Here is a 115,343-nt window from a genome sequence, read left to right as displayed (position 1 = left end):
GCCGCGGGTTCCACACCGAGCACGGGTACGACCGACGCGCACGGCCCGTGGTGCGGACGGCGTCGCAGGACGGCGCGCAGCTGACTGTTCGGCGCACCGGGCCGACTGGTGTGCAGCACGGCGGCCCGCGTAGGCAGGCCGGTGCGGTGCCACAGCTCCTCGGGCAGCACCTGCACCACGGCGAGTGGGCCGGCGCGAAACCAGTCGTGCAAGGTGGCACTTGCGGCGCCGTCGTGCCACGGCTTCGCCGCGCCGTCGGTGACCACGAGGACGATCCGCCGTCCTGAGCTGTCGATGAGCTCCCGAGGGCTGCGTGGCGGCGCGGACGGGTTCGCCGCGACGTGACAGCCCTGCTCGTTCAGGGTGAGGTGCCACCGACGGACGTCCCGGAAGGCCCCGGTGCGGTGCAGCGTCTCCTCAAGCTCGGCGACGTCGGTACGCCACAGTTGCATAGTGGGTGATGCGTCGACAACGAGTGCCACGTCGAGCCATCGTTCCCGGGCGGGGCGTTGCACGACCGACCAGATGCCGGTGCTGGCGATGACCTCGACGGTGGCCGCCTCGTCGAGCACTTGGTGGCGGCGGGACGCGGCACGGCGGCGAAACGGCCGCAGCGCTTTCTGCAGCTCCCGGGGGCCCGTGAGGCCGGGTGCCGCGGGCAGCGCGACCGGATGTCCGGTCGTCGGTGGTCCGGTGGCCGTCGCCCGGACCACTCCGAGGGGGACGAGGCCCGGCGGCGGCTCGGGGTGCGGGGCCGACGCCGGCCCGTCCGGGGTCTCCTGCCGTCCGACCGGGGCGGGGACCGTGGACACCGGCGCCGACGGGGGCGGAGGCGGGGGCACCTGCCGCGCCAGCCACACCGCCTCGGCCAGCTCCCGCGCCGTCGGCGCGATTCCGGCCTCGCTCAGCGCCCGGATCAGCGCCGTGAGAGACATCCTGGGTCAGCCGGTCGGGTTGAGGTGTCGAAGGACAAGTTCGGCGAGCCCGTACCGGTCGGTGACACCGGTCTGCTCGGCGTTCATAGTCAGAAAGATGGCGTTGAGCAGCTGGTCGGTGGCCAGTTCCCCGACCGCACGTCGTTCGAGGAAGCGCTGGATGAGGTCGGCGTTCGCCGCCAGCGCCTCGTCTCCCAGATGCGCCCGGACGATCGCCTCGAGCCTTTCGGCGTCGGGTTCGGCGATGTCGAGCCGGACGCATCGCCGCAGGAACGCCGGTGGGAACTCCCGTTCGCCGTTGCTGGTCATGATCACGATGGGGAACGCATGGCAGCGGACCAGCCCGCGTTCCACCCGCACCGGGGTGGTGGCCTGTTCGACGCCGACCTCCACGCCCGCCACGGTGTCGGCGATGCGGACCAGTTCGGGGATCCGGTACTCCCCCTCCTCGAGCACGTTGAGCAGGTCGTTGGGCAGGTCCATGTCGCTCTTGTCGACCTCGTCGATGAGCAGCACCCGTGGCGCCTCGGTCGGCAACAGGGCGGTGCCCAGCGGTCCCAGTTGGAGGTATCGACCGATGTCGGCGGCCGGGCGCTGTTGCGAGGAGAGGTTGGCGTCCTGGAGGCGGGCGATAGCGTCGTAGCGATACAGGCCGTCCTGCAACGTGGTGCGGCTGGTGACCGGCCAGCGTAGGACCGGGCCGAGCCCCAGCTCGTGGGCGATCGCGTACGCCAGGGTGGACTTGCCCGTGCCGGGGCGGCCAGTGACCAGCAACGGCCGACGAAGCATGATCGCGACGTTGACCAGCTCTACCTCGCGCGCGTCAGCCCGGTAGGTGACGGCCCGCTCGACGGCGTTGGGTCGACTGCCGTCGCCGTCGTCTTCGGTGGTGTAGGTGACGAGAGGGCCGCCATCGAACTGCCGCCACGGAGGTGGGTCCGGCAACGTCCACGGGTGCGGGTCGCCGTCTCCCTTGAAAATCACCATCTAGGGCGTGCCTCCTCGTCGGTGCGGTCTTCGGGCTCCAGCACGGGAGCCAGCGGCTCGGCGCGGCCGGGGTCGTCCCAGAGCAGTACGGTTCCGCGACAGTGGAGATCGCTCTGACTGGGTTGGTGGCCCGCCGTCCGATTGCGGAGCAGTCGTACCCGTTCAGGAAGGCCGGCCGTGGTGGTGAGGCTTCCGGTGATCGCCTCGCGGAACTGCCACCCCGAGCAGTCCGCCACGACGGCACCCGTGTCGTGTTCCGCGCAGGTGTCGCGTCGCCACACCGCGACCGGCACCCCGGCGTCCAGCGCGACGCGTAGCAGTTCTTCGACGGAGCCTCCGGAACTTGGGCGTCGGGTGAGCGCGACCACGGTGACCTCGGGTCGCTGTTCGAGCTCGGCGGAGAATTCCTGTGCGGTAAGGCCCTCCGTGCAAACGATCCAGCGGACGTCGCCGTCCACCGTCATCAGTTGTTGCCAGCGTCGGAGCCAGTCGTGTCGCACCTCGGGGTCGACGGACCGGTCGTAGTCGCGGAGCACCACCCGGTACTTGCGGCCCAGATTCGTGTAGGGCTTCGTCGGGACCAACTCGTCGAAGGGCTCGTCGAACAGCGTGATGGGGAGGACGAATTCGATCGACGCCGCGCCGCCGAGCCAGCACAGCGCGTCCCTGAGGCGCTCCCGGGCTACCTCTCTAACCTGGGCGAGGGTGTGCCGGGGCTCCTCGTCGGAATAGAGGCGGCGGGGCTCGCGGACCGGGTCGTCGTGCACTGTCATCGTCAGCCGGTAACGATCGACCCTGGCGTAGCCGGGGACGATCTGCAGTGAGATGACCCCGCGCGGTGCGGCGGCCGCCGCCCGGTTCCCGGCTCTCCATGCCCTCAGCACGTCCAGCCGGTTCAGCCGGGTGGCCAGCACGGTGGTCCAGTCGCGCAGCTCCCGGCCCGGTCCGGTGCCGTCGTGCAGGTGGCTGAGTTCGTGCGCCATTCGCAGCAGAGGCAGTAGCCGGTCCGGGTCTCCCGCCGGGACGTCCCACAGTGTCGCTGCGACGTCGCGTAGAGCGAGTAGCGGTTTGACGGGAGGGCGCCCGTCGTCCGCGCAGGTGGCGAAGAGCCGCTGCAACGTCACCGGGTCAGGGGCGGGTAGTTCGGCCAGCAGTCCCAGCAGCTCCATCTCCTCCTGCGGTCCACACGGGCGGTCGAGACGGTCGCCCTGCCATGCCTGCTGCCGGCGCAGGTGCGCCCAGCGCTGGTCCCGGGCGTGGAAGCGGTCGTGCGCGGCCATCATCGTGCGCCATCGGGCGGCGGGCAGCTCTCGTAGCGCCGCGACCGGTGCGAGATAGCCGCCCCGGTCGGTGTCCTCGGCGACGGTCGTCGTCACGATGGCGCAGACCGCACCGTCCCTCGCGTCGAGCACCGGTCCGCCCGACATGCCCGGCGCGATCTCATTTCCCGTGAGCTGCCAGTTGCGGCCGTGTCCGAAGAGGTGCCATCCGCTGAACCGGCCCTCCACGGCGGCAGGGCGCAGTCCCTCCCCCAGCTTTGCCGAGTGGCCGAATGCCGTTAGGGGTGCGGCATCGTGCGGCGCGGACTCGGAGAGCCAGACGCACGGATGCTCGGGCGGGTCGGCCACCTCGATGACCGCCAGGTCGGGGTACGCCCACAGGCCGAGGTCTCCCCGCTCGGCTGGGACGTGGTCGGTGACCGCGCCGCGCAGCACCCGGTCACGCCAGACGACCTCGGTCCTGCTGCCGGCTCCCTCGGGCACCACGTGGGCGCAGGTCACGATGAGGCCAGGGGCGACCCATACTCCAGAGCCGCCCTCATCCGAGGCGGCGAAGGGGTTAGGTCCGACCCGGACGAGACAGTCCTCGACGAGGTCGCTCCAACGCTGGTGCCAGGCCGTCAACGCTCCGCCCGCTCACATCCCGTTGGCGCCGGGCGCTTCGGAGGCCGATATCCCGAGCGGTTGCTGCCCACCCCAGGTGAGGCTCACCTTCAGGCTAGCGGTGCCACCCGCTTCGGCCAGCACGCTGGTCAACTTGCCCGACTTCACGGTCAGTGACAAGCCGAACTCCACTTGGACCTGGTCCGGCACGAAGTCCTCGATCGCCTCCCGCACGCTGCGGGTCACACCACTGATCGTGGAACGGAGTTCGTCGATATCGAGGCGTTGCAGGCCACCGGCCCCCACGTTGGTCGGGCCGTCCGTCCTGACTTGCGCCCAGATGACCTCACCGCTGGGCAACCGCACCTGCATGGTCTTGCTGGTCATCGCACCTCAGCCGCTCGTCAGGTCGACCGTCGTTTCTCGACAGTCACGGTGATCGTATCGACGGCGAGGATGGCGGGGAACCGGCCCGACGGCCAGCGGAAGGGAGGGCGGATGTCCGGAACCGGACAGAAGCGGATCGGCACGCAACGGTCTCGACACACGTAAGCCGGCGCGGCACCCGGGGACGCAAGAACCGCGGTTGGTGTCGGCACGGCCGCGAGGGCACCCTGTGCGGACGATCGGGGCAAGTAGCTGGTGCGGCGGTTCTGGGATGAGGCTGCCGGTGGGAGCATCTCGCTGGCCGCCGCTGCCGTCCTGCTCGTGTCGCTGGCGGTGCACCGCCTGTGCGACGGGTTCAGCGCGATGTTCCTCGCCGCGGCGCGACGGCGGCCGCCAGGATCAGGCCGTCCTTCCTGCCGTGTCGATGAAGCCGTTTGGTGCCCTCGGCTGATTCAGTTGCATGAACGAGCCGGTAGGCTCGGGCTACCGGCCGATGAACACTCGTATACGGGGAGTCGATGGGACAGGACCTGGTCTATCTCGTCGAGGGGTCGTCAGCTACCCCCGCCGTACGCGTTTCACTGGCGGAGGCAGGGCTGAAGGAGCGCGAGGACCTGCAGGAATGGGTGGTGGCTCACCCCGAGGTCATTGCTGATGGCGTACGGGTCATCACGATCGAGTACGACAGATGGTCCACCGGCTCTGGGACCAGCGCCCGGCAACGCCTGGACGTGCTGGGTCTCGACCGCGCTGGTCGGCTGGTGGTGGTCGAACTCAAGCGGGAGCGAGACCGGGACATCCATCTGCAAGCGTTGACCTATGCCGCATTGGTCTCCCGGTTCACGATCGCAACGTTGGCGTCCGTTCACGCCGATTTCCTGAGCCGCCGCGGTCAGCCGACATCGCCCGACGAGGCGATGGCGTACCTCCGGGATCATGTCGAAGGCGACTTCGACGCGGAACTGCTGGTCAATCCTCGTATCGTGTTGCTTGCGGCCGATCACCCGCCGCAGGTGGTGACCGCCGTGGACTGGCTCTGCACCGTCAGCGGGCACAGACTCAGCATCGAGTTGCGCACCATGAGTGCGTGGCGGGTCGGAGACCAGATCGCCGTGCAGTTTGACTCGATGTACCCGGTCGTCGGGATTGACGACATGCTGATGTCACCGACCGAGGCGAACGCGACGACGACAACGGTTGCCGAGAAGACCACCGAGGCGACCCGCGCGGCCAACACTGTGCAACGGATCATCGACAACGGCCTGCTGGCGATCGGCGCTCCGCTGAACCTGCAACCAACGACCGAGATTCCAGCCGATACACGCGCGGCGATCGAGGCATGGGTGGCCGAGGAACCCTCCCGCGGGCGCGCGGCGTGGACGGCGGACAGCGCCGGCCCGCTGCGCTGGGAGGGTGACGGCAACACCTGGCGGCCCACAACATTGATTCGGCACATCATCAAGCAAGCCAGCGGTCTCGACCGCGGCGGCCGAGGCCCTGCCTGGTGGATTACCGAGGCCGGCTCAGACCTGACAGCCCTCGCGTACGGCAGAAACACCCGAGACTGGACGGACCTACACCAACTGATGGAGCAACTCCATCCCGGAGAATGGACCAACTACGGGGAGCTAGCCCAAATCATCGCGGTCCCAGCCATTAGCGTCGGCCAGCACATCGCAACCTGCCCCGAATGCCCCTACGGCGCTCACCGGATCCTGACCTCCACAGGCAAGCCGGCAGGAGGCTTCCGATGGACCGACCCCACCATCGCCCAGACCTGCCAGGAGGTCCTAACCGATGAAGGGGTCACCTTCGACCCTGACGGTCGAGCCAACCCAAATCAAAAAATCTCGGCAGCAGCACTCCAACAGCGGCGCAAGCTCGGCAACATTCCCAGCCAGAACGCGCCGACTATGCAGCTGTCCGTGGCCCTCGATCGCGCTGACCTCCTCCTACCCCTCCCCATCGGAGGCACGAGCAGCGCGTGCGGGTCCCGCGAGCTTTCGCGACGGCGACAGTCAGGCAGACGCCGGCTTGAGCCCCTACCCGACAGCCCCGAACCACGTCGACGAGCCGGGAGCTTCGCCGTGGCGAAGTACGACCCTCTGACCGACTTCCTGGAGCGGTACGAACAATGCGAGATCCGGATGTCATTCCAACGGATTGAGGAAGTTCTCGGTGCGCGCTTGCCAGCCAGCGCGCGGTCCGACCGGACATGGTGGGGCAACACCTTCAACCGGACACGCGTCCAAGCCCACGCGTGGCTGAACGCTGGGTGGAAGGTGGACGCAGTCGACGTGACGCGCGAGTCGGTGACGTTCATCCGAGGCCAGTCGTAGGACTTTCTCCGGCAGGCCAGGCGCCCGCACATGCCGATGACTCCTCTCGAGGCGCGCCCCGTTGGGCTGCGCCCAGGCTGCGTCGTCCTGGACGAGCCGCGCGGGTCAGGAGTCCTCCGCCCATAAGTCGGTGCACGAGGGGTCCGTACCGGCGCACGACCCACAGCCGACCTTCGCCGACGCAGTCGACCGACACATCGAGGAACACTTCGAGCCGATCGAGTTCGTCAACTACGAGATCGCCTCGCACCTGGTCGGTGTGCACTCCCATGTCGTGGCACCGACCGAGGAGCGCCCGCAATGACCCCGTCTGGGACGAGCGAGCTACCGATGACGGTGCCGGAGGGCCACGACATCAGCCCGTACGCCGAACTGATGCTCAGCATGCCTGCGGACTGGCCGCTGGACGAGGTGGCCGGGCTAGACGATGCAACCGGTGGCCCCTACGAGTCCTCAAGCAGGTTGCTCGGCTGCCTCACGAGTCAACACGATCGTCACCGGGACCTCACGCGGTGGTGGTCTCTCGGTGGTATCCCGCAACCTGCGGTGCGCGGGACAGTCGCACGATGGCTGCAGCGGGTCAGGACACCCGACGAGGGCAGACATCAGCCGCTGGACCCCGTCGGCGTCGACCGGCCACGACCAGTCCATGTTCCACGGCTCCTCCCCCGGCGGGTAGAAGCAATCGTGATCAAAGCGCACCAGAAGTCCAGCACCACACTCCGGGCAGGCCACCACGCTGCTCCAGCGATAGTTGACCTGATGCCCCGAGACACCGTGCGGAACGCCCCAACTGCTGATGAGCACCACCGTGCGCTGATCCGCCCGGCACACGACGCAGATGCCCATAGCCGCCCTCCCCTGCCGTACGCCCGCAACCACACCGTAGAGATCGACGACAACCCACGGGACGGGGCGAAGGAGGCGGTCGCTGCGAGGGTCGAGATGAGGTGGGCTCGGTACCGTGACGAGGTGATTCCGAGTTGTCCCGACTGCCACGCCGCGGGCGTTCCTCTGCTCTTCGGCCTCCCGGCGCCGGAAGCCAGAGAGGCCGCAGCCGCAGGCGAGCTTGCGCTCGGCGGATGCTTCCTCCCCGAAAAACCGGTACCGAACTGGCAGTGCCCACGGCAGCACCGATGGCACGACGCCGATGAGCGGACATGGAACACGCAACTCCTAGCCGCGCTACTCGCACACGGCTACACCGAGCGGGATGTCGACGCTTGAGCCGGCAGCGGGAGCGGGCGCCGGCAGTTGCGGTGCTTCGGCAGAGACCGTGCTCCCCACCGATAACGGCCTCTTACTCCTACGGGACGTCGCCGCGGGCACGCCAGCACACCATCGGCCCGCCTTCGAGGCGCCCTCACAGCCAGACCAACGAACGCGAGCCGAACTCGATTCGCCTACTGCCGTTGCAGTATTCGTACTCTATCCGTATCTGCATGCATTGGCATTTCCGCAGATGAACGGCATTTTCGGTGCTGCGTCAGCGCCGATGAGCCAGCTGTCAGCGTCGATGTTATGCACCGGGCTGGCCGAGGTGGTCGCACTTCGTGTCTGATGCCTCTGTTGGCGAGCCGGGCAAGCTTTCGCGCTTGTGTTGGTCGATCAAATCGTCCGTTGGCGGCCGGGTCTGGATGATCTGCTGGCGCGGTTCGCGTACCGGCTCGGGCGTGCGCAGCCGCGCAAGCAGGCGTTGAGCTACCTGGCCGGGTTGTTGTCGCCGTTGGCGGTGAAGAACGGCTGGACCCTGGCCGAGGCCGCCGGCGACACCACGCCGGATCGGATGCAACGGCTGCTCAGTCGGTCGTTGTGGGATCCCGACGCGGTCCGTGACGACCTGTTCGCCTACGTCCGTGAGCATCTCAGCCACAACGACGGCGTCCTCATCGATCCTGACCGACGCTCGGTCAGTCTCACACCAGGTGAGGGACAGCAGCCTCCCCCGGCCTGTCGTACCGCCGCCATAAGCTGTCCTTCGTGGACATCGTGGGCGCCGACCGGATCGCCATCGCAGCGGCAAACGTAGAGCGCGCCGACACCGAGTCAGCGGGTCCGCCCCTGCCCGCCGCCATCGACCGCCCCCCGCTCGTCCTGATCGCCCCTTCCTACGGCAACCGCGCGACCCGACAGCGATTCGCCGACACCCTCGCGGACCCCGTGAATTTCCTCGGCGACGAGTTCCACGCCGCGCTGAACGCGGCGGAGGCCCAGGACCTCCTCTCGCGGCATCCGGATGGGACCGCGCGGTTCTGGGGTGCGCTGCCGAGTCACAACGGGATCATCGACCGGCTACGGCCAGGCGATCTCGTCGTCTTCACCGGTCAGAACCGTGTGCAGGCGATCGGAACCCTGGCCTGCAAACTGCGCAACCCAGAGTTGGCCGACCTGCTCTGGCCCCCCGATCCGGGCGCTCCGGGCTGGGTGAACGTCTATACCGTCGTCAGTTTCCGACGGGTCACCGGGCCGGAGTATCCACTGCTACGGGAATGGGTCGCCTCGAGCGAGCGGGACGTCTTCCAGTCCGCCCGTGCGCTGACGCCGGAAAAATCCGCTGCTGTACTGGACGGGCTGACCGGCCTCGGCATGTTCAGCGGCCTGCTGGATGTCGGAAATGAACCTGGTCGCGGGACGACCGGCGCCGCAGCCGAGCAGACCCTGATGACCTTGGCCGAGTTTGAGCGTCACCTGGGCACGGCGGTGAAAATACTCGCTGGTCAGACACACCTTGACCTGGATACTAAGTGGTATCTCCTGGGCGTCCTGCTGCTCAAGTATGCCTCCGACACGTCCGAGTCCAGGCGTGCGGAGCACCTCAACGACCAGTTCGCCTCAGACCGAGACAGAAGACTGGGTGCAGCACCGAACGACAGGGCTTGGTCGTATCCCGAAAGGCTCGTCGTGCCGGAGGAGGCACGGTGGAGCTACCTCATGGACCACCCCACTTTCGCGTCCGATCTCGGAACCGCCCTCAATCGGGCACTCTCAGCCCTCGAACTAGCCAACAAGGCGGCGCTCGGCGACGTCCTGACGCACATTGACTTCACACGAAAAATCGGCGGCGGCCGGTTGTCAGACGCAACGCTGAGGGATCTGCTTCACCACTTCGCGGGACTCTCGCTGGCGCCAGAGAGCATGCCGCCGGACCTGCTGAGGCAGGGGTTTGCATACATCGTCACGAGGTTTCCGGACACCGTCTCGTCGAACAGTGGCGACTTCTACGCGCCGGCCGATGTGACCCGGCTGATGATCCAGCTGGTGGATCCAACCGAGAAGACGACGCTCTACGATCCCTGCGCCGGGATCGGCGGCATGCTCATCGCGGCTGCCGAGCACGTCAAGGCCCGCAGTGGAGGCCTGCCTCGGGTCATCGCTGGCCAGGAGATCGTCGGCAGCACCTGGGCGTTGTCGAAGCTTAATCTGTTCATGAACAACGTTCCCAGCACCGGTCTCGAGCGCGGCGACACCTTGACGGAGCCACGGCACGTACGCGCGGGCGTCCTCGAGCGGTTTGACCGGGTGATTTCGAATCCGCCCTTCGGAAGTCGCGCCGCCACAGGCGACCTACCGTATCCGGAGCGCTTCCGGTGGGGCCGCCCCGCGCCGACCCGATCCGAGTTGTTGTTCGTGCAGCACGCGGTTTCGATGCTGAGCGCCCAAGGGCTGGCCGCAGTGGTGTTACCACGAGGCGTACTGTTCAGGTCCGGTGCTGAACGAATGATCCGCGCGGCTCTTCTCGACGACGACGTCGTTGAGGCGGTCATTGGACTTCCCGCGGGCCTCTTCTACGCCACCGGCGCGGCTACGTGCGTGTTGCTACTGCGACCGCCCGGGACCAAGCCCGCCGAGCGTACGGGCAAGATCTTGTTCGCCGACCTTCCGGCCAAGAAGTCCGGCCGCGCTCGCCGTCTCGTCAACGAGCGGGTTGATGAGTTGCTCGCGGCCTACCGCGCCTTTGCGGACGTCCCGGACGTCGCCACGGTGGTTGACCGGGCGGCAGTGCGGAAAGAAGGGGACGATCTCAGCGTAGAGCGGTACGTGCGCACGGGTTTGTCGGGGCGTGAAGCGATGAGCCCCGTCCAGAGCTGGGAGTCGCGACTTCGAGAGCTAGCCCGCGACGGCCGGTACGACGAAGCGGTGGCCCTGCTGGGCGAACACGTGGACCGGGACGTCGCGGCCGACGGCGAGGGGGATTCCACACGCCTCGGCCGGCTCAGGATGGAGTTTGGCTTTCTCCGCCTTCACGATGGCGACCGGCGGATCGTCGGCACCTTCTGGACACCGACCGCCCAGGCGAACAGCTTCGCTCCCGCTGCGTCGAGGGAGACGGTGCGGACCCAGGACAACGCGGACAGCTCTGACCTCCCGCCGGAGGCCGGACCGGCCGGTGAGGCATTCGAACCGTCCGACGCCCCGGCCGGACGATCGCCGCAGCAGTCCGGCGCAGTGCTGGAACAGGCGACCGTCGACCTCTTCGCCCAGCTGTTCCACATCGATCCGGACAACCGCCAGGTGGTGGTGACCAGGCTGCGGAACCAGCAGTCGGGCATCCAGTACGGCCATGACGTCGCACTGGATTGCAGCGTCGCGGAGAGCCCGACCGTACGGTGCCACGTGGAATGCAAGAATCTGCAGCGCCCGATCACGCTCAGCGATGTCGCCGACAAGCTGATCCAGGAGAAGTTCTATCCCGGCGGGGCGACCCTGGACCACTGGATTTTGATCTCGCCACATAAGGGTCCCAGCAACGAACTCCGGCGGATGCTCAACGCGTGGGAGCAAGGAGAGGAGTACCCGTTCTCGGTCCAGGTGTGGAGTCCAGAGGAGGGGATTGAGGGGCTCTTCGCCCAGGACCCTGATGTCTACGAAGCGGTGTACGGCAAACCCCCCGGTGCCCGGGAACTCGCGATGGTGGACGGTGCCATCGAGAGCCTCCGAAAGAGTCTGGCGCCGCGGCTGCCAATCGACCGGATCTGGCACGCCTATCTGAGCGACCCACACCGGCTCTGTTTCGGGTGGGAGGAATTCCAAGACTTCGATGATCTTTACGACAATCAGGTGCAACTCAGGGTCACCGACGGCAAGGGTGCACTGCTGGAAGGTAGCTTGCTCGACGAGACCCTCGCCTGGGTCCACAGCACGTCACCTGAGCCGATGCTGCTCCTCGCAGATTTCGGTGAGGGCAAGAGCGTTTTCACATACTCCCTCGCTCGACGGCTGTGCGAGGAGTACCGCTGGTCACCCCGTACGGGCGTGTTCCCGCTACGTATCCCGCTGAGAGATTTCGCGCAGGCCGGCAGCGGCCGTGACCTGCTGAAACGGCGGCTAGAAGAACTCGGGGCGACGCTGGACCAGTGGCGCGAGCTCGCACGTCGAGGACGAACCCTCGTGATCCTCGACGGCTTCGACGAAATGACCGCTGACCTGTCCCCTGCGGCGATTACCGACAACCTTCGCAGCATCGGCTCCTGCCTGGCCGAGTTCACCGGATCGAAGGTGCTGGTCACGTCTCGGCGTCGGACACTCAGCGTCCGCGATTGGGACCGCGTACTTGACAGGCTGCGCGGCCCGATGGTCCGTGAGATCGCGCCCGGCTCGCGTGACCAGCGGGTCCGCTACCTCGAGCAGTTCGCCGCCGATGACCGGACCGCCCAGATCCTGGAGAACCTGCGCAACTTGTACGATCCCATCGGTCTAGCCGCCAAGCCACTGTTCCTGCAGATGATCAAAGAAACCCTCGCTGAACTACCCGACAACAACCTCAGCGAACTGGCCCTCTACACCACCTACGTGGAGAAGAGCCTCCGCCGCAAGCTAGAGCTGCTAGAGGACGACAACCTTTCGCTTACTGGTAGTGAACTGATCGAAAACCTCTTGACCATCCTTGAGGACATCGCGGTCGAACTACAGGGATCCAACAAATCCTGCGTCTACCTTCGCGACTACGCCGCGAACGCCCCCAACGGCATCGCGGCGATGTTGTGGCAGATGAGCACCGATGCTGTGGCTCCGGTGTCGGACCCGGTCCGGGCCGACGATGACGCCACCGCCCGGATCGGAGTGCGGTCGCTGCTCAAAGCAGCACGCGACGACAACCTCGACAGGTGGCCGGTCGACTTCTTCCACCGCTCCATGCGCGAGTACTTCTTCGCCCGAGCCTTGGTCCGCAGGCTGCGGACCAATCCGCAGCGCGCCCGGGAGATCCTCCATGCCACTCCCCTACCTCCCGAGATCACACATTTCGTCGCAGAGATGCTCAGAGGGCGGGGCGACTCGTCACTGTTGAGTCACCTGGAAAGCTTCGCGCGCTCCGCAACATTAGGCTTACCCGAGGCCTTCCTCGGCGGGAACTCGATCACCCTGCTCTACGCCGCCCGCGGCGAGCTGCCACACTGCGACTGGTCCGGTCTACGCCTGGATCACGCGCAACTCAGCGGAGCGAATCTCACAGAAGCTCGATTTGTCAATACCTCACTACGCAATGCAAATCTCGACAACGCGGACCTCACCCGCGCCGACTTCACCAACGCGAATCTCGACGGAATCCGACTGGAGGAAACCGCCCGAGTTACGGCACTCACCACGTTAGACGACGAGCGGATCGTTGTGGCCTACCAGGACGGCTCGCTGCGGCAGTGGCGACCACACCCGGGCGGCAGGTACGAGAGCCACATCATCGCCAGGACAGAACACCCGGTGGAGCGGTTGTATCGGACGCCCCGAGGACGTTTGGCCGCCATCGGCACGGGCTTCTTCAGCCTCTACGAGCTTCAAAGCCGGTCCCTGACAACGACTTCGCGGTTCGCGACGAAGGCCCGTTTCCGGCTCGCCCTGCCAGGTGAGCACACCGCACTACTCCTAGAAGAGACGAACGGCGGCCGGACGCGAGTGCTCTGGCTGGACGGCACCGCAACCGGGACGCACGACCACTGGATCGCTGAGGATGTAGTCACCTACTCAGACCAACTCGACGGACGGGCATACGCCGTCGCCACAGATAAGCAGGTGAGGATTGCACTCATCGACGAGAGCGGTACGTGCGAAATTCGGACCTTCAAGATCGGCCGAATAAGCTGCCTGGGCCTCGGTCTCACCCGCAATGGCGACGTACTCCTTGCGCTGGGTCGGCACGACGGACAGGTACGCGTAGAGTCGCTCGCCCGAGCTGCCCCCGCTGGTCGTGCAACTGCCCTATGGCAGACAGGCTTGCACAGCGGCACGGTCACCACGGTTGCCTTCGGCGACCGCGGCCAGCTGATCACTGGAGGGGCCGACCGCACGGTGTGCATCGTGCCGAGCGCCATCGAAGGGCCAGAGCAGCCTGGCCAGTCCGTACGGCAGCTCCACCTCACTCTGCGGTGCGAGGGCATCAAGGTTGACGGCGTGCGCACAGAGCGAGAGCAACAGCGTCTCCGGGAGCAGGCAACGGCCACCTTGATCGCGGGGTAGTTGCCAGGTGGTCCTGGGTAATGAGGAGACTTGAACCCAGAAGAACCTCTTGTCGAGCCTCGTTCAAGGCTTGTCATTGCTTGCCAAAACCCCTTGTAACGGAAAGTAGCCGAAGTGGGCTTGTCATTACTTGCCTCAGGTGGTCGTTGAGCTGCAACGACGTCACTAGCCGTTCGCCGTTCCTTGTCACTCTTCGTCGACATCTGGCTTGGGTTTTCGGGGGGTAAACGGGGGGCCAAGATTGAACGTCCGCCACGTCTGACCGCCTACCGGCCGGGCCCTGCACGTCTCATAGATCCCGTACCGAGACCCCAGCACAGGCGAGCAGGTCTCGACGGGACCGACCTTTTGCCATGCGTGGAGCTCCTTGGACCGGCAGCGACGGGAGTCTTGTGGACCGCTGGCGGTTCCGGCGATACTGGGCCCAGCCCGTCGACTACTGATAATTGACTCTTCTTGAGGTGAGTGACGGTCGACCCGTGTTGATGGCCTGGGTGCCTGAGCGGGCGATCTTGGAGCAGTGAGCTCCAACATGATCACGATGTGATCTCTTCTTGCGATGACGGGCGGCTCATCCGGCACTTCGCGTAACCGCGTACCGCAGCAGCCCACACGATCCTTGTCGTGTGGGCGGCCACCGCATGAGGAGAGATCCCGTGAACGACCTGTCGGTCGTCGGCCTGGACCTGCGCGCAGGCAGCAGCGTCCACGTCGAGGACGAGCCCAAGTACGTCTGGAAGGCCAAGGGATACGGCGGCGATGAGACCTTGGTCTGCTGGCACTGCTACCACGGCATGGACGCCCCAGCCGGCACGCGCGTGCCCCTGATGTGCCGGGGCGGTAAGAAGTACGGCAAGGTCCGGACGCACTTCGCCCACCCGAGCGGGCAGGCGCCACCCGGCGGCCACAGCCCCGAGACGCTATGGCATGCCAACGCCAAACAAACCATCCTGCGCTGGGCGAAGAACCAGCCCGGCGTAACCGAGGCACGCACGGAGTACTGGACCGCAGACGGGCGACGTCGCAGCGACGTCGAAATCCTGCTAGCCGACGGAACGCGCCTGGTCGTGGAAGTCCAGCAACAACCACTTACCGACGAGGACTGGACCCGCCGGCATCATGACTACGTCGCGGCGGGCCTGGTCGAGGTGTGGCTGTGGCACGCACGCCTCGGCGTACCGGGCATCGCCCGCGACGAACCCCAGTGCCACTGGCTGCTCTCCCCCGAACTCGACACAATCGGCATCCCCCTGGCCCACCCCCATGCTTTCGACGGCGACTGGTGGAACCGACCAGACCACCGCCTCCGCGCCCCGCACCACCCACCATGCCCGGGCGATCCGACCGAGACACGCTGGGCCGAGTTGACAGACTTCACCATCGGGCCCACGGGCTTCGCACTACCCACCACGGTGCTCGTCGAGCTTAGGAACCACGCGTCCGAGGCCGCACGTCTAGCAGAGATCAGGCGCCGGCTACTCACCACAGCATCAGCTAACACGGGGTCGGGGCGCGTCCCGCCCAAACAGGCTGAGCCGATCTACAGCGTCGCGGCATGCAGACTTCCTGAACCGACCGGACCGGACTGGCACGAGGTCCACCGCATCGACGCACTTCCACCCGATGCCGATCCCGCGCTACGTCGCTACCGCTGCCAGATCTGCAACTGGGTAACCCCGGAGGCACTCACCGACGGGCTTCACAAGCTCATCGAATACCCATGAAGCTCGCGGAAAGTGCATTACTCCGCACTGGCGCTGCTCCTGGTGGCGTTCCCTCGCTGAGCCTGGTTCTGATCAGCTCCTCCAGGACCACGATCGGCACCGGTCAGAGGCGCCGGACGTCGGCAAGTCGGGCGATGACCAGCTCGGCGCGATCCGGCGGCACGACGGCGGACAGCCTGGCCCGCTGTGCTCATGCCGTGATGTCGTACCCGCCGTTGGACGGAGGCCGCCCGAGGACTCAGCTCTCCCACGAGCGGGAGGCGAGTGTGGCCTTCGCTGTCATGTTGCGGTGGCCGCCAAGTCGTTGAGGGCTGCGTTGATCACGGGCCAACACATGCTGACGGTGTCGCGGTCCGGGGCGTGGCCCAGTTTTACCTGCGCATTGGGGTGCACGAGGTTGCGGTATTCGCGGAGTTTTCCAGCGAAGCCTCGGACATCGGCTTGTATCCATTTTTCTTTGTGGGCGGTCTCGATCAGGTCGTGCAGGGTCCATCTATCGAGCGGTTTGTCAGAGTTGGGCACGCGGGCCTTGATGGCGTCGAGGAGGACACCCTCCAGAAGGCTGCCGAGCATGATGATCGCGCTGGCGTAGGCACCGTTGCGGTCGCAGATGCGGGCCTCGTTGAGTCGGCTTTCCAGGACGATGGCGAGGTCGGCGTCGCGGACGATGTCTGCCATGGCCACGTGGAGAATGACGTCTGGTGACTGTTGTTCTTGGTCCTCTGGCTGCTTGTAGGGCCGGATAACCGGTCGCCCTCGGCTGTGCGCGATCTCGAAGCCTTCGACGGCGAGGACGGCGTTGAGTAGCTTGGTGACCTCCGCGGCTGCGAGGGGCTCGTTGCGATGGACGTACTCACGCTGGTCAGCAAGGCGGCAGACGAGCGCGTCGATGGCCCCGGATGTGTTTCGACGTTGACGGAGCTGGTTGGTGAGCCAGCTTCGGCGCTGGTCGCCGTTGTAGGGCGCGACGTTCTCCCAGCCGGCTTGTTGTAGAAGCTTGGGCAGTTCGGCTCCACGCCGGTACACCGGGAAGTCGTCGCCGCCGCAGGCGATTCGGGCGATCTCGTCGAGGGTGTTGTCGTCGATACCTTCGAGCACCGGGTCTCCTAGAGGTCGTCTTCGTCGTCGGACAGGGCTGTAGGTCTCCAACGTGGCTGCTGACGCGGTGGGGCGGGCAGTGATCGAGGTTCAATCCCTCGTTGCTGCAGTTGCTGCCAGAGTGGTTCGAGGGCGGCAATGGGGTCGTGGAGGTATTCACTGTCTCGGATGCGAATGAACTGCCAGCCAGCTCGGCGTAGCTCCCGCTCGCGGTGTAGCTCCTGTTGTGCCTGGTCGGGTTGTCGGTTCCGCGACGGTGTATCGCACTCGATGGCGAGCCGGCCGTTGTCGCCGACGACCACGAGATCGATGGTTCGGCGGTCGACTGGGTAGTGCGGGACTGCGGCGTAGCCGCGGCGCCGCAGCTCCAGGAAGACGCGTTGCTGCAGTAGGCACGTGAAGGGGTCGGTCCGGCTGTCGGGCGCGACGTCGTCGAGGTCGGGGTCGATGGTGAGGGTTGCCGGAGGGTGGAGCATGTAGGTGAGCAAGGAGTGGCGAAGATCGGCGGGGTTCAGGCTCGCTGGCGGCACGGAGGTGAACAGCCAGAGTTGGTCACGGGCGCGGCTGGCGGCGACGTTGTACCGACGTTGCTCGGTGCGGCCGGTGAGGGCCTTCTTGGCCTTCGTTACGACCATGGACAGCAGGATGACGTCGCGTTCATCGCCTTGGAAGTCGGGCGGTTGGCCGACTCGAATTTGTCGGTGGCGTATGTCGGCCGGGTCGATGCGCTCGTAGAGCAGCTTTTCAATAACTTGTGTCTGTTTGCCGCTCTGCAGCGCGATGATGCCGAGGGTCTTGTTGCGGTACATCGGATCATCGATGATCTTCTGCACGTGATCGATGATGGCGTTGGCCTCGACATGGTTACGCAGGGTCGCCCTTTGTCCTTCCTCCACTGCGTCGTCGACCTGCACCACTCTGAGGGGGTCAAGGCGGTCGGCCCCGAACTGGCGGAGCGGGATGAGCCTGTTGTCGTAGAACTGCGCGGAGGACCATCCGATGATCTCGGGCATGCATCTGAAGTGTTCGGAGAGCCGAACGACGTCGGAGAAGCGGGAGGCGAGGAGTTCGTAGAGGTTGGAGCTGGGGAGGAAGCCGTTGCGGAGGTTGAATGGCATATCCGCTAGGTGCTCGTCCAGGCTGTCCTGGACGGCCTCGGAGTCGTTGTTGTTCCGGTAGTTGGCGCCGGGTGCGCACTGCTTCTCGTCGCCGACGACGATGACTCGTGGGGCCAGCCAGAGGAGAAATAGGCTGTCGACGCTGGCTTGGCTTGCTTCGTCGACGATGATGACGTCGAAGGTGTTAGGTTGCGGTGGGATGGTGTCGGTAACGGCTGACAGGGGCATGACCCAGGCTGGAACGGCCTGTTGAGCGTGTCTCATCGCGTCGAGCGCTGCGGTGAGATACCGGTCCTTACTTCGGCCCTGCCCACGGCCGTAGGCGCCCATGTTGGTCTTGTAGGACTGGAGCGCCTGGCGTTGCTGCTCGGTCATGCGTTTCAGGCAGTGCTGCAGAGCCTGTTTGCCGGCTAGCTCTGCGGTGACGCGGTTGAGCTCTTGTTCTATGTCGTCGATGTGCTGCTCGTGGATCTGCTCGGTGTCTGTCTGCCTGATGATCTGGTGAAAGGCGGCTGCGACACCCCAGGCCCATGCTGCTTCGATATCGTTGAGGCGGCTTTCCCAGGTGCGATCGTCGAGGTTCTCGCTGATCTGGTCGGCGAGTGCGCGGTGGGCGGTGGAGAGCCTCTGGAGCAGCTGTTCGCAGCGCTGCTGTGAGTCCTTGTCGCTCCTGGCCAGATCCAGTTGTCGCCGAACTGCTGCGTAGCGATCGATGTCACCACGGCTAAGGGCAGCGGAGAGATCGACGATTTCGGGGGCGGCGTCTGGGTTTCGGCACCAGGTCTGCACGGTGTTGGTGAGGTCTGCCATGGCCGCAGATGCCTGCCGCGCCCCGGTGATAGTGGTGCGGTTGTGGCCGACGCGGACGAGGAGGTCCCAGTCTTCCAGGCTGCGGACCGTGAGGCGGATCCCGTGGCTGCGCAGGAGGCGTTCGACGGTGTCGCGGGCTGCGGCGAGTGTCCGCAGGGCGGAGGCGTTGTGCGAGATGTCGCGCAGATGCGCCACTCGACGGCGAAGCGGCCCGTGGAAGGTCGGCACTCCGACCTGGGCCCACGCTTCCAGGGCGGTGGTTACGGCTGTTTCGGCCTGGAGGAAGGTGGACAGCGCGGTCAGCTCGGAGGCGGTGGCGGGCGGGGCCCCGTCTACCGTGCAGTTCTGCAGCAGGTCGGTGGCGTCGAGCTGGGCCCGTGGAGGCAGGTAGCGGCGCAGGCGTCGGCCAGTGGCCAGATGTTTGCGTAGACGCTTGGCTTGGCCAGAGAGGCGGCTGAGATGGGCTGTGGTCAGGGGCGTGGTGCCCAGGTCGATCTCGCAGTCGCTCAGCGCTGTCAGGGCACGTACGTGGGGCTCTGCTTCTCGCAATTCGGCGAATAGGGCCTCCCAGTAGGCAGGGCTTCGCCGTGCCAGGAGCGCCTCGGCGGCACCGCGCCGCCAGTCTGCAGGGTCCCAGTCGCTGATGGCATCGGGCAGGCCGCAGGTCGCCAGAGCGTCGGCGGCAACCGCGACGTGGCGTTGGATCTCAGTAAGGGAGGGGTCATCAAGGGTAGTCAGTGACCATGCGGTGGTGGTGTGGTCGGAGCCGAGGATCCGTTCGGCGTCAGCGATGGTGTCGGTTATCGCGGCGACGTCCGCGGCGAGGGGGATCTCGTCGGAGTCGGGGATGAGTTGCTTGGCTCGTGCGGCGCGTTGTGGTGTGGCAGTGGTGAGGAGCCGCCACAGCTCTTGGGCTTGGTCGTTGAGCAGGGGCGGGTCACTGGAGGCGTCTGCGGGCAGGGGTTCGATCCAGCAGTGCCGCTCGCGGCCGGCGCGGAGTTGTTCGACGATCTGCGCCAGGGTGCCACCGTAGCCATCGGCGATCGGCGGGTGCGTCGTGTACTCCTGTTCGCGAACTACGCCCAGCTCACGCATAGCTCGCTCGAGCCGGGCCTGGAGATCTACCCGCTGTCCCCGAAGTCGGGTGATGTCTTCTCGCAGCTCGTCGACGGTGACCGTGGAGGACAGCTCCGACAGGGCGGTGATGCTGCGGTCGAGTTCGTCTGTGCCGGTTCGCTGCATGCCCGTCATCAGTACACACAGTTGCCTGACCGACTCCGGAAGCTTCTTGCGAAGCACGCGTAGCGCTTGATCCTTCTGGCTCGTGATGAGCAGCCTCTGGCCCTCGGCGAGCAGCGCACAAATGAGATTGGCGATCGTATGGGTCTTGCCCGTGCCTGGTGGGCCCTGCACGACGACGGTCGTGTCGTCGCTGAGCTTGGCCAGTACCCGGCGCTGCTCCCGGTTGCTGGGGAGCGGGAATAGCGGATCGTCGCTGTTGACCAGGCGGTCAGGGCCTGCGTCCTTGAGCCAGTTGCGGCGCTGCGTAGCCTCGATCGGGGTCACCAGTTGCGCCAGGCTGAGAGGGGTAGGAGCGTCTATGGCCTCGAGGCTGTCGGCGATAGTCCGGTAGACGCGCTCTAATCCCTTGCGGTCCCGACGACGGAGGAACAGAGCTGGAGCGAGGGTCAGCCGCGTTGTGTCTGCTTCATCGTGGACCGGGGGTTCCCACCGTTCTTCAGCAAGGTGCAGGGTGCGTTCCCAGCAACGACGCCGCCACAACTGCAAGAGGCGCACAACCTCTGGCGCAAAGGGGTGTAACTGATCTTCCGGCCCGAACCAGGGCGATGCAAAGCGTTTGTGGCGAAATCCGTCCTGAGGCGTGAGGAAGTCCTGATCCTCGATCTTCATGCGCTGATCAAGGGGCAAGACGACCTGCAGGCTGTCGGTGGCTTGGTCCTCAACGATGGCCACGTTCCAGACCAGAAGGTGCCGGCGAATGGCCCAATGGCCGGCGGCGCTGGAGGTAAGGAGGCCGACACCCAGCACAAGCTCCTCTGCATCGCCACGTTGCTGGGACAGTCGCTGCAGTCTCTCCAGGTGGGTGTAGGTCGCGCGCTCCTCCTTCATGCTGCGTTCGTGCTCGGCCCACTTCGTCCACCTGGCGAGCCACGCCTCGTATGACTGCCTGGTGGAATCGGAGACGGCGCCGTCAGCGACCGAACCTGTCGGGGAGAGATCGAGCTGGGGTGGCGGGCCGTCCGGATTGCCATACTCCGTGTTGTCCAGCAGGGGCCGGAGCATTCTTGGTGGTTCGGGTGGTTCGGGGGGTGGTGGGTACGTGACCTGCAGGACCACCCGCCCGCGAGCGGGCACCTTTTCTCCAGGCGGTCTGCGGAACCAGTAGGCCTTGGAGTCGTCGATGGGGTTGCAATCCAGTCGTTCACTGCTCTTGACCTGCGTGAGCAGGTGTGTCACAAGGCCTTGGGTCAGTCGTTTGACGGTAGGACTCGTCGGGGACACGGGGTCCGACACTGTGCCTCCTCGGGCTCGCCCAGCCCCACAGGATGCACGTAGGCAACTACCGAGTGCAACCACCTGACGGAAGATAGACATCTACTATCCGGGCGCCCATCGGAGATGAGCGCTGGCAAACTTGTCGCCGAGCACTGGCGTCTTGCCGCCGCAACTGCCGGCAGGGCCGCCATGCCGTTACTCGGCTGGCCGTGCTACCCCATCCCGCGGTTCGGCGCGATCCGGAGTCCATGATAGATCCGGGGAGCATAGTTGATCTCGACGACTCGGCCCGAGCGAGTTTCCCAAACGCCGGACCGCAGCCCGTCCAGTTCCGCCGGCCGGTTCGGCGCGCAACTATCGCAGGGTGGAGGGCTCGATCAATGCCCTGCCGCGCCGAGCGATGCTGAGGGGGCATCGACTGCCGCCATCCCGACGAGATGCGGCTTTTTCGGTCTATGTGTGGTGCACACCGGTGCACCACAGATACTCAGCGAGAAGGCCTGGCCAAGTCGCACGGCGTAGCCTGGGTACCGTAAAAGACACCACAGTCGACGTCCCCTGGACGTAGCCAGGACTGCCGTCCGCATGAGCCACTGAGACTGGGGTGGTGGCGGCACCCGGATGCGGCCGGGATCTTGTGCTACAGCCCGATGAGTTTGAAGGCCGCCCAATGGTACGGGTGAGACCATGATGGGGCAGCGGCCGAGGTGTCTCGCTGCGCCATCGTCAGCGCTGTCCATTTGGGCATCGATCTTCCCTGCCAGTAGTCGTAGAAGCACTCACTGGTAAAAGATGAGGACAGTAGGTCGACGTTCCACATGGGAGCCAGGATGCTGGGGATGCCTGCCGCGAGAGCGCCGCGGCTCACCCCCCACTGCTCATCTGCGGAGGCAACTATCGACCGACCGAGCGAGCAGGCCTGCAGCGTGAGGTGTTTGACCCCCGAAGTGATGTTGGCCATTTGCCACGCGGTTGCTAGGGGTCGTTGACCATTTGGCGCGGCGAGAAAGCCTTCCCCGGTCCCTAGGAGTAATCCAGAGCGCATGACCTGGCTGCCGGCGTTGAAGTAGCCGTGCGCGATCACATGTTGCAGGCTTGCGGTGTGGTGCTGGCGCGTGAATGCAGCCTCGGTGGCGTCAGGACCGATGGCCTCCTGCGTCGGCAGCCCCGCTCCAATCAGTGAACGCACCACTCGTTCATGGCAGCGGGCAAACAGGTCGGCGTTGTCGCGCAGCCCGGGTGCAGTGAACACGGCCGCGTTGACGATGTCGGCCTCCGAGATTGCGGACGCCTCGTGCAGTGCCGAAAGCATGTTGAGACTGGGAACGTGGGTGATGCCGGGAAGAACATCGAGCTCGCTCAGGTGCGTGGCGAGCAACGCGTGGATGGGGATGTTGTGCCAGTACGAGTGTGGCGACAACACGACCAGATCCATGTCGCGCAGCACCTCGGCGAGGGGCCGGACCAGCTGCTGAAGGTGATCCAGCTCTGCCAGGTAACGGTCGTGCCGCCGCCAGGGGTCTTTCGGGTCGATCGGCGGGTACAACCCAGTGCCCGACAGATGGGTTTGCAGACACGCGGCAAGGCACTGCAGGCGCTCGCGGGAAAACTCGATTGAGGTCCCAATGACCTCGGGTTCGCGTCGGCCGCGGATCACGGAGACGTACGTCTGTTCACGATCGGCATATAGGCTGACGAATGCAGTCTTGATTGGGAGGCGGGTGAGCGCCTCCGGATTGAAGGACTTTCCTTGATCGTTGCCGCCGGATTGCGGCGACAGCCCCTCTTGATGCTGAAGAAGACGAATCGATGCGTAGAGCTCTCTGGTATCGAGCGTGTTGCCCGTATACGCTCGACGGAGGCCCTTTTCCAGCTCCTTCAATACCGTAGGTGTGTGACCTGAGGCGAATCTCCTCATGCCGAAGTCACGTTGGAACCACCGGCTCTTCGCCGCTTCCCGCTCCACAAGAGCGGCCACGAGCGTGCGGCTGCCACCAGGACCGACTGCATGGAGGTGCAGCGCTGCGTTGAGACGGTCCAGCATGGGGATACCGAGCCAGCCTTCTTCTCCCTGTCCCGGTCCGGGCGAACGGACTTGCTGCGAGGCTACCGCCTGTTGAATCGAGTATGCGTAACCGCTCATTACCACAGCAGCCTCGCTCTCGCCCTGGGCGATCAGCTCCTCAGCCGCAAGGGTAAGCCCGACCGCGAGCCAGGGCGCCTCGATGGCAGCGTCATGGGGGCCATCGGCCGCCGCGATGACGAACCGTTTGAGGGCGGACCCGTACTGCGCCGACCAGCTCCGGTTCGCCCGATGCAACTTCAATAGCGCTAAGGTCTCGAAGATCATTGCGGCCGAGCGAAGCCGCACGTCTTGCCGAACGTAGGATCGAGCGAGAAGGTCGCGAATGTCTGCAAGGGCCTGCACATGCTCGCCGCGAAGGTCGTCGATTCGCGTCCGATAAATGGCGATGATCAGTGCGGCGATGGGCAGATCCTCGGCCCCCTCCTGTTCGTACAAGCGGTCGGCCTCGGCGAGCGCCGCTTCAGCTGCCGCTAGGTCAGCTTGCAGAATTGGCGGTACCTTCGTCCGGCCTGCCGCTTCCAAGCCCATGTGCCTCCAAAGGAGGCACTTGGCCAGATGCCAATGGAGGCCGGCTCGTATGCGGGGACCAAGGCCAGCGGTTGACCCGGCGATCCTGAGGGCGCGTTCGAGGTGATCTTGTGCCTCTCGGAAACGGCCAAGCGTCGTCGCCGACATTCCGGCCGAGGCCAGCAGCTCCACTGCGAGGGCGTCGTGGCCCCACGATCTGGCGAACTCCGATGCCGACGCCGCGATGCCCTCGGCATAGTCAGCCGCACCGCGACGAAGCAGCAGGTTGGCCAGGGTCAAGCCGTATTCCACGGCCCGCTTGGGATCGCGAGGAAGAAAGGCGTCGGACACCGTCGTCGCCAACGGCTCTCCGGCAGCGAACTTCGTGAGGCGCAGGTGGTTCAAGTAGTACCCGTACGCGGCCTCCCAGTCACCTTCGGCAGCGCATTGCTCGACGGCGGGAAGATACGACCGCGCGTGAAGATCCCTCAGCGCCGCAAGATCCGTTGTCATCTCAGAGTGGACAGGCTGTCCCGCGGGAAAGCTGGCCATCAAGGGCGGCTCGGCGCTATTTGGAAGGGTCACCGCCGCCAGCGCGACGCCGTCCCCGTCTCCCGCCGTGAAGTACCTCGTCCCGTCCTTCTCGACGACGAACGACTCTTGCTTGACTAACGCCTCGGCCAACCGGCGCGGGTCAACGTCGGCTGGAACGTCAACGGCCCTGATGTCGAGGAGCAGTGGCTCGCCGACGTGCGCACGATTTATGATGAGCCATGTAGTGATCCGCTCCCAGTCGCGGTGGACGGCAGCGATGTGTGCCATCAGGAGGTAGAAGTAGAACTCCTCGGCGTCGGGGCTGCTGTCGAGGTCTCCGTCCTGTCCGATCTCGTAGATGGCAGATGTAGCTCCCGCGAACCGACCTCGCCACGCGATGACCTGCACCCGGCCATCAAGGACACCGAAACGGAAATGCCCCAGCCGCTCGACCCGGCTGGCCGCCGACTCCAGAGCGTCCGACGCCAAACGAAACACATCAACCGGGTCCGGTGTCCAGTAGGGCCGCAGGCGAAGGTCATACCTGGAGCCTTCACGGTCGCCGCAGTAGAGGAAAACCTGCGCTCTCTGCGCGAACCGCTGCGGCCGGATCGTAAGGTTCGCGGCCTCGCGCGCGATTGTCTCTTGGCGTCGTTCGCTGGGCGCCTCGGCGGCAATGATCGCGACGAGGAGGGTTGCAGCTTGCGGCGAATCGGCCAGAGATGGTGAGCAGTCCAGGACGAAGCAGCGTCGGTCATCCGTCCCGCCCCCGTACGGCCCATGAAGCTGCATTCAGGATCCGAGGTCGCGGCTGCGGACGTAGCCCAGTAGTGCGCGTACGAGCGATTCGACGCTCTTTATTCCCTGCACCTCGAAGCTGAACTCTTTGCTCTTTGCGAAGGTGTCGCTCTTCTCCTTCTTCACGATCTTCGGACGGATGATCGCTAAGGCCGCCGCGGTCGCCAATATTACGAGCGAGATATCGCCGGCATCAACCGGAAGCGTGGAACGGCTGCGCACGTTCGCGACCGCTCGGACGACGTGTGTTCGAACCTCGGGCGATGTGGCGACGGCGGCCAGAAGCACCTCGTGCGGTGTCGTCGACGGATCGGAGTCGACGTCGATGCCCAAGCCGCCGCTCAGCTCGGTCAGCAGCGCAACGTCAGCTTGAAAGCGTTCCTCGATGGCCTCCACGTCGACTACCGGGTCTGCGTCGGAGTCGTCTAGGCCTTCGATCAAGTGTTGAAAGACGTATACGAGCTCGTCACCGGAAAGATCTTCAACTGCACCAGCCAGCTCGGCGGCGTTCGTCTCCATCGGCCCTCCATCAGGCGACTGCGGCAGACATTGTAAGCGCGTGCATCGTCGCGCTCAGTCGCATCCTTGTCACGATCGTTTTACCGCTAGCGAAGCCTGTGAATGACGTTATACCGTCGGCGCCCGCGGCTGCGGCCGGCGAGCCAGTCTCGTCGAAGACGGCCACGGCGTCGCCCGGGCGCCCCTGCTCAGCTACGGCACGACGGCAACCTCCGGCCGAATCTGATGCCGCGGCAGCCTTCAGGGCTCGGACTCCGGTTCGGAGTCATCACGGCCCGGCCGCACCAGGCGGACTTTCCCGGCGCCGCTCGACAAAGCGTAAGCCGGCGACCGCACGGACGCGACCGGGCCGCTTTCGACCAGCTCGACGGTCTCATCGCCGGCCATGACCTCAAGTCTGGTACTGGGTTCCGCCACTCTGTTGATGCTGTTGGTGCAAAGATGCATGTCGTGGGAACCACGAAGGCCGCTGCTCCTGCTGTCTCGCCGCTTGCCGGCGAGCCGATCAAGCGTGCCGATGCCGAACGGCTCGCGGGAGTGTTGAAGGCCGTTGCCGACCCGGCTCGGCTGCGACTGCTCAGTTTGATTCAGGCCGCTCCTGAGGGCGAGGCGTCCGTCAGTGACCTCACCGCGCCGCTCGGCCTCTCCCAGCCGACAGTCAGTCATCACCTTCGGATCCTCACTGAGGCTGGGCTGCTCGAGCGGGAGAAGCGTGGGGTCTGGGCCTATTACCGCCTGGTGCCGTCCGCGATCGCGGCGATCGCCGAGCTGTTGACGCCGCCCCGCAAGCGAGCGACCAGGAAGACGCGCTAAGCGGCATGGGTTACGGCGGGGCGCCTGTCTGCAGGCGATAGCGATCGCTCTGGTCATGGCCGATTTGGCCGCGGCGGGCGGGGGTACCGGCCGCGGGAAAACCCGGTAGCCCTCGCTTCGACATACTCGCCGCTCGGCTCATGCGGCCGGTTTGCCGACTACTTGGCCTGCAAGCGTGCTGCAGGCGCGCACCGCAACGTCACAGGAGTTGCGGCGGCATCCCCACCGCCGACCCGCGCTGGTCGGATATGGAACGCGTATTACCGTCCGTAACGCCACTGGGCTTCATCAACGAAGTCCGCATGCCGGGCTTGCTCCCATTCGCGCATGCTCGGGTACCGGTCTCGGCAGTACCGCCGCTGCAGGTGATCGACGAACTGGGTCCGCTCGTCGTCGTTCGCCAGCCGCAGTCCGCGGTCGTCGTTGCCCGCTTGCAACACGACACCACCGTCGGGCTCAACAGTCAGGGTGATCTCGTCGTGACGCGGATCAGGCACACGAGCCGCCAGGTACGCGAAGTAGATGTAGCGGTAGTCGAACTCGTCGTGGCGGCCGTGCACCCAGTCAAGCCACTGATCCACCTGCGCCAAGGTCCACGGTTCCATACGCCCCTCCCCTAGATCCCCGCCGGGTCACGCCCTCTCGTCCCCATAGATCCGACGCTATCGACCGGCAGCCACTCAGCCGTCCGGATGGCGTCGTCATATGGTTCGGTCCACCGCCGTTGTCGTCGCAGCTGGCAGCGGCGGCGTGAGAAGCGGCAAGCCCGGGGGTTGAGCTTGCCGCCCGTTGACCGCGTTACTGGCATCCGGTCATCTGCTTCCTTGCTTCGGAAGCCCGCACTTGCTTTCAGTCGTAGCCCGCCCGGCGACGACGTGTGGGGCTGTGAGCGCGCGGACTCCTTGGGGCTTCAGGAGCTGCAGGTGTTCAGCATGCTCTGCAGGGCGGACTTTTCCGACGACTGCAGGCTCAGCCCCCAGTTGTACTTCACGGTGATCCACATCTTGCTGTAGGTGCACCGGTACGACGACAAGGGCGGCTGCCAGGTGGAGGGATCCTGGTCACCCTTGGCCTGGTTGACGTTATCGGTGACGGCGATCAACTGCGGGCGGCTGAGGTCGTTGGCGAAGCTCTGCCGCCGGCTAGTCGTCCAGCCGCTGGCGCCCGAGCGCCACGCCTCGGCGAGGGGCACGACATGATCGATGTCGACGTCGGAGGCCGCCGTCCAGGTCGCGCCGTCGTACGGGCTATACCAGCGGCCCGAGGTCGCCGCGCAGTTGCTGTCGGTGACCACGGACGTGCCGTCGCGCTTGAGGACCGTCTCGCGGGTGTTGCAGGCGCCGCTGATGGTGATCCAGTGCGGGAACAGATCCCGGGAGTACCCACTGGTCGACCCCTCGCTCTTGACCGTCAGAGCGTTGAGCTGCGACTGGGCGCTCGCCTTGGACGGAATACCGGGAGGTGTCGCCGAAGCCACCGCGGCGTCGACGGCGACCAGGCCGGCGCTGGCGACCATCACGGCCGCCGCGCCGGTCAGGGCACGCCGCGCCACCGCAGATGTAGTGAGTCGTCGGGTGAGTCGCATGAGGGCCTCCTCGGGCATCCGTCGTGGACAGCGACCATCTCGCCTCATCATGTCGATCGATGGTCACCATTGTGAAGAGTGGGGAAGGCTCCCGCGAACACTGATCACAGCCGTTGCCTGTCCGCACCACCGGCCCCGGGCGAACTCGCCGGTCCGCTGCCTCGCCGCCGATCGCGCCTGTCGAGATGGCGACGAACCGCCGATCAGCGACAATCCGACGTCCTAGAGTGCGACTCTCAGGCTGGCACTACACCTGCAATTCCGGGAGCGACGGTGGCCAACAACCTGATCGTCATGACATGGAACGTCGAGAACCTGTTCCCACCCGAGGACACCGACACGGCGGCGGCCGACACCTACACCGCGAAGCTCACCTACCTCGCCGGCCTGATCGTCGGCACCGGCGCCGACGTCGTCGCCCTCCAAGAGATCGGCAGCCTCCGGGCCGCGCAGGACCTGCAAGCTGCCCTCGGTGAGCCCTGGCAGGCCGTCGTGTCCTCCCACCCGGACAGCCGCGGCATCCGCGTCGCCGTCCTCGCCCGGCATCCCCTCACCGAGGAAGCGCAGATCCTCGCGCTGCCGCCCTCCGGATTGCCCGCGGTCCCCGACGTCGACGGCGACACCCTGACCCACATGGGCCGCGGAGCGCTTCAGGTACACGTCGACTGCGGCGGCGTAGGGCTGCGCCTGCTGACCGCGCACCTGAAAAGCAAACTGCTCACCTACCCGGGCGGGCGACGCTACCCCCTCAACGAGGACGAGCGCGCTCGTGGCGCCGGCTACGCCCTCCTGCGGCGCACCGCCGAAGCCGTCGCCCTGCGCGTACACCTCAACAAGGCCCTCGCCGCAGCCGCCGTGAACGGTCAACCGGGCATGCCGACCATCCTCTGCGGCGACCTCAACGACGGCCCGGACGCCATCACCACCGTCCTGCTCGAAGGCCCAGCCGACGGAGACGTCAACCGCCCCGACAAAGGCGACGCTGTCCGGCTGTACAACCTCGGACGACGCCTCCCCCCAGCCCGCGCATACTCCCGCATCTACCAAGGCAACGGCGAGCTCATCGACCACATCCTGGCAACCCGCGACCTCCAACTCCAGCTGATCACCATCGACTCCCTCGTCGACGACATCACCTCCATCGGCGCCTCCACCCGCAGCCGAAAGCAGACCGTCGTACCAGACCACGCACCGGTTATCGCGCGATTCAACGGACAACGCAACCAGCCGGTGTGACCGGCATTCGGCGTTCACGGGATGGCCGACGTGAACCGCTGCCGGTCATGGACAGCCCTCGAGACTTGTCGGTGGACCCCCGACAGCAACTCTGACACAACTTTGACAGGGTCATCGGACCATAGCCGCCCCCGCTCTCGATAATGGACACATGGCACTGTTGCTGGTTCCGTAGCGGCCATCGGTCGCACCGCTACTCGGCGCTGCTCAGTCGGTCGGCGGGTCACAAGCGCGGCTAACGTCGGTACGGACCGTGACAGCGGTGTATGCAGGTATTGGGGGTTGGATGTGTTGGCTAACGCCGACGAGAGCAGGAACGCCTGCCACGCGCTCGGCCGTCGGCTCGCCCAGTTAAGGAAGGCTGCCGGTCACACTCAGCATGAGCTGGCTCGGCTCGTACAGTACGGGCGCAGTTCGGTGGCGAACACCGAGACCGGCCACCAGCACCCGGACCGCGCCTTCTGGGCGCGCTGTGACAGCGTGCTGCAGGCCGGTGGCGTCCTCGTCAATGAGTACGACCGGATCACGGAGCTGGACCGACGCCGACGCCGCTCATCGGCGCTCCAGGAGCTCAAGACCGCGCCGGGGCCCGCGGCGCCGATGGACGCTGGGCACTCCTTACCTGGAGTGGATAGCGGTGCTGTGCTGTGGGAAGGTGCGGGCAGCATCGATGCCCGTCGGCTGGCGCTGAGGTCTTCCATTGATGACAACGTCCGCCTGACGTATTTGGAGAACGAGCTTCGGGAGGCGATCGCTGACAACGAGCGCCTCACCCCTGGGATTCTCGTAGGGCGTCTGCGACCGCTGCGCGCCTATGTCGACCAGCTCATGGCTGGCCGGCAGCACCCGCCACAACGGGCCCGTCTCTACGCCGTCGCCGCTCACCTGTCTGGGCTTCTTGGCGCGCTCGCCCTTGACCTCGGCGCGTTCGGTGTGGCGCACGCCTACGCCGCCGAAGCGTTCGACTTGGCCGAAGCTGCCGAGCAGCCCGACGTTCAAGCCTGGGCGCGTGCCACGCAGAGCCTGGTTGCCTTCTACGCCGGTAATTACCATGACGCGCTGGCTTACGCCCAGGATGGCCTGCGTCGTGGCAGCGCCAGCGGGCACCGTATCCGCCTCACGATCAACGGTCTGGCGCGAGCCCTCGCTCATCTCGGCGACCGGTACGGGGTAGACCGTGCTGTCGACGATGCCTTCACCATGCTGTCCAACTACCCGGCTGACTCGCCGGTCAGCGCGAGCCTCACCCTCGGCCCGTACTGTCCGGCAAGAACTGCGGCCAACGCGGCGACTGCTTACCTGGCGCTCGGCCGTACCGCAGGCGTCACCGACCATCTGACCGTCGCTATCACCGCGTTCGACGCCGCAGGCATGGCCGGTCCGCAGGCACTGAGTCGCCTCGATCTGGCCACCGCTCACCTGCACGCCGGCCGTCCCGACCCTGACCAGGCCGCCACGCTGGCGGTGGAAGCGCTGACCCTTACCTCGGAGCAGCGTTTCGAATCGGTCCATCAACGCGCCCGGCAGTTCCTCGTCGCCGCTCGTCCCTTCGCTCGCCATCCGCGGCTAAGGCAGGTCGCCGACCTGCTGGCCGACCGCCCACGGGCCGGTGTCATCCGAGCCGCCTTACCATCGCTGTCATGAGCAGCCGGGAACTGGCCAACCTGCAACAGCGCTGGACCGCCTACCAGGATCTACCCGAACTCACCGTTCACTGGTACTGGCGCCCAGGCTGGCGAGCCGACCGCCAGTTCTACACCTGGCACCTCACCTTCGAGCACCAACCTGAGCTTCATCGTCTCGTCACCGGCCTGCAACGCCAACTCACTCTGCCCGGGCTGGACTTGGTGCCGCTCGATGGGCTCCACCTGACCATGCAAGGTCTCGGCTTCACCGACGAGGTCACCACTAACGACATCGAGGCGATCGTCGCGGAGACCCAGCAACGCTGCGCCGGCCTGCAGCCGCTGGAGCTGTCACTTGGCCCTGTCGACCCCGATGCCGAAGGGATTGGCTTGCTCGTCCGCCCCTGGGACCGCGTCGAACACCTGCGCGCCACCATCCGTGATGCCATCAGCGCGGTATGGCCGGCAGTTCCGGAGGCTGCAGAAGGCTTTCGGCCCCACGTAACTGTCGCTTACAGCGGTTCGCAAGCGCCGACCGGACCAATCTGCGCCCGCCTCGCCGAACTACGTGACCAGCCACCCGCCCGGGTGACTATTCGACAGGCAACGCTGATCGCGCTGCGACGAGAAGACCAGACCTACAACTGGACAACTGTGGCCGTGGCACCCCTCGGCGGATGATGATCATGCTGGGTCTGCGGGGCGTGAGCGCCGAACGGATCGAGCGGGGCGCACGCCCAACCGCTCGACCCGTTGCCTATTAGCCAGCACTGGTGAGGTGACTGCCGGCGGCGGCAGGCGGTGCTGCCCCGAGCAGTTGCGCGGCTGCGTGGAGTTGGCGGTGTATGACCTGGGCGTGGTGGCTGTCGGTATGAGGTTGGTGGTGGCCTGCGGCGGCCGTGGTCAGGAACCACCAGGCTGCCCAGAGGCGGTGCCACCCCAGGGCCCACTGTGCGGCCGGTAGGCCGCCGCGGTCCGAGTAGGCGTCGGGACTGCCGCCGGTCGCGACGTAGACGCGGATTAGGTGATTGAGCTGGGCCGGGTCTGGGTTGGTGCGGGTGCCGAACCAGGTGGCGAGGTCGAGCAGTCCGGGCCCGGTGAACGCTTTCGCCCAGTCGACTAGGTGGCAGCCGTTGCGGCTGACGTGCAGCGAGGTGGGGTGGAACTCGCCGTGGCACAGCCCGAAGGGCTCTTGTTCGGCGCCGTCGGCGCGCCTGCCCGCCACGGCGGCCAGCCGCCGCAGCAGGTCCTCGATCGTGCCCGTGTTGAGGAAGCGGCCCTGGCGGTGTAGCGCGTCGAGTGCAGCGAGCGCCTGCTCAGGAAGGCGCGCCAGGGTTTGCTGGCCGAACGCGGGCAGCGTGGGCATCGGGGCGATGGCGTGGACCGCGCGGGCGGCGGCTGATGCCTCGGCCGTGGTGGGTGGGCGGATGGGGTCGCCGAGGTCGTCCATCAGCATGCCCAGCGCCTGCGGACGTAGCGTGTAGCCGTGCAGGTGAGGCACGGCGGCACCGTGCTCGTTGAGGGCTCGCAGCACGGCGGCTTCGCCGGTGAACGGTGATGTGGCGATCTTGCAGATCATGCTGCTGCCGTCGCTCAGGTACAGCCGGTGCACCGTCGACAGCTCCCACTCCTGGATGACCTGCGCGCCGACCTTTTCTCGGCCGGCGGCGGTGAGCAGGTCACGGTGAAGCTGGTCGGCCAACGCGGCACCTATAGCGAGCATGGTCTGCTCCCCGTCTGGACGCCGGTGGCGGCTCGCTCGAGCAGCGTCAGGGCGGTGTCGAGGCGGGCCGACATCCGGAGCGGCACTCGATGGTGGGCTGCCTGCTGAAAGGCCCGGAAGTACGGCAGTAGCGCGAGCAACGCCGGGCGCGTGCGGAGGAAGCGGGTGACATCACCACTGGCGTGTGCCCGTCGTAGCAGCGACGTCAGCGCGACTATCTTGTCGGCGGTCGAGGCGAGCAGCACCGGTAGGTCGTCCACGCGGATGGGCGGTTCCGGCATGTCGAGATCCTGGTGCTCGGCCTGCAGAGCGGCAATGATCCGCGGTACCTGCGGGCCGTAGGCGGTGGCGAGGATCTGGTAGATGTCCGGCGTACGGGGCGCGAAGTCGGGGATGTCGTGCAGCAGCGCTGCGGCTATCAGATCAGGGTCCGGGTTTGGTACATGCTCGCCGATGGTTACCGCGACCCGGACGGCGTGGGTCAGTGCGGGGCGGTCGTCGATGGTGTGTCCGGCGCACCATCGTTGGGCGTCGCGTAGGGCGCGGTCGATGGTGGCGGCCCGGGGAGGGGATAAGACGGTCATGGCCTGATACCTCCTGGTTGCCGTAGCATCGGCGTCATGTCGGGGCCGCTACAGCAGTGGTGTGAGCAGACGTGCGTGGTGTGTCCCGCTCAACAGCTCGGGCCGGGCCAGTTCGACGTGGTCGACCGGCCCGGACCCGAGTTTGCCTACGACACGGACATTGGATGGCGAGTCACCGTCGAGGGTGTCGCGGTGTGTGTACACCCGTATCGGGTCGGGCTTCCGCCGGGCCGCTACGCCTCGCGCGGGGAGCCTGTCCCCGTCCGGGCGTCACGACCGGCGCCGACGCCTGCTTCCCTGGTACTGCCTGCCGACCTGGTGGATCTGGAAGGCTGGCTCGTCGCCGTCCTGCGCGACGCTCCGTCGGAGCAGATCTTCGGTGCCGTCGCCCGCGCCGAGCGCCTCGCCGGCGAAAGGTTCGACCCGAAGCAGGTGGTGGCAGCCATGCGGCGAGTGCTGTCGGTGGAGCTGGCTAACCGGTGACCCCGACGGGCGCGGTCGCGGGGCCGGGCTTCTCGAAGTCGAAGTCGTGGCTGCGTCCGTCGCGTCCCAGGCCTGCGGCCTGGTAGTGAGCGTTGAGTTGGTCCAGCCGGCGGGTCACCTCGGCGGAGTCCAGCCAGTACCGCAGTGGCTGCGGCCCCCAGCCTGCGGCGGCGTAGTACGCGTCGGTCAGGCAGCCGCGGACGTAGGTGAACTCTTCCAACTCCGTAGCGTGCGGGAACGTGACCCCGAGGTCGCGCTGCATCCGGGACATGAGGGTGAACTGGGCCAGCACGGCGTGGATCATCTCGTCGACCGGCGCCGGCACCAGCAGCTCAGCGACTTCCTCGTCGCCGCCGGAGAGCTCGAACACTGCGGCCTTGAGCGCCAAGACCCGCATCGCCTCGGTCAGCAGCGGGCCCGCGTCACGGTCCAGGGACCACTGGCTGATCGCCGGGTACCCGGTGAATGTCGCCCAGCAGCTGGAGTACTTCATCGACGAGCTGCGTAGCCGCTCGGACGACGGGTGCTGCGTGATCAGGTCGAGGATCTCGGCGGCTCGGCGACCGACCTCAGCGGGTTCGGGCATGGATTGTGGGGTCATGGCACGTCCTTCCTTAGAGAGCCTTGGGCATAGGCAGGCGTAACCAGCGACGCCGGGACGCCTGTCACCGCTGTCCTCGCGCCAATGGCGCTCACGGTGATGCCCCCATTAATGCAGCGTGCGTGGATGTCGATAACCCACTGCGTCGACCTCTGACAAAGATTCGACATTGCCCGGCCTAGACCACTGTGCGGACGGATGCGGCCTTACGACGCGTCTTCGAGAGGCGCCGGTCGGCGCTGCTCGCTGTTGTAGTCGGTATTCGAATAGGCGCTTGTCGGTGGGTTGTCAGACGTGGATGAGGAGGCTTACCGACATTGAGCTCCTTCGCCTTTAGTCACTCTCGTCGCCGGGAACCTCAGCCGCGTCCCGGCCAGGATGCGTCGCGGTCGAGCCGTGACGGCGGGCGCTTTCGTGGGGCGCCGAGGACGGCTCGTCGAGCAGTTTCAGGGAGGAATGCTGGATGTTCGATCAGGGAGAGCTGGAGCGTTACGGCTATCGGCAGGAGTTGAACCGCCACCTGCGGTTCCGGGATCTCGTGGCCTACGGTTTGGTGTACATGGTGCCGATCGCGCCGATGGCGATCTTCGGCAGCGTGTACGCCGGCTCCGGTGGGATGGTGGCCCTGGCATACGCGGTCGGTGTGGTGGCGTTGGTGTTCACGGCGCTTTCCTATGCTCAGATGGTCAAGGCGTTCCCGATGTCGGGCAGCGTCTACAACTACGCCGGCCGGGGCATCAGCGCACCGGTCGGTTTCCTCGCCGGTTGGGTGATCCTGCTCGACTACGTTCTCGTACCGGGCCTGCTGTATCTGGTGGCGTCGGTGGCGATGCACGCCACCGTGCCGGCGGTGCCGGTGTGGTTGTGGCTGCTGGGGTTCGTCGCGGTGAACACGGTCGTCAATTCGGTCGGCATCCGAATGACCGCGATGGTGACCCGGGTGATGCTCGTCGGCGAGTTGATCGTCCTGGCGATCTTCCTGGCCATCGGCTGCTGGGCTCTCGCCTCGGGTAGGGGCCGGTTCAGCTGGGACGCGTTCTACAACGCCGACACGTTCACCTGGTCGGTGGTGGCGGGGGCGGTGTCGATCGCTGTACTCAGCTTCCTGGGCTTCGACGGCATCAGCATGCTGGCCGAGGAGACCCGGGGCGGTTCTCGGCAGATCGGCCGCGCGATGGCCGCCGTCCTGATCCTGGCGGGGGTGTTGTTCATCGCCCAGACGTGGCTGGCCGCGATGCTCGTCCCCGACCCAAGCGTGCTCTTGGCGCAGGGCGATCCGAACGGCACCGCCTTCTACGACGCTGCCGCGGTGGCCGGCGGCGGCTGGCTTGCGATGCTGTGCGCGGTGGCGACGGCCATCGCGTGGGGGTTGCCGAACTCGATGGTCGCGCAGGTCGCGACGTCCCGGCTGTTGTACGCGATGGCCCGCGACCGGCAGCTCCCGAGCTTCTTGGCGAAGGTGTCGCTCCGCCGGAACGTGCCGATCAACGCGACCCTGCTCACCGGGGTCGTGTCCCTCACGCTGGGCCTGTACATGGCCACCCGCGCTGACGGGATCACCCTGCTGTCGTCGCTGATCAACTTCGGGGCGATGGTCGCGTTCCTGGTCCTGCACGTCTCCGTCGTCGTGCACCACCTCATCCGGCGGCGCAGCGGCAATTGGTGGGCGCACCTGGTCATGCCGGGGATCGGGTTCGCGATCCTCGCCTATGTGGTGGTGAACGCGAACATCGCCGCGCAGCGCCTCGGCCTGGCCTGGCTCGCCCTCGGCATAGTCGTGCTCGCCGGCCTCTACCTGTCCGGCCGCCGCCCGTCGCTGTCCGGCCTGGCGCCAGCGCAGCCGTCCGCTCGTGACCTGGAGCGGGTGTGACCACGATGTCTTCCGGAAGTCACTTCACGTATCGGCCGGCGCGCGACGAGTTGGCCTACACCTTCGGCGGGCGGATCCCGGTAGCGCATGTGCGCTCCGGTGACGTGTTCACCGTGCACACCGAGGACTGCTTCGGCGGCCGGGTGCGCGGTCCGGCGGATCTGCCGTCGCAGGTGTGTGCGATGCCGTATCTGAATCCGGTGTCGGGGCCGTTCTTCGTCGAGGACGCCGAACCCGGCGACACCCTCGCCGTCCACATCGCCTCGATCGTTCCGGCCCGGGACTGGGGTGTGTCCGCGACGTTCCCGTACTTCGGGGCGCTGACCTCCACGCCGCACACCACCACCCTTCAACCACCCCTCGACGAGCGCGTCTGGGTCTACCACATCGACCCCACGGCCGGAACCGTGCGGTACTGCGCCACCACCAGCGGCCACAGGGTTGAGCTGCCGCTGGATCCGATGATCGGCACGATCGGCGTCGCCCCCGCCGCGATGGAAACCCGCGCCACGATCGTCCCGGACTACTACGGCGGGAACCTCGACACCCCGCAACTGCGCGCCGGCACCACCCTCTACCTCGGCGTCAACGTCCACGGCGCGCTCCTCGCCCTCGGTGACGGACACGCCCGCCAAGGCGAGGGTGAAGCGTGCGGGGTCGCGGTGGAGATCGCCACCGTCACCACCCTCGCCGTCGAGGTCATCAAGGGCGGCATTCCCACCGCATGGCCGCGGCTGGAAACCGACACCGCGATCATGTCCGTCGGCTGCGCCCGACCACTCGAGGACGCCTACCGCATCGCCCACCAGGACCTCACCACCTGGACCGCCGACCTCTGCCGTCTGGACACCCTCGACGCCTACCAGCTCATCTCCCAAGCCGGCCGGGCACCGATCGGCAACGTCTGCGACCCCAACTACACAATCCTCGCCGCCATCGACAAAGCCCACCTCCCCCAGCCGCAGCCCGCCTACGCAGACGCCCACGCCCGGCTCCGCAGCCTCACCCAGGGGCAGCCATGACCGCGCCGGTACCCGGGCTGCCGCTGCGCGACGAGCTGTACCTGCTCGCCCACAACGACGACACCGGCCAACCCCACATCCACCGCCAAGCCCTGGCCCTCGGTCTCGCCGGCGCCGTCCTCATCGACCTCGTCCTCACCGGCCGCACCACCCTCGACGGCAGCGGCCATCCGGCCCGGGAGCAGCGGATCCGGCTGCACATCGACCGGCCCGTCGGCGACCTCATCACCGACACCGCCCTCACCAGCCTGCGCCACACCCGGCCCGCACCACCGCTGCGCCACTGGCTACGCGGATTCGCCGACGACCTCTACGAACGCACCCGCGCCGGCCTGCACGCCGCAGGAATCCTCCGCCACACCAACCACCGCCGACTCGGCGGACTGATCCGCGCCGACACCTACCTACCCACCCACCAGCGCTGGCCCGTCATCGCGCGCGCCCGCCTGCGCTACCTCGCCGACGGCCGCGAACAACCCGACAACCACACCGCCGCCCTCGCCGGACTCGTCGTCGCCCTCAACCTCACCGACCACCTCTATCTCCACGACGACACCACCACCGTCGCCAACCACCTGCGCGCCATCGCCGACCAACACCACCGGCCCGTCCGCGACATCACTACCGCCGTCGACGCCGCCGTCGGCGACCTCGCCACCGCCACCTACCGCTAACCACCAGGAAGGAACCCCCGACACCGTGATGCTCCGCTCGACGGTCCCCACCCGCCTGGCGGTGAACCTGGTCGGCAGCGTCCTGCTCGCCGACTGCCCCGCCAGCACCCCCGGCCATCCGACGCCCGCGTCGACCGCGCCCGCGGTCACCGGCAGCCGATCCGCCACCACGCATCCCGGCGCCACCGGGCCAGGAATGACCCCGTGGCAGCGGCTCACCGCCCTCGCCGACCCCATCGACACCACACCCGGCCAGGCGCCGAAGAAAACGAACGAGCACCTGCCCGGCGGCCTGCACCCATACCTGCCCGAAGCACGCCTGAAAGACGCGGACGTGCTGGCCGGCGCGGTAGCGCCCCGAGAACGGGCCACCGACCTCGCCTATCCCGGCTGCTCATCAGCGGCGTCGTCACGCTCGTGAGCAGCCGATCCCTCGACCAGGCCCTGCGGGCGACGAGCCTGCGTGTCATCGCCGACATCCCCGGCATCACCTCCCGCGGCCAGAGCACCGACCTCGTCGGCCCCACCGGCCTGACGTTCACCGTCACCGCCGACGGATCCACCTCGCAACTCCTGGACGACCCGCAAAGCGGCGAGGTCCTCGCCGCGCACGAACGGCTGACCGGCCGCCGGGCGGGCCTGTTCTCGTACGTCCCCATCCTCGAACGCGGCCACACCACCCACGCCGGCGCCCCGTCGGACCCTGACCGGCCGGCCACCAACCTCCAACATCGCAGGCGCGATCAGCAGCAGGGGTCACCCGAGCTGCGACGCGCAGCCACGGCAGCACCAGGCCACCGAATCATCGCCACCGCCAACCGACAACGGTGAAGGAAAGAGGTACTTCCTCATGGATCTACGAACGTGGGCCGGCTCTGGCCGTCGAACGGGCCCGAGAAAGCAACCCCGCCAGGAGTGGAAGGTTCGATCAGCCGGGAGCCGTCGGTGATGTCGTCGCAGCTGCAGACGCCGGGCGCCGGCCCCACGCCAGATCGGCCGCGCTATAGAACCGAAACGACGCCTCCGCACACCCCGCTGCGGCCGACGTGGGCATGCCGGGCCTGCGGTCAGCCGTGGCCATGCCCGCAGGCCCGGCTGCTGTTGAAAGTGGAGTACGAATCGGCTCTCCCCGCGCTCTCGATCTACCTCAGCGGGCTGATGTTCGAGGCGATGCGCGACCTGTTCCACCTCAACCCCCACGACGGACCGAGCCCGCAGGAGATGTTCGACCGCTTCGTGGCCTGGGGCCCCTTCCGCAGATCAATCCTGAAGCAGCAGTGAGCAAACACCGCAGCCTGCCGCCGGTGAGGGGACCTCCGCGACGGCCTGGCCCCACTTCCCCTCTACATCACCGCACGACAAACGCTCGCATCACCGCCCCTACGACGACGTGATACGCGCTCATCCCCGTTCGCGATCAAGGAGGAACCTTGAGCATCACCGCAGACAAACCCGTCACGACCGTCGCACAGGACCCGCGCACGCTCGTGTCGGCCGAGGTGTTCGACAAGCTGACCCGCTACTTCGCCGCCCGGCAGGAGGTAAGCCACACCTACGCCGAGCGTGCGGTCGGGCAATTCCTGGTCTTCCTGAAGGCCCACGCCGACCAGGCCGGCAAGCCCGACTTCGGGATGCTCCTGCCAACCGGCGAGTCCTACCGGGTCGTGCCCACCCGACCGGTCGACGCCGTCTGGCACGCCCTCCTGCAGATCAGCGAGCCCTACACCGCCGCCTGCCACCAGATCGCCGGCCACTACGTGCACCACCGGCCGATCCTGACCGAAGCCATGCGAGACGGCACCGCGATCACCTACACCCTCGCGGCGTTGCACGACACCGGCTACCAGATCGACATGGAATTCTGGGGCGGTGAGGCCGAGTCCTGCTGTCCGCCGAACCCGCCGCAACCCGGCCGGTAACAGGAGAACCTGATGCGCAGCGACTGGACGACCCTGCCCCGCAGCGTGATCACCAAAATCACCGACCAGGTCGGTGGAGCGTTCGAGGCAACCCCGGCACCCGACGGCAACCACGCACAGATCGCCTCGACCGTCACCGGCCCGTCCGGACCGGTCTTCGTCAAAGCGGCCTACGGCGAATGGGCCGTCCAGTCGCTGCGCTACGAGCTGGCCGTCACCCAAGCCGTCGACCGGTACCCGCCAGCGCTGCGGTGGCACTTCGAGGCCGATGGCTGGCTGGTGGTAGGGACCGAGCATCTCGCCGGCCCCCACCCCGACCTATCCCCCGACAGCCCCGATCTCGACCTGCTCACCGCCGCCTTGAAAGACCTTCAGCAGACGCCGGCGCCGGGCGATCGGTGGTTCACCCCGGCCGGGCGGCTCGGGTTCGCACACCCGGCGATGGACGGCGGGACACTCGTGCACTCCGACCTCAACCCGACCAACCTGATCGCCACCCCGCACGGCCTGCGCATCGTCGACTGGGCCTGGGCCACCAAAGCAGCTGCCTGGGTCGAACTCGCACTACTCGTCCAATGGCTGATCGGCAGCGGCCACACCGCCGACCAAGCCGAAGACTGGCTCGGACAATTCCCGGCCTGGACCGCCACAGGCGGTGACGTGCTAGACCACTTCGCCTCGGCCAACGCCGCGAAGTGGGCGGCCAAGGCCCGACACAACACCGAACGCTGGGTACAAGACCTCGCCCAATGGACCGGCGAGTGGGCAATCCACCGGGCCCACGGGCGCGTAGCTCAAGGCCGTGAGCCACGGCCGAGGGCCCGACAGTCTTGACAACCGGCAGGCTGGACAAGGTCACCCCACGCCCCAGGATCTCGGTCCGACCAGGTCAGGGATGAACTCGCGCGCTGAGCGCCCGAACCGCAGGGAGCCAACGATGGCCGATCCGCTCGACACCGAGCTCACGGAGACGGCTCGCGCTCGACTGGTCGACAAGCTGCTCGCCGACGGTGCGATCACCTCACCGGCCGTGGAAGCGGCATTCAGACAGGTCCTGCGGCACCTGTTCACGCCCTCGGGAGTCAGTGTCGATGCCGCGTACGCCGACGACGTGGTGGTCACCCGCCGCGGCCCGGACGGCAAGGCGACCAGTTCGATCTCCGCGCCGTGGCTCCAAGCCGCCATGCTGCACGCCGCCCACCTACGGCCCGGCGCACGGGTGCTGGAGGTCGGATCCGGCGGCTACAACGCCGCGCTCATCGCCGAGGTCGTAGGCCCGCACGGCACGGTCACCAGCATCGACATCGACCCCGCCGTCATCGCCCACGCCCGCACCGCCCTCGACACCGCCGGCTACCCGCACGTTGCGGCGGTGCACGCCGACGCGGACGAAGGCTGGGCGGCGGCCGCCCCGTACGACGCCATCATCGTCACCGTCGAGACCAGCGACATCCCACCCGCCTGGACCGACCAGCTCGCCCCCGACAGCGTCCTCGTCGCCCCACTCCGGATGCGAGGCCACACCCGCTGCCTCACCCTCGTCCGCGACGGCGTACACCTCGTCGCCACCAATGCCCTCGTCTGCGGCTTCGTCCCGATGCAAGGCGTCGGCGCCAACCCCGTCACGCCACACCACCTACGCGGCGACGACGTCACCATATTCGTCGACGACCCTGTCACCGAGGCCCTGGATCTCCGCGCGGTGCCCGCCGCCCTCAACGGACCGCGTCACGACGCCTGGTCACCGGTCACCACCCCACCGGCGACCCCCTTCGACACCCTGCACCTGTGGCTGGCCAGCCAACCCCACCCTCACGGTCTGCTCGCCGTCGACCGGCAACGCGCAGCCGACCTGGCACCGCAGAACTGGGTGGCCTGCCCGGCCCTGCTCACCGCCGACAGCATCGCCTACCTCGCCACCCGCCAACTCGACGACACCACCTGGCAGTTCGGCGCCCACGGCTACGGGCCCCACGCCACCACACTCACCGGCCACATGCTCGACCTCATCGCCGCCTGGGACCGCCACCACCGACACCAACCCGGCCCGCACATCGCCGTCTACCCCACCGGCACCGCACCCAGCCCCACCAACCACCTGCGGCTACTGATCCCCCGCCCGCACACCACCATCGCGATCACCTGGACCAGCAACGGCCAGCCTGCATAACCAGCAACGGCCCCTCCACGCCCGCGCGAACCAGCGTCGCAAACAGAAGCGGCAGACCAGCCCGTGACGGCGTCCTCGCCCAAGTTCCATCCCCGTCTCACGCCGCAGCCCACCCTTATGAAAGCGGTCAAAGAGATCTGCGGACCGCGGCGACTCCGCAGGCCAGCACGAACGCGAGCGCGATCATCGCGATCCGCAGCCAGGGCACATCCCGTACCGGCCGGACATCGATCGATGCCGCCAGTCCCAACTGAGCCAGCAACAGCACACACACGGCGACGCTCAGCGCCCGATACGTGTTCCCGAACTCGATCCAGAACACCCAGGTTCCGGCGATGGCGGGGACGACCATCAGCGGGCTCAGACCGATCAGCGGGACGGCAAGCCTCCACCGCATACGGGCATTCACCGCCGCTACCTCCGTCTACCGCCGTCGCCGCCGGCACACACACTGCCACCCTGCGGTCAGCAGGGCTCCACGCGCGGCGGATCCGCGGCCTCCGCGGCAGACTGCCGCAGGAAGCCGAGCACCCTCCCCCATGGGCTCTCGCGTTTCCCGTACGGTGTCCCTGCGCCGTAACGAGCAAATCACTGTATGCGTTGGCATCTCGCGAGGGCTAGGACTGATGTTCGGAGACAGAGCCAACCTTCGGCTGTCTATGGCAAACCTCGACTTCCTCGGCGACGACGACACGCTGCGCACGAACGCAGCACACGCTGTCGACGAGTTCGCTTCCCGGTCCGCGCCGAGGCTTCACTCTGGCCAGGACCGCACCGCGTCCGTGAGCCTGCTCCTCACCAGAGCCGGACAGGTGGAGGACGTGACGATCAGCCGCGACTGGCGACGCCAGGCTGGCGTGACCCGTATCGGGGATGCCGTCTACGAGGCATACACCTGCGCGCTGGGGAGCATCCTCGAAGCCATCGCACTCGAGGAGTTGCAGCGAGACCAGCCCGCCCCGGCTCGACCAGCACAGCCGCCGGCTATCAGCACGGAGCCCGAACTCGACCAAGCCCTCTGGCTGCAGCGCACGTGGGGCGCCCTGCACCACATCGACGCCGAACTCGCCCAGCTGACCCGCGCACCGGAGCAGCCCGAGCAACGGACGTTCTCCAGTCCGCACGGATGCCTGACGCTTCACCTGCGCGGCGCGGGCATCACGGCGATCACCTCAGACACGGCGCGCGTCGCCGGCATGGACACCGAACAAATCCGGTTCGAGGCTCGATCACTCTTCCGGACCTACGAGCTCGCCCGTCCCGGAGAGACGGAGGCGCGACGATGAAGGACCTGGAAGTCATCACCGACGCGCTGCGCGACGAGGGCAAGAAGTGGCTGGCGATGTCCGACAGCATCGCGGCGGTCAAGACAGCCGCCGAACAGCTGCATCTCGAGCCGTCCGCGTTCTTCATCGGCGACGCGAGCGTGGTCCTGCACGCCGGCTCCTACCGGGACTTCCACACGTTCATGGTGCGGATCCTGAGCGGTGCCGTCACGGAGTTCGATCAGATCGGCGCGACGCTGCGGCGCATCGCTGACGAGTACGACCGGGCCGACGAGGTCGTCTCCCTGGACCTCGACAAGATCTACCGCGCATGATTATGGAAGGCAGTGCAGGTGCAGCCCGCAAGCAGAGACCTTGAGTACGGCGAGCCGTTCAACAAGGCGTTCGACCAGATCCGCTCCGGCATCGACGGAGCCGTCGGTTCCTTCAACGACATCGTGGAACGAGTCAACGAGCACAGGTGGCTTCTCGGACCCGCCGGGCTGTGGTGGATCAAGCAGAACCTCGACGCCACACGCCGGGCCATGAACACGGTGCTCGACCAGGTCGACCATGCGCTGGAACGCCAGGTGCCGGTGCTGTCGCTGATCAACGTCAGCTTCCGGTGGGTCAACGACGTCAAGACTCCCGTCTCCGAGTTGTCGTTCACCGCCACTGAGCCGCGCAGCGACAACATCGCCAAGTGGAGCGGTGACGCGGCGATCGCCTACAACGCCAAGGCCACCAAGCAGAAAGCCGCGATCGACGAGTCGGTGCTGAAGGCCGAGTTCATCAGCCAATGGCTGTTCAAGATCGCCCGCTCGAACGTCGATTACGCCGTCGAGCTGGCCAAGATCGTCACCGGACTCGCCGGCAAGTTGGCGCAGGCCGCCACCGAGGCCAGCACCGTCATCGACATCCCCTGGGCCATCTCCACCCTCGCCAAGTCGGTCGGTGACCTCGTCACCGCCGGCCTCAACACCCTGCTCACCGTCGGGCAGCGCTTCATGGACGCCCTGGGCAACATCCGGGACATCGCCACCCAGGTCGGTGACTACTCGAAGCTACCCGCAAGCCAGTGGCCGCAAGCCGTACGGGACTGACCCAGCACAAGGCGCCCCCTCTCCAGAGGCCACAGCGTGCGCTACCCGGCAAGCGTCGGCGTTCACGGCAAATCGGAAAGGCAGTGGCCCAGGGCGACGAGTCAAGGCCTCTCAGGCCGTCGGCACCGCCGCTTGCGTGGCCCGCAGAATCGTCAACGACTTCTCCGCCAACACCGAGTTCGCAACGTAAGACTCGCCGCCGACGGCGAGCCACACCTTCACCACCAGGTTGCCGGTACGCGCGTGCACCATGTACTCGGCGTACTTGAACCCCGGGGTCGACCGCTTGGTGAAAGCCTCCGCCTCCTCCCCCACCCCTGGCACAACTCCGGAGGGCGTCATCCCCGTAGCCCGCCGCGTCCCGCGATACAGCTGCCGCGCCTCGTCGGCCGTCGCGAGCGTCGACGCCTCGACCCGAAGATTCGCCTGGTAGCCGCCCTTGGTCCGCATCTCGAACAGGCAGGCGGCACCGGGCCGAGCCAGCGGCGGCCGCGGATCTTCGCGCGTCACCTCGGGCGCCAGGTCCGCCACGACCTTCACATCCGTCCTCGCGCACAGGTCCAGCCCATCTGCGGTGTATGCCGGTTCGGCAGGTGCTGTCGGGCTGGCTGTGACGCCGGTAGCCGAGGCAGATGGCGGGGTAGGCGCCGCGTTCGGAGCGTCATCGGCGTTGTCACAGCAGGCCATCGCTACGGCGAGCAGGACGGCAGCAGTGGCGGCCGGGAGACGGACCGAGGTAGGCACGACCCGAACATACCCGCTGTCACCGGACACGACTGTCCGTGCAAGCGGCCACTAGGGTTCACGTATGGCCTCCCGTGAGACACCGGAGCAGATAGCCCGCACGAGAACGGTCACCACCGACGCGGTCCTCGGCGGCAGTGTCGACCTGCGCGTCTACCCGTACCGGCTTCTCACCGTCCTGTCGCATCGCGGCGTGGGCGGTGACCAGGTCACGCAGGCCGTCGCCGCCGCAGAGGTGCTGGAACGATTCGGCTGGGAACTGATCACAATCTCCGAGTTCGCGAGCAGCAGGATGGTCTACGCGATCATGCGCCGACGGTGACGCCAGACCCTCCATGACTACCGCGGAACGCCGTCGCGAGAGCGACTACTGGGCGATGGCCCACAGAATGACAATTATGGGTCCAACCTGGGGCTCAGGCAGGCTTCGCACCTGCGACACATGGTTTAGGAAGGCGACAGCGGCGGTCTCGACATCATGGCCGCGACCTGCTTGTTGTCGACTCCTCACCGACTCAAGGGGAATGATCATCGCAGACCGTCGCGGTGGGGCACCGGTCGATCTGGATCAGCCGATCAGCGACAACCCTGGCATCAGTCGTAGCTGAGCGAGATGCAGCAGGCGTGGCGTGCCGCATCGGTTGAGGGCGTCAGCTGGCAAGGCCAGGGCAACTAGTGCTCCCCGACTGTGGTCACGTGAGCTTGACGACAAATGAAGCAAAACGTACCGACACGCCCGATGGGCTCGGCGTGTCACAGGTGCCAAGTATGCTAGGTCCAGCAAGGGAGTTGCAAAACGACTACCCCACGTAACCGGTCAGGACGAGAGGTAGCGATGTTGGAGCGCCAGGAGCTTCCCGAGTGGGCCCAGCGTTTACACGAGGCGCTCACGCTTTCCCGCGTTCCGGTTGAAAGGCTGTACGCCGAGCTTGGACTCCCACACGGGGGTGGATGGCTCGGAGACGCTCTAGCTGGGCGCGCTCCAGCCTCTCGCTCCCGACTCGCCCTGCTCTCGGCGCTGTCAGGCATTCCCTTGGCGGTACTCGTCGGCGATACCCCGATCCAACGAAGCCTTGCGGTTGCTCTACGCGCTGGCCTGAGCGCTACTCAGGAAGATATTGGCGCAGCGGCCGACAGGGCGGAGACCTTCCTCCGCGACCTCGAGCTCCTCTTGTCGTGGTATCCGCAAGAAGCTGCGCGGGCGAGTGCACTCGCAAAGGATGCGCGTAGAGCAGTCGCCAGTGACAACTATTACGTGCGAGCAGCGCAGCGAACCGCTGAGCGTCTTCGCGACTACTTGGCTTTGGACGATGATCAGCCCATCGGAGACATAGTCGAGCTTATTGAGGCTCTCGGCGTAGCGGTCATCTTCGACAGCATGCCAGGAGCTGTTCAGGGGATAACCCTGCGGGACCCCTCGGAGAACGCGTGGCGAGCTGTGATCGTTGTTAATACGAACGACACGTGGTGGGGTAGGCAACGTTTTACCTTAGCTCACGAGTTGTGCCACTTCCTGTATCAAGACGATAAATCCTTCTTTGTAAACAGGAAGCACTACGAAGAGCAGGACCTTGTGGAGATCCGAGCAGAGGCATTCGCTCGCCACTTCCTGGCTCCAGACGTCGCGGTTCGAGAGTTCTGGTCAGAGCACGGACCCAAGCGTGCGGTGGACGGTTACGGCGTACCACTTGCCAAGTTCATGATGCGCTTCGGACTGAGTCGCCAAGCGAGCATCAAGACGCTAACCGAAGCCGCCGGCGTGCCGGAAACTGCCTTAGAACCCTATAAGAGGATCCGGATTTCTGACATTATGAGGCAGGCGCGCCTAAGTCAGGAATGGCTAGATGCTTGTGCAAACCAGGGAGACTCTTCTGCCTCGCACTGGGCTTTGTCGATGGCTCTTGATGCATATCGCGATGGGCTAGTGTCCTCGGAGGTAGTGGCTCGAATCCTGGGCCGTGGCGACGATGCCGCGGGAGTTGAGCGAGAGTTGGCAGCTCAAGGGTATGAACAATCTGCGACCCTCGTTCGGCCCAGGCAGCAGCCCTAATCTATTGCGCGGCCGGATCGCACACGGCACATGCTTGACCGTCAGAAGACTTGCGACATTCAAGAGCGCTTGCACTCGCGGGGGCCGCATCGCCCGGAACTCCACTGACCGCGTTGGCCATGGTAAATGCTTCGAACGCATCCACGCTTGTGTAGAGTCCGCCACAGATAAGTTCACCCAGTACATGCCCAAAGTGGCGGGCAGGGATGCCGTGCTGGGATGCGACGAGACTCGCGCCGCCATCATTTACCAGGAAGACGATACTGATGCCTTCGCCCGCTCGAGCGATGCACAGGGCAATCGAAGCGGCCTCCCCGAGGTGAGCTAAGGCATGGACTGGCTCATCGGCTCGACGGGGTAGGTTCTGCAGCTTCCGGTGGACCTCATCGAAAGTGAGGCTGTCGTAATTCTCGTCGGGATCGACCTGACAGGAGCCGCCATCAAGGATTGAAGCCTTCGCCATCGCTGCGGCGGTTCGGACCCTACCGTCAACACGGGTGGCCGGACTTGCGTTGCGCTCGACTTCCATGGCTACGCTCTCGGCGATGCGCAAGCGTCCTTCGTAATGCGCCTTGAATCGCGGGATGCAGTTGCGGTTGCGTCCGACACTGATGAGTACACCGGTATCGGCATACGCCACTGCATTAGGCCAGCCCCGTCGAGGTACTGCAGTACTGAAGGCGTGGCGGCGTTGGGGCATGGAGGCGGCAGGCGGGATGTTCCTCAGGCGTGGACGCATCATGTTGGGTGACATCCTGGGTGGTTCCGCAGTCATCGGCCCCCGCCCCTCCACGCTAGGGGATTGCGGGGCTACTGCCACTCGCAGCCCCAAGCGTCACTCTACTCCCAACCGACGACTCGTACTCGTCCCGCACCCCACACCATCGCCGCACACTGCACCTGCTGCACCCCGGGCCCGGGAGCGGGTTCCATTGCTGGTCCGAGAGCCACTGTCGGGCAAGGCGACGAACACGTCCACGAGCCATCCTCATTAGTGCAGCATCTCGCGTCGTATAGGTATGGACGACGGCTGAGTCGGGGGAGAGGACCTCCAACTGGACCTCGCCGTGATCGGCGCCATGGTGCCGCGAAAGTCCTGCCTCCAAAGCGACGAGGTCCCAAGCAACGGCGAGGAAAGTACTGAAAATTTGGTCGTCGTCCACTTCGGGCTGTACTTGGACAGTCTTGATTTCGCGCATCACTAACGTGTCGCCGGCGAGCCAATAGGAGTCGGCCTTCGTCGCGATGACTGCGTCAGCTACGCCATCATAGGCGTAGATGGTCTTCTCGGCCGTTAGAGATCCGACCTGACCTGCGCGCAGAGGACAAGTTTCAAGGTGGGATCGTAGAAAGGGGTACGCGAGCTCGTAGTCGGCAGGGTCAATAATACCGCCCGCGACGGTGGCAAGGCGACCGAGATCCGCAGGGTTAGGGAGATCGGCGATCGAGCAAGGAACACCTCGGGCGTGGGCGTGCGCAATCCAGCGATGAACGGCCAACCCTCTCAGTAGCGCCTGGTTGCCCTCCTCAACCCGAGGCAAATGCACCTCACGTTCCATGTACCACTGTGCAGGGCACCGCTCATAAGCTTCTAGGTCAGATGCTGAAACGGACCTAGTCCATGGTCCTGGCTCGCGCGCTTGGAGTAAGCCGTCTACCCGCGCCAACGAGTCACATGCTCCTGTGAACTTACATTCACCACACGACCTGCCGGCTAGTTTGACTTCGCCACGAAGGGCTGCGAACACGTCTGCCCGGGCGTGCTCTTCATAGAGCCTCTGGGCGTCATCGCGGGTAACGCCCGTCAGCAGGTGCTGCTCGATCCCGTCGACTAGCCCAACTTCGGTTACCCATATTCGTTGAACAGGCACTTGGCTTGCGTACTCTCCCGCGACGTGTGCTGCTATATATGCCCATGAGGTCACGGAAGCATCGGCCGTCGAAAGCCGCAGTCTTCGAATCTCACGGCGACCGTCCCGGGTCTCATACAAAAGCGCCCATGCGGCTAGGCTTGCGTCCGGGCCCTTCAGAGTCTCTACCCAGCCGTCCAGGAAGCGAAGTGCACCCAATTCCTCCTCACGGGCTTCGTGATACTCAAAGTATCGCTCGAGGGCATGCCTAAAGAATTCCCGCACCCCATCATGGAGTCCATCGAAGGAGCCCTTCTGAGTCTCCACAGCCGGCCATAGGTTGTTGCCGCGGTTGGTGAGCCGGCCAACCCTCTTGATCGCATCGGCGAGCTTGCCCAGGGCAAAGGGCGACTTGCGCGGAGACCAGTTTCCAGTCTCAGGAACAGTCTCGGGACGGACCTTCAGCGCCAGGCACAGCGGGCAGGGGTGGTGATGACCCGCTGATTCCGCATCGCTTGCGCTAACGCGGAAGACCTCGGCGTCCTTGCGGAGCGGAATTCCCGGGTTCCAGATCAAGGTTATCCCGCCTCGCTCGACGCGGGGAGCGTCACCGCTCCGACGCTCCCATGATTTCGTAGGCAATGCCGAGTCTGCATTCTAGAACCCGACCTGGAGGTTGACGCAAGCAACTGCAAAGCGCTCGAACGCGTGTCCGACAGAAGCGGCCCTTATGAGTACCGCTCACTTCCGCACCGCCTTCTACCGCGCGTCGGTTCAACCGCCATCCCGATGCTCCTATGGAGGTCAAGGGGTGAGGGCAGCGAAGTCCGCGCGTAGGGCGGTGTAGACGTAACGGACGATGCGGCGCTTGAGGCAGCGGAGGCTTTTTCTGCTTGCTGAGGCCTTCAGTGATGCGTCGTTGCTGGTAGACACGGGTGCGTGGGTCGTAGCGCAGGCGGCAGAGGGCGATGGTGTGTAGTGCGTGATTGTTGCCGCGGTCGCCTCCTCGGTGGAGGCGATGGCGGCGGACCCGTCCGGAGCAGGCGGGGATGGACGCCGCAGAGGTGGGCTAGCTAGCGCTGCTTCTGATCGCAGCTGGTCGGGGTTGTCGCCGGCGGTGGTGAGCAGTTGGGCTGCGACGTTCGGTGCCGACGCCGAACAGGGCGCTGGTGCGGGGTACGGCCTGGCGGACCAGGGGCGCCAACTACCGATCGAGGGCGGTGACCTCCTCGGTCAGGATGCGGGCTCTCCTGCCAGCTAACGCGGCGGCGGTGGCCTGCTCCGGGTCGTGGATTGTCAACGCCGGCTGAACTTCAGGCGGAGCCGACAGACGTCATCACAGAGCATGTTCAGGCCGGCCGCCTTGTCATGTGCACCACCTCGGAGTCCCCGGACCACCCGGAGTACCACATCACGCAGGGGCACAACTACGGAAGCCCGAGCGCCCCGTTTACCTGGGGCACCCGACCGCTGGTGCTTCGTTACATCACCACGCCGGCCGGGTCCATCGCGTGGAAGAAGCACCTCGCTGCCCAAGCCGCCGCCACAGCGCGGAAAGCCCGGGAGGAGGCCGCCGCGGAAGAGCGACGCCAGGCGCATCTGGTCCTGGTGGCCGACCGGGTCTTCTCCGCCGCCCAGGGTGGCGCGGCGACGGTAACGGCGATGGCGGCAGCCACCGGGTTCGACACGGGCGACATCCAGGTCGCGGTTCACCAACTCGTTGCGGATGGACGGCTCGTCTATGACGGCCGCCGACTGATCAGCGGCCACCGATGGCGACCCGCCACCGGCACCTAAGGGTCGGCGAACGCGAGGCCGTGCTGGCCAAGGAGTTCGTGGCCGCATCCACATCAACACATGGGGCAAGCCACCACCGGGACAGCATGGACACCCAAGCCCGGATCTCGTTGTCCGTGGGCATGACTCTCGGCGTCGCGGCCGAGCCCGGGCCGACCCGGTCTGCGCCGGGTGCAGGTGCCAGAGTGGTTCCACCACGGCAGCCTGCTCGGTAGCACCCGGCCCGAAAGTAGCGGTCGGTGGTGCCGAGAGGCGTGGCCCAGTAGGGCTTGCAGCTGGACGGAGTCGGGTGGCGTAAATGTGACGGAGTCGGTGCGGTCGGAGGCCAGGGAGGCCGGCATCAGCGCCGACGGCGAGGACGATTTGAGTGATGCCCGAGGTGGTGAGCCGGCCGCGTTGCCCGGTCACAGCGGCCCCGGCTCGCCGCCCCGGGCAGCTCCAGCGCGGTGAGTCGATCGCGGGCCGAGCCGGCACTGGGACCTGGCGAACTTCGTCGCCTTTGCCGTGCAGGCAGATGGTGCCGGTGCGGGCGGTGAGGGCAAGGTCGGCAACGTCGAGGCGGGGCGCATCCCTCTGCTCCGGGCGCCGGTATCAGAACGACACGCTGAGCTGCTCGATTGCTGCACGAGCCCGCTCCTGAGCATCTGCCGTACTGCCAGCCACCACGCCCATAGCCACTGGAGCGAGAAAGCCCTTCAACGCGTTGACGGCACGACGCACCTTTCTCCGGTTAGGTTCAGTCTGCGCGGCCTCGACAAAGACATCGGCAGCCGCCACCCGTGCCTCACGGAGATCATCTTCACTCAAGCCAACGGCGGCCAGCTTCTCTACCGTGTCTGCCACCGCTTGGACGATGAGTTCGAACTCCGGAGCTACCTGCTCCGTATGGCTGCGCGCTTGGCTGACGGTGTTGTTCCCCCAGGCTAACTGTGTCCTGTCCACGTTGCCGTGGATGACCGGGCCATAGTGGTTGATGATCGTGCCGAACTCTGCAGGCGACATGGTGTCCTGCGTTCTCACCGTGCCTTCATGATCCCCGCGACGAGCCTGCGAAAAAGCACGACTGGCGGCCGACACCGCTGACTGTCGCAGTAACAGCCTTCCGGACGGGCCGACCCAGTGGACGAGGCCTCAGGGATCTTGCCAGCGGCCACCGCGCCGATCACCGCGCAGAGGATCGAAGCCAATTGCTTGGAGAAGTGATAGGAAAAGGTCAGAGCCCCGGTGACCAGCGCTAACGCGAGGCCAATCTTGATGATCTCCGCCGGATTTTGGGCAGCATCGGATAGCTGGCCATTAGCCGAAAATTGCCGTAAAGAGCCTCTCCGGCGGGCTCATCCCTAGTAGCCCCTCCTAAGTCCGACTGCCGAGAACGTTCTGAGAGTACCCGAGGACCGAGAGCAACCGGTGCCTGGCATCACAACCGCAGCTCCTGGATTTGAGTCAGCCGATGGCGGCGTTGCCCAACTGCTCGATGGCGGTTTGTGCCCATGCCTGGGCTCCCTCACCCGCACCGGTGGCCAGGCCGGTGGCAATCGGGGCGAGCAGTCCCTTGAGCGCGGCGACGCCGCGCCGCAGCCGGCTCGGGTCCGGCGTCTCCTGGGTGACCTCAGTAAGGACCTCGTCGGCGGCGGCCTCCGCGTCCTGCAGGTCCTGCTCCGACAGCCCAACCGCCGACAGTCCTTGCCGGGTGCTGACCACAGCCTGGGCCAGGGCCTCGAAGCCGGGCGTGATCTGCTCGTTGCGCGTCTGCTGCTGGTTGACGGTGCCGGTGTTGTTCCATGCCAGCTGAGCGCCTGCGGCCCCGCCGTGGATCACCGGCCCGTTGTAGGTGATCGTCGTCGGCCCGGTAGTACCTTCCACCCCGCGCAGGCCCGTCGGCGCATCGGCGACCGTCGTCACCTGGATGGGGTGCTTGTCGAACTCGCGCTGCATCTCGCGCATCATCCGGGCGATCCCCTGCTTGTTGATGGTCACTTTTGCCAAGGTCCTCTCCTCTGACCTACCGTCCGGTCCAGCCTACGAAGCGGGTCCAACGCACCCTCACCTTCCCGGCGCCACCCCTACCTCGAATCACCATCCTCAGGCGACGTCTGACATGCTGGCCGTTCAGCCACCGGCCGTGACGTGCTCGCACACCGGCAGGGGCCGGTAGCCGCCCGGGACGTCGGCGCCGACGGTGTCCCAGAACGCCGACGAGCCGTCGATGTGCCCACCGAGCGTGTGCCACGCGTAGCCGAGGTTTTCCCTGCGCAGTGCCGCGAGGCCGGCGCCGGCCAGGCCGCGGCGGCGGTAGGCCGGCAGGGTGTGCGGCTGCTCGACCCAGCCGATCCGACATCGATGACATAGCTGGTAGTCGACCTCGAAAACGAACTCGCCGCGTACGGCAGCGTCATCGGGGTCGTGGGCGCGTAGGTTTGCCGCGCGCATCCGCCAGCCGACCCGCTCGTTCGAGATGGTGTCCTGCCACGGCGTGGCCAGCCTGGGCACGACCGGCCAGCCGGACCGGCGCGGCCACTGGCCTCCGGTCAACCGCAGGAGCAGCTCGCGCCACGGCTCACGCCCGGACACCCGGCCGAGCATCGAGGTACTGGCGACCAGGTCCCGGATCTCGGCGTCACGCGGGCCGGTCTCGGCCATCGGCTGCTTAGTCCTCGCCGGCGTCGGCTTGCGCCTGCACGGCCTGCTCGACCAGCGCGTTGGTCAGGTCCCTCAGCCCCGCCACGACGTTCCAGTCCGGTCGCACCGCCGGGTCCAGGCCGCGGGCCTTGGCGTCCTCCCAGATGCGGTCGACGTAGTCGTACAGCGCCTGCCGAGCCTGCACCTGCGCTGCCCGTCCAGCGGCGTCCAGCGCGGCCAGGCCCGCCGCGTCGTGCTCGGCGAAGGCGTCGATCAGCTCGATCGCCATGCCCTGGTGGTCCAGCTCGTCATCCACACTGACCATGCCGGCAACCCTATGGCATCAGGTCGTCACGCGAGTGTGCGCGATTGTCAAAGCGGCATCGGCGGGTAGCCGTCGGGGGGCGAGCTGGGCAGCTCGGCGTCAGCGCCGCGATCCGGACTCGCTACCCCCGCGTGAGCGTGAGGGTTGCCCGGACCTGGCTGGTACCGATCGGGTCGATCGCGCGCAGGTTCACCGGCACGCCGAGCACGACCAGGTGCGCGCGCTCGTTCTCACCCCGGCCGGGCGAGATCAGGCCGCGTACCGCCTCATCGCCCTGGTCGTCGTCGACACCGGGCTCCGGTGCCCCCAGCAGCCGCGCGGCGACCTCGGCCGGGAAGGGGCCTCCCTGCCACTCGATTTCCCAGGTCCGTCCGCCGGCGCCGGGCCACCAGTCGAGGTGGGTGGATCCGTTGAGCGCGCTGGTCTCGCGCAGGGCCGACAGGACCCGGCCCAGCACCTCGTAGTAGCGCGCCGGGTTCTCCCGCAGGTGGTGCACATCCGTCATGGCCTGCTCAACGACCCTGACCGGGGGTCAGGTCCGCCCTGACCGCCGGTTATCCTGCGCCAAGCAGTTGATCTAGGGCCGCACCTGGACTCGGGCCAGTAGGCCAGCATCAATGCTGTGCCATCAATGTCCGTATCTGCTCGGAGATCGCCTCCATCGCGGCGTCGATCTTGTGCGTAGCGTCGGCCATCGCGGCTTCACCTTCAGCCAGGCTGACGGGCCCTGTTTGGAATATCTTCGCCCGGAGGCCGAGCATGCTCACCGCGGTCATGGCGTCGCGTGCGTCAAGAGCAAGCCTGCGCACGTCATCGTTCAGGATCAGCCGGATCGACTTGACCGCCTGACTGGTCTGACTCAAGTCGACTTCAGTGCCGGCCGGCAGAAGGGTTCCCCCGTATCCGTGCTCGGTGTTCTTCGCCGCGTACACGTCAGCCTGGTGAGCTTTTGCGGCTTCCCGCGCCAGCAACCACAGCCCGTCGTATGCCGAGATCAGGTTCTCCAGCTCGAAGGTACGACGTCGGTCACTGGCAGCGGCGCGCCGGTCTTCCTCGCGGAGCGCCCGCTCGTGCGCTGTCCGCCGTCGATCCTTGAGTCCATCGGCCAGCACGCTGACCAGGACGCCGCTGAGCGCCGCCACACCGGTTAGGCCCGCCGTCAAGATGGCCGTGTCGATCACTCCTGCAAAGTACCGGCGCCGGCAAGCGCACTGCCCGTTCGTGTGGGGGCGGCAGCCCTGGTGAGGGGTAGCGTGGCGGGCGCTGATCGGTGGGCCGGATCAGCTCCCCGGCCCACCGATCAGCTTCTCCGCGCGGCCTGATGCCGTGGCGTAGCGCCGGTCACCAGTCGTCTTTCGACATGAAGTCGTAGCCGCCGTGCTCGATGGTGTGCCACATCGCCTGGAGGGTCTCGTCGTCATCCAGCTCGGCCACGGGGTGGGAGGTGGGCGGGGCCGCGGCACGTCGGGCCGCGGCACGGGCGACGTCGCTCTGCGCCTGCCGGCGTCGACGTTCTTCTTCCGGCAGTCCCGCCCATCGCGTCGCCTGGGCGCGGGCGGCGTCGCTCTGCCCCTGACGGCGGCGGCGCTCCTGCTCCGACATCCTCGCTGTGGGCGTTGACGGCGCGGCGGCGTCCTGGTGGTGCCGCACGCGGTCTGCGGCGCTCTGCGCCATGCGGCGGTCCCGTTCAGCCGGTGGCAGCTTCGCCCAGCGGGCACGCACCTCGCTCATCACCTCATCGTGACCGAACCGCCACGACCGGTCCAGAAGTTCTGGTAACTGGCGTGCGGGTTCCGCCTGTGGGTGCTCTCTGCGATGCTTCCTTCACGTTTCGTGTCGAGGGTGGAGGGTGGTGGCACGGCGGTGATGGGGCGTTCTCACGCGCTGTCCGGGGCCGTGGTGTGGCTGGGCGGGTGCGCGCTGGCGGCCGGGCTGGGGGCGCGGCCCGCGGTGGGCACGGTGGTGGTCGGCGCGGCCGTCACCGCCGGCGGGGCGCTGCTACCGGACGTCGACCATCCCGGGTCGGTCATCGCCCGGTCGCTGGGGCCGGCAACCCGGCTGATCGCCCAGGGCACGGCGGCGGGCGCTGCGGCGCTGCGCGGAGCCTCCTGCCGCTGCTGCGCGGGCAGGGGCGGCCACCGGGCGGTCACGCACACCCTGCTGTTCGCGGTGGCGGCCGGGCTGCTGGTGTCGCTGCTGTGCTGGGTCGGCGGGGACGTCGCCGCGGCGGTCGTCGCGGGGCTGGCCACGGCGCTGGCCACGCGTGGGGCGCTGCGCAAGCGCACCCGCGGGGCGTACGGGGCGGCGGCAGCCGGGCTGTTCGTCGGGGTTATGGCCGCCGCGCTGCCCGGCCCGGTCGCCGGCTGGTGGTGGGTAGGTCTGCCGCTGGGCTTGGGCTGCCTGGTCCACTCCCTCGGCGACGCGCTGACCTTCACCCGGGTGCCGCTGCTGTGGCCGATCCGGATCCGAGGCTGCCGGTGGGCGCCGCTGGGCATGTGGGCCCCTCTGCGCTTCCGCACCGGCTCGGCCGCCGAGCTGCTCCTAGTCGTGCCAGCCCTGATCGTGTTGGGCGGGATCAGCGCCTGGACCCTGATCGCGCCGTAGCCGCCGCCGATCCGCGCCACCGCTATCCGAGCAGTGCCTGGACGTCGCAGAAGGCGACGTCCAGGCAGGCCGCAGCTTGCCCTGTCAGTGGCGCCTACGGTTGCGCCGGTCGCCATCCTGGATGGACTTTGCGGTGCGGCGCCGCTGCGAGGGCACGACGGCAAAGACCGGGTCGTTGACGTCACCCGGGTTGGAGAACACCACCGGCGGTGCCGCCGGTCGAGTGACCGGTACTGTGACTGGCCTGGCGAGCACCAGTTCAGGTTCGTTCACCGGCTTGTGGTGCCCGGCTCGGACCAACAGGTCGTACACGGCCTCCACCGGCAGTCGACGACTCACCAGCATGAGGGAGGCCATGGCGTAGCCAGACGCCATCACGGTCACCGGCACCGGGATGAGCTTGTCGAGCACGTCCGGGTTGACGCGCCGCGAGGCCAGATATAAGACCTTCTGTCCCTGCTCACGGCCAGATGCGTCTTGGTGGTCAGACCGCCGCGAGACCGTCCGGGGGCGTGATCGGCGGGTTCGTCGTGCACGCCACCGGGTGGCTCTTTCTGAAGGTGGCCGTCTCTGCGGGCGCCGGCGGCGTGCTGGTGTGCGTGGCTGGTCATCGAGCCGACGCTGACCGTCCAGTGATCCGGCCTTCTGCGTCGGCGGCGGCCTGTGACGCGGTCAAGATCTTGTCCCAGGTTCCATCGCGCTGCCAGCGACGGAACAGGCCGTAGACCGTCTGCCAGGGTCCGTACTCGGCTGGGACGTCCCGCCAGGGCGACCCGATCCGGATCCGCCACCTGATCCCGTCGATAAGCCGCCGTCTCTCCCACTTCGGCGGCCGGCCCTTCGCCGACGCGGCAGGTAGCAGCGCAGTGAGCCGCTGCCACTGGGCGTCGGTGAGGTTGTGCCGCGTCGTCACCGCTAGGGTGGCCACGCGGTCTCCGGTATGGCGTTCGAGCTTGGTCGCCGAGCCGTTTACCGGAGATCTCTTCAGCTATCGATTACCGCCACGCCGTGACCTCACCGGCCACCCCCGACTTCTGAAACACGCCGTAGACACATCCCGGCGGTTTAGTTGTCTCAGACCCCGACGGTCAGGACGCGCAGGACGGTCTCCCCGGCAGGAAGCCGGCGCAGCAAGCCAACCCGAAAGGCCACAGGCGAGCTGGTAGCAGGCCGCGTCGAGGCAATGGCGAATCAACGGTCACCGTTCTCGGTCATCCGCGGGCGGCGGCGGGTGACGTTGCCGACAGCGGCGCGCCAGTCGGCGATCATCTCGGTGACGTCGCCGAACAGCGCGCCCGGCTGGATCGACATGCCGGGATTAACCAGTCTGTCGAGCAGGGTCGCTCCGTTGTGCGCGCCGATGACGGCGATCTCGACGACCGCATCGTCGCTTCTTCAGGCGGGTGCCGGGACGTGCTGCCGCGTCGCCCTGTGGGGCAAGGCGTTGACCGCCAACGCCCTCATGCGCGACATATCCCGCGCACGGCCCTTGGCGTTCTCGTCTCCCCGCGCACGTGTGGTGCTCCGCCGTTCGAGCTGCTGTGACCGACAACCCGCACGTCCTCCTCACGCACGTGGGGACACTTCGGCCAGCTGTCGGGACTGCAGTCGGTGCGGATCGCAGGAGATGTGTCCAAGCTGGTCGGGATTGACTTCACCAACCGATTGATCCGAGCGAGCGGACGCCGACGAACCCCGGCCGAGGGCCGTAGGGGATGCCAGGCAACCATAGGGTAAGAGCGCCATGCTCCCAATCTGCTCCCAGTTTAAGGGGCAACAGCGGCGAAGCCCGTTACCGATAGTTCCGGTAACGGGCTTCTGACCTGCATACATCTGCGGTGGGCGATACTGGGATCGAACCAGTGACCTCTTCGGTGTGAACGTAGTCGTCTACTCGGCCGGGATCCGGACGACGAAGCGTCACCATCGCCGAGTCATAGAGGTGCATCCTTGACTTCCCACGACGCAGTGCCTGGTGACTGTCGGTCGGTGGTCTCGCCGTGGAGGCTGCCGTACGCAGAGGTGGCCCTTGCTGTTGGTGGTGACAGGGGACGGGCCCCTGCCACCACCTGACATCAGGTCACGCTGGTCGTGGGGCCGGCTCCTCACCCTGCGGTTTGTGGCTGCTGAGCATGCGAACGGTGGTACTGGTCTTCACCGGTGACTCGGCCGGCCCTTTCAGGAATGGGTTGATGTAGACCGGGCGGCGAAGCGATCGGCCTGGGCCGTGGGCTTGGTTGCGCCAGTGGCCTGAAACCCAGAACCGGCTACTCTGACGCCGCCCTTGCTTCCCCGGCGTCGTCTCTGCTGCGTCGCTCGGGCTGCGGCGGCCGCGGATGCGCACGATGCGCACCTCTGGTTGGTCCCGCTTCGCACGGGCATAGGCCTTGACGATGGTTTTGCCGACTCTCGCGACGTCGACCTCTGCGGCCTTCTGAGTGATCAGCAGCCATGTAGCGAACAGGGCGGCTGCGGGGTGGTCGGCATCGATCAGATGTTGCTCGGTGAGGTGAACGGCCGTCATGGGTACGAGCCAGCCGACTTGCTCCCGGAGCCGTTGCAGGGGTTTGCCGTCGAGCCCGGCCCCGATGGCGCGGTAGAGGACCACCTGCCAGCCATCGTTGGCCAAGGTCCAGGAGGCGGCGGTGATCTGATGGTGGGTCACGGGCCGCGACCAGGTGATGAGTACGTTGGCCGGCGAGCCGAGGTCGTGGCCGATGGTGAGGGCGGTGAGCTGGGTGGCGGCGTGTTCGGCGAGGTCGGTGAAGTCGTCGTCGATCCAGTACAGGCGCGACTGGTCGAGTCCGTCAGCGACCTGGGCGCGTGTTTCGGTAAGTCCGAGCGCAGCGGGCAGGTGGTCATTGCCTCGGTAGAGGTGGGTGAGCCGGTCGCGCACCTTGGGCAGGTCCTTTGCTGCGATGGATGCCGCTGGCCAGGGGGTTGTGGTGAGGAGCGTGCGGTTGGGGAGGCGGGCGTCGAGGAATGCCAGGTGCAGTTCCTGGATGCGCCCTCGTACTTCCGGTTTGGTGCCGACGTCGAGGGCTTGGACGGCTCGGTCGACGACCAGGTCTGGGCGGCCGTCGTCGATGTGGGTCTGGCAGGTGACGCATGCTGCCCACGTCTCGCCGAAGTTCTGCACGAGGGTGGCGGTGGAGCCGATGGCGACGGCGGTGACGTTTGCGCCGTGCAGCGTCCAAATCGGGTAGGAGTCGCCGCAGAAGTCGCAGGTCCGGCGGACGGTGGCGAGTTGGCTGACCGGGACGGGCACGGGGACGTGTCCGTCGGTGGCGAGATGGACCGGGTGGACGTGGGTGGGCGGTGTACCCAAGGTGTTGAGCGGGACCAGGCAGGTGCGGCAGGCCATCTCTTCGGGTGGGGCGGTCATGCTGGGGCTCCGTCGATCGGGCGTCGGCGGTCGCGCAGGCGTGGTCCGCGGCGGTGGGGCGCGGGCGGCATGGTCATGCCCGGCTGGTAGGTGACGTGACGGTTCCGCCCGTTGCGCTTCGCGTGGTACATGGCGACGTCGGCCCGGTGGAGCGCGACGTCGGTGAGCGAATCGGTGGCTTCGACGATCGCCAGGCCGATGCTGGCGGTGACAGAGTGCTCATCGGTGTCGAGGGCGACGGGCTCGGCGATGATCGTCGCGAGCGCGTCGGCGATGCGGTCCGGGTCGCCAGCGCGGCTGGTTAGGAGAACGGCGTATTCGTCGCCGGCGAGCCGTGCGGCGGCGCCCCCGTGGAGGGCGGCGAGGTCGGTGATGCGGTCGCCGATGGCGATGAGGAGGTCATCGCCGTGGTCGTGGCCGTGGGTGTCGTTGACGTGCTTGAAGTCGTCGAGGTCGATCAGGGCGACGGTGATCGGCTGGGCGAGGGCTTCCTCTGCGAGGGCGGCGTGGGCGGCGTGGAGGCCGGCGCGGTTGAGCATGCCGGTGAGCGGGTCGTGGAGCATCGAGCGGTGGGTATCGGCGAGTTGGTGGCGTAGGCGGTGGATGGTCGGCCAGGCGGTGAGCCGGCCCAGGGTGTAGGCCACCACAGCGGTGGCGATCATGAGCAGTGGTCGGGACACTGGGGTCCTCCTTTCGGGAGAACCCGGGACGCGGTCGTTTCCAGGCGGCGCGTCCCGGGTCTTGATACGACGACGGCCCGCCAGTGGCGGGCCGGTTTCGGTTCCTGCTGCAAGGACTCGCGGCACTGGTGGCCGGAGCGTTCGGGCCAGGGTCAGGCCGGCGGCGCCGGACAGCGGCACTCGAACCGCACTGCAGATACGACAGCAGCCAGTCACCTCGTGACTGGTCGCGAGATGGTGTCAGCGGCGTACCGGGTGTTTGGCCTGGTCGGCGCGGAGTCTGGCCGGGAGGTCGGCGGGGATGTCGGCGTAGGGCGCAAGGGCCGAGAGCACTTCGGCCGGGTCGAGAATGGTCTCGATCCGGCCGAGGTGGATGACGTCGGGTTGGCGATCGGGTTCGGTCACCGGGTCCCAGGTGAAGTCGATGAGGGTGGCGACGTAGGTGCGGTGTGGGCTCCAGCCGACCTGGATCGTGTACCGGTCGAAGCCTGGCTTGGGTAGGAGGGTGTAGAGGCTCATGAGTTCCTTTCGTGGAGATCTCGCGAGGTTGCCGAGTCGACGCCTACGACGACCTGCTAGCCGCAAAGGCTCGCCCGGAGACCGCCAGCGGCACTGCTTCTCCGGCACCGCCCTCCCCTGCTCTTGCCCCTGCGGAAAGGCAGGCGCTGCTCGGACCGGTTAGGCGCGCTCCGCGATGGGCCCGACGGCAGACTGATCTCCCTGTCGGCAGGCGTCGCGGCGAGCTGAGGCTCAAGCCGGACGGTGTCGGAAGCGTTCCTCCGCTGCCTCGATGATCTTGTCTCGGCGTGCGGCGGGCAGATCGGCGAGCAGGTCGACGTAGTGCTGTTCCTGTGGGGTGAGCGGTTCGGCGAAGGCCTGCTTGTACGCCAGTCGGGTTGCTTCGTGTTCGGCCTCGATTGGGCCGCTGTGGTCGTAGGCGGAGGCGACCGCGCGGAGTTGCGCGGCTGCGGCGAGGGGGTCTCGGGACAGCGAGGTGTCGTAGAGACGGAAGTTCGCGGGCAGGTCGGCTGCGGTGATGGCGGTGATTAGGCAGAGGTCGGCTTGGACGCTGTAAGGCCACGCGTTGCCGTGGGTGGGTGTTTCGCCGCGGGCGCGCAGAGCGGCACGCTCGGCATACCAGGACAGCCGGGCTTCTTCCGCTTTGCCGGCGAGGGCCAGCAGGATGGCGCGAACGGGATCCATGATCGTTACTCCTGTTCCATCGGGTCGTCTGGCATAGCGAGGGGTTCGGATTCGGCGTCGGCGAGGGCCTCCTCGATGACGGTCGGGGGCACCCCGGCCTGTAGGGCTTGAAGGACCGTGTCGGCGAACTGGTAGCTGCCGTCGATGTGGAGGGCGTGTTCGGCGGCCATGGCGGCGAGGACACCGTCGCCGCAGCGCCAGGCGGTGACGGCGAGCAGGGTGGCCGGCGCCGGTACGAGCGGCTCATGGGCGCGGCGGGTGATGTCGGCCCAGAAGTCGACGTGCCGGCTGTGTGGCTCGGTGAGGCCGACGGCGAGGTCCCGGATGTCCCGGTCGATCAGCAGAGTGGTCAGCCACGCCACCTCGTCATCGGTGAGTCGTGCTCCCGCGTCGTGTAGACGTAGCGCGTCGCGGACTGCCCGCTCACCGGCCTCATACATCGCGGTGCCGCCGACGACCTGCAATGCCTCCAGTCGGATGCGCGCCTCGCGGCTGGCCCGTTGGATGGCGTCGCGCGCGGCGCCGCTCACCGGCGTGATTTGGCCGGCGACCGACGCCCGGTCGGGTCGAACCACGACGCCCGCGATGGTCGCCCGGACCGCAACCGTTGATGCGATGGGGTCGAACGGGGTTCCCTGGGGCGGGCAGCAGGCAGGGTTAGCGCAGATCAGGCTGAACAGGCGATCCCCAACGATCCGCAGCAAGTCGACGACGGACAGTCCGGCGGCGACGAAGGCGTCGCTGAGGGCGCGCAGCGCCGGATCGATGGGGTCCGGCGTGCCGTACCCGATGATCACCACGTGGGTGAGTGGCTGTTGCCGCTGCACGACGGGGATGAGCTGATCGGCGAGGGCGTCCAGCTGGTGTGCGTACTCTGAGCCGGCGGGCAGGTCCCCACGTGCGGCGAAGACGATCCGTCGGTCATTGCAGGCGATGACGACGACGCTGCCGTCACTGGGATGAAAACCGATGAGGTAGGGCACGGCGGCGGCCAGATCGGCCGGCGAGCGGACTGTCACTTTGTTCTCGGGTGACGACACGATGACCTCCACGATGTGACTCGGGTCGAAGGGATGGGATTGCCGACGGCATGCGGGCCGGGCGGGGGTGCATAGACCTGAAGCCGAGTGGTGGTACCGGCGGCGGCTTCCGGCTGGTGACGTACAGCAGCAGGCGGCCACCCGAGTGGTGGCCGCCTGACCGACGGTTGGAGCGTCCGATCGCCAAAGGCGCGAGCGGACTTGATGGATTGCGGCGTGCTGAGGCTGGCGATGGCGGCCGACCGGGGGCGGTGGGCGCGATGCCGTCGCGGACGCGTCAGACGAGCGCGAGAGGAAGAGAAAAGAAGGAGCCCTCAGGCTATTCGGGCTCCCGCAGGCAGGGCCCGACGTGTCAGACCTGGCCATCTGTCAGGGCCTGACAGCCCAACCGCCGCGATGCTGGCAGCTCGGCCGCGGCGCCCACGGAGGCACCTATGGGCGCCGTAGGACGAGGACGTCCTCGTGTGCGATCAAGTGCATGGGAATGCCGTCGTCGCGGGCGCGGCGCACAGCCAGCAGCACGAACATGTTCGCACGGTGGACGATCTGCCCGTCGCGGACAGCGGCGAGCATCGCCGCGCACCTCTGCACCGGGATCAGCCCGACCGACCTGGCGACGGTGAGCAGCTCGCCCGGCAGATCTATCAGGTCGTCGCGCTGGCGGCGCACCGGCCGGCAAGTGATCACGACGATCCCGCCGGGGCGCAGAAGCCGGTAGCTGGCGGCGAGGATCGCGGCGAACCCATCGAGCAGACGCGACCAACCACCGTAGGCGAGGTTGCCGCTCTGCCGGTCCCCGTAGTGGTGGTGTCGCTTGCGCACGCCGGCGCTCGTCGTCTGGACCAGGCCATGAGTGCCGCGTCCGTAGGGCGGCGAGGTGAGCACGAGCGCGACTTGGCCGACGATGGTGGCGGGTACCAGGTCGAGCAGGCCGGTGGCGTCGCCGGTGAACACCCGCGCGGTTCCGGGGGCGTTTTGCCGCGTGGCAAGAGCGATGTTGGCCCCGGCGATGGCGGTGTAGCGGGGTTCGATGTCGATGCCGAGTCCATGACGGCCGAGGTGCATGGCCTCGACCAGGGTAGTCCCGGCCCCGCACATCGGGTCGAACACCAGATCCCCCGGCCGGCTGTAGGTGGCAATGGCATGAGCAGCCGCGTGGGGCAGCATCTTGGCCGGATGGCTCGACGTCGTCGGTACGTACCGGCTGCGCCGCTGGTCACGGGCGGGTATCTGGCAGGTCAGCCACACCGAGGTGATCGGCAGCGAGTCACTCATGGCCGTCGCCGAGCTGCGTACCGCGGGTCAGGATCAGCACGTCGGTATGGATGTCGAGGTGCATGCGCAGGCCGCGGCGGGGCGGTCGGTCAGCCGCCACGATGTGCTGCAGATACATCAGTCCGGTGCGCTTGGCGGCGACGACCACGTCGACCGGCAGGGCAACGTCGTCGTGCGGCAGCAGCACCGCGACACAGCCACCAGGCACTAAACTCGCACGGCAGCGGGTCAAGAACTGCTCCGGTGCAGCAGCCTCGGCGGGCGGCCAGCCGGAGACGATCAGCGTCGCCGGTTCCGGGCCCCGCTGTCCGGGACTCGCCAGGGTCAGATGGGCACGGCGCTGCGTGCCGATGATCGCGCGGGCCAACTGCGGCCCCACCGCCAAGTCGATGATCAGATCCGATGGGTGGCTGAGATTGTGGACCAGCCGCACACCCATCGCGTTGGACATGGTCTCCCCCGCCTGCGGCGCGGGGACCGGCCACACGGTGATCGGCACAGGCGGGTCGCCGGGCACCACATCCCCCACAGGATAGGGTGCGCGACGCGGCTTCTTGTCGGTCATAGGCACGGTGGCCCCCGGACCGGCGGACGTACTGACGATTCCCAGGGCCACGCTGACAGGCCGATCGAACCCACCCCCGGTCTGACAGGACCCATCACCCCGTCGGCAAGCGGCGGCAGGTCAGCAGTCATAACCCGCTCTGACCGGTGTGGACCTGACAGGGCCGGACACGAACCGTCCGACCCTGACAACCGACTCTGGTGTCAGGCCGAGCTGTCCCAATCGAGGGCCTCGGGAACGTCGTACCAAGGCGACATCCCTCCGGTCGAGGGGACCTCACCATGGCACCAACGACGCACGCAACGTTGACCCATACGGCGTTGACCACCGCCGAGAAGGCGTTCGAGCTGCTGACCTGCGAACCCGCACCGCTGATGTTCGACGCACGGCCGGTGCCGGGCCTACCGGACAGGCCAATCCCTCTGGACGAGCTACGCACGCTGCTACTGGGCGAGCATCACAGCAGCGACACCACCGACGGGCTGTGGCGACAGCTGGCCCACCACGCCCGCGAGTGGGGACCGGCCTGGGTCGTAGGCGCGATCGGCGTCGCGCTCCCCGCACTGACGCACCTCGCAGCAAGGATCAGCCGCGGCAGGCCGAGACACACCGACGACGTGGATTCCGAAGTCCTCGCTGGCTTCCTCGACGCTCTGCGCACCGCAGACCTGGCGCCGCCGCGGTTATGGCTCCGGCTGTGCTGGGCCGCCTGGCGCGCCGCAGTCACCGTCGTCAAGGTCGACGACGGTGACGAACTGCCACCCGACCTCGCTACCGGCTCACGGACACCCAGAATGCCCTACGGGCACCCCGACCTGCTGCTCGGCCGGGCAGCTGCCGCCGGCCTGATCACCCTCGACACGGCCGAACTGATCAGCGCGACCCGCTTCGGCAACGCCCTGATCGAGCACCTGGCCGCCGAACAAGGCATAACCGCACCTGCACTGCGGATGCGCCGTCGTCGCGCCGAGCACCTCGTGGCCGCCGCTGTCAGCCGGGGCGACCTGTCCGGCCCAAGTCCTTCCGAGTACCGAGCTCACAGGCACTAACCATGGTCATGGGCAAACTGAGTCCTCCGGGACGGGACGCCACCGGCACGAAACCACACGGACACAACCCGCGCTCTTCCGCCCGGCAGTCGGCAGATGAGTTCGCCGCTATAGCATCACGAGAGGACTTGGTGCAGGAGCCGTAAAAACTGGGTGGCTTTGTGCCAATTCGGCTAGTCGACGTCCAGCCAGCCTGACACCTCACGCTGATCAGTCATCTTTCTCGTCAGCTTCGGCAAGAAGCTGCTCGGCATGGGTAGCCGCCCACAACTCGACAGCTGCGAAAGCTGCTTTGAGGTCCGGATCTGTCTCAGTGGCCGCTGCCTGTGCGGCGACCACGCGAGCCTTGTTAAGTTCGTCGGACACGCCGTTCGAGAAGCCCCACGAGCGAAGCAACATGGCGCCCGAGATGTCGGCGAGCACGCGCGTCGCCATGTTGCCGCTCAGCAGGCGCGCCCTGACGAGTATGTTCCTGGCCAGGTCGGGGTGGCGCAGGGGCCACGTGCCGACGTCTCGGAGCGCCGACACCGTGTCCTCGAGCGCGGCGCCGTCGAGCTTATCGACGGCTGCGGCGAGATGTTGGGCCAGGGTGGTCGTCATTCCATCCCCAGTGGCGATAGAAACGACAATCGATGCATCCGCGGCTGCGCCGTGATGAGCGCGGTCGACCACCCAGTGCGCGAGCGCCTCGGCGTTTCGGTCGAAGACGTCCGCGAAGCCATCGACGTCTGTCGGCAAGCGGCCGCCGTCGCCGTGCAGGTTTTGGAGATGGTCAAGGACCAGGCGCGGGTAAGTGAGTGCTATGCCGGCGGCAATCTGCTGGACGGTGTGGTCGTCCCAGCCTGCATGGTTGATCAAATCCAGGATCGCTGATGCGTCCTCCTTGCTGAGGGTCTGGCCCCAGCTGATCCCGTCGTAGCCGCATGCGCTCTCCAGTGCGTTCGTCAGCGCGTGCGCTGAAGCTTGTTCGCTGAGCAGAAGGCGAGCCGTGGCGGCGGGCGCGGTAGCGAGCAACTTGTGGCTGCCCATTATGTACCGGTTGCGTAGCTCAGGCTCGGCTTCCGCGATGCCCTCGCGGTGGATCTTCACGAAGGGTGCCCCGCGGTCCGTCCAGGCATACGTGGCGAAGGCGTTGCCGATGGCCAGGCGCACGTCCATGCGGTAGCTCGAAGCGTCAGCCAGCCAAGCGAGCAAACCGGTCTCATCGTAGCCTGCCCAGGCATCCAGCAGCTGGTGCAGACTCTGGTCGAGGACCGACGCGGGTCCGTCGGCGATTTCCCGAACCACGTGAGGGATGAGATCGGATCTCTGCTTGGCGAACTCCCGCCAGACGCCCCACAGCGTGGGTGGCCTAGGTGCGGCCAGCTCGACCTCTGCCGCGCGGGCGCGGAGCGTACGCACCAACTCAGGGATGCTGTAGGACGTAAGCCGTGTGACGACCTGCGCGACTGTATGCTCCTGTATCGCCGTCCGCTCCTCGATCCTGACTCGGAGCTGCTCGCTGTGTTCTGCATCGAGCTCGTCCTGCGGCATACCGGCTTCACGGGCGGCTCGCGCTTCTTCCGCTGCCCGTAGCTCATCGAGCGTTGCAACCGTCACTCCGCGCCGGGTCGGGAAGCCTCGGAACGTGCTGAGGAGGACCTCTGCGAGGTCGTCGTCCCGGTTGTCGAGCGACGTCACGAGAGTAAGAGCAGCATGGCGAACACGTACCGATCGAGCGTGCTCGCCTGTCCAGCCAATCTCGTGGCGGATCAGTCGGCGGATCACAGCACTACCGGCGGAAACAGCCGCCGTCTCCAAGGTCGTCAGCGTGGCGAGATCGTCCTCTTCCCAGGCCAGGATCTCTTTCCTGGTTGCTTCCCGGTTGGCCGGACCTGCCGGTTGACGGACCGCTGTGCCGAGAAGACGAACAGCCTCCCCGGCTCGGCGCAGGTCAGTCCCGCTCGCTTGCCGGAGAAGAGTCGATCGGATCGAGTCCCGGATCGGGCGTGCCCAGGTCGCCGACACGGCGTACGGGCGAAGTGAGATGCGTCGGCGCGTTTCTGCGACGGTCCGGGTGCCATCCTTTGCCAGCAGAGGACGTAGCGCGAACATCGGCGTCGCGTGCTGCGGGTCGGTCGCCTCGGTGAGTTGCTTGTCGATCCACGCCACGATTCGGGAGGGAAACGACGGGTCTAACATGTCGCCGATGCTCGCGAGCTGGTCCTTAATGATCCGGGCAGCATGGCCCGGGTGCTGGTTTGGCGGCCGTGAGTCATCGCGGTGTAGCGACCAGAGCGCGTCGAGGACCGTTTCGAGCGTCTCTGGTGCGCTGGCGACGCACTGCCCGTACAGCTCGGGCATGAGCCAAAGAACGTGCTTTGAGCTCTCGGCTCGGTCGAAGAACGGGTGCCCGGCTGCAGCGTCGGGGACTGTTGGGTCATGCTCCTGCAGCCGCATTCGGAGTTCCTCCAGCACTGTCAGGAATGGAACTGGCAGGGTGGTCGCCAGGTTCCGGAGCCCACGAAGCGCTCGATGCAACTCGACGGGTTCGGCAATGCGGAGCCGGTCCGCCACCGACTCCCAGATCGACCCGATGACCGATGGCCCATGCCGTCGAACGAGCCGCCAGTCGAGTTCCGCGAGCGTGGTCACGAGCCGGTCGTCGGAAGGGCTACCGAAGGCCTCCCAGAGTTGCTGAGCGAAGCCGGTCGCGTGGCGCCCGACCGCGACCTCGGTCTCCAAGATCTCGTCCGCAAGCACGTCGGGAACTACACGGGTTAGTCCGCTGCGCGTCACTAGGACGCCGCGATCTTGCAAGCTTTGGCAGAGGCGCAGCAGGTCGCCCATGTCCAAGCCGATAAATCGCGCGATGTCTGTGCGCAGGGCGTCGTCGGTGTCGTCAATGGGGCCGAGAGCCGCGAAGACGGCGAGTGCTCGTCGTACGGTGCGGTTCGGTAGGCCTTCCAGCTCGCCGGTGGCAACCTCTTGGTACCGCGCGAGAACCTGCTGACGAAGGGCGTCATCGGCCTTCAGGGGCGCTGTCAACCGGCCGCTACGGATCAGGTTGATGCCGATGACCGCCACGTGCGGAGAGTCAACGGCTTGGCTGGCGAAGTACTCCTGCGCCGCCAAGGTTAGGTCGAGTCCATCGGCGATGCTCGCGACCAGCTTGCGTGCGTCCCGCCAACTCAGCTCCTCGACCGGGATCGTCTCGACCTGAGTCGGCGCAAACCGGGCGTTGATGATCTCGGCCTGCAAGGCGGCAACCCCAGACACCCGGGAGCCGAGGACAACCTGGGTGCCCTCCGTCAGGCGCGCGTAGGTGAGCAGCGCTGCGAGGGCGGCCGGGTCGCGGTGTGCGTCGTCCACCAGCACCACGGCCGGCGTGTGCGGAAGCTCGTCGATTGCTGGTTGGTCAAGGCTGCGTCCGGGCGAAAGGCAGACGACCGGAACCTGAGGGTTGGCCTGCTCGAACTCTGCCAATGCCTCAGTGAGCAAACGCGTCTTGCCGCGGCCTCCGGGGCCAGCAACAACGACGACCGTCGGGAAGTCCGCTGATCGGTCGAGTGCAGTCCGTAGCGCGGCGAGCTCGGCATCACGTCCGATGCGGGGTCCACGGTCGTTGAGCGGCGCGTCTTCCTTCATGCGATCTGCGACAAAGGTGTCGAGACTGAGAAATGCGTCGGTGCCGGGAACACCAAGAAGGAACTGCCGGGTCGGCCGGTCCCACGTCGCATCAAGGACGTCCCGTCGCTTATGCAAAGGGAGATCGTCCAACATGCGCCCGAGGGCACGCTGATCAAGTAGCTGCCACTTGGGGTGCTTCTTGATCTCCCTTCTGGCGTCGCGCGATGCCTCGCCGGAGAACACCAGGTAGTACTCGTCAGCCTGAAAGGTGCTGACGCGCACGACTTCCCGGACGTCTGCCGGCGTCAGCTTGTCATATCGCTTGCACTGCCAAGCGGCGGTCTTCCCGTCGCTGTAGCCACCTTCGAAGTCGACGCCGTCCTGAGAGTCGCCTCGCCGCCCCCAACGCTCCACCCGGGTCACCCGACGAGCGGAGCCCGGACAGAACCGGTTCGCACTGAGCAGACGCTCCGTGAAGTCCTCGAACTCGTACTCCGAGAGGCTGGGTGTCGGGGGCAACCGCGGATTCTTTCCCGGCAGCGGGCCATCCGCGGGCATCGGCGCCCACCTCCACTCTGCGTGCATGATTCTCGACAAGATCGCCATCTCAGGCCCCAAGCAGGATATCCCTCATCGCCAGCGCGACGCCGCACGCGGTGGCGGTGGCCAGGTCTTTCCGGTGATCAGGACATAGATCACGGCGGACGCGAAACTGTCCAGGCGCGGCTTGAGCTGAAACTGCGCGGCCCGCACCGTCGACGTGGTCGACCTTGTCATCGAGGAGCCGACCGTCCCGGCCCGTCAGCCTGACCTCTGAACCGCTAAGCCGATGCCGTGCTCGGGAGGAACGAACTCGTCACCCACCGTCGGCGGCATCTTCGATTGGGTCGGCGGTCACTGGCGGCTGATCACCACCACCCGCGGTAGCCCCGGTCAGGGATCCGAAATTGCTGTGGCCTCGGGCGACAAGGCGACTCACCGTCTGATCGGCGATCCGACGGGTTTCGGGGTCGGCAGCTTGCAAGCCGTTGCGCAGCACAGCTGAGATGGAGGTTCGAGCGCTGCTGATGAACCAGGGTCGGTCGGGTGCATCCACCAGTCCCGCAATGGCGGTTACCGACTCCGCCAGTTCGTCAGCGCCAAGCGTTGCGAGACGTTCGGCAATGTCATCGCATGAGGCGAGCCTTGTTCCGGCGGCGACGGCTTGGTTGAGCTGATCGAGCGCCCAGGCGTCAGGCAACTTCCCGGAGCTGAACCAGTGTCCAAAGCCGGCGAGCTCTGCTGCGTCACCGCCGGCTTGGGTAGCCGCATCTCGGCGCTTCTCCCATAGAGCTTTCAACCGGTTGGTCTGGTCTTGGTCGAGCTGATCCATGCTGTGCAGTTGCCAGCCGATATGTTCGATGAGGCGTGCGCGTAGGCGCAGCGGCGCGTGGTTGAAGAAGTCCGCGAGCCAGCCTGCATGTTGCGGGATCACGCCATCCCGGTAAAGCAGCCCGAGGTGCGACAACAGACAATCCTCGGGCTGCTCGTGCTGCGCGCCTTCGATGGGAGGGGCCGTCTCCGGCGCGTGGCTGAGGGACATGGCGTGCCGCTCATACAACGGCTGCAGGAGCGTTGCCGTCTCTACGGTCAGCCGACCGTACAGCAGGTAGGCGTTCCAAGCAGCCGACGCGATGCCCGGCTTAGTGACGTGGGGGAAGATTTCCTCGAGGTGCTGACGTGTCCACTGTTCGTCCAGCGCCGCCAGGAGGTGGATCTTGTAGCCGTAGAGGCTGCGGATCGGTGAGTTTGACCGACGTGCCGGGTCGAGGTGCTTTTCGAGCAGTCGGCGGACGGTGGCGTCGAGCGCGGGTGCTGCAGGGTTATGTAGGCGGATGGCGTATTGGAGCAGCGCGATCCAGGCGTTGCCGCCGATGCTGTTGATCGCTGTCTCGAAGGGCGGGCCGTCATCGTCGGTCGAGTCGTCGGCGTCGAGAAGTTGGCTGATCAGCGCGAGGGCCTGTTCGAGGTTGGCCTGCGGGATGTCGCTTCGCAGGCCGGCGGTCAGCAGTTCGGCCACTTCTTGCCAAGCCCAGTTCCAGCCCGGGTCCTGCTCACCGTCGCCCTGAATAGGACGTCCCGGCAGCTGGGCCGGCTGGGCCAGAGACGCGGCGGCGAAGTCGAGCACGGGTTGCCAGTCGGCGATCGATGCGGTGGCCGAACCCTGCTGGTCATCGGCGCATTCGATCGCCTGACGGAGTCCCTTCAGCAGACCACGGGCGTAGGTAGGGTCCAGGTCTAGGAAGCGGGGAGCGAGCGCGGCGAAGCGGCGCGGGTCGGCTGCAGCAGCGGCTTGGACTCGTTGACGCAGGTCGTCTCTGTCGGGATCGTCCCAGCGCCCGGTCGGCGTCCATGCCGTCAGGAAAGAGATGAGGTCGTCGTCGGTCATCTCGTCCAGGGCCGGCAGCGGCAGGTCTGCCCGATCTGCACTGCTATGGGCCTTGAACTCGATCACGCGGTTCGCGATGTCGGGGTCGCCGAGCTCCCGGACCAGCGCCTCCTTTTCCGCACGGTATGCCTCCGGGAGCGCGTCGCCGAGCCGCGCGAGCTGTCGATGCTTCCACCGTTTGATCGCCGCCGGGTCGTCGGTGTGTGTAGGCCCTTGATCGATCAGCGCCAGGACGCGATTGCGGTCCTCGGGTTCGAGACTGCCGAAGTGGGTGCCCAACAGCTGTCCGTACTCGACGAAGCAGTCCCGGTCGTGAAACAGGGTCGGGTCTGTCAGCGACGCGTTGACCAGCTCCGGTTCTGGGATCAGGAGGAGGATGTGCATTGCAAGGCGGCGGAAGATGCCGCCTTGGTGCGCGTCGAGCTCGGACACAACCTGCTCTGGGCCGATTTCGGTGGCGACGGCGATTGCAGCGTCGCGCAGCATGGTGACCAGTTCGTCGCGCGCTCTGAAGAGCTTGTCTGACGTGATGTCGGGCCACCAGATGCGGGAGTAGCTGAGCTCATCACGCCCGCCGTCATCTCTTTGCGCGAGACGAGTCGCAATGACAGCCAGCCCAGGCACACCTAGCTGCGGGAAGAGCCGGGTGACGAGTTCGGGCGGAATGTATCCACCTCCCCCGCCCCGCCGGGTCGGCGAAGGTAGCAGCTCAGCCAGGATGGCGGCGGCTTCTTCAAGCTGGCCGTCGGCGGCGAGCCTGGGGAGCAGCTCGGTTGCCTTGGACGGCAGGGCCCACTGAGCAGGCGACCGGAGCAGCTGAGCGATCTTCCCGGCCAACGGGCGCGCGAGTGAGATAGGTGCCGCGAGGGCAACGTCAGCGACGGTCTCGGCGGCTTGGGGGTTGTCAGTCTCCAACTGGAAAACGACGTCGATCACATCGGGCACGAGCTTCGGCTCCTGCATCATTCTGACGAGGTAGCGCCCTGGTGGCCACGGCTTGTAGGTCAGCAGGCCGTCCTCGTTAGGCTGCAACGGCGGCGGCGACCGGAAGTAGTTCTTTTTCAACAGGTGCGGGAACCATGCAGCCGAGGCGTGCTCGAAGAAGCGGTTCAGGGCCGGCGCGCTGTTAGGAACCTTGTTCAGGAGATGCGAAACCTTCTCCTTGGTGATCGGATCGGCGGTCGCGAGTTCGTCGATCATGGGCAGGGCGCGGGTGAACGACCCTTCGTACGCGCGCAGCACCACCTTGAGAACGGCGCCAAGCCTGTCCCAGCGTTCGATGAACGCCGCGTCAGCCGGGCGGTTGGCGAGCAGGGCACCGCGGTGGGCGGCGTCATGCCACGCCCCCGAGCTCTTCCAGAGGGAACGGATCTCGTCGGTGCTGTCGAACCCAAGCGCCGAGCAAATCTCGTCGATCACGAGCGCGCGGTCCGGGTCTCGTCGATCCTGCGGCTTCTCAGCCTCGAGACGGTCTTGCACCTCTACGGGGACGAAGGAGTAGAGCAGTTCGCGAAGCGCCGAGTCGATCTCGCGAGCCATGTGCGCCAGGATGAGCGAGCGGGTCTGTAGCGGCGGGTTCCCGCGGAGGATGCAAATGGCATCGGCGTACTGGTCGGCTGGAGCGTCGCCCATTACCCCCAGAAGCCGGTAAATCTCGCATTCATGCGGCTGGAAGGGTACAGGCTCGAACGGTGCTGGTTGGGCACCGCCGAACTCAGGGGTCGGCACAGGTCGCCTCCTCAACTACCACGGCGCACAAGGTTGAGTAGTTCCCGATGTCGAATTCTGGCGCGTACCCGTGGGAACGGGCGCTCGCCGGGCTGCTGCCAGTGATGATTCTGCGATCTTGACCCATCCGGGAACTTCTCGCCACAAGGTTAGGTACGCAGGCAGGCACGTTGGAGGCGCCGCGGTTGGCGGGTAGGTCATCCGGCGGCGGGCGTGATGGCCGACCGGTTAGGGGATTGTGGCCCGCGAGTCTTGCGCACTCTCACCGGCAGTTGACCGCGTTGCAGGCGCATCAGCAGCCCGCGGCTGGCCGGCCCGAGCAGGGCCAAGGGTCGAATGTTCGCCCGCTCGCTGACTGGTCGTGTCGGGGCGTGACAGGCGACAGGCGGGTTCGATCTGTCTGACAGCGCAGTTCTGGGCGGTGCATGTCCTCCATGGCATGCCCGCCCGGCGGGGATCGTTTGCGCGGCGGGGTCGAGGTGAGTTCGGCATGGCTGGCGCGGCGTACTGACACCGCGATCCCTGCGCTAGACCGCGAGGGAGGAGCGCCCCCACCGACCCACACCGGTCCCTCCCTGAGGTCCCCGCCGGGCGGCACACAGAACCGTTCTGGAGTGCCTTCATGCACCTGAAGCTGTCTGTCCTGTCGGAGATCGCCGCCGCGCCACAGCCGGTGGCGGTCAATTCCATCAATCAGGTCATCTCCAACATCACTGGCTGGATCATGGGCATCATCGCGTTGGTCGCGACGATGTTCCTGGTCATCGGCGGTCTGCGGTACATGGCCGCTGGCGGTGACCCGGCCCAGGTCGAGCAGGCCAAGGGCAACTTCAAATCTGCGTTGGTCGGCTACGCCTTGGCGGTGTTGGCCCCGGTGATCCTGCAGGTGTTGCAGGGCATCCTCGGCGGCTGAGGATGACCACCTGGTTGATGAACGATCTGGTCCGCTGGCTCGCCGAGCGGGTGATCGATCTTCTCGGTGGCCTGCTGGCTTTCCTGACGTCCTGGATCTTCGTGTCGCCGGATGTGACCGGGCTGCCGCAGGTGCAGTCGATCGCCGGGAAGAGCGCTCTCGTGGTCGACGCTTGCTTCATTCTCGCGATCGTCGCCGCGGGCGCCGCGGTCATGCTGGGCGACTCCGTCGAGACCCGCTACACGGTCAAGCAGCTCGTGCCGCGGCTCGTGGTCGGGTTGGTCCTGTCGGCGTTCGCGGTTCCGTTGACCGGCGTGCTCATTGAGGTGGCGAACGCGTTGACCGTGTCGCTTGCCGGGGTGGACGCCCCGACGACCGAGGTGGTCACGTTCGTCAAGGCGCGGCTCGCTTCGGCGATGGGGGATCCGAGTTCTGGTCTGCTGATGCTGATCATCGGGCTGCTGATCGTGGTGCTGATGTTCCTGCTCGTCGGCGGTTGGCTGACCCGCATCGCGGTGCTGGTCGTGTTGGCCGGTGTCGCGCCGGTGGCCCTGGCGTGCCACGCGACCCCTTGGACCGAGGGGGTCGCGCAGTTGTGGTGGCGGTCGGTGCTGGGCTGTCTGGCCACCCCGACGATCCAGGCGGTCACGTTCTCGGCCGGCGTCGACCTGGTGATCGATCCGCGGGGGAACGTGCCGGTCCTGCTCGGTCTACCTGGCTCCGACACCCTGAACCTGCTGCTCGTGGTCGTCGTGCTGTGGATGACGCTCAAGGTTCCGGGCCTGGTGCGGCGGTTCTCCGGTCAGCAGGGCCGCAGCGTCGGCATCGGCGGCGTCGTCCTGCGAACGGTGGCCCTGCAGGGGATGACCCGCAACCTGGGCCGACTCAGAGCCGCCCCGGTCCGGCGCACGCCGCTGGCGTCGAGCAACCCCATCCGCGCGCCCTACCGCCGCCTGCCCGGCGTCTACCCGAGCCCGGAGTGATCAATGAGCAATCTGGATGATGCGGCGCCGCGTGCGGTGGTGCCGGCCAATGTCAACGAGCCGGACCGGGTCGCGTTCGGGCTCACCTTCCGTCAGCTCGGCATCATCGGCGGCGTCGGCTTGGCCGCTGCCGGTGTCTACCGCTCGTTCGGGCATCTGCTGCCGCGGCCCGTGTGGCTCGTCGTTGGTGCTGTCGTGTTCGGTGTCGCGGTCGTGGTGGCGCTCGGCCGCCGCGACGGCCTGCCCTTGGACGTGTGGCTGCGGCACGCCTTCACGCTCTCGCACAGCCCGCGCGTGCTGACACCCGGGACGGCCCGCGCGGTCCCGGGCGCGGCCGTGGAGGGGAAGCCGATCGTGCCGGCGTTGTTGCGGTCGCCGGTGACGGCGGTCAGCCCTGCTGGTGTGCTCACCAGCGCAGGTGGCGACAAGGTGGTGATCGCCTGCGGCACCACCAACATTCACCTGCGAACCGGCGGTGAGCAGGGCGCGTTGCTGGACGGGTTCGGCCGGTTCCTCAACGGCTTGACCGGGCCGGCGCAGATCGTCGTGGCCGCGCAGCGCCACGACCTGGCCGCACACGCGCATGCTGTCGCCGATAGCGCCCGGCGCCTGCCGCACCGGGCGCTGCAGGCCGCCGCCGAGGACCATGCCGCGTTCTTGCTGGAGCTTGACGGCGAGCGTGATCCGTTGCGCCGGCAGGTCCTGGCGGTCGTCACCGGCGCGCGAGCGGGCGACACGGCGGTGCGGGCGTTGTCCGGGCTCGGCGTGCACGCCGCCGTGTTGGACGGGTCTGCGGTGTGCGCCGCGCTCGCGGGCGCGGTCGACCCGTTCTCCCCACCGGTGCCCGGCCCGCGCGCGGTGCCCGGCGTCCCGATCACTCTGCGGAGCAGCACATGAACCTGTTGAAAAACCCCAAGAAGAGTGTCCGAGGCGTAGAGGGCATGCCGTCGCCGGCCGCGTTGTCGCTCACCCCGTCGCATGTGCGGGTTGGTGACGGTTACGCCGCCACCTACGTCGTGTGCGGCTACCCGGCGGAGGTCGGTCCGGCGTGGCTCGATCCGCTGCTGTCCTATCCGGGGCGCGTCGACGTCGCCGTGCACCTGGACCCGGTGGTGCCGCAGTTGGCCGCGCCGATGCTGAAGCGGCAACGCGCCCGCCTCGAATCGTCGCGTCGGCTCGACTCCGACGCCGGGCGGTTGGGCGATCCGATGGTCGAGGCCGCCGCAGCGGATGCTGCGGACCTGGCTGAGCGGGTTGCCCGCGGGGCGGCGAAGTTGTTCGAGGTCGGCATCTACGTCACCCTCCACGCTCGCACCCTCGACGACCTGGCCACCCTCACCGCGGGCGTGAAGTCGGCTGCGGCGAGCGTGCTGTTGGACCTGCAGCCGGCGACGTTCCGTCACCAGCAGGGCTGGCTCTCGACGCTACCGGTCGGGGTGGACCCGCTGCGGATGCGCCGCGTGCTGGACACCACCGCCCTGGCGGCGGCGTTTCCCCTCGCCTCGCCAGACCTTCCCGCACCCACCCCCGGCAGCATTCCCTTGGCGGAGGGGGTGTTGTACGGGGTCAATACCACCTCTAACGGGGTGTTGGTGTGGAACCGGTGGGCGCAGGACAACCACAACTCGGTCGTCCTCGCTCGCTCCGGGGCGGGCAAGAGTTACTTCGTCAAGCTCGACGTCTTGCGCAACCTGTATCAGGGCACGACCGTCAGCGTCATCGACCCTGAGGACGAGTACACGCCGCTGGCCGACCACGTCGGCGGCACGGTGGTGCAGCTGGGCGTGCCCGGGGTGCGTATCAACCCGCTTGACCTGCCCGACGACCGGCGGCCGGACACGCTCACCCGACGCGGCCTGTACCTGCATACGCTGATCGCGGTCATGCTGGGCGCGGCCCCGCCGCCGGCCGAACGCGCCGCCCTGGACCGGGCCATCACCGCGACCTACGCCCGCGCCGGCATCAACGCCGACCCGGGCACCTGGACGAAGCCCGCTCCCCTGCTGCGTGACCTGGCCGAGGTGCTCGCCGGGGACGATGATCCGGCCGCCGGGCAGCTGGCCGCCCGGCTCGTTCCCTGGACGGTGGGGAACTTCGCCGGCCTGTTCGACGGGCCTACCACCACGGTCCCGCATGGGCATCTGGTGGTCTGGTCGCTGCGGCATCTGCCCGATGAGCTGCGGACCGTCGGCACGCTGTTGGCGCTGGACTCGATCTGGTCGGGCATCGACACCCCGCCGGCCGGCATTAGCCGGGGTCGGCATCTGGTGGTGGTGGATGAGGCGTGGCTGCTGATGCGCGACGGTGAAGGCGCGCGGTTTCTGTTCCGGATGGCGAAGGCGGCCCGCAAGCGGTCGGCGGGGTTGTGCGTCGTCACGCAGGACGCGGCGGATGTGCTGTCGACCGACCTGGGGCTCGCCGTGGTGTCCAACGCCGCGACGCAGGTCCTGATGCGCCAGAGCACCCAGTCGATCGACGCTGTGGTGGAGGCGTTCAACCTCACCGCGGGTGAGGCGCGGCTGCTGCTGGCCTCGCCCCGGGGCGAAGGGCTGCTCGTCGCGGGCCGGTCGCGGATCCCGTTCCGCAGCGTCGGGTCGGCCGCGGAGCACACAATCGCCGTCACGGGCATCGGGGAGACCGAGTGACCGCCACCCCGGGCTGGGCCGCCGAGATGGGGCATTGGGTGCTCGCCCGGCCGTGGCTGGCCTTCGTCGCCGCCGCGATCGTTGTCGCGGCCGTGTTCGGGCATGACCAGGTGCTCGCCTGGCGGCACCGGCGGTTCACCGCCGGCGCGCGATGGCTGACCGTCGCTGCCCCACCGCAGGTCACCGCCGAGGCCGCCGCAGCGTTCTGGACCACCCTCACCGGCGTCCTCACGCCGTCGGTGTGGCGCCGCCGGGTGTTCGGCTACCCGCATGTCGGCTGGGAGTACACGTGGACCGGCCGCGCGCTGACCATCCGGGTCTGGGTGCCCGGCACGGTGCCGCCCGGCGCGGTCGAGGCCGCCGTCCGCGCGGCCTGGCCCGCCGCCACCATCACCACCACAGATGCCGCCGCGCCGATCCCGCCGCAGGTCGGTGAGGGGGTGGGTGGGGCGCACTGGCCGCAGCACCCCGATGGGCTGCCGCTGCGCAGCGACCACGACACCGATCCGCTGCGGGCGCTGCTCGCCGCCGGCGCCGAGGTCGGCCCCCATGAGCACGCCTGCGTGCAGGTCCTCGCCCGGCCGGCGCGAGCCCGCCGAGTCCGCGCCGCCCGCCGGGCGGCGGCAACGGCCGCCACCCACCCGCACGGGCGGCCGGATCTGGCCGCGCGGGCGGTGTCGGGTATAGCGAGGCTGGCCGTCGAGCCGCTGCTGTGGCTGCTCGAGGTGTTCACACCCGGCCCGTCCAGGCCGCCGCACGCCTCGACGGGTCGGGTGGCCGAGCGGGATCCGGTGGCCGCGGCTGAGGCCCGCACGGTGGTGGAGAAGGCGGTGCGGGTGCCGCACTTCGAGATCGCGGTCCGGTTCGCCGTCGCCCGCGACCCGGACACCACACCACCGGATGCGGGGCGGGCCCGGCAGACCCGTGAGCGGCTGATCGGGCTGGGGCACACCATCGCCTCGGCCGCCGCGGCGTACACGGGCCCGAACCGGCTGCGGCGCATGAAGATGCCCCACCCGGTCTCCACCCTCGCCGGGCGCCGGTTGCGGCGGGGGTTCCTGGCCACCGTGGCGGAACTCGCGGCCCTCGCCGCGCTGCCGCAAGACCTCGCCGTGCCCGGCCTGGACCGCGCCCGAGCGAAGGCCGTGCCGGCGCCCGTGCAGGTCCCCGGCGGTGGGCGTGGCGTCAAGATGCTCGGCCGCGCGCAGATCGGCCGCCACAAGGTCGGGTTGACCGTCACCGACGCCCGCCAGCATGTGCACGTGGTCGGCAAGACCGGCGTCGGGAAGTCCACGCTGCTGCTGAACATGATCCTCGGCGACATCAAAGCCGGCCGGGGCACGGTGGTCATCGACCCGCGCGGAGACCTGATCACCGACATCCTCGACCGGCTCCCCGCCACCTCCGCGGACAAGATTGTGATCATCGACCCGGACCAGGAGAACCCGGGCTGCTTCAACCCGCTCGATGACCGGGGAGACCCGCACCTGGCGGTGGACAACCTGGTGGGGATCTTCGCGAAGATCTTCCAAGGGCAGTGGGGGCCGCGGATGGACGACACGATGCGGGTGGCGTGCCTGACGCTGATGCGCCACGCCAAACCGACGCTGAGCCTGGTGCCGTCGCTGTTGCAGGACAAGGACTTCCGGGCCCGGTTCACCCACGGCCTGGACGACCCGGACGGTCTCGGCGGGTTCTGGGTCTGGTACGACGGCATCAATGAGCAGTTCCGCGGGCAGGTCATCGCCCCGGTCCTGGCCCGGCTACGGGCGTTTCTGCTGCGCGATTTCGTCAAGTCGGTCATCGGCAACGCGCACAGCTCGTTCGACATGGGTCGGGTGCTCGACGGCGGGGTGCTGCTGTGCCGGCTGCCCAAGGGGGTGCTCGGGGAGGAGACGACGCGGATCCTGGGCTCGCTGGTTGTCGCCCGCGTCTGGCAGGCCGCCATCGCCCGCGCCAGCATCCCGGAGGACCAGCGCCGCGACGCCGTGCTGTACGTCGACGAGTGTCAGAACTTCCTGACCCTGCCCGGCTCGGTCGGGGACATGCTGGCCGAGGCACGGGGGTTCCGGCTGGGTCTGGTGCTGGCGCACCAGGACCTGGCGCAGCTCCCGAAGGATGTCGCTGCAGCGGTGTCCGCCAACGCCCGGTCGAAGCTGTTCTTCAACGTCGACCCGGCCGACGCCCGGGAACTGTCGCGCCACACCAGACCGGAGCTCGACGAGCACGACCTCGCCCACCTCGACGTCTACACCGCCGCCGCGCGGCTGCTGGTCGGCAACCGGGAGCTGCCTGCGTTCACGTTCACCACCAACCCGCCGGCAGAGGTGGTGGGTGAGGCGACCGCGATCCGTCAGGAGTGCGCCGCCGCGCACCGCCGCGCCGACGGTGAGCCGCCGATGCAGCAGGTCGCCCGTTCGGCGATGAAACGGCGGATGACCAGCCGGGAGCGCTGAGCAAAGGCCTGCTCGTTTCGGGCCTCGTCCGGGTGCTGCGGTGAGGGCTCGCTTGGGGGTGTCCGGGAGACGAGACCTCACCCGAGCATCCCCCACCGGCCTGTCAGGTTCCTGACCTGCCCGTGCCTGGCCTGCCTCCGGCCTGTCCGCGAGATCAACTCATCCAGACTCCCTACCGGGACTCTCTCTGCAGGGGTACCCATGCCGCAATCGCGCTCTGCTGACCTGCTGGCCATCTACCCGCACATCACCAGCCGGGACCGGCAGCTGCTCCGACTCCTCGACGACCATCAGGTCCTGACCACCGATCAGATCCACCAGCTGTTCTTCCTGGCCCGACGCACCTGCCAGATCCGCCTCAGCGAGCTGTACGGGCTGGGCCTGCTGGACCGGTTCCGGTTCGCGCGCACCGGCGGCGGCAGCCAGCCGTGGCACTGGACCCTCGGCCACAACGGACACCGCTTCCAGGCCGCCGCCCACGAACGCCCCGAGCCGACCGCCCGGGCGAGCCGGCAAGCCGTGCAACGGGTGTCGGCCAGCCCGACCCTGACCCACCTGCTCACCGTCAACGAGTTCTTCGTCCGGCTCAAGACCCACACCCGGCGCCACCCCGAGATGCGTCTGGACCGGTGGTGGTCGGAGCGGACCACCACCCGGCAGTTCCGCACCATCACCGCCGACGGCCACGGCATCTGGACCGCCGCCGGCGCCAGCGTCGGGTTCTGGCTGGAGGCCGACACCGGCACCGAACCGCTGGGCCGGCTCGTCGGCAAACTCGACCGCTACGCCACCCTGACCCGACGCGTCGGCATCCAATATCCGGTGCTGTTCTGGCTCGGCAGCCCTGCCCGGGAGGAACACCTGCACCGGCTCCTACGCGGCCGACGCGACGTCCTGGTAGTCACCGCCACCCACGAGACGGACCCGGCGCAAGCGGTGTGGCTGCCGGTCGGCGCCACCGGCCGAGTCGGGCTCGCGCAGCTACCCACCGACCACGGTCAGCCGGTGGCGGACAACCCCAACTTCGACGACGGAGTCTTCGTCCTCTGACACGACCTGTCAGCCGACCAGCCGAAACCTGTCACCGCAGGTAGAAGGCATGGTTGCGACTGCTGGTCGGGGGCGTGCTGTCAGGTCACGACGCTACGGTGCAGCTTCTTCTCTTTTGTTCGCACCGCCGCCCGTCTGTTCTCCCCGGATCTGCCCGCGCCAGCGGGATCACACCCTCAGCCCACCACCCGGTCGGCCCCGTGACCCCCGCCCCGCGCCTTTCCCGGCAGCACTCCGCCACAGACGCCGCATCCCGGTGGCACCACCACACCCGCAGTCGAACCGCGCCTTCGCGAAGGGAGCACCCCGTCATGCCCGCACTCACCAACACGTCCCTCACCGACCAGGTCATCACCGTCTGCTTCGCCCCCGGCCAGGACGCCGACTGGTTCGCCGCCTCCGAAAAGGTCCACGACCTCCTGCAGGCCAACGGCACGCCGTCGCGCCGCTACCGCGTCCGACACCGCCGCCTCATCGGCTGGCTGACCCGCTTCATCGGCTACTACCTGCTCGACGCCGCCCGCCGCTTCGGCGCGATCACCATCGCCGCCGGCGGCCGCAAGAGCCGCCTCGACCTGACCGGCACCGCCGCCACCGCCGCACACGACGCCGCCCTGCGCTGGCGTACCTGGCACACCCACGTCGCCACGACCACTCCCGTCGCTCGGCCGTTCGAGGACTACCTCGCCCAGCACCACACCGACCCCGCCAAGGTCACCGCCCACGAGGCCCGCCGACGCTTCGAGCAGCAACCCCGCGTCCTGGCGATGCTCGCCCACCACCTCGACCCATACGAACTGCCCGCCTACCAAGCAGGCGAAGCCACCTACACCGGCCTGCACTGGCGCATCGCCCTGGTCGGCGACGCGCTGATCACCACCGACGGTCGCCTCCTCACCCCCGCAGGCGGCTCCGTCGCCGACCGGTTCCGCTTCCTCAACGACGCCTGCGCCTACCTACGCAGCCTCGACCCACGCGCGCGGCTGTGCGCCGTCACCATCACCTGACACCCCCTCCGGACCCGAAACACCACGGCCGGTCACAGCCCCGCTGCGACCGGCCTTCGCCATCTCCCCGCCGTTGGAAGGAGACCCCTGATGTTCCTGACCGATCCGGTGCTGCGGCGCATCGCCGCCGACACCAACGACGTCCTGCCCGAGCAACAGTGGCGCCACGACACCGCCACCGCCGAACCGATCGGTGACCTCGCCCGCCTCCTGCACAAGACCGCGCTTGACTTCACCGACAGCACCACCAACCTCGACCAGGCCCTCACCAGGCTGGGTGCACTCGCCGAAACAGGCCGACGAGGACTGGCTGCGCACGCCGGCCTTCACCTCCCCGGTCACCACCAGGTCGTCACCGATGCGCTCGCCGCCCGCGAGCGGCACACCGTCCTCGGCGTCACGCTCACTGCCTGCTACCGCGCCTGGCGCAACCACCGGCCGATGAACGAAGGCGACGAGCGACACGTGCTTCTGCGGCGTTGCGACCCGTCGCGTGGGGTGGCGACCCTGCAGCGCAAGGATCCGGACACGTGGCTGGTGATACCCGACGCCGAAGCCGCCGCCGCCTTCGACATCCCCTACCCGCAGCGCATCGTCGGCGAGGTCACCCACACCGAAGGGGGATGGGCGCCGACTGCCTACGTCGCCCGTGCGCATCAGGTCCCGCTCGCCACGGTGTACTCCCTGCCGATCCGGGGTGAGCTCACCTCGGCCTGCCGGACGCTGCTGCGCTGGTGGAACCTGCGCCACTCCGACGCCTGGCACAACCGCACTCCCGCACAGCTCACCCCCGCCGAACTCGCCCACCTCACCGACTGACGGGGCAGCGTGATGCCGCACCTCAACCTGGTCGAGCGGTGGATCACCGCGGCGACCGGCCGCACCCTCGACCAACACGCCGTCGACCCCATCCCCGCCGCCGCACACCTACCCGAGGCCGCCGACGATCTCCGGCACCTACGCGACGAGCTGCTGCTCGCCGTCGACCACCTGCGCACCAGACTCCTCAACGAAGACGACCTACACGCATCCGCCGCCGCCATCACGGGATCGGCGAAGACGATCCAGACCCTGGCCGGCGAGTACGGCAACACCCGCGCTCGGATCGACGCCCTCATCGGCGACGAGACGCGGACCGCCTACGCGCTGACCCACCCTGGGCAGCAGGTACGTCGGCGCTACCTCGACCCCGGCGACACCGTGCTGGTCGTTCTGCCGCACACCGACTCCTGCCGCGCGCTCAACCTCGCCGGACACACCTCCCACATCAGGGTGGGCAGCTCCGACGCCCGGTGTCGGCCGCCCGGCAGCGTCAGCTCGGTACGGCTGTCCCACAGCGACGCCGGCATCTACCGGGACCGCACCGAGGACCGCCTCTACACGCTGCAGCCCGCAGCAGGCACACCCACCACCTCAGGCCGGTAATCGACCGGTCTCATCCCGGCGCCCTTCACCGGGCGACGAATGGCACACCTCGCACGGCACTGCGCTCCCGACGCGCGCCTGCCACCCCGGTTATCACCCGCGACCCGGCTCACCATCCGGGCGGCCTCACTCACGCCGCTATCCGAACTACGTCCCCAAGGAAGGAACACCATGAAAGACCTGTCCCTGACGCCTGCAGCTCAGGCTGTCCTCGACGCCCTAACCGATCTCGGTCAGGGCGATGTCCACGAGCTGGCCGACCGCGCCGGAAAGGCGCGCTCGACCACCGACAAGGCACTCAAGATCCTGGCCGATGCCGGCTTGATCGTTCCGGTGGACACCGACGCCGATGCGGCCGACGGCGCGTCCACCCGGTGGGCCCTGCCCGCCCCGGACGGCGCCGCCGCTGCGGAACCGGACGCTGCCGTCGATCTCGGCGACCAGCAGACCGCCGCCGCGGGCCAGAGCGAGCAGCTCACCGGATCGCGCCTCGACACCTCGGCCAGTGAACCTGCCAACGGCGGCGCAGCTGATCCATCCCGCGACGGCCACGCGGACAAGGCACCGGATGAGGCGGGAGACGAAACCGACCAGCACGACAGCCGCGAACGCGACGACGACAGCAGCGAGGCCGGTGAGAGCTCCGCCGTCGCTGCGGTGCAGCCGGCGCGGCCCGGTGACCGCAAGGTCATGGCCATCAAGGGAGTCCTGGCCGACTACGGCGACGCCGGCGCCACCATCGACCTAATCGTGGCCGAAAGCGGCATCGGACACGCCACCGCGTCCCGGCTGCTGACCGCGATGGAACAGGCCGACGCCGCCCGTCGACTGCCCGGCCTACCCGAGCGGTGGATCGCCGGCCCGACCAGAGCCAGCGAGGTGGACCCGAACCCGGAGCCGCCCCGCTGCCCGCTGTGCTCCCAGGTCATCCGCGGCCAAACGAGCATGCCGATCGCCGCAGCGGCGGTGCTGCCCCTGATCCGACCGGACGGCACGCTGCACGTCGTCAACGCAGAAGGCGAAACCCACGTCGTCGCCCTGCCGCTGCGCGCACCCGCCCGCACGCCGCGCGTCGCCCGCAGCACCGGCCCGCGCGGTGACGGGACCGTCAACGCCGACGGCAGCCCACCGTTCGGCCGAGGCGAACTGGAAAGACTCACCCTCGACGTCCTGGCCGCCAACCCCGGCCAGCAGATGACCCCGCAGGACATCGCCACCGTGCTCGCCGGCCAACTCGGCCGCGCTATCAGCTCCGGGGCCGTGCGGAACAACTGCACCAAGGCCGCCGCCAGCGGCCGGATCGTCCTGGTCTCCGACGCGCCGCTGACCTTCGTCCACCCGGCGCAACCCGACAGCGACAACCCCGTCGCAACCGACGCGGGCAGCACCGACCGGTCCTGACCAGCGCCACTTCCCTGCGGGGGCCGAGCCGCGTGCTCGGCCCCGCCAGCACATTGAGAGGAGCATCCCGTGCCGCACGAACTCGAGACCTACACCGACGGAACGACTGCCTTCGCCAGCGCACGCCTGTCGGCCTGGCACCAGCTCGGCACCGTCACCCAGGAAACGATGAAGGCCGAAGAGATCATGACCGCCGCCCGCCTCGGCGACTGGGGCGTCCGCACCATCCGCACCGTCGGCATCGACATCGTCAACGGAGCCGAGGTACAGGTCCCCGCCGACGACAAGCGAATGACCGTACGCCGCAACCCGGTCACCGGCCAGACCGAATACCTGGGCATCGTCGGCACCGACTACACGGTCGTCCAGAACGAGCAGTGCGCCGAGATGCTCGACCGGCTCGTCGATCAGGTCGGCGGCGCCCACTTCGAAACCGCCGGCAGCCTGCGCCGCGGCAAGAGCGTGTTCGTCACGATGAAGCTGCCCGACGCGATGGAGATCGCCGGGGTGGACCGCCTCGACCTGTACCTCATCGGCACCACCTCCCACGACGGCAGCGCCGCCCTGCGGGTAGACGCCAGCCCGATCCGGGTGGTCTGCGCCAACACCCAACGCGCCGCCTTCCAGCACGCCGTCGGCCACTACACCTTCCGGCACACCTCCAACGTCAACTCCCAGATCAGCCAGGCCCGCGAAGCCCTGGGCCTGATGTGGACCTACATGGAGACCTTCGAGAAAGCCGCCGAACGGATGCTCAACGCGGAGCTGACCATCCGCGAGTTCGAGAACGTCGTCGCGCAGGTATGGCCGGTCAAGGACACCGCGTCCGAGCAGGCCAAGAACAACGCCAAACAACGCCTCGGCACCCTCAAGTACCTCATCCGCGAGGCCGACACCCAGAAAGCCATCACCGGCAGCCGGTGGGCCGGATACCAGGCCATCACCGAATACCTCGACCACTACCAGCCCGCCAAGAACGACCTCGTCCGCGCCAACCGGGTGCTGACCGGCAACACCGGCGACCTGAAAGTCGCCGCCTTCGACCTACTGAAGATCTGACCGCACACCCGTCTCCGGAGCAGCGGTCACCGCGCCGCTGCCCCGGAGCCGAAGGAACGGCCACTCCCACGTGACGCCGCCCAGCACCCGAAGGCTCGATGCAGACCAGAGGACCCGCCGATGACCGGCCACCTCCGCCACCCCCGCAATCCACGGCAGTCGGTATTTGGCCTACCCGCCACCGACGTGCAGCGGTGGGAAGCCGACAACCCGCCGCGCATCGACGACACCTGCGAGGACTGCTACACCCTCCTGCCCGAAGCCGCCCGACCCGACGACGCCAACCACCCGCCGGGCGACGCCACCCTCATCGACACGTTGCGACGCATCGTCACCGCCCGGCAGTACGCCAAGATCGACGGCGTGCTTGTGGACATGTGGTCCGCCAGCATCACCGTCCTCATCTGGGACAACCTTCGCGAGGACAAACGGCAGCGGCTACTGACCCTGCCATCACACGAGCTGATCCTCCGATGCATCGCGATCTACCGCCACATCACGAAGGACCAGACGGCCAAGGACCAGTCCAGGCACAACCGAGGTACAGGGGTGTGAGGTCAGCCGGTGTTGACATGCCTCACGTTCATCGGCTGATCGAGCAGCTCGAAGTGGGCCGCCCACGTGGGCGGCCCACGGTCATTCTCCGCTTCACCACCTTGGAAGCCCTCCGCGCACCTGTCCGCTCCACCGCCGATGAGCACGCTCCCGACTGCCCCTGTCCGATCAGCTATCCCCAGCCGCATTGAAAGGCCGCCGCCATGACCAGAGCCATCACCGGCATTGTCAGCCTCGTCGTCGTTGCCTGCCTCGGCCTGCCCATACTCCTGCTGACGGCCGTCATGGGCGGCGGCTCCAACGGGTGCGGCACCGCCGCGATACCCAACATGCATCCCTCCGAGCGACCGCCTACCGTCGGCGCCTGGGATGCCGAGCAACTTGACGTAGCCGCGACCATCATCGACACCGGCGTCACCAAAGGCGTCCCGCGATGGGGCTGGATCATCGCCGTCGCCACCGCCATGCAGGAATCCCGCCTCCGCAACCTGCCCCACCGAGGCACCCGCAACGACCACGACTCCATCGGAGTGTTCCAACAACGCCCCAGCCAGGGATGGGGCACCGTCGCACAACTGTCTGAACCCGCCCATCAAGCAGGCAAGTTCTTCGACAAGCTCCTCACGACCTCCGGCTGGGAATCGATGCCACTCACCCAGGCCGCCCAGGCGGTCCAAGCCTCGGCCTACCCCAACGCGTACGCCACATGGACCAACGATGCCCTCCGCCTGGTAGAGCAGCTCACCAGCACCCTCGCCGACTGCACCCCCGACGCACTGGCCGCCCTACCTGCCGGATTCACGCTGCCCACCGACACCCCGCCAGCCGTGACAACCGCGGTGTTCTGGGCCGCTGCCCAACTCGGCACGCCCTACCACTTCGGCGGCTCGTGCACCGACCCGCACTCCAACGACCCCCACAAACAGTGCGACTGCTCATCCCTGATGCAAGCCGCCTACCGAGCAGCCGGAATCTCCATCCCCCGCATCACCACCGACCAAGCCAACGCCGGCACACCAGTAGCCAGCCCGACACGCCTGCTACCCGGCGACCTCATCCTGATCCCCGGCAGCAACGGCACCCCGGCCCACCCACGCCACGTCGGCATGTACCTCGGCGAAGGACTCATCATCCAAGCACCGCAGACCGGCGACATCGTCAAGATCACTCAGCTGAGCAGCTGGAACGAACAGATCGCCAAGATCCGACGGATCGTCCAGGAGCCTGCTTGAGAAGGACACGTTCCTGGGTTCGGGGCAGTCGATGCCGTCGGATGCCGCCTACCGGGCACCGCGGCCCTCGCATCTGCTCAACCTTCGGCTGATGTGCGACTCGACGATCCGGTTTCGCCACTCAGGACGGATGATCGGTAGACGCGGACTGGCGCCCGGATCGCGGCATGAGAGTTGACCACTGACGCGCGGGGATTGTGCATGCTCGTGAAGGGACGGAATACTAGCGTTCTCTCCCGGCAGAGCGAGCTTTCGCCAAAGGAGGCGCACTTTGACGACGAACCATGAGGGTAGACGGCGGCCGTACGAGACGCTCGAAGCCAGCTTCCAATCTGCCTGCGATGCTGCGGTGAGCGCATGTCGGCGGCTCTCGCCGCCGTATAACCCGACGGCGTGGATCGGCATGTCTGGAAGGCATGGAGCTGCGGAGGCCGCGCGACGGCTCGTAATCAGCGGAGACATCCAGACCGGTTTCGAGAGACTGGTCCAGGCGGGACGGCCAGAACTAACCATTGAGTGGGCGACTCGACCCCAGATGGAATCCCTTATTCAGCGAACAGCACCGCGAAGCCGCCCAGTGGCGTCTACGTCAGGCAGGGATCCAGCCACCGGCTTGATTCCGTAAGGTTTCGGCAGTCAGATCGGTCGCACTGCGACGTGCCCACTGCGGGCGACACGCCGGCCAGCCACATGAGAGTGCGGGCCGCCGAACTCGGCAGAACAGACAGATGGAGTACCTTCTTTGCTGAGCGACAAGGGTGCGGAGCAGCGCGTGGACTATGAATACTATGAACCGGATGACGATTTCTGGGACTTTGACGAGCTCACCCCCGCCGTTACGTACGCTGACGCGGTCCAACAGTTAACGGCACTGGCGTCACTTCGCTCTGACCTCAGAGTTGAATGGTCCGGTGGTCGTGGGCCGCGAGGGGATGCCCGCCTCGTCTTCCTAAACAAGAGCGGCGACACGATTCTAAGAACCAGGTTCCGATCCGCAACCGACCTGCCTGCGGCGCGACGACTGGTCGAGCAAATACGTCCGATTCCTGAACATCGAGCCCTGTGGATCGAGTCGGAAGACGTCATTGAAGCTTGGTTGGCCGGACCCCGGGACGAAACCATTTACGCCCTATCTCGCCAATTACGGCCGAAGCTGAAGAGGAGGGTGCACTTTGATGGGCGTCCGGTAGTCGACGACGTGTACGGCCTGTTGAATTCGACTGGTCTACTTATCGTAGAAGACAAGCGGTCGCAGGGGAGAGGAGCGCGAACTCTCCGGATTGCAGGGGTGGGCGACAGCCTCCTTGTTGCCTACGCCGGAAGCCGTCGCGGGGAACTCCAAGGCGTGTCTCTCAAACTCGGCGGCTTCTCTGTGGCGGACCTCAGCGAAGCGCTGGAAGCACTCGAGTCTTACGGGTCAAGCTACTTGCATACGCTGGCTTCAAACCTGGATCTGCCGGTCAGACTTTGGAGCCCAGCATATAAGCAAGTGCCGGCCGCGCGCGCCACCTCACGTAGCGAGATTCGTTTTCCGTCTCGGCGCCACGATCCAATTCCCGCAGAGCTATACGGCGCTGCGAACACGCCTGGCCGGGACGCCTTGGAAAAGTACATCAAATATTACCAAGTCCTGGAGTACTACTTCCCGCGGGCGGCATCGTCATACTCGGCATCGATCGGAAAGTCTGGCAACCAAGGTACCACGCCTTCCGGGAAGCAGTTGAGCGTCGAGAGTGGGCAGATCGAAGCACTCCTACGCCTAGCTGTGCAGCCGAGACAGCTTGAAGGCTTCTTCTACGGAAGCGACGTACTTGCGGTAGCGTCCAATAGCAGCGCAATCGTTGACGTGACGACCCTCGAAAAGGACATAAACGGCCAGCCGAGACCTGGGTTCGATTATCAATACGCTGTCGCCATGAGGATCTACGGCATCAGGTGCAGAATTGTGCATGCCAAAGAGCCAGGTATGAGCGGCAAGCGAACTAGCCAGCCACTCCTTCCTTTCAGTCGAGAGGCGCGTAACCTGCAAGCTGACATCCAGCTCGTGAGGTTCGTCGCCGAACGAGTAATGGACTATTGGGCAACGCCCTTGCCCTGAGCATCCGGAGATCGGAGTCCCAACTCTTATCGGCAGATCCGCGCATGCTCAGCGGCAGATCCGTGAACCCGCTGTGCAGCACGACAGTATGCCGCCCACGGACCCGAGGCCCGCCGGTCGCCGAGCTGCGGGCGTGCCGCAGCACCCGGGCGAGAAAGTCGGCTTGGTACTTGCGGACGGCCATGGTTGATACGGGAGACTTGAAGTGCATGACATCGGGACGGGAAGGTGACCTTGTCAGAGAGAGATTCGGCGTTCCTGGAATTCGTCACGGGGAAGGCCAACGAGCTACTCGAGACCACGGGAAAAACTCCTGGGCGGGACGACATCGCTCGCCTGCTGATCGAGCACCTTCTAGAAGTTCTCACGCTCCGCCCCGACTTGAGTGATGATCTTCGGTCCCAGGTGGCTGACCGGGCCGCCGAACGGCTTGCCGCCGAGAAGACCGCCACGACTGGCGACACCGTGATCGACGGCGCACTTCAGTCATTCGACGACATGTTGGCCGCCGGCGAGGCGGCTAATCAGCGACTGATCGAAGCCGTGTGTTCTCGTGCGCACTTCTGGAATTTCGATGGCGCGGTCGCCGACGACAGGATCTTTCTTCCCGGTCACGCGATTCACGCATTATTGCTATTCTCTTTCCAAGCGCGCGCTTTGATGGTGGCGAAGGAGATTAAAGAACTCTCCAAGCTCGCTCTTTATGACGGCGCGGCAGCGCGGATCAGGACTCTTTACGAGATCGGCATTATTTCGCGAGCAATTGCAGCTGACCGAGATTACTCCTTATCCGAGCGATACCACGCTTCAGGGGTCTATGAACGCCTAAGGGACATCCGCGCCTACAATGAGACATGCGCCGAACTGGGCTTCCCGCCTCCCAGTCTGGACGAAAGGGCTGAGTGCGAGACCCTGATCGCCCGAATAGAGGGCAAGTTCGGGAGGGATATCCGTGAGCCCTACGGCTGGGCGTTGCCCATATTCGGCTCGGAAAGACGACGAGTTACATTCGCTGACCTAGATCATCGATACGGCGGCGACGACCTGCGCGCCGTGTATCGCCTGTTGAATCATTCGATCCATGCGGGAGCTTCGGTTGCGGCGTTGGGGGTGGATTTCAACAGGAAAGAACTCACTCCAGCTCGCCCCATCTTCAACCATGACAAGTCGCTTCGCGCACTCCGAATCTCGTCGATGTTGCTCGAAGCACTTAACTATGCGATTTTCGAGTCACTGCTCAGGCCGGAAGAATGGGACGAGCTCTCCTCGGTTGCCCTGATGAGAGAGTGCCGATACAAGATCGGGTGAACTATCATCGGCAGATCCGGATGCCACCTGAGCTCCATGAGCCGCCGAGGCCGTGGCTCGAGTCGTTAGGTTGGGCGGCGAGTCCGCATCGGCCGGCTTCCCGATGCGTCATGTCGTTGTTCCTGGGCACGGATCGTGGGGTTGTGAAATGTTGAGGTCAGGTATGGTCCAACTCCGCCCCGAGGCGGGCGGCTAGGGCGATAGTGTCTTCGCTCGGTTCAGCGTCGAGGTCGGCGAGCACTCTCGTCAGGGCGCGCAGAAGGGTACGAATGCCGTCGGCATCGCCGAGGGCGTGCCGGGCGTGGATGGCCTTGGTGTAGAGGGCTTCGTTGTACCGGTCTAGGACGATGGCTTTGTTCAGCAGGTCAGAGGCGGCCTGCGGGTCTGGCTTAAGCAGGTCGTCGGCGAGGAGTAGGTGGGCTTCGGTGCACCAGCGGCGTACCGTCTCGCGGTGGGGCTGCAGCCAGTCGTAGTCCTGCCCCTCGGCCAGTGGCGCGTCGTAGAGTTCGCAGGCGGCGGTCAACAGTTCATGGCGTCGCGGTCCGGTGGCGATGGTGGCGCGGCGCATGAGGTCTCGGAGGGTCCACACGTCGACGTCGACCGTCGTCGGGTCGAGTCGGTACCTGCCGGCGGTTTTGATGACGTAGGCGTTTTTCGTCTCGGCGTCACCGGCGCGGCCGAGGACGTGTCGCAGGTTTGAGGCGTTGGTGTGTACGCGTTGGTCGGCTTGGCTGAGGCGGGCGTCGGGTTCGAGGTATTCGCCGATGTCGCGGGTGGTGACGCCGTCGGGGTGGCAGGCCAGGAAGACGGCGAGTTCGAGGGCTTTGGCGCGCAGGGGCCGGCCCGGTTTGGTGATGTCCTCGATCCGCGGCGGGCCAAGCACCCGAAGTCGGGCCTTCCCGACGACAGCGGCGAAGGGAGTTGCAGTTGCCGCGGGCTGATCCTGAGATGCCGCGTCGTTCCGGCTGGCGTGCAGGGCAATGACCGTGGCCGGACCGGCTGGCGAGGTTGTCGCTGGTGGTTCGCCGGTTTGTGCTTCTCGCAGCGTGGTCAGGGTCTGGATCGCTGTGGTGGGTTCGAGCACGGGTAGGCGCGGCGGCAGTGGTTCGGTTGGCTGACCGGATATGAGGGTGGTCTGTCCGTCTGGGGCTACCTCGATGGTGACGCCGGGGGGCCACTCACCGAGCAGCACCCCGAACACCTGCCTGCTGGCGCCCGCGGCTAGAACCGCTTTGACGCGGGCTTCGGCTGCTGCGGCTGGTGTCTGGGCGATGAGGACGACCGGAGGCAGGACGTCTGCTTCCGCAGCCTTGGGTTGTTGCTGCCTTTCGGGGTCGGTCAGCGCCTGTTCGTCGAGTAGGCGGCCGCGGTGCAGCAGCTGGGTCTCGATCGTGGTGAGTGCGTCGTCGAGGGTGTCGGTGATGTGCAGGCGCGGCCATGAGCTGACGGTGGTCATTTCGTTGCCGAGCAGCGTGGTCAGGGTAGCGGCGTCGATGACGACCTCGCCACGCGCGTCGGGGTGTTGCGGGTCGCCGGACGCCAGCGCTGCTACGAGGGTGGCGCGTGCGGCGGGAGCTGCGCCGTAGCCGACGAGGCCGACGCCACCGGACGGCAGCGGGACAAGGGCGGCCACTGGTGCCCCGTCGTCGGGGTGCGGGAGTTCGGGGTTTCGGGCCACGGCACGGCGTAGCTCGGCCACCGAAGGCGGCAGGTGAGTGGGTGGATCGTCGTGGGGGTCACCGGTGTAGCGGCGCCGGCGCTGCCGCCACACCAGGGCAGCCGCCGCGCTGATGGCGGCGGCGAGTGACCAGGGCAGCCACTCCGCGGAGGTCAGCTGCAAACCCCGCTGGTGGTCGGCGTCCTGCGGGCGTTGCGCGCCGTCGGCTTCCGGCGAGGACGAAGACCACGTGGGAGCGTCGGTGGGTGACCCGGAGTGCGGTGCGGTGGGTGTGGTCGGCGAAGAGCTCCTGGGCGTGGCTTCCGGCGGGTTGCTCGGCGATGGGGATGGGGCGACGGTGCCGGGTCGCGGTGAGCGCGGGCGGCCCGGGATGGCGGTCTGTGGGGGTTGAGCATCGGCGGGTAGCCGCAGTTCCCAGCCCGGGTAGATCAAGTCGCAGTCACGCAGTGTGCCGCCGACCTGGGGAAAGTGGCGGTGCTTGTTCATGCGGCAGATTTCCGGCCAGCGGGCGGCGTCACCGAGCCACTGCTTGGCGATTTTCGACAGGGTGTCGTGTCGCTCGACGGTGTACAGGTAGCGGGTGTTGCCGACCTGAATCAGTGCCGGCGCCTGCGCGAGAGCTTGCTGAGGAACAGCTACTGCCTGGGCCGCGTCGACCGCCGCCGGTGGTCGAACGCCGCCGGTGTTCAGTTGGCCGACGGAGGTGACGGCGATCGCCGCGGTGCCGGCCAGGCCGAACACGAGCCGGTGCAGTGGTGCGGGAAGCCGTAGCACCGGGATCCGCCATCGGGTCGCCAGCGCGATCAGCTCGGCGATCAGCAGCAGCGCGAGCACGGCCCACAACAGCCACACCGCCCACACAGCCGCGCCGGCCAGGACGGTCGAGGTGAACCGTTCGTTCGGCTGATCGAACCATGCCACCACCTGCGTCCCCGACGGCCACCTCCGCAGCGGGTTCCCGTCAAGGGACACCAGCAGCGCCGGTACCCCGGCCAGGAACACGACCGTGGCTACGGTGGCCCGGACCGGTCGGATCACGGAGGACACCGGCCCCGCTGTGTCGCGCGGCGGCGTCGACGCAGGCGGGACGTACACCGTAGGACGCGCATATTCGGCTAGCCGGTTGCCGCTGTCCGGGGATTGCTGCGACATCCTGTCCGTCCCCCCGCTTGGTAGATCCCTCTCCTCTCGCATACACGGCGATACCCAGCGAAGGCCATCCTGTTAGGAAGGATTCTCACCATGCGCGCACAATCGATCACGGGACGAGAACGTGGTTGACGATCTACTCCCCGATCGGGAGAGACTGCCTCGCATGCCAAGCGGGGGCACGCGACTATCGATCGATCTCACGTCGTCGGCAATCGCCGCCACCGTCGACCGCGATGGCACCCGGATCCCCGTCCTGCTCAACGGCCGCATCGTCATGCCGCACGGCATCGTGATCGACCCCGCCGGTCAACTACACCCCGGCGTCAACGGGCTGCCGGAGCCCTCGGTAGGCCACCAGTTCATCCGCGACCCGGTGGACCTTCTGCACGCGGCTGACGCCGAGCCGCCGGTGGACGCCGTACAGCTGCTCGCCGGGCAGCTGTGGCATGTGGCTGACCAGGCAGTCCGCCAAGTCGCCGTACCGGTCGCCGCCCTGACCGTGACCATCCCATCGGCCTGGGGACCCCGCCGACGGGGGCATCTCACCGACGCGGCAGCCAGGGCAGGCCTCCCCGCGCCAGCCATGGTCACCGCGCCAGCAGCACTCGCCGCTTACGCGACCGCCGGCCACGTCCCGGATGGCACATGTCTGCTGATCTGCGATGCCGAGCGGCGTCCAATCACGCTGACCGTCCTGCAAGCCAGCCCCGACGGGTACCAGGAACTCGCCACCCGCCTGGTGAGCCCGAGCCGCGACCTGGACCGAGACCTCGCGCAGCACCTCCTGGCCCGCAGCATCGCCGACGGCCCCTCACACCGCGCCGAAAAAGAGGCCACACCCGAGCCAGCCGACGCGGCACTACTGGAGTCCATCCGCCAGGCCAGGACCGCCCTCTCCACTCAGGAACGCGCACCCGTTCTCCTGCCCTCGCCCCGCCCGCCGGCCGTTCTGACCCGCGACGACGTCACCGCTGCAGCGCAGCCCCTCCTCGACGAGGCCGCCAATGCCGTCCAAGGCATCCTTGACGCCGCCGACATCAGCCAGCAGCACCTCAGCCACGTGATCCACCGGGAAGCCAGAGCAATCCCGGGCCTGCAGGAACGCCTCGCGGCCGTCACCGGGCACACTCCGACCGCCCTCGACGGTCACTCCCACGCCCTCGCTGACGGCGCCCTCGCGCTCACCGCAGCCCATCACCAGACAGCAACTACCGCCAACGACACCGCACTGCCACGAGTTCGGCTCCGCGTCCGTGACCTGACCAGCGCCATCATCCTCGGCGTCTGCTCGCTCACCGTGCTCCTACAGACCATCCTCACCGCGGACATCGTCACGACCTACTCCGTCCAGGTCGTCGGCGTCCGCCTCTCCTTGCCTCAACTGGGCATCGCCGGTGCCCTCACCATGCTCACCGCATTCGCCGTAGCGCACCTCGCCCCCACCACCTGGCTCGCCGGCACCCCCAACGCAGCCACCTCCAAACCCACCACCGGCCACCTCATCCGGCGCGGATACCTCGCCGCCGCCGTCGGCGGATCAACCGCCGCCGCCCTCTACGGCCTCGCCACCGGCACCGCCGTCCAGTTCGGCTACGAGCCATACCTGAAATGGACCCTCGGCTCCGCGCTCCCCCTCGCCGCCTGCGCGGCGATCATCGCCGCCACCGCTCCCCGCATCGCGGCCCCGCAACTGTCCAACTGGCTCGCCCGCACCCGACCTGCGGCCCTGCCCGCCGCGATCGCCGCCACCGGCATCTGCCTCATGCGTGCGGCGATCACCCTCACCCCACCGGTCGACCTGACCGGCATGCCCGGCCTCATCGGCAGCGCCGGAGCAGCACTGCTCGGCATCGCCACCGCCCTGACCACCAGCCGAAGCCGCACCACCCGCACCATCACGGCCCCCGGCCTCGCCATCGGCTACGCCATCGTCTTCACCAGCGACACCAGCAGCGCCCTGCTGGTCGGTTACCTCGTCGCCCTCACCTGGTGGGCCATCCAACTCACCGCCCACACCCTGCGGCTCGCCTACCCTGGCACCGGGCAGGCGCTACGCCACTTAGCGGGCAGTAACCCAAAAAGCTGACAACCAGCCGAGCAGCCCAGGCCTCAAAGCCTCGATTCGAGTCGGCGACCCCACCGATGCCCGTTCAACGATGCCGCTGCTGGCTTTGAGTGCCAACGAGCACTGCGAGTCCTGAAAGCCTACAAGCTCAGCCGCAGACAAGATAAATAGGTTCCTGGGAACATCGACCGCTAGGAACTAGGAACAGCGATATGCCGTCGAGTAGGACTCGACGGCATATCGCTGTTCCTGAACCCACTGCAGCTCTGAATTACTCGCGGACGCCTCGAACCCTTGCCGGACGAGCAAATCACCGCGCCTCGGGGCGCTCACTTTGCCCTGCTCCAGGGAGCAATCGAGCGGCTATCGACGCCGTGACGCAATTTCAGCGACATGAACCACGGGTCACCCCAACAGGAAGGAGAACCACGTCATGGACACCCCTGAGCGCCACAAGAAAGCAATGCCAACCCAGTGGGGGAAACAGCATGCCGAAATCGCGGTCAGAATTTTCGGAACAGCCAGAACAGGACTACAATATGAATTGCGGTCCGGATGTCACCGATGTGGCATCGTCCGCTGGAATTCAGGTAGTCGCACCCCTGGAACCGCCACAATTCGGGCCGGCCGCCGCGCGCGCCCTCCTACGGCTCCTCGTCGAGGTGCACCGTGCCCACTGTGCCGCTGTTGAAGACCTCCCGGAGGAAACATGACCGTTGACCATGACCGCCTGAGACGAGACCTCACGAAGATGAGCTTCGAAGCCCCGACGCTCTCCTTCGCCTTCTACGGCCGGGTCTCCACCGAGGACAACCAGGATCCGGAGTCGTCCCGACGCTGGCAACTATCACTCGCCCGGACGTTGATCACCCCTCGGGGCGGCGTGATCAACGAGGAGTTCTTCGATGTTGGTCACAGCCGGTCCTTGCCGTGGCAACGTCGTCCGGAAGCCAGCCGGCTGCTCGCTGCCCTGCGCAACCCTCAGCGCGGCTTCACCGCTGTCGTCATCGGTGAGCCGCACCGCGCCTTCTACGGCAACCAGTTCGGTCTGACCATGCCGCTGTTCACGCACTACGGCGTCCAGTTGTGGGTGCCGGAGGTCGGCGGGTTGATCGATCCGGACAACGAGGCGCATGACCTGGTCATGTCCGTCTTCGGCGGCATGAGCAAGGGCGAGCGGAACCGGGTGAAGGTCCGGGTCCGCACCGCCATGGCCTCCCAGACTCAACTGGAGGGCCGATTCCTCGGCGGACGGCCACCGTACGGCTACACGCTCAAGGACCTCGGACCGCACCCGAACCCGGCAAAGGCCGCCGACGGCAAACGCCTCCGCGGCCTGACCCCCGACCCGCAGACCGCACCCGTCGTCCAGCGCATCTTCGGCATGTACCTGGCCGGATACGGAATGTTCGCCATCGCCGAGGCGCTCACCCGCGACGACATCCTCTGCCCCTCCGCGTACGACCGTGCCCGCAACCCCCACCGAGACGGGCTCGCCTGGTCCAAGACCGCCGTACGGACGATCCTGACCAACCCCCGTTACACCGGCCGCCAGGTCTGGAACAAGCAACGCACCGACGAAGTGCTGCTCGACGTCGACGACGTCGCCCTCGGCCATACCCCGGTCATGCGGTGGAACCAGCGCGACCGCTGGGTCACCTCCAACGAACTGGTCCACGAGCCCCTGGTCGAGCAGGCAGACTTCGACCGCGTTCAGGACATGCTCGGCCTTCGGGCCCGCACCGCCACCTCACCGAAACGGGCACACCGATCCCGCCACCCCTACGTCTTCAAGAGCCTGGTCCACTGCGGCATCTGCGGCCGCAAGATGCAAGGCCAGCACTCCCACGGCGTCGCCTACTACCGCTGCCGCTTCCCCCAGGAGTACGCCCTCGCCAACAGAGTCGACCACCCCCGAAATGTGATCATGCGGGAAGACGTGCTGATCACACCGCTGGACACCTGGCTCATACAAGGCTTCGGGCCACTGCACCGGCGGAACACCATCACCACACTCCTCGACCAGGCCCACACCGGCACGCCCACCGCCGCCCCGACGGCGCTCGAAGGAACCACAATCGCCGAGTGCGACGCCAAGCTGGCCCGCTACCGGGCGGCACTCGACGCCGGCGCCGACCCAGGCGTCGTTGCCGGCTGGATCGCCGAGACCCAAGCAGAACGCGAACACGCCGAACGGCACCAGCACATGCCAGTCGAAGAGAAGACCAACGTCCCTGCCCGCTACAGCGAGGAGCAGATCATCGCTGTCGTCGAGGAACTCGGAGACCTTGTGGCCGCCCTACGGAACGCACAGCCGGAACACAAACTGGAGGTCTACCGCAGCCTCGGGCTGCACCTGTCGTACGACCCGGAAACGCAGACGGTGCGGGCAAGTGTTGACCTTGCCGCGCACCGTTGGGATTCAGTTGGTGTCCGAGGGGGGACTTGAACCCCCACGAGCCGCATCCATGCACCGAATAGGTGCTCATGCAGCAAACCTACCAGTCGCGACCTGCACTTACTGTCCCATCGCATCGACCCACGATGATGGTGGGATGGCTCCTGGTTTCGGTCTGCAGAGAGTCTGGCGCCGGAGGCGCCGGGCCCTGGTGACGACACTGACCGTCGTGGCACTGCTGGCCGTGATCGTCTGGTGGTCAGCTTCAAGCTGGCTACAGCAGCATCCCGGCTGGGTGGCGGTGGAGCAGGCCGGATGGGTAGCTGGGATCGTCAGCGCTGCGTTGGGCGCGGTCAGCGCGGCGGCCGCTGTCTTGGCGTTGCGCGCCGATCGCCCTGCAGCCCGACCGCAACCAATGCTCAAGAAGCTCGTACAGGTCGGGCGGGTGCCGCCGGCGGCGTCCTGGCTGCAGGATCGCCGCGAATGCTTCGACCTGCAGGCGATGGCGAAGCCGAAGCCGGGCATGGGAGTGCAGATCCTGGCGGGCATGGGCGGGGTGGGTAAGACCCAATTGGCTGCCCAACTCGTTCGTCATCTGGTCGAGCGCCGGCGGCTGGATCTGCTCGTGTGGGTGGTGGCGGCAAATCAGGATGCGATCGTGACGCGATACGCCGAAGCCGCGCGCGTCGTCGGCCTTGCTGAATCCGGGGACGCCCCCACTGACGGGGCAACCCGGTTGTTGTCGTGGTTGGCGCATACCGACAAGCGATGGCTGATCGTGCTGGACAACCTCGACAATCCGGCCGACGCCACCGGTTGGTGGCCGCCGATGTCCGCCAGCGGCCATACGGTGGTCACCAGCCGGGTCCGTGATGACGTCTGGACCAGTGACACACGCGCGGTGACCCAGGTCGGTCTTTTCCACCCCGAGGAGGCGATCGCATATCTGCACAGCGCGGTCGTAGACCCCGGGCGCCAGGAGGGTGCAGCAGAGCTTGCGGCTGACCTCGGCTACCTGCCAATCGCCCTGGCGCAGGCCGCCGCCTACATTCGAGAACGGCGACTCACCTGCGTCAGTTACCGACACGAACTCGCCGATAGACGCATTCGCTTGCATGAGCTTCTGCCCGACCCTACGGCGCTACCAGACGAGCATGCCGCCCGGCTCGATGCAACGTGGTCGCTGTCCATCGAAGCCGTCGACCGTCTTGAGCCGGCTGGACTTGCCACGCCGGTCCTGCAACTGGCTGCGCTCCTCGATTCCCACGCCATGCCCATAGATCTATTCGTTAGCGGCGCGACCCTTGCCCATCTGACCAGTGCTGCCGCTCGTAGCGAGATGGTGACGTCCCACCAGGTCAGGCGGACGCTGCAAAATCTGCACCGCTACCACCTCGTTGAGCTTGACGTCGCTGCCGGCCTGATCAGGATGCACGCCCTGGTTCAACGTGCTGCCCGCGACAACGTTGACGCGAGCCGTCTTCAGGGAGCCGGCATCGCCGCAGCGGACGCGCTGCTTCAAACATGGCCGGATTCGGAATGCGAAAGTGACACCACCGCCGCGCTGCGCGCCAACGTCACGGTCCTGCACCACCAGACGGACAGCCTGCTTCACACCTCTCGCGTCCACCCTGTACTCGTAAGGGCAGGCATCAGCCTCGGCGGCACGGGACTTGTTGCTGCAGCCACCGAATACTTTCGGAGCCTCTCCAAGCTCGCCAGCGATCACCTCGGCCGCGATCACCTTGACACCCTGGAGGCACGTCGCGAGGCGGCCCGCTGGTTGGGCCGGGCCGGCGATGTGGCCGGCGCCGCCGACGCTCTCGTGACCCTGCTCTCCGACCAACTCCGAGTGCTTGGCCCTGACGATCCACTCACCCTCGTAACCCGCAACAACTTGGCCGTTTGGCGGGGCGCAGCGGGAGACGCGACGGGCGCTGCGAACGACTTCAGTGAGCTCCTCGCCGACCAGTCGCGGCTTCTCGGCGAGGACCATTCGCAGACCCTGACTACCCGCAACAACCTCGCCTACCAACGCGGTCAGACCGGAGACACCGTCGGGGCCGTTCAAGCCTTCGCCGAGCTGCTCGCTGACTTCGTCCGGGTCCTCGGCTCTGACAATCCCCAGACGTTGATCGCCCGCAGCAACCTTGCTCGCTTCCAAGGCTTGAGTGGGGACATCGGAGGAGCCATCGACGGCTTCTCGCGGCTGTTGCCAGACGTGCGGCGCGTTCTGGGCCCAGGCCATATCGACACGCTGGGCACCCGCGAGAATCTCGCCTACTTCAGGAGTCACGCCGGAGAGCTGTCTGAAGCGACGAGCGCCCTCGCCGAAGTGCTCAAGGACCGGTTGCGGATCTTCGGACCGGACCACCCGCACACCCTCACCAACCGGCTCCGCCTCGCCTGCTGCCGCGGCATGGCCGGGGATCCTGCTGGCGCCTCCACCGATCTGGCGGAACTGCTCCGCGACCAGATCCGGGTCCTCGGGCCCGATCATCCCGATACCCTGGTTACTCGCCGCGAAGTCATCTGTTGGCAGGATCGAGCCGGCGGAAGCTTCGAAGTAGTGGGCGATCTCCAAGAGGTGGTTCAGGACATGCTGCGCGTTCTCGGGCCCCGCCATCTCGAGACAGCGCTTACGCGCCGCATGCTCACCACCAGGGTCCGGGCCGGAGCGCAGGATCGAGCCGGCGCTACGAAGATCCTTGCTGAGTCTGACTCTGGCGATGCTCGTTTCGGCGGCTCCAGCGGTGAATGACAAGTAGTACACCGCCTACGACCGGTGCTGTCGAGCTTCTGGGTTCCGAGTGATCAGCCTTGCTCCCCCGCCGTCGTCGCGCTCTGTTCTGGCACCCTGGCGGCCCCGTCACGTCATCGTCGGCCGCTCAGCCGCAGCCCGCCATAACGGGTCTGGAGCTGGCACGGATGGACTCGGCCAACGAGTTACGAGACCTTCCTTGGAGCGATCGACAGTGCGGTCGATGTCGGCACCAGTGGATGAGGCTCGCCGGTCAGCGCTGCCAGCGCTTGAGCGATCTCGTACACGTCTGCGCGCACATAGGTGCTGGTCGTACCGGCGTCAGACCTGCCGTTATGACCTGCGAACGCTCGCGCTACCGCGTATCCGAAGTTCCGCTCCACCCAGGTCAGAGTCGTATGGCGTAGCCAGTGAGAGCTGATCTGCTGGGTAGCCACCCAGGGCAAGTGCTTTCCGAGGCGCTGCCACAGGTAGTCGTGGCGCCGGCTCGTGATCGGCCGACCGTTGCGATACCGAAGCAAGCGTTCAGTAGGCGCAGCGCCACCTCGGTCCTCGAAGTGATGCGCGAGTTGGCGCGCCAACGTAGGAGAGACGGGCTGCCACCGTACGGTTTCGCCCTTCTCGCGCAGCTGGACCATGCACTGCTCCGTGTCGACGTCGATGCGGCGCAGCGCGAGTCCTCCGCCCCTCCTGCATGCGGTCTCGAGATGGAGTCGCAGGATGAGAGCGTCGAGCTCAGGGTCATTCCCGGTGGTGGCAGCGACCTCGCTGATTGACGCGAGCTGTCGCTCGGACAGCGCTCGTCTCGTGCTGGCCAGACGTCGGGGCTTCGGCACCCGCTTCGCCGGATTGCTGGACTCAGTGATGAGCCCGTCCGCTTCGGCGTAGCTGTAGAGGCATCTAAGTGAGGCGATCAGGTGCTCAGCTGCTGTCCGCCCACCGCGGGAGTTCCGTCGTGCGACCAACTGCTCCTTCATTCGCTCAGCGAACTGCCTGATCTCCAGCGGGGTCGGGTCGTCCAAGCGCCGGCTACCCCAGTCCTCCCGCACCCGCTTCCAGTAGGTGCCGTAGACGCGCCTTGTGCCTGCCGTGACTGCCTCAGAAACACGGTCGATGTACTCGCCGAAGGTGGGAACGGCACGACGTGTGTTCGGCGCCGTCAAGAGCTGCTCCGGCGTTACGCCCAACCGAGCCAGGAGGAACCGAGCTGCGGTCAGTTCGTCTCCCCCGTCGAACGCGGTTCCCATCACGCCACCTCGTTTTCTTCGGCGTATCGCGACAGGATCAGCTCCAAGGCGCTCATGGTGTAGGCCACCAGCAAGGAACGGTCCGGGTACGCCAGCACCAGAAGACGGTGGCCCGGTTCGACGCCGCAGCTTCGGCGCACCTGGGATGGCAAAACCAGGTGGCCTTGCCTGCCGATCGTGCACAGGCCGCCGTGCCGCGCGGTTACCGTGATCGATTTGTTTCGGGCGATGACTTCAATAGTGCGGCCGGCGAACCATCCGAGCGCTTGTAGCGGCCTTCGGTCGGCCAGGCGACCGCTCACGTCAACCGAAGTGACTGCGCAGAGTGCCGCCTGAGGCTTCACGCCCTGGGCGAGGCTCGGCAGCGGCAGCCCGCGCGGCGCAAGGCTGAGGCGGCCGTCGGCTCGGGGCTGATCCTCCCTACCGACCGTTCCCGCCAATCCGGCTGCATGGCCCACTTCACGCGACACACGACACCTCCATCAGCAGCACTTGGTCAGACGTCGCAGGGTTCTCCTCTGCGATCGGCATCGGCACACCCGGACGTCAGCCCTAGACCCTGCCGCTTGTCGGTAGCCGCGCCGCTACCTCTCATGGCCGATCAGAGGGGGAGCGGTAACGCTTGACGTGGCATGCCCGGCGACGCATCAAGACTGAGCGCCACAAGCAAGCAGGTGCTCCTGCAGTTGCCTGACGTTGTCAGCTGGTCGGGCCGGATCTGCGCTGGCGTCTTGGGCCCATCGCTGATCACACGTTCGGTTAGCTTCCTAGACAGGCAGGAAGCGTCCTTCCTGGGCCAGCCGGGGAACGCGCGACATGGACAGTTGGGCGCCCCGACGAGCGCTCAGCGGCGTTCACAGCGAGGTGTCCCCTGCGTGCGCCGTCCGATCTTGCCGCATCGTTCACCAACTCGACGGAAGCAAGTTTCGCCTTCAGCCTCACAAACTATGCTTTAGCCGGGACTCTCAACCCACTACGTAGACCGCCGCCGAAGGAGACGATCTTGCGGATCGTAGTGAATGAAAACCAAGAAGTCGATCTTTAGCGTTGCAGGTCAGGAAGTCTGCTCCCCGCGCACGCGGGGGTGATCCCGTGGGCGCACGACTCGGCATCCCGGACCCGCACTGCTCCCCGCGCACGCGGGGGTGATCCGTCCGTATTCGCTGGCCCCGGCCAGGTAGGCGGCTGCTCCCCGCGCACGCGGGGGTGATCCCCCTCCGGGGTTGTTCCATGTCAGGGGTAGATCCTGCTCCCCGCGCACGCGGGGGTGATCCCTGGCTGGCTGACATCAAGAGGACGGCCCGGTTCTGCTCCCCGCGCACGCGGGGGTGATCCGTCCAACGACGGCCAGTGGGAGGCCCTGGTCCAGCTGCTCCCCGCGCACGCGGGGGTGATCCCAGCTTTCGGCGCGGCCGGGCCCGTCGGACATCCTGCTCCCCGCGCACGCGGGGGTGATCCCTGCGCGCCCGCGCGTTGGAACCGGACTGCGAGCTGCTCCCCGCGCACGCGGGGGTGATCCCGAGTGCTTCCACCCGTGGGCGCACGCCCGAACCCTGCTCCCCGCGCACGCGGGGGTGATCCCTCGTCGGCCAGGGCTTGCACCCCACCGCGGGCGGAGATCTGCTCCCCGCGCACGCGGGGGTGATCCCACGCTGTTCACCGTGCCCGAGTAGGCGGTAATCTGCTCCCCGCGCACGCGGGGGTGATCCGTTGGCTGCCGAGGTGCCGCGCGACGGCGGGATCTGCTCCCCGCGCACGCGGGGGTGATCCCGTCCGCAGGCCGCCCTCGCGGTCCCGGGTGCCCTGCTCCCCGCGCACGCGGGGGTGATCCCTTGTGCGACGCCGAGAACGTGTAACCCCTGACCTGCTCCCCGCGCACGCGGGGGTGATCCCCCGGCGACCTGGAGAAACTCGCCGCCGGCGGACTGCTCCCCGCGCACGCGGGGGTGATCCGTCGTCTCCCGGCCCGTCGAAACCGTCGAGCTACTGCTCCCCGCGCACGCGGGGGTGATCCGCCCGGCGCGGTTATCCGGTTCTACTCGGACCACTGCTCCCCGCGCACGCGGGGGTGATCCGTCCTCACCGCCCGGCAGCCCGCACGCATGGCACTGCTCCCCGCGCACGCGGGGGTGATCCCGGAATGTCCTCGGTGAGGTCGGCGCTGCTCATCTGCTCCCCGCGCACGCGGGGGTGATCCCTTGCATCGATGGGAACGGCGACACGCCCCGACCTGCTCCCCGCGCACGCGGGGGTGATCCGGCGAGTTGTGGATCTGCGGTCGCCGGGTCTACCTGCTCCCCGCGCACGCGGGGGTGATCCCCTGCTGGTGACCCCGGCGGGCAAGCCGACGAACTGCTCCCCGCGCACGCGGGGGTGATCCGGAGACGGCCAAGCATCAGCCCGGCGGGTTCAACTGCTCCCCGCGCACGCGGGGGTGATCCCCGGGCCCCGCATAGACCGCCCCCGCCCACCGCCTGCTCCCCGCGCACGCGGGGGTGATCCCCGCTCGATGCGCCGGCCCCACTCAGCCTCAGCCTGCTCCCCGCGCACGCGGGGGTGATCCCGCCGTCCGGTGGAAGGCGATGTTCTCCTCGGTCTGCTCCCCGCGCACGCGGGGGTGATCCCACTGCCGGACCGGTAGGCCGGCGCACGGTCCGCTGCTCCCCGCGCACGCGGGGGTGATCCCGTCGGCAGGGTGTCCTTCGCGAGCCGGTCCTGCTGCTCCCCGCGCACGCGGGGGTGATCCCGTCGCCGCGCTCAACCCCAACCGGCAGCGTCCCTGCTCCCCGCGCACGCGGGGGTGATCCGTGCGCCGACGCGATGCTGGCCGTGGCCAGCTACTGCTCCCCGCGCACGCGGGGGTGATCCCACGGCCGCGTGACCGAACACGCGCCCGTCATCCTGCTCCCCGCGCAGGCGGGGGTGATCCCGGCATTCAGGGCAGGTTCGACCGGGTCAAGGGCTGCTCCCCGCGCACGCGGGGGTGATCCCCGGTCGTACTGCAGGGCGTCAGGCTCGCCGTCCTGCTCCCCGCGCACGTGGGGGTGATCCGTTCCGCTCGAACAGGACGGTGTTGATGGGCCGCTGCTCCCCGCGCACGCGGGGGTGATCCGTCGATAAGCGAATGGTCACCGCTAGGCCGACCCTGCTCCCCGCGCACGCGGGGTGATCCCAGCGCGTCGGGCGGGCCGTCGAGCTTCCCGAGCTGCTCCCCGCGCACGCGGGGGTGATCCCGTGCCCCGCTTGCCCATCGGGTGGATCGGGGCCTGCTCCCCGCGCACGCGGGGGTGATCCCCTTGATGCCCTGCAGGCCGGTGTCGCGGATCTCTGCTCCCCGCGCACGCGAGGGTGATCCGCTCACCGCCGAGATGGTCCGCCACGCTGTCGTCTGCTCCCCGCGCACGCAGGGGTGATCCCACCCGGGCTACCGGCAACTGGGGCAAGGGCAACTGCTCCCCGCGCAGGCGGGGGTGATCCCGCGGCGGCGCCGCCGACTCCGCGGCCCTACCCCTGCTCCCTGCGCACGCGGAGGGTGATCCCGCCTCAGCGGTGGTGACGTTCGCGGCGGTCACCTGCTCCCCGCGCACGCGGGTGTGATCCGTTGAAGCCGTACCGCCGGCCGATCGTCTCGTCCTGCTCCCAGCACGCGGGGCTGATATGGCCGGCGAGCCGGTATCGGCCCGGCTCGCGCAAGCCGTTCCCCGCGCAGGTGGAGATGATCCAAGGAAGTGACCAAACGGGCTTCGCTCCGTCGCGATGCAATCTCCGTCGTCAAGGCACCCAGTCCCGATGATCCAGTGAGCGCAGGAGAAACGGCGCTGCTTCGCGCCTGAACGTCTGACAACGACCGTCGATCGGATCATGGCCGTCGAGCTCGGCGGTACCTAGAGTGGTGCGGTGCTAACCGTCGGCGTTGACCTCGCAGCCGCAGACAAGCGCACGGCGATGGCCGCAGTTGAATGGCTGCCAGACCGAGCAGTAGTGCGCGACCTGGCCCTCGGGGTCAGCGACGCTCAGATCGTTGAGGCAAGCCGCCGCGCGGAAAAGACCGGGCTCGACTGTCCATTCGGATGGCCGGCACCCTTCGTCGCACTCGTCACGACCCACCAGGCTGGCCATATCGCCACGAGCAAAGGCGAGGGCGGGCAATGGCGGCGCCGCTTGGCATATCGCCACACCGACGAGGTGGTGCGCGAGCAGACCGGAATCATCCCGCTCAGCGTCGCCGCGGATCGTATCGGGCACGCTGCCTTCCGCTGCGCCGGCTTACTGTCGATGCTCGCCGCGGACGGTCAGGATGTGGATCGCTGCGGCGGCGGCCGGGTCGTTGAGGTGTATCCGGCGGCGGCACTGAGCTGTTGGGGCTTGGCGCACCGCGGCTACAAGGGGCGAGGCCAACAGGTCCAGCATGCCGACCTCGTGACTGCACTGCGCGCTGCCGCGCCCTGGCTGGAGCTGGGCACCTTCGAGGCGTTGGCTCGGCGCAGCCACGACGCGTTCGACGCAGTGATCGCGTCGTTGGCTGCCCGCGCAGCTGCGATCGGCAAGGCCACAACGCCGGATGACGAGCAGCGAATCGCCGCACGGTCTGAGGGGTGGATCGCCTTGCCGATGTCCCCTCTGAGTGGCCTTGTCGCTGCGGCAGAAGCGTAGACGGAGGGTAGTCGTGGCTTCAGGATTGAGCTGGCTGGACAGCTCTCGCAACGATCAGCAGCGGATGCGCGAGCTGCTCAAGCTCTTCAGTGACACGGAGAGCCGGGACGAGCTGGGTATCGGCCAGGTCCGCGACGCGTTCAGCGACCTGCTCTTCCCCGGCACCTCCGTCCTGCAGACTCGGGCGCGGTACCTGCTGATCGTGCCCTGGTGTTACCAGGAGTCCGAGCGGCGGGGATGGCGCGGCGACCGCCTCACGAAACAGGTCGACCGCAGCGAGCGGAAGGTGATCTCCGCACTGATGAAGGGTGACGACACAGAGGGCGTGATCGGCCGTCGGGCTGGTGTCGCGGTACGGACACTGCCGTCGACCATCTACGCGGCCGCGCTGCTGCGATACGGCATCCGCAAGGATGACCATGAGAACTCACAGGGTCTTCAGTCCGGCGTTGGCTCCGCCGAGGCGGATGAGCTGACCGAGCGAGTACACGGCGCCTGGCACGCGACGTTGCCGGCCGCGCCGAAGGGCTTTCCGAATGAGGTCGAGGGTGGATTGAAGCTTCGGCCGGAAGAGGGGCGATGGCTGCGCGAGCGGCTCCTGGCCGCGGTGCCGGACACGCTGCTGGCGTACCTGCTCGAGCCCGCGCATCGCCCCGGTTGGGACAGTGAGGCGCTGTGGGAGGAGCCGGCGGTGGCAGCCGCGCCGGGTCCGATCGGTCCAGTGGTACGGGACGCCGCGCTGTTCTCGCTGGCGATCCACGGAGCGGCGTTGCTGTACAACCTCCTCGTGGCCCAACGGTACGAGGCCGCCGGCTTGACCGAACGTGAGGCGCCGGCGGCCCGCTACCGAGACCTGTTGGTGGACTGGAATCAGCGTGTGTCGACCGAGCACGGCCTCAAGGGCTGGGACCGATCGACCATGTGGATCCGGCTGATCGAAAAGAACCCGCGAATCGCATCGAACGCGTCCGCCCGACGGTTCATTGACCGTTGGCTTGACGCGGTCACGAGCGGAGCGGCGCACGACGCCGTCACGGACGAGAGCTTGCGCAATCTGGTGGCCGAGCGGGAACGATCGGTCAAGAAGGGGCAGTCTCGGTTGGTCAACGACAAGCTGCTGCGTACGTGGAGTGGTGCCTCCGGCAGTAGGCCCTTGGTCTACCGGTGGCCGCAGGTGCGCCGGATCCTCATCGACATCCACGACGGCTGTGCCGCCGACCTGCCGGAGGCTGCCGGTGCTCGCGCCTGATACTCGCTCTCTGCTGCTCGACGCGTTGCGTCCGCCGCCGGGTATGCGGATGTCCCGCGCCGTGGCGTTGACGTTCACCCTGGATCTGGAGAGTCTGCTGATCGCCCCGCTGGCCTTCGCCGCGCACGGCTTACGCGAGTCGACGGACCCGATCGCGGTGATGGAGGGTGTACGGCGCTGTGCCGACCGGATCGATGTGTTCTGTCAGGCCGGACAGATCGCGGTGCCGCCGACGAAGTCGGCGCTGCTGGCATTCGTCGAGCCGATGGTGCACCAGGTCCGCCGGCCCAGGCCGGGTCGTCTGTTCCACCCGAAGTTGTGGGCTCTGCGCTTCGAGGACGAGGCCACCGGTGAGACGTCACTGCGCCTGCTGGTGCTGAGCCGCAACCTGACCAAGGACCGCAGCTGGGACGTGTGCCTGCGGTTGGAGGGCTATCCGGGCACTCGCCGGGTGGCGGGCAATAAGCCCCTCTTCGACCTGCTGCAACGCGCGATGCGGCTGGCAGTCGCGCCGTTGCCGGCGGATAGGCAGGCGGCAATCGAGGCGCTGGGCGAGGATCTGCGTCGAGCCGAGTGGGAGTACCCCGAGGACGCCTCGGCGATGTTCTTCCACGCGCTGGGGGTGCCTGGTGCTCACCGAGTGGACTTCGCCGGCACACGACATCTGGTCATCTCACCGTTCTGCACGCCGGACGGCCTCGACCGCTGCGCGCCGAGCGGCAAGCTGGCGGTCGTGAGCCGCCAGGAGACGCTCGACTGCCTACCCGACGAGAGCCTGACCGGCGCCGAGGCCTTGGTGGTCAACGAGTTGGCTGGCTTGCCGACTGAGGAGTCGCCGTCGGGCCAGGAGGTGCTCACCGGACTGCACGCCAAGGTGTACGTGGTGGAGAAGGGACACCAGGCCCGGGTCCTCCTCGGCTCCGCCAACGCGACCGCCGCAGCGTTCGACGGCAACGTCGAGCTGCTGGTGGAGCTGGTTGGTGGCCGCACTCAGTGGGGCATCGATGCCCTCCTCGGCCCCAAGGCAGCATTCCGCGAGATCCTCGAACCCTACGAGCGTCACACCAGCGCCGATGCGGATCCCGAGGCTGACCGGCTGCGAAACCTAATCCGCGACCTGGCGGCCGTACCGCTGTTGGCTACCGTCACGTCCGAGTCGGACCGCTACAGCATCCGGCTGACTTCTGAAGACGCCGTGCCAGATGCGCCGGGTGTACGGATCACCGCGCAGCTGCACACCCGCCGGGGCGAGGCGACCACACTCGCAGCGGGGCAGCCGGTCGACGCGGCGTTCACCGGGCTCACGCTGGTCGACATCACCCCGTTCGTCATCGTCACCGCGGAGGACAGCACCGGCCGCGAACAAGCCGTCGTCCTCTCCACCCTGGTCGGCGATCCCGAGCACCGGCTCGACCACGTCATCGCCGAGCAGATCGACACGCCGGAGAAGTTCCTGCGGTTTCTGCTTCTGATGCTCGGCCTCGGCACGGAAGCTGCCGCCGCGGTGAGCGGCGGCGCCGGCGGAGCCGGCGCCTGGCGTACAGGCGGGACCGGGATCTTCGAGCTGCTTCTCAACGCTCTCGTCGACCGGCCGGAGCAACTCGACGACCTGGCCCGGCTCGTTAGCCGCATCGAGGCCAGCGGCAGCAGCAAGCAACTGCTTCCACCTGGCTTCGCCGAACTCTGGAAGATCATCACAGAGGCACGAGACGCGATGGCAGAGGAGGTGCGCGCGTGAAGCGGTACGACGCCGGCCCGGTCATGGCCGGCTTGAAGGATTTCCAGCGCACCACCGTCGCGCATGTCGTCGACCGCTACTTCGGCGCCGACCCGACCCGCCGGTTCCTGGTCGCAGACGAGACCGGTCTCGGCAAGAGCGTGGTCGCCCGAGGCGTGATCGCACAGACCCTGCAGCGTCTTCAGGACGACGACAGCGTCGAGCGGGTCGACGTCATCTACGTCTGCTCCAACCAGGATGTAGCACGCCAGAACATCGACCGGCTTCGGGTCACCCCGGACGAGACGGTAACGCTGTCCAGCCGGCTCACCCTGCTCGCCAAGCACGCGGACAAGCTCAATGCCGCGACCGCTACCGTCGGCAAGCCGATCAACCTGGTCGCGTTCACCCCCGGCACATCCTTCGACCAGGGCTGGCGCACCGGCACGGCCGAGGAACGTGCCCTACTGTTCCTGCTGCTTGAGCAAGCAGGCTCATGGGACGGCTGGCGGACCCGGGCGGCGCTGCGGGCGTTGCAGGCCGGCGTCGCGACACCTGGACGCTTCGAGCGCGAGTGCGTCCGGCTGCGGGAGGAGCTGGGCGGGAAGGTCAACCGCACGATCGCTGACGAGTTCCTGCGCCGCGCCCGACAACGGGGCCTGCTCGACAGGTTTGACGCACTGCTGGACGGCATCGGCCGACGTCCCGCGCTACCAACCGCTCTGCGGGAGACCGCCCGCAAGCTCACCGGTGACCTCCGTACGGCGCTGGCCACCGCCGGCGTCGAGGTCCTCGAACCCGACCTGATCATCCTCGACGAGTTCCAGCGCTTCCGGGAGCTGCTCGATGACAACGGCGGCGAGGGCGCCGAACTCGCCCAGCACCTGTTCGACTACCGGGATGCCCGGGTGCTGCTACTGTCCGCCACCCCGTACAAGCCGTTCACCTTCGCCGAAGAAGCCGCTACCGGCGAGGACCACTACAGCGACTTCCGGCAGGTCCTGCGCTTCCTCAGCGACGACGAATCCTGGCACGCCGACGTGACGAAGGCATTCGAGGCGTACCGGGAAGCTCTGGTCCGCGGCGAACCTTGCGCTGACCTGCGCGAGTGGCTGCGCCGCCTGCTGCTGACGGTCATGTGCCGCACGGAGCGACCTCTCCTCGGCGAGCACGACATGCTGCGCGAACACGTCACCCTGGCCGACGACGTCAACCCGCAGGACGTACGTAGTTACGTCACCATGCGCAAGATTGCCAAGGCTGTCGGGGCTCCCATGACGGTCGAGTACTGGAAGTCCGCACCGTACTTCCTGAACTTCCTCGACGGCTACCAGCTCGGCGCCAAGGTCCGCGCGGCGCTGAAGGACCAGACAGATTCGAACGTGCCACCGCTGTTGGGCATGGCCCAGCTGCTTGATGCCGAAACGATCCGCCGACGTGAACCCGTCGATCTCGGCAACGGCCGGCTACGGCAGCTCGCCGCCGACACCGTTGACCGGGGGTGGTGGAAGCTCCTCTGGCTGCCACCGTCGCTGCCCTACCACGCTCTCGATGAGCCGTTCGCTACCGCAGCACGTGAGGGCATCACCAAGCGGCTGCTGTTCTCATCCTGGAACGCCACTCCGACCGCGGTAGCGGGCCTCCTCAGCTACGAAGCCGAGCGCCGGCTGGGCACGGCCGGAGAGGGGCATCGCCACCTCGACTACCGCATCGAACACGAGCGCCCCGCGGCAATGAGCGTCCTCGCGCTCTTCTGGCCCCATCCCACTCTGGCGGCACTGTGCGATCCGCTGGCGCTGGCTCGGCAACGACCGGATGACCTCGCGCTGCTGGACGACTTCGAATCTGCGGTACGGGACCGGCTCCGTGCTCACGCCACAGCCGAAGAAGGGTCCGGCCTGCCAGCGCCGGCTGAGCCGTGGGAGCTGCTCTTCCGATGGCCGGGCGCCGATCCAGCCGTCGACGACGCTGCTGCCGCCCTTGGCTCGTCGGCAGACGAGGAGCATTCGGCAACGGGTCTGGACCGACACGTTGCCCGGGCGCGGGATCTGACGAAACAGGCTGGCTACCCGACGCAGAGCCAGCTGGACGGGCTGATCGACAGCATCACGGCAATCAGCCTGCACGGCCCTGGCAACATCGCCTGGCGAGCGTTGTCCCGGCTGATCGAACCCGGCAGCCAGGTCACACCGGCGGGGCATTGGCGTGCAGCCGCGCTCCTCGCCAGTGGTCTGCGTTCCCTGTTCAACCGGCCGGAGTCCGCACAGCTACTCGACCACGTGGCGATGGGCAAGGTCTACTGGCAGGCAGTGCTGCGGTACTGCGCGGCCGGCGGGCTACAGGCCGTCCTCGACGAGCACCTGCACACGTTGCGCAGCACAGCCTCGGACACCCCACTCGACGACTGCGAACTGTGGAAGATCGCCGACGAAGCACGGCAGGCGATGGCCAGCCGACAGTCGACGTACGAAGCCTTCGACCCACACAACCCGGAGCAGCCCATCAAGCTGCCCGGGCGGTTCGCCCTACGCTACGGCGGCCGCGGCGAGGAGCAGTCCCAGGTCAACCGCAAGATGGTCGTACGTGCTGCCTTCAACAGCCCGTTCTGGCCGTTCGTCGTCGCCACCACCAGCGCCGGCCAAGAAGGCATCGACTTCCACCAGTGGTGCTCAGCTGTCGTGCACTGGAACACCCCGGCCAACCCCGTCGACTTCGAGCAGCGTGAAGGACGTGTACACCGCTTCGGTGGGCATGCCGTACGGCGCAACGTCGCCGCCGCGCACCGGGCCGATGCCCTGCGCTCGGCTGATCCGGACGTCTGGAGAGCCCTGTACGACGCCGCTCGAGCAGAGTCCGGAGAGCTGGGTGATTTCGCGCCGTACTGGGTGTTTTCCGGACCGGCGAAGATCGAACGACACGTCCTGCCCTATCCGCTCAGCCGCGAGCAGGCGCGGTTCGCGCGACTCAAGGCCGACCTGGTGAGATATCGGCTCGCGTTCGGCCAGCCGCGTCAGGAAGACCTGCTACTCCTTCTACAGCGGCAGACACTTGGAGAGAGCGACCTACCGGACATCCTGGATCTTCGACCTCAGCAGGCTCTTGATTCCATGTAGGAATCGGGCACCACCGAGTATCTGGGCGAGCAGATGACGGCCAATGGCGCTCGCCGAAGTCGCACTGATTCACTACGCTTTCATCGAGGTCGCCAGGGGTATTGGCTAGACACCAGACCGAGAGCAAGGGGAACGATCTTGCTGGCCATAGTGAATGAAAACCGCGAAGTCGATCTTTAGCGCCCCAGGTCAAGTAGTCTGCTCCCCGCGCACGCGGGGGTGATCCCACCACCGCGTTGCCCTCACTGATCGAGCTGGTCTGCTCCCCGCGCACGCGGGGGTGATCCCAGGACCGGCGCGCCGACCCGGGCGTGAAGCGGCTGCTCCCCGCGCACGCGGGGGTGATCCCGGCGACCAGCCTACCTCGGTAACCGATAAGTGCTGCTCCCCGCGCACGCGGGGTGATCCGCTGCTCGCCGACGCCGTGAGCAAGGTCGCCCCCTGCTCCCCGCGCACGCGGGGGTGATCCCAGCAGACCGCCGAGGATGGCGAGGGCGACGAACTGCTCCCCGCGCACGCGGGGGTGATCCTACGAGCTGCTGCTCGCCTGCCAGGACGGGAAGCTGCTCCCCGCGCACGCGGGGGTGATCCGTAGGGGGGCGGCATGACGGGACCCGGTGGCTTCTGCTCCCCGCGCACGCGGGGGTGATCCCTTCGTGACCACGACGGTCGCGCTGGGCCTGGCCTGCTCCCCGCGCACGCGGGGGTGATCCGCGGTACGTGGTCTTCCGGCTCCCGCACTGCCCCTGCTCCCCGCGCACGCGGGGGTGATCCCCTGGCCAACGCCGTCGCGGGCAAAGCCGACAGCTGCTCCCCGCGCACGCGGGGGTGATCCGAAGCTGCCGACCGCGGCGCCGGCCGGGGAGATCTGCTCCCCGCGCACGCGGGGGTGATCCCAGCATGTTGTACTCGGACGACGGCAGCGCCCGCTGCTCCCGCGCACGCGGGGGTGATCCCTCGTGTGCCCCGCGCGGCCGCCGGTCCTGTGTCTGCTCCCCGCGCACGCGGGGGTGATCCCCACCAACCAGGAGAGGAGCCGCGCCGTGGCGTCTGCTCCCCGCGCACGCGGGGGTGATCCCGGTCGATCGCCAGCATGGCCGCGCAGAAGGTCCTGCTCCCCGCGCACGCGGGGGTGATCCCAACGCCGGCGGCCGCTACAGCCCCCGCAACCCCTGCTCCCCGCACACGCGGGGGTGATCCGTCGTCGTAGACCTGTCGGTGGGCGGGAGCAGCCTGCTCCCCGCGCACGCGGGGGTGATCCCTACCTACGCACAAGGGGACGATCATGGCTGACCTGCTCCCCGCGCACGCGGGGGTGATCCGTCGACGACCTTGCGTACGGACGGCTGGGTCTTCTGCTCCCCGCGCACGCGGGGGTGATCCCCATGAGGCGTCCTCTGTTTCAAGGGGTGTGCGCTGCTCCCCGCGCACGCGGGGGTGATCCGGCGCAGCCGCAGACGCAGGAGATCGTCGCCGCCTGCTCCCCGCGCACGCGGGGGTGATCCGGCGTTTACCTTGAGCCATTTTCATCCTGCGTGGCGGTCGGTTTCGACGTGGTGCAGGACGAGGATGGCCCGCACGATCGCGGTTGCTCGGTGTGGGCAGCAGCGCAGCTTGACCAGGATCTTCCAGGTCTTGAGGGTGGCGATCGCGCGTTCGCCGCGAGCCCGGATCTTCGCGTGGGCCCGGTTGACGGCCTTCTGCCGGCGTGACAGCTTCGGCCGGAAGCGGCGCCGCTTGAACGGGGTGCGCACGCTGCTGTGGGCACCTTGATAGCCCTTGTCCGCGAAGGTCATCACGTCGGCGGCGGTCAGGGCGTCGATGATGCCGTGGGTGCGGGCGGCGGTCAGGTCGTGCGTCGAG

88 protein-coding genes, 2 pseudogenes and 3 CRISPR repeat arrays (1 of these 93 running past the window's edge) are annotated in these 115,343 nt (G+C 67.3%); of the genes and pseudogenes, 51 read left to right on the top strand and 39 right to left on the bottom strand.

The features are described from left to right. The 4 genes in view from OC439_RS13760 to OC439_RS13745 are tightly spaced (at most 12 nt apart) and all read right to left on the bottom strand, a layout consistent with a single transcriptional unit that may run on beyond the window. On the bottom strand, positions 1-935 hold the beginning of the coding sequence (locus OC439_RS13760; protein WP_262013734.1) for a TIR-like protein FxsC. It extends 2,068 nt beyond the left edge of the window; the window shows 935 of its 3,003 coding nt (coding positions 1-935); its start codon is at positions 933-935; the stop codon falls past the left edge of the window. Positions 936-941: 6 nt separating this feature from the next. Further along, on the bottom strand, positions 942-1,922 hold the full coding sequence (locus OC439_RS13755) for an AAA family ATPase (RefSeq protein WP_262013733.1): 981 nt from the start codon (positions 1,920-1,922) through the stop codon (positions 942-944). Further along, positions 1,916-3,826, bottom strand: a complete 1,911-nt coding sequence (locus tag OC439_RS13750) for a serine protease (RefSeq protein ID WP_262013732.1) — start codon at positions 3,824-3,826, stop codon at positions 1,916-1,918. Before OC439_RS13750 ends, OC439_RS13755 begins: the two co-directional genes overlap by 7 nt. 12 nt (positions 3,827-3,838) lie before the next feature. Further along, the gene (locus OC439_RS13745; protein WP_262013731.1) at positions 3,839-4,192 is read right to left on the bottom strand and encodes a CU044_2847 family protein; all 354 of its coding nucleotides are present in this window, start codon (positions 4,190-4,192) and stop codon (positions 3,839-3,841) included. Positions 4,193-4,710: 518 nt separating this feature from the next. On the opposite strand from OC439_RS13745, the gene OC439_RS13740 reads away from it, so the two are divergent. From OC439_RS13740 to OC439_RS13715, 6 genes are all read left to right on the top strand, one after another. Beyond that, positions 4,711-6,531 carry an endonuclease NucS domain-containing protein gene (locus OC439_RS13740; RefSeq protein WP_262013730.1) on the top strand — a complete coding sequence of 607 codons (1,821 nt, stop codon included), beginning with the start codon at positions 4,711-4,713 and terminating at the stop codon, positions 6,529-6,531. A 130-nt stretch (positions 6,532-6,661) separates the two neighbouring features. Continuing rightward, positions 6,662-6,835 (top strand): hypothetical protein, encoded by a 174-nt coding sequence (locus tag OC439_RS13735; RefSeq protein WP_262013729.1) that lies wholly within the window; start codon positions 6,662-6,664, stop codon positions 6,833-6,835. A gap of 26 nt (positions 6,836-6,861) precedes the next feature. Next, positions 6,862-7,758, top strand: coding sequence for a hypothetical protein (locus OC439_RS13730; protein ID WP_262013728.1), 897 nt, complete (start codon positions 6,862-6,864; stop codon positions 7,756-7,758). Between the two features lie 370 nt (positions 7,759-8,128). Next, positions 8,129-8,560 carry a transposase gene (locus tag OC439_RS30360; RefSeq protein WP_410054921.1) on the top strand — a complete coding sequence of 144 codons (432 nt, stop codon included), beginning with the start codon at positions 8,129-8,131 and terminating at the stop codon, positions 8,558-8,560. Beyond that, complete coding sequence (locus tag OC439_RS13720) at positions 8,512-13,980, top strand: N-6 DNA methylase (protein ID WP_262013727.1); 5,469 nt, start codon at positions 8,512-8,514, stop codon at positions 13,978-13,980. Before OC439_RS30360 ends, OC439_RS13720 begins: the two co-directional genes overlap by 49 nt. 656 nt (positions 13,981-14,636) lie before the next feature. Beyond that, positions 14,637-15,704: a competence protein CoiA gene (locus OC439_RS13715; protein WP_262013726.1), complete on the top strand. Its 1,068-nt coding sequence runs from the start codon at positions 14,637-14,639 to the stop codon at positions 15,702-15,704. Positions 15,705-15,983: 279 nt separating this feature from the next. On the opposite strand, the gene OC439_RS13710 is transcribed toward OC439_RS13715, so the two are convergent. From OC439_RS13710 to OC439_RS13690, 5 genes are all read right to left on the bottom strand, one after another. Beyond that, the gene (locus OC439_RS13710; protein ID WP_262013725.1) at positions 15,984-16,802 is read right to left on the bottom strand and encodes a hypothetical protein; all 819 of its coding nucleotides are present in this window, start codon (positions 16,800-16,802) and stop codon (positions 15,984-15,986) included. Between the two features lie 8 nt (positions 16,803-16,810). Further along, complete coding sequence (locus OC439_RS13705) at positions 16,811-20,860, bottom strand: AAA domain-containing protein (RefSeq protein WP_262013724.1); 4,050 nt, start codon at positions 20,858-20,860, stop codon at positions 16,811-16,813. A 1,027-nt stretch (positions 20,861-21,887) separates the two neighbouring features. After that, complete coding sequence (locus OC439_RS13700) at positions 21,888-25,166, bottom strand: CHAT domain-containing protein (protein WP_262013723.1); 3,279 nt, start codon at positions 25,164-25,166, stop codon at positions 21,888-21,890. Beyond that, on the bottom strand, positions 25,167-25,691 hold the full coding sequence (locus OC439_RS13695; RefSeq protein WP_262013722.1) for a hypothetical protein: 525 nt from the start codon (positions 25,689-25,691) through the stop codon (positions 25,167-25,169). It lies immediately after the preceding gene. A 240-nt stretch (positions 25,692-25,931) separates the two neighbouring features. Next, a complete protein-coding gene (locus OC439_RS13690) occupies positions 25,932-26,078 on the bottom strand; it encodes a hypothetical protein (protein ID WP_262013721.1) in 147 nt (48 codons plus the stop codon). Between the two features lie 54 nt (positions 26,079-26,132). Between OC439_RS13690 and OC439_RS13685 the strand changes: the two genes are divergently transcribed. Beyond that, positions 26,133-26,504, top strand: coding sequence for an ArsR/SmtB family transcription factor (locus OC439_RS13685; protein ID WP_262013720.1), 372 nt, complete (start codon positions 26,133-26,135; stop codon positions 26,502-26,504). Positions 26,505-26,764: 260 nt separating this feature from the next. Here OC439_RS13685 and OC439_RS13680 read toward each other — a convergent pair whose 3' ends face one another. Both OC439_RS13680 and OC439_RS13675 read right to left on the bottom strand, forming a co-directional pair. After that, positions 26,765-27,109: a hypothetical protein gene (locus tag OC439_RS13680; RefSeq protein WP_262013719.1), complete on the bottom strand. Its 345-nt coding sequence runs from the start codon at positions 27,107-27,109 to the stop codon at positions 26,765-26,767. 305 nt (positions 27,110-27,414) lie between these two features. Next, a complete protein-coding gene (locus OC439_RS13675; RefSeq protein WP_262013718.1) occupies positions 27,415-28,089 on the bottom strand; it encodes an HNH endonuclease family protein in 675 nt (224 codons plus the stop codon). A 273-nt stretch (positions 28,090-28,362) separates the two neighbouring features. On the opposite strand from OC439_RS13675, the gene OC439_RS13670 reads away from it, so the two are divergent. The 3 genes and pseudogenes from OC439_RS13670 (at position 28,363) to OC439_RS13660 (ending at position 31,631) form a co-directional block, all read left to right on the top strand. Further along, entirely contained in the window at positions 28,363-29,325 is a 963-nt protein-coding gene (locus OC439_RS13670; RefSeq protein WP_262013717.1) for an endonuclease/exonuclease/phosphatase family protein, read from the top strand. A gap of 291 nt (positions 29,326-29,616) precedes the next feature. Next, a pseudogene (locus tag OC439_RS30355) lies at positions 29,617-30,333 on the top strand (helix-turn-helix domain-containing protein); the annotation flags it as partial. 632 nt (positions 30,334-30,965) lie between these two features. Then, the gene (locus OC439_RS13660; RefSeq protein ID WP_013477343.1) at positions 30,966-31,631 is read left to right on the top strand and encodes a 2'-5' RNA ligase family protein; all 666 of its coding nucleotides are present in this window, start codon (positions 30,966-30,968) and stop codon (positions 31,629-31,631) included. Between the two features lie 79 nt (positions 31,632-31,710). Here OC439_RS13660 and OC439_RS13655 read toward each other — a convergent pair whose 3' ends face one another. Together OC439_RS13655 and OC439_RS13650 are read right to left on the bottom strand one after the other, a co-directional pair. Next, the gene (locus tag OC439_RS13655) at positions 31,711-32,652 is read right to left on the bottom strand and encodes a phosphotransferase (protein ID WP_236619324.1); all 942 of its coding nucleotides are present in this window, start codon (positions 32,650-32,652) and stop codon (positions 31,711-31,713) included. An 8-nt stretch (positions 32,653-32,660) separates the two neighbouring features. Further along, a complete protein-coding gene (locus tag OC439_RS13650; RefSeq protein WP_262013716.1) occupies positions 32,661-33,257 on the bottom strand; it encodes an HD domain-containing protein in 597 nt (198 codons plus the stop codon). A 36-nt stretch (positions 33,258-33,293) separates the two neighbouring features. On the opposite strand from OC439_RS13650, the gene OC439_RS13645 reads away from it, so the two are divergent. Continuing rightward, the gene (locus tag OC439_RS13645) at positions 33,294-33,740 is read left to right on the top strand and encodes a hypothetical protein (RefSeq protein ID WP_262013715.1); all 447 of its coding nucleotides are present in this window, start codon (positions 33,294-33,296) and stop codon (positions 33,738-33,740) included. Here OC439_RS13645 and OC439_RS13640 read toward each other — a convergent pair. Continuing rightward, positions 33,730-34,341: a hypothetical protein gene (locus OC439_RS13640; protein ID WP_013477347.1), complete on the bottom strand. Its 612-nt coding sequence runs from the start codon at positions 34,339-34,341 to the stop codon at positions 33,730-33,732. The genes OC439_RS13645 and OC439_RS13640 overlap by 11 nt on opposite strands. Before the next feature lie 463 nt (positions 34,342-34,804). On the opposite strand from OC439_RS13640, the gene OC439_RS13635 reads away from it, so the two are divergent. From OC439_RS13635 to fxlM, 9 genes are all read left to right on the top strand, one after another. Continuing rightward, on the top strand, positions 34,805-36,211 hold the full coding sequence (locus OC439_RS13635) for an APC family permease (protein WP_262013714.1): 1,407 nt from the start codon (positions 34,805-34,807) through the stop codon (positions 36,209-36,211). Positions 36,212-36,216: 5 nt separating this feature from the next. Then, positions 36,217-37,233, top strand: coding sequence for an acetamidase/formamidase family protein (locus OC439_RS13630; RefSeq protein ID WP_262013713.1), 1,017 nt, complete (start codon positions 36,217-36,219; stop codon positions 37,231-37,233). Then, complete coding sequence (locus OC439_RS13625) at positions 37,230-37,907, top strand: GOLPH3/VPS74 family protein (RefSeq protein WP_151011180.1); 678 nt, start codon at positions 37,230-37,232, stop codon at positions 37,905-37,907. Before OC439_RS13630 ends, OC439_RS13625 begins: the two co-directional genes overlap by 4 nt. A 25-nt stretch (positions 37,908-37,932) precedes the next feature. Beyond that, positions 37,933-38,328, top strand: a complete 396-nt coding sequence (locus OC439_RS13620; RefSeq protein WP_262013712.1) for a hypothetical protein — start codon at positions 37,933-37,935, stop codon at positions 38,326-38,328. Beyond that, positions 38,325-38,738, top strand: a complete 414-nt coding sequence (locus tag OC439_RS13615) for a hypothetical protein (RefSeq protein ID WP_262013711.1) — start codon at positions 38,325-38,327, stop codon at positions 38,736-38,738. The genes OC439_RS13620 and OC439_RS13615 overlap by 4 nt, the downstream gene beginning before the upstream one ends. Before the next feature lie 117 nt (positions 38,739-38,855). Next, on the top strand, positions 38,856-39,188 hold the full coding sequence (locus tag OC439_RS13610) for a hypothetical protein (protein WP_262013847.1): 333 nt from the start codon (positions 38,856-38,858) through the stop codon (positions 39,186-39,188). 149 nt (positions 39,189-39,337) lie between these two features. Further along, the gene (locus tag OC439_RS13605; protein WP_262013710.1) at positions 39,338-39,826 is read left to right on the top strand and encodes a hypothetical protein; all 489 of its coding nucleotides are present in this window, start codon (positions 39,338-39,340) and stop codon (positions 39,824-39,826) included. Between the two features lie 12 nt (positions 39,827-39,838). Beyond that, positions 39,839-40,660 carry an aminoglycoside phosphotransferase gene (locus OC439_RS13600; protein ID WP_262013709.1) on the top strand — a complete coding sequence of 274 codons (822 nt, stop codon included), beginning with the start codon at positions 39,839-39,841 and terminating at the stop codon, positions 40,658-40,660. 103 nt (positions 40,661-40,763) lie between these two features. Further along, positions 40,764-41,996: a methyltransferase, FxLD system gene (gene fxlM, locus OC439_RS13595; protein ID WP_262013708.1), complete on the top strand. Its 1,233-nt coding sequence runs from the start codon at positions 40,764-40,766 to the stop codon at positions 41,994-41,996. A 127-nt stretch (positions 41,997-42,123) separates the two neighbouring features. Here the strand turns inward: fxlM and OC439_RS13590 are convergent, their stop codons facing one another. Further along, positions 42,124-42,405 (bottom strand): hypothetical protein, encoded by a 282-nt coding sequence (locus OC439_RS13590; protein ID WP_262013707.1) that lies wholly within the window; start codon positions 42,403-42,405, stop codon positions 42,124-42,126. Positions 42,406-42,655: 250 nt separating this feature from the next. On the opposite strand from OC439_RS13590, the gene OC439_RS13585 reads away from it, so the two are divergent. Genes OC439_RS13585 through OC439_RS13575 form a run of 3 tightly spaced genes read left to right on the top strand, consistent with a single transcriptional unit; the run spans position 42,656 to position 44,364 of the window. Next, entirely contained in the window at positions 42,656-43,282 is a 627-nt protein-coding gene (locus OC439_RS13585) for a hypothetical protein (RefSeq protein ID WP_262013706.1), read from the top strand. Then, positions 43,279-43,596: a hypothetical protein gene (locus OC439_RS13580; protein ID WP_262013705.1), complete on the top strand. Its 318-nt coding sequence runs from the start codon at positions 43,279-43,281 to the stop codon at positions 43,594-43,596. Before OC439_RS13585 ends, OC439_RS13580 begins: the two co-directional genes overlap by 4 nt. A gap of 18 nt (positions 43,597-43,614) precedes the next feature. Then, positions 43,615-44,364 (top strand): hypothetical protein, encoded by a 750-nt coding sequence (locus OC439_RS13575; protein ID WP_262013704.1) that lies wholly within the window; start codon positions 43,615-43,617, stop codon positions 44,362-44,364. Positions 44,365-44,475: 111 nt separating this feature from the next. Here OC439_RS13575 and OC439_RS13570 read toward each other — a convergent pair whose 3' ends face one another. After that, entirely contained in the window at positions 44,476-44,895 is a 420-nt protein-coding gene (locus tag OC439_RS13570; RefSeq protein WP_262013703.1) for a hypothetical protein, read from the bottom strand. A gap of 277 nt (positions 44,896-45,172) precedes the next feature. Here OC439_RS13570 and OC439_RS13565 point away from each other — a divergent pair, with 277 nt between their 5' ends. Beyond that, complete coding sequence (locus OC439_RS13565) at positions 45,173-45,430, top strand: transcriptional regulator (protein WP_262013702.1); 258 nt, start codon at positions 45,173-45,175, stop codon at positions 45,428-45,430. 513 nt (positions 45,431-45,943) lie between these two features. After that, the gene (locus tag OC439_RS13560) at positions 45,944-47,158 is read left to right on the top strand and encodes an ImmA/IrrE family metallo-endopeptidase (protein WP_151012492.1); all 1,215 of its coding nucleotides are present in this window, start codon (positions 45,944-45,946) and stop codon (positions 47,156-47,158) included. A 1-nt stretch (position 47,159) separates the two neighbouring features. On the opposite strand, the gene OC439_RS13555 is transcribed toward OC439_RS13560, so the two are convergent. Continuing rightward, complete coding sequence (locus OC439_RS13555; protein ID WP_151012490.1) at positions 47,160-47,798, bottom strand: hypothetical protein; 639 nt, start codon at positions 47,796-47,798, stop codon at positions 47,160-47,162. Positions 47,799-47,952: 154 nt separating this feature from the next. After that, positions 47,953-48,906, bottom strand: a complete 954-nt coding sequence (locus OC439_RS30350) for a PD-(D/E)XK nuclease family protein (protein ID WP_410054925.1) — start codon at positions 48,904-48,906, stop codon at positions 47,953-47,955. Positions 48,907-50,481: 1,575 nt separating this feature from the next. Here OC439_RS30350 and OC439_RS13550 point away from each other — a divergent pair. Further along, the gene (locus tag OC439_RS13550; RefSeq protein ID WP_262013701.1) at positions 50,482-50,805 is read left to right on the top strand and encodes a hypothetical protein; all 324 of its coding nucleotides are present in this window, start codon (positions 50,482-50,484) and stop codon (positions 50,803-50,805) included. Between the two features lie 591 nt (positions 50,806-51,396). Here OC439_RS13550 and OC439_RS13545 read toward each other — a convergent pair. From OC439_RS13545 to OC439_RS13515, 7 genes are all read right to left on the bottom strand, one after another. Then, entirely contained in the window at positions 51,397-51,825 is a 429-nt protein-coding gene (locus OC439_RS13545; protein WP_225319590.1) for a hypothetical protein, read from the bottom strand. Positions 51,826-52,248: 423 nt separating this feature from the next. Beyond that, a complete protein-coding gene (locus OC439_RS13540; RefSeq protein ID WP_262013700.1) occupies positions 52,249-52,782 on the bottom strand; it encodes a hypothetical protein in 534 nt (177 codons plus the stop codon). Between the two features lie 132 nt (positions 52,783-52,914). Next, the gene (locus tag OC439_RS13535) at positions 52,915-53,445 is read right to left on the bottom strand and encodes a hypothetical protein (RefSeq protein ID WP_262013699.1); all 531 of its coding nucleotides are present in this window, start codon (positions 53,443-53,445) and stop codon (positions 52,915-52,917) included. 7 nt (positions 53,446-53,452) lie between these two features. Beyond that, the gene (locus tag OC439_RS13530) at positions 53,453-53,749 is read right to left on the bottom strand and encodes a hypothetical protein (protein ID WP_151012476.1); all 297 of its coding nucleotides are present in this window, start codon (positions 53,747-53,749) and stop codon (positions 53,453-53,455) included. 121 nt (positions 53,750-53,870) lie between these two features. Continuing rightward, the gene (locus OC439_RS13525; RefSeq protein ID WP_262013698.1) at positions 53,871-54,254 is read right to left on the bottom strand and encodes a hypothetical protein; all 384 of its coding nucleotides are present in this window, start codon (positions 54,252-54,254) and stop codon (positions 53,871-53,873) included. Positions 54,255-54,363: 109 nt separating this feature from the next. Next, the gene (locus tag OC439_RS13520; protein ID WP_262013697.1) at positions 54,364-54,930 is read right to left on the bottom strand and encodes a hypothetical protein; all 567 of its coding nucleotides are present in this window, start codon (positions 54,928-54,930) and stop codon (positions 54,364-54,366) included. Positions 54,931-55,090: 160 nt separating this feature from the next. After that, positions 55,091-55,480 carry a hypothetical protein gene (locus tag OC439_RS13515; RefSeq protein ID WP_262013696.1) on the bottom strand — a complete coding sequence of 130 codons (390 nt, stop codon included), beginning with the start codon at positions 55,478-55,480 and terminating at the stop codon, positions 55,091-55,093. Positions 55,481-55,564: 84 nt separating this feature from the next. Here OC439_RS13515 and OC439_RS13510 point away from each other — a divergent pair, with 84 nt between their 5' ends. Then, entirely contained in the window at positions 55,565-56,353 is a 789-nt protein-coding gene (locus OC439_RS13510; RefSeq protein WP_410054920.1) for a metal-dependent hydrolase, read from the top strand. 84 nt (positions 56,354-56,437) lie between these two features. On the opposite strand, the gene OC439_RS13505 is transcribed toward OC439_RS13510, so the two are convergent. The 9 genes and pseudogenes from OC439_RS13505 to OC439_RS13465 form a co-directional block, all read right to left on the bottom strand. Beyond that, the gene (locus OC439_RS13505; RefSeq protein ID WP_262013855.1) at positions 56,438-56,764 is read right to left on the bottom strand and encodes a hypothetical protein; all 327 of its coding nucleotides are present in this window, start codon (positions 56,762-56,764) and stop codon (positions 56,438-56,440) included. Between the two features lie 26 nt (positions 56,765-56,790). Then, positions 56,791-57,281, bottom strand: a pseudogene (locus OC439_RS13500) (IS5 family transposase); the annotation flags it as partial. A gap of 1,152 nt (positions 57,282-58,433) precedes the next feature. Continuing rightward, positions 58,434-59,738, bottom strand: coding sequence for a hypothetical protein (locus OC439_RS13495; RefSeq protein WP_262013695.1), 1,305 nt, complete (start codon positions 59,736-59,738; stop codon positions 58,434-58,436). After that, positions 59,735-60,418 carry a GGDEF domain-containing protein gene (locus OC439_RS13490; protein ID WP_262013694.1) on the bottom strand — a complete coding sequence of 228 codons (684 nt, stop codon included), beginning with the start codon at positions 60,416-60,418 and terminating at the stop codon, positions 59,735-59,737. Before OC439_RS13490 ends, OC439_RS13495 begins: the two co-directional genes overlap by 4 nt. A 240-nt stretch (positions 60,419-60,658) precedes the next feature. After that, entirely contained in the window at positions 60,659-60,937 is a 279-nt protein-coding gene (locus tag OC439_RS13485; RefSeq protein ID WP_262013693.1) for a hypothetical protein, read from the bottom strand. Between the two features lie 231 nt (positions 60,938-61,168). Beyond that, positions 61,169-61,621 (bottom strand): hypothetical protein, encoded by a 453-nt coding sequence (locus OC439_RS13480; protein WP_262013692.1) that lies wholly within the window; start codon positions 61,619-61,621, stop codon positions 61,169-61,171. A gap of 5 nt (positions 61,622-61,626) precedes the next feature. After that, entirely contained in the window at positions 61,627-62,673 is a 1,047-nt protein-coding gene (locus OC439_RS13475; RefSeq protein WP_262013691.1) for a DUF4192 domain-containing protein, read from the bottom strand. A gap of 420 nt (positions 62,674-63,093) precedes the next feature. Further along, positions 63,094-63,936 carry a TRM11 family SAM-dependent methyltransferase gene (locus OC439_RS13470; protein WP_262013690.1) on the bottom strand — a complete coding sequence of 281 codons (843 nt, stop codon included), beginning with the start codon at positions 63,934-63,936 and terminating at the stop codon, positions 63,094-63,096. Next, positions 63,929-64,501 carry a hypothetical protein gene (locus OC439_RS13465; RefSeq protein WP_262013689.1) on the bottom strand — a complete coding sequence of 191 codons (573 nt, stop codon included), beginning with the start codon at positions 64,499-64,501 and terminating at the stop codon, positions 63,929-63,931. The genes OC439_RS13470 and OC439_RS13465 overlap by 8 nt, the downstream gene beginning before the upstream one ends. A gap of 281 nt (positions 64,502-64,782) precedes the next feature. Here OC439_RS13465 and OC439_RS13460 point away from each other — a divergent pair, with 281 nt between their 5' ends. Further along, positions 64,783-65,550 (top strand): hypothetical protein, encoded by a 768-nt coding sequence (locus OC439_RS13460; RefSeq protein WP_262013688.1) that lies wholly within the window; start codon positions 64,783-64,785, stop codon positions 65,548-65,550. 210 nt (positions 65,551-65,760) lie between these two features. Here OC439_RS13460 and OC439_RS13455 read toward each other — a convergent pair whose 3' ends face one another. Beyond that, positions 65,761-69,717, bottom strand: a complete 3,957-nt coding sequence (locus OC439_RS13455) for a restriction endonuclease (protein ID WP_262013687.1) — start codon at positions 69,715-69,717, stop codon at positions 65,761-65,763. Positions 69,718-70,245: 528 nt separating this feature from the next. Between OC439_RS13455 and OC439_RS30345 the strand changes: the two genes are divergently transcribed. From OC439_RS30345 to OC439_RS13375, 16 genes are all read left to right on the top strand, one after another. Next, a complete protein-coding gene (locus OC439_RS30345; protein WP_400303448.1) occupies positions 70,246-70,371 on the top strand; it encodes a hypothetical protein in 126 nt (41 codons plus the stop codon). Between the two features lie 3,566 nt (positions 70,372-73,937). Further along, on the top strand, positions 73,938-74,228 hold the full coding sequence (locus tag OC439_RS13445) for a pilin (RefSeq protein ID WP_104113272.1): 291 nt from the start codon (positions 73,938-73,940) through the stop codon (positions 74,226-74,228). A 2-nt stretch (positions 74,229-74,230) separates the two neighbouring features. Further along, positions 74,231-75,211 (top strand): conjugal transfer protein TrbL family protein, encoded by a 981-nt coding sequence (locus OC439_RS13440; protein ID WP_262013685.1) that lies wholly within the window; start codon positions 74,231-74,233, stop codon positions 75,209-75,211. A gap of 3 nt (positions 75,212-75,214) precedes the next feature. Continuing rightward, complete coding sequence (locus tag OC439_RS13435) at positions 75,215-76,108, top strand: PrgI family protein (RefSeq protein ID WP_262013684.1); 894 nt, start codon at positions 75,215-75,217, stop codon at positions 76,106-76,108. Beyond that, entirely contained in the window at positions 76,105-77,856 is a 1,752-nt protein-coding gene (locus OC439_RS13430; RefSeq protein WP_262013683.1) for a VirB4 family type IV secretion system protein, read from the top strand. Before OC439_RS13435 ends, OC439_RS13430 begins: the two co-directional genes overlap by 4 nt. Beyond that, positions 77,853-80,312 (top strand): type IV secretory system conjugative DNA transfer family protein, encoded by a 2,460-nt coding sequence (locus tag OC439_RS13425; protein WP_410054919.1) that lies wholly within the window; start codon positions 77,853-77,855, stop codon positions 80,310-80,312. Before OC439_RS13430 ends, OC439_RS13425 begins: the two co-directional genes overlap by 4 nt. Before the next feature lie 201 nt (positions 80,313-80,513). Next, positions 80,514-81,362, top strand: a complete 849-nt coding sequence (locus tag OC439_RS13420; protein ID WP_262013682.1) for a replication-relaxation family protein — start codon at positions 80,514-80,516, stop codon at positions 81,360-81,362. Between the two features lie 311 nt (positions 81,363-81,673). Continuing rightward, a complete protein-coding gene (locus tag OC439_RS13415) occupies positions 81,674-82,369 on the top strand; it encodes a hypothetical protein (RefSeq protein ID WP_262013681.1) in 696 nt (231 codons plus the stop codon). A 90-nt stretch (positions 82,370-82,459) separates the two neighbouring features. After that, complete coding sequence (locus OC439_RS13410) at positions 82,460-83,188, top strand: hypothetical protein (RefSeq protein ID WP_262013680.1); 729 nt, start codon at positions 82,460-82,462, stop codon at positions 83,186-83,188. Positions 83,189-83,200: 12 nt separating this feature from the next. After that, on the top strand, positions 83,201-83,794 hold the full coding sequence (locus OC439_RS13405) for a hypothetical protein (RefSeq protein ID WP_184976896.1): 594 nt from the start codon (positions 83,201-83,203) through the stop codon (positions 83,792-83,794). Positions 83,795-83,965: 171 nt separating this feature from the next. Beyond that, entirely contained in the window at positions 83,966-85,195 is a 1,230-nt protein-coding gene (locus OC439_RS13400) for a MarR family winged helix-turn-helix transcriptional regulator (RefSeq protein WP_262013679.1), read from the top strand. A gap of 69 nt (positions 85,196-85,264) precedes the next feature. After that, entirely contained in the window at positions 85,265-86,254 is a 990-nt protein-coding gene (locus OC439_RS13395) for a DUF932 domain-containing protein (RefSeq protein WP_262013678.1), read from the top strand. Between the two features lie 120 nt (positions 86,255-86,374). Next, complete coding sequence (locus OC439_RS13390; RefSeq protein ID WP_262013677.1) at positions 86,375-86,809, top strand: hypothetical protein; 435 nt, start codon at positions 86,375-86,377, stop codon at positions 86,807-86,809. Between the two features lie 203 nt (positions 86,810-87,012). Next, positions 87,013-88,041, top strand: coding sequence for a C40 family peptidase (locus OC439_RS13385; RefSeq protein ID WP_262013676.1), 1,029 nt, complete (start codon positions 87,013-87,015; stop codon positions 88,039-88,041). A gap of 772 nt (positions 88,042-88,813) precedes the next feature. Then, positions 88,814-90,139 (top strand): hypothetical protein, encoded by a 1,326-nt coding sequence (locus OC439_RS13380; protein WP_262013675.1) that lies wholly within the window; start codon positions 88,814-88,816, stop codon positions 90,137-90,139. Positions 90,140-90,367: 228 nt separating this feature from the next. Further along, positions 90,368-91,447, top strand: a complete 1,080-nt coding sequence (locus OC439_RS13375; RefSeq protein WP_262013674.1) for a DUF5677 domain-containing protein — start codon at positions 90,368-90,370, stop codon at positions 91,445-91,447. A gap of 157 nt (positions 91,448-91,604) precedes the next feature. On the opposite strand, the gene OC439_RS13370 is transcribed toward OC439_RS13375, so the two are convergent. Then, positions 91,605-94,046 (bottom strand): LysM peptidoglycan-binding domain-containing protein, encoded by a 2,442-nt coding sequence (locus tag OC439_RS13370; protein WP_262013673.1) that lies wholly within the window; start codon positions 94,044-94,046, stop codon positions 91,605-91,607. 394 nt (positions 94,047-94,440) lie between these two features. Here OC439_RS13370 and OC439_RS13365 point away from each other — a divergent pair, with 394 nt between their 5' ends. The 3 genes from OC439_RS13365 (at position 94,441) to fxsT (ending at position 101,501) form a co-directional block, all read left to right on the top strand. Beyond that, complete coding sequence (locus tag OC439_RS13365; protein ID WP_262013672.1) at positions 94,441-96,363, top strand: hypothetical protein; 1,923 nt, start codon at positions 94,441-94,443, stop codon at positions 96,361-96,363. Positions 96,364-97,051: 688 nt separating this feature from the next. Further along, the gene (locus OC439_RS13360) at positions 97,052-98,791 is read left to right on the top strand and encodes a recombinase family protein (protein ID WP_262013671.1); all 1,740 of its coding nucleotides are present in this window, start codon (positions 97,052-97,054) and stop codon (positions 98,789-98,791) included. A 178-nt stretch (positions 98,792-98,969) separates the two neighbouring features. Beyond that, positions 98,970-101,501 carry an FxSxx-COOH system tetratricopeptide repeat protein gene (fxsT, locus tag OC439_RS13355; RefSeq protein ID WP_262013670.1) on the top strand — a complete coding sequence of 844 codons (2,532 nt, stop codon included), beginning with the start codon at positions 98,970-98,972 and terminating at the stop codon, positions 101,499-101,501. 185 nt (positions 101,502-101,686) lie between these two features. On the opposite strand, the gene OC439_RS13350 is transcribed toward fxsT, so the two are convergent. Continuing rightward, positions 101,687-102,748, bottom strand: a complete 1,062-nt coding sequence (locus tag OC439_RS13350; RefSeq protein WP_262013669.1) for a tyrosine-type recombinase/integrase — start codon at positions 102,746-102,748, stop codon at positions 101,687-101,689. Further along, positions 102,748-103,218 (bottom strand): AbrB/MazE/SpoVT family DNA-binding domain-containing protein, encoded by a 471-nt coding sequence (locus OC439_RS13345; protein WP_262013668.1) that lies wholly within the window; start codon positions 103,216-103,218, stop codon positions 102,748-102,750. The genes OC439_RS13350 and OC439_RS13345 overlap by 1 nt, the downstream gene beginning before the upstream one ends. Before the next feature lie 593 nt (positions 103,219-103,811). Continuing rightward, positions 103,812-106,225: direct repeats of the CRISPR family, unit length 28 nt; unit sequence CTGCTCCCCGCGCACGCGGGGGTGATCC. A 420-nt stretch (positions 106,226-106,645) separates the two neighbouring features. Here OC439_RS13345 and OC439_RS13340 point away from each other — a divergent pair. The 4 genes from OC439_RS13340 to OC439_RS13325 all read left to right on the top strand — a co-directional run bounded on the left by OC439_RS13340 (position 106,646) and on the right by OC439_RS13325 (position 113,480). After that, positions 106,646-107,401 carry a DUF429 domain-containing protein gene (locus OC439_RS13340; RefSeq protein WP_262013667.1) on the top strand — a complete coding sequence of 252 codons (756 nt, stop codon included), beginning with the start codon at positions 106,646-106,648 and terminating at the stop codon, positions 107,399-107,401. Positions 107,402-107,414: 13 nt separating this feature from the next. After that, the gene (locus OC439_RS13335) at positions 107,415-108,650 is read left to right on the top strand and encodes a DUF6361 family protein (RefSeq protein WP_262013666.1); all 1,236 of its coding nucleotides are present in this window, start codon (positions 107,415-107,417) and stop codon (positions 108,648-108,650) included. A 61-nt stretch (positions 108,651-108,711) separates the two neighbouring features. After that, complete coding sequence (locus OC439_RS13330; protein WP_262013665.1) at positions 108,712-110,388, top strand: phospholipase D family protein; 1,677 nt, start codon at positions 108,712-108,714, stop codon at positions 110,386-110,388. Further along, positions 110,385-113,480 carry a C-terminal helicase domain-containing protein gene (locus tag OC439_RS13325; protein WP_262013664.1) on the top strand — a complete coding sequence of 1,032 codons (3,096 nt, stop codon included), beginning with the start codon at positions 110,385-110,387 and terminating at the stop codon, positions 113,478-113,480. The genes OC439_RS13330 and OC439_RS13325 overlap by 4 nt, the downstream gene beginning before the upstream one ends. A gap of 440 nt (positions 113,481-113,920) precedes the next feature. Then, a CRISPR array of direct repeats spans positions 113,921-114,376; the repeat unit is 28 nt; unit sequence CTGCTCCCCGCGCACGCGGGGGTGATCC. Between the two features lie 92 nt (positions 114,377-114,468). After that, a CRISPR array of direct repeats spans positions 114,469-114,985; the repeat unit is 28 nt; unit sequence CTGCTCCCCGCGCACGCGGGGGTGATCC. 21 nt (positions 114,986-115,006) lie between these two features. Here OC439_RS13325 and OC439_RS13320 read toward each other — a convergent pair. After that, positions 115,007-115,343, bottom strand: a 337-nt coding sequence (locus OC439_RS13320; RefSeq protein ID WP_315985930.1) for a transposase family protein, incomplete at its 5' end; no start/stop codon positions are given.

The organism is Micromonospora sp. Mcm103 (assembly GCF_024519755.1).
GTDB lineage: Bacteria > Actinomycetota > Actinomycetes > Mycobacteriales > Micromonosporaceae > Micromonospora > Micromonospora aurantiaca.
Note: the sequence above shows the minus strand (reverse complement) of the source record. Positions and strands in the feature narration are given on the sequence as shown.

Coding starts and splice junctions, on each gene's coding strand:
- fxlM (WP_262013708.1), top strand. CDS start 40,764: ATGGCCGATCCGCTCGACACCGAGCTCACGGAGACGGCTCGCGCTCGA.
- OC439_RS13705 (WP_262013724.1), bottom strand. CDS start 20,860: ATGAAGGAGGAGCGCGCGACCTACACCCACCTGGAGAGACTGCAGCGA.
- OC439_RS13470 (WP_262013690.1), bottom strand. CDS start 63,936: ATGAGTGACTCGCTGCCGATCACCTCGGTGTGGCTGACCTGCCAGATA.
- OC439_RS13565 (WP_262013702.1), top strand. CDS start 45,173: ATGGCCTCCCGTGAGACACCGGAGCAGATAGCCCGCACGAGAACGGTC.
- OC439_RS13560 (WP_151012492.1), top strand. CDS start 45,944: ATGTTGGAGCGCCAGGAGCTTCCCGAGTGGGCCCAGCGTTTACACGAG.
- OC439_RS13700 (WP_262013723.1), bottom strand. CDS start 25,166: ATGCAGCTTCATGGGCCGTACGGGGGCGGGACGGATGACCGACGCTGC.
- OC439_RS13675 (WP_262013718.1), bottom strand. CDS start 28,089: ATGCGACTCACCCGACGACTCACTACATCTGCGGTGGCGCGGCGTGCC.
- OC439_RS13455 (WP_262013687.1), bottom strand. CDS start 69,717: ATGCCCGCGGATGGCCCGCTGCCGGGAAAGAATCCGCGGTTGCCCCCG.
- OC439_RS13745 (WP_262013731.1), bottom strand. CDS start 4,192: ATGACCAGCAAGACCATGCAGGTGCGGTTGCCCAGCGGTGAGGTCATC.
- OC439_RS13695 (WP_262013722.1), bottom strand. CDS start 25,691: ATGGAGACGAACGCCGCCGAGCTGGCTGGTGCAGTTGAAGATCTTTCC.
- OC439_RS13600 (WP_262013709.1), top strand. CDS start 39,839: ATGCGCAGCGACTGGACGACCCTGCCCCGCAGCGTGATCACCAAAATC.
- OC439_RS13610 (WP_262013847.1), top strand. CDS start 38,856: ATGTCGTCGCAGCTGCAGACGCCGGGCGCCGGCCCCACGCCAGATCGG.
- OC439_RS13580 (WP_262013705.1), top strand. CDS start 43,279: ATGAAGGACCTGGAAGTCATCACCGACGCGCTGCGCGACGAGGGCAAG.
- OC439_RS13755 (WP_262013733.1), bottom strand. CDS start 1,922: ATGGTGATTTTCAAGGGAGACGGCGACCCGCACCCGTGGACGTTGCCG.
- OC439_RS13465 (WP_262013689.1), bottom strand. CDS start 64,501: ATGACCGACAAGAAGCCGCGTCGCGCACCCTATCCTGTGGGGGATGTG.
- OC439_RS13445 (WP_104113272.1), top strand. CDS start 73,938: ATGCACCTGAAGCTGTCTGTCCTGTCGGAGATCGCCGCCGCGCCACAG.
- OC439_RS13650 (WP_262013716.1), bottom strand. CDS start 33,257: ATGACCGTCTTATCCCCTCCCCGGGCCGCCACCATCGACCGCGCCCTA.
- OC439_RS13460 (WP_262013688.1), top strand. CDS start 64,783: ATGGCACCAACGACGCACGCAACGTTGACCCATACGGCGTTGACCACC.
- OC439_RS13390 (WP_262013677.1), top strand. CDS start 86,375: ATGACCGGCCACCTCCGCCACCCCCGCAATCCACGGCAGTCGGTATTT.
- OC439_RS13660 (WP_013477343.1), top strand. CDS start 30,966: ATGAGCAGCCGGGAACTGGCCAACCTGCAACAGCGCTGGACCGCCTAC.
- OC439_RS13625 (WP_151011180.1), top strand. CDS start 37,230: ATGACCGCGCCGGTACCCGGGCTGCCGCTGCGCGACGAGCTGTACCTG.
- OC439_RS13435 (WP_262013684.1), top strand. CDS start 75,215: ATGAGCAATCTGGATGATGCGGCGCCGCGTGCGGTGGTGCCGGCCAAT.
- OC439_RS13440 (WP_262013685.1), top strand. CDS start 74,231: ATGACCACCTGGTTGATGAACGATCTGGTCCGCTGGCTCGCCGAGCGG.
- OC439_RS13350 (WP_262013669.1), bottom strand. CDS start 102,748: ATGGGAACCGCGTTCGACGGGGGAGACGAACTGACCGCAGCTCGGTTC.
- OC439_RS13405 (WP_184976896.1), top strand. CDS start 83,201: ATGCCGCACCTCAACCTGGTCGAGCGGTGGATCACCGCGGCGACCGGC.
- OC439_RS13740 (WP_262013730.1), top strand. CDS start 4,711: ATGGGACAGGACCTGGTCTATCTCGTCGAGGGGTCGTCAGCTACCCCC.
- OC439_RS13485 (WP_262013693.1), bottom strand. CDS start 60,937: ATGAGCCTCTACACCCTCCTACCCAAGCCAGGCTTCGACCGGTACACG.
- OC439_RS13360 (WP_262013671.1), top strand. CDS start 97,052: ATGACCGTTGACCATGACCGCCTGAGACGAGACCTCACGAAGATGAGC.
- OC439_RS13400 (WP_262013679.1), top strand. CDS start 83,966: ATGAAAGACCTGTCCCTGACGCCTGCAGCTCAGGCTGTCCTCGACGCC.
- OC439_RS13525 (WP_262013698.1), bottom strand. CDS start 54,254: ATGACGGATGTGCACCACCTGCGGGAGAACCCGGCGCGCTACTACGAG.
- OC439_RS13640 (WP_013477347.1), bottom strand. CDS start 34,341: ATGACCCCACAATCCATGCCCGAACCCGCTGAGGTCGGTCGCCGAGCC.
- OC439_RS13690 (WP_262013721.1), bottom strand. CDS start 26,078: ATGGCCGGCGATGAGACCGTCGAGCTGGTCGAAAGCGGCCCGGTCGCG.
- OC439_RS13480 (WP_262013692.1), bottom strand. CDS start 61,621: ATGGATCCCGTTCGCGCCATCCTGCTGGCCCTCGCCGGCAAAGCGGAA.
- OC439_RS13365 (WP_262013672.1), top strand. CDS start 94,441: ATGCCAAGCGGGGGCACGCGACTATCGATCGATCTCACGTCGTCGGCA.
- OC439_RS13680 (WP_262013719.1), bottom strand. CDS start 27,109: ATGGAACCGTGGACCTTGGCGCAGGTGGATCAGTGGCTTGACTGGGTG.
- OC439_RS13645 (WP_262013715.1), top strand. CDS start 33,294: ATGTCGGGGCCGCTACAGCAGTGGTGTGAGCAGACGTGCGTGGTGTGT.
- OC439_RS13535 (WP_262013699.1), bottom strand. CDS start 53,445: ATGGCCGAGACCGGCCCGCGTGACGCCGAGATCCGGGACCTGGTCGCC.
- OC439_RS13430 (WP_262013683.1), top strand. CDS start 76,105: ATGAACCTGTTGAAAAACCCCAAGAAGAGTGTCCGAGGCGTAGAGGGC.
- OC439_RS13415 (WP_262013681.1), top strand. CDS start 81,674: ATGCCCGCACTCACCAACACGTCCCTCACCGACCAGGTCATCACCGTC.
- OC439_RS13420 (WP_262013682.1), top strand. CDS start 80,514: ATGCCGCAATCGCGCTCTGCTGACCTGCTGGCCATCTACCCGCACATC.
- OC439_RS13530 (WP_151012476.1), bottom strand. CDS start 53,749: ATGGTCAGTGTGGATGACGAGCTGGACCACCAGGGCATGGCGATCGAG.
- OC439_RS13385 (WP_262013676.1), top strand. CDS start 87,013: ATGACCAGAGCCATCACCGGCATTGTCAGCCTCGTCGTCGTTGCCTGC.
- OC439_RS13495 (WP_262013695.1), bottom strand. CDS start 59,738: ATGACCGCCCCACCCGAAGAGATGGCCTGCCGCACCTGCCTGGTCCCG.
- OC439_RS13585 (WP_262013706.1), top strand. CDS start 42,656: ATGGCAAACCTCGACTTCCTCGGCGACGACGACACGCTGCGCACGAAC.
- OC439_RS13630 (WP_262013713.1), top strand. CDS start 36,217: ATGTCTTCCGGAAGTCACTTCACGTATCGGCCGGCGCGCGACGAGTTG.
- OC439_RS13515 (WP_262013696.1), bottom strand. CDS start 55,480: ATGAGCGAGGTGCGTGCCCGCTGGGCGAAGCTGCCACCGGCTGAACGG.
- OC439_RS13685 (WP_262013720.1), top strand. CDS start 26,133: ATGCATGTCGTGGGAACCACGAAGGCCGCTGCTCCTGCTGTCTCGCCG.
- OC439_RS13410 (WP_262013680.1), top strand. CDS start 82,460: ATGTTCCTGACCGATCCGGTGCTGCGGCGCATCGCCGCCGACACCAAC.
- OC439_RS13510 (WP_410054920.1), top strand. CDS start 55,565: ATGCTTCCTTCACGTTTCGTGTCGAGGGTGGAGGGTGGTGGCACGGCG.
- OC439_RS13635 (WP_262013714.1), top strand. CDS start 34,805: ATGTTCGATCAGGGAGAGCTGGAGCGTTACGGCTATCGGCAGGAGTTG.
- OC439_RS13730 (WP_262013728.1), top strand. CDS start 6,862: ATGACGGTGCCGGAGGGCCACGACATCAGCCCGTACGCCGAACTGATG.